Here is a 115,343-nt window from a genome sequence, read left to right as displayed (position 1 = left end):
ACCCTGATATCACAATCCAGATCAAAATCGCTGGCCATCTGCTTCAGGTATCCCAGATACTCCGCTGCCAGTTCCTTGTTGTAACGGACGCTGGACGTGTTCTCGGAAAAATCTTCATAAGTAATGAACAGATCCACTTTACCTCTGGAAATGTAGTTCTTCAGTTCACTGCGGATCGCAGACTCGAAGAAATTCAGCTTCTTCGGCATTTTGATGTTCACATCAAGGTAGCGATGATTCACAGACTTCATCTCTACGGTAAACTTTCTGTTATTCTCGGCAGTCTCACATCTGCCAAATCCCGTCATACTCTTGATCATAGCTTCTCCTGTTGTAAGGGCGCATAAAGCCTTCCACAATTTACGGTTTACATTCTATTATAGAATAAAAAAGTTCCTTCCGTCAAGTGCAGGTGCCCTATTTCCACTCGTCATAATGCTCTAGAAAATGATGTTTCACACCGTCCTCTTTATAGGCGATGATCGTGCGTAGGTTGACATTCTCCACGCTCTTGAAAATGTTCCCTTCGATAAAGGGATTGGTCTGCTTCAGGGAAGCGATCAGGTTCTTGATCTCCATACGTTTGGATGGGCTGCTGCCATCGGTACGGCAGGTGGTACAGGTATCGGTAAAGCGGCATGCACACTGGATAAAATGCAGATCGTTGTAATCTCTCCAGTGCTTGATGTCGTCCTCGCGGATCAGATACATGGGGCGGATCAGCTCCATGCCCTCGAAATTCGTGCTGTGCAGCTTCGGCATCATGGTCTGCACCTGCCCGCCGTACAGCATCCCCATGAGGATCGTCTCGATAACATCATCGTAATGGTGTCCCAGGGCGATCTTATTGCACCCCAGCTCCTTTGCATGGCTATACAGATAGCCTCTGCGCATTCGGGCGCACAGATAGCAGGGGGAATCCTCGATATCATACACCGCATCAAATATCTGGGATTCAAAGATCGTGATGGGAATATCCATCAGCTTCGCATTGTTCTCGATGATCTTGCGGTTCGCCTCACTGTAACCGGGATCCATCACCAAAAATACCAGTTCAAAGGGGAACTTGTTGTGACGCTTCAGCTCCTGGAACAGCTTTGCCATCAGCATGGAATCCTTACCACCGGAGATACATACGGCGATCTTGTCGTTCTCCCGGATCATGTCATACTCATTGATAGCTTTGGCAAATCGGGAAAACAGGACTTTATGGAATTTTTTGCGGATGCTTTTTTCAATCTCCCGTGCCCGCTCGTTTTCTTTTTCTCCGGCCTGTTCCTTCTGCATCAGGTTCAGAAGCCACCCGGTATAGCCGCCCTGTAAGCTGTAGACGTCCATTCCCTGTTCCCGGAAATATTCTGCGGACGCTTTACTGTTCTGCCCGCGGCTGCAATACAGGATCACTTTTTTATCCCCTGCTGCCGCAGCCAGCTTGTCCACCAGTTCACATTCGGGGATTGCAATGGCTCCGGGAATCATTCCATAGTTTACTGCTTCATCCCCTCTGGTATCCACCAGAATGTATCGGTCAAGGTCCCGGGACTGTAGTTCTTCCCATGTGATCTCAATGGGCTGTATTGTCTCTTTTTCTTCCATTTTTATATTCCTTTACTCTGCCCGAACAGGCAGTCTATTGTTTTTCCTCTCTCACTCTGCTACACTGTTATTAAAAATATGGTAACTGAATCGTTACATTACATTCATAGAAAGGTACACAAATGATTCCTTATACTACTTTAGATTCCATTATAGCTCAAATGCCCGAGCGCACCGGGCACACTCTGTTAGATGAAGATCAGGGGTGTGTAAAAGGTTGTCGTATGGGCGTATCCCTCTATCGCAGCACAGAATATCACATGCCGCAAAAGCATGACGATCAGGAAGGCTTCTTCGTGTTGGACGGAAAAGGATATGCTCTCGTCGGTGGCGAAGAAATCCCTCTGCTGCCCGGTACCGCCTTTATGGTACCTGCTCACACGGATCATGTGATCAGACGGGATCCCTCCTGTGACTGCTGTAAGGTTCTGTGGTTCCATGCCGCAGTAGAATGATCCTCAGTCTCCACATACCTCCAGAAGCTGCGGTAGCTGTGCCTGAAGCTCTGTCAGGCTGTCACACTTTTTGTCTACCAGCGCAAGAATCTCTTCTGTGGGCGGCAGCTGATCCGGCACCATCACCGTATATAAGCCTGCCGCATAGGCGGATCGGATACCGTTGAAGGAATCCTCCACCGCCAGTGCCTGTCCGGGTGCAACCCCAAGCTCCTCGCAAGCCTTCAGATAAATATCCGGTGCAGGCTTGCCATGCTCCACCATGTCGCCGCAGATAATTTTCTGAAAATAAGATGTGATACCTGCTCTGTCCAGATGCTCCATCACTGCCGCTTTTCGCGTGGAAGAAGCCAGTGCTACGGGAATACCCTGCTTTTTTAAATATTCCAGGATCTCATGTACGCCGGGCTTTTCCGGAAGGCCATCCCGTTCTTCCTTTTCCTTAAATCTACGACTGCAGTCCTCATGCAATTCTTCAAAGGAGATGTCAATGCCCTGCTCTGCCTTTGCTGCCTCGAATACTTCCTTCGTGCCCTGTAAGGTTCTGCCGATGCAGGCTTTGGATATCTCATCCACATTTTTAAGTCCCGTAGGCTCTGCCGCTTCTCTCCAGCACTCCATGTAGATTCTCTCAGTGTCAAATAACACACCGTCCATGTCAAATACTACTGCTGTTATTGTTTTTTTCATAATTCTCCCTATATCCGATTATTTGTTTTATTGTACCACGTTCCCTACCTGCTGCCAACAAAAAAGCGGAAACCCTGTAAAATCAAGGCTTCCGCTCTTTTCATCCAGAGCTGCTGACGGGAATCGGACCCGTGACCTCCGCACTACCAATGCGACGCTCTACCGACTGAGCCACAGCAGCATCACGTGACTGCTAACGCAATCACCGTGATTCATTGTAACAAAGCAATCTATATTTGTCAACACAAATTTTTTCTTTTTTTGCTACAATTTATATTTTTCCCTTCTGTCTCAGGTAATCCGCCGCATCATCCGGTACGTCATCCAGGTTCTCACTGCCGATATCCACCTGCAGAGGCTTTCTCTTGAAGAGGATGTCATACATGACAGGGATGATGAACAGTGTCATCAGGGTCGCGTAAGCAAGTCCTCCCGCCACTACGATCGCCATGCCCTTGGACATCTGGCTGGAGAGGTCATCTCCGAACAGGAGGCTTACCATTGCCAGGATCGTGGTAAGTGCTGTCATCAGGATCGGGCGCATTCTGGTCTTACCGGTAGCGATCAGTGCCTCTCTGCGTTCCAGTCCTCCCATACGGAGCTGGTTCGCATAATCCACGAACACAATACCGTTGTTGACAACCGTACCCAGCAGCACCACGAAGCCCATCATACCCATAACAGACAGCGGCTCATTCATAAGCAGTAATCCTATCAGACCACCCGTGAACGCAAGAGGTACTGTGAACAATACAATAAACGGACTGAGCAGGCTCTGGAACTGTGCCACCATGACCAGATAGATCAGGGCAAGACCCAGGAGCAATACCTTACTCATCTGGAACACCATCTGATTGACCGTATCGGATTCTCCGGCAGTGTCAATGGTATAACCGTCCGGCAATTCATACGCATCGATCAATGGCTGCAATTCTCTGGACAGAAGGGTGGCATTGCTTCCCTCCGCCACAGTGGCTGTCACCGTCATGTAGCGGCTCTGATTCTCACGGTTGATGCTCTGCACACCATCCTCCAGCTCCAGTGTTGCGAACTCAGACAGCGGATGATCCTCTGTGACAGTATTGCCATTATCATCCGTAGTCTGGATCTCAAAATTATAGTCCAGGAGATTCTCACGGGTCAGCGGTTCTCTTCCATCCTTTACGACGATCTTCATATCCTCGCCGTCTATGGTCACAGTAGCGGCATCGGTACTCTCCGTCAGCTTTCCGTTCAGCTCTGAAAAAATCTGGGCAACCGTCAGCCCTTTGCGCATGGCGGCATCTTTATCCAGCACCAGACGGATGACCTGATCCGGCTCTTCCTGCCCGTTGGAAATGTTTTCATAGCCCGGGATCGTAGCAGCCAGATCGCAAATGTCCTGCGTGATCTTCGTCAGGGTATCCAGATCATCGCCATATACCTTAACAGATAATCCTGAACCCATCATCGTGCTCATCTCAGACATTCCCGTTGATATTGTCAGTTCACAGTCAATATCCGCTGTGCGTTCTTCAATCTCCCTGCAGATTCTGTTTACTTCTTCTTTTCCGGCATTCTCATTTTCTGTCAGCACCAAAAATGTAAACTGATCGTAGGTGCTGTCTGACATACCGGAAGAAGAAGCCACCAGGGTGGTATCTCCACCTGCCATGGCGCCTACATCTCCGATGCCATCTATGGTCGTCATGGCATCCAGCACCTGGTCAGCCCTCTTGTAGCATTCTTCCTTATCCGTATCCTCCGGCATCTGCACAGATATCTCAATCTGGTTAGATGTCATATCCGGGATCATGACGATACCCATCCGCATGACCGCCCAGATACTGTATACCAGCAGGCCGATGGCAATGGCAAGGGGCACGACCTTCACTTTCAGGCAGAATGCCAGCATTTTTCCATAGATATCCTGCACCTTGTCAAAGAACGGATGCTTCTTCTCTTTGGAATTACGAAGCAGGGTCGAACCTGCTGCCGGCACTACGGTCATAGCGATCAGCAGCGATGCCGCCAGGGTAAATATGATCGTCAGGCTGATGGGCATCATCAGTTCACGGACAGTTCCTGCGGTAAATACCATCGGCAGGAATACGCAGACTGTTGTCAGGGTGGAAGCAATAATCGCACCTGCCACCTGTTTTGTACCCTGTACCGCTGCTCTCGCCGCACCGACTCCCTTAGACCGCAGACGATAGATATTCTCTATCACGACGATGGAGTTATCCACCAGCATGCCGATTCCGAGTGCCAGACCCGATAACGACATCATGTTCAGTGAAATACCTGTAAAATACATTAATATCAATGCCGTCAGAACAGACAGGGGAATGCTGACAGCTACAACGATGGTGGGTTTTACATCCTTTAAGAACAACGCCAGGACCAGGATCGCCAGTGCCGCACCTACGATCATGCTCTGCAATACGCCATTTATGATCATAGTTATGTAATCGCCCTGATCCATCAGTGTCAGTACCGACAGTCCGGGATACTGCTCTTCCAGCTCTGAAATTGCAGCAGTGATATTTTTACTCACCTCATTTGTTCCCGCTGTGGAACTCTTGAACACAGACAGTACCACTGCACTCTGACCATTCAGTCTGGCATAGCTGTCATCGGCGTTATCGATCACCGTAATGTCAGCCACATCGCACAGCCGTACATCCCCGATATCTTCAATATTGGTAAGTACGATATTGGACAGTTCGTCCACACTTTCATAATTGCTTCCGACCTTAAGCAGCCAGGAATTGTCCTCCGCATCATCCAGATATCCTGCCGGCATGGCAAAATTCTGTGCGTAGATCAGCTGTGACAGTGTCTGCATATTCACCAGCTGGTCTGCATTGGCATTACGAAGTGCCTCTGCCTTCTGTGCCTCAAAATTCTCCAGAGAGGTATTATACTGATCCCAGCCGTCTGCCAGCTGCTTTTTCGCATCCGCAATGGAATCCCAGCCCTCTGTGATCTGGTCCTGGGCAGAATCCAGGCTCTCCTTGTTGCTGTCAAGGGTTGTCTGGGCGGAATTCAGTGCACTCTGTCCGGAAGAGATCTGTGCAGAAGCCGCACCGAAGCCTGCCGCCGCTTCGATTTTTGCCTTTTCAATATCCGTATAGGAAACACCGCTCTTCTTCAGCTCCGCTTCTGCTGTGGATACTGCTGCCTGCACGCCGGCTTTCTCGACCTGAAGGCTGTTCAGGGAAGATACGTAGTCGTCATACCCGGATAACAGCTCCTTCTGGGTCTGATATCCGGCTGCTGTTTTCTGCAAAAGTTCTTTTCGTCCTTCGGGCGTCAGGGCATCCCATGTCGTTTTATCTATTCCAAGCACACTAAGGCTCATAGTAGGATTGGATGCAGCAAGAACTGTATTTACATATGTGCTGTCCTGTTCCGTCAGATTCACTAATGAAGATGTCAGAACTGTACTCATCTGATCTAATCCGGCTACCACATTCGGAATATCATTTGTAGTCTTGCCCTGTTCTTCCAGGGATTTTTCTATCTGTGTGATCGTCGCTTTCAGCGATGCCTCCTGCGCCTGTAACGTCAGCAGGTCTGTCTGCAATGCGTTCAGCTGATCCAGTGCCTGGCTGGCGGTCGCCAGCTTATTCTCGGTATCCTTCTTCTGATCCTCCAGGGAATCCTTGGCATCTTCCAGTTTTTCCTTCTGCTCGTCCAGTTCCTTCTGCGCATCGTCTAACTTCGTCCTGCCGTCATCGATATCCTTCTGTCCGTCGACCAGCTCCTGCGTGCTGTCTGCCAGCTTCTGCTCTGATTCCAGCAGCTGCTTCTTCGCATCATTCAGCTGATCCACCGCATCCGCAAAAGCATCATTGGTCTTTGCCAGGATTTTCTCGTTCAACATATCAATCTTATCCTGATTCAGATCCACAGAGATGGAATTCTCCACAATTCCGATGTCAGAGATACTGGTCACACCCTCCTGCCGTTCCAGATAGGGGATCAGCGCGTCCTCGACAAACCGCGAGGTCTCCTGAATATCCTTCCCTTCATAGGATGCCGCCAGATATACGGAAGCCATCATATCCATGCTGATCTCCATGATATTCGGAGAACCGCATTCCTCCGGCAATGCTGATTTCACACTGTCCAGAGCACTCGATACCTTTACCATGGCGGAATCCATATCCGTTCCGTCTGCGAATTCCAGTTCTACAATCCCGTAGTTTTCATAGGACATACTGTATACATTCTTTACACCGGAAATGGAGCCCAATGCGCTTTCCACAGGTTCGCTCACACTGGACTCCACTTTCTCCGGACTCGCTCCCGGATAAGTCGTGATCACCAGTAAATACGGCAGACTCATCTTAGGCAGAAGATCCGTTGTCATTCCCGATAAACTTACAAATCCCAGAATAATGATGGCAACTACCATCACCAGAATTGTAAACGGTTTTTTTACACTGAATTTTTCCATATATTCCCGCGCCTTTCCCACGTAAACATCTGTATAGTAGTATGTTACCACTACCGGATCGCGAAAATCCATTAAATAAATCTAAATTTTCGATTCTTTGCTTAAAAAGCCGCGGATTTTCTGCTTTGCACGGGTCAGCGCATTTTCTGTTGCTTTTTCACTCCTCCTGAGCACCTTCGCAATCTGTGTGTAGCTCATTCCCGTAATATAGAGATCCAGCACCTGACGCTCGAGCTCGCTCAGCTCCGTGGCGATCCTTTTCTCCAGATAGGCCACTCTTTCCTTATCCAGAAAAAGTTCCTCGGGATTCCTGCCGGTCTTATCCGCCAGAAGCTCCGCCAGTGTCTGTGTCTCCGGATCTCTGTCCTCTTCCATTCTTCCATGGCTGTCCAGGGAGACATAAGTATTCAACGGTGTGTGCTTCAGCCGTTTCGATGCCTGCACCGCCGTATACATCTGTCTGCTGATACACAGATCCGCAAAAGTGTAAAAGCTGGCGTCTCTGCCACAGTCGTAATCCCTCACTGCCTTGAACAGGCCGATCATCCCCTCCTGGATCAGATCCTCACTGTCTCCGCCCAGGATATACATGGATTTCGCCTTGCTGCGCACCAGATTTTTATACTTGTCACAGATGTAGTCCATCACCGGCCTGTCGCCTTCCCGCAGCTGGTCGATGAGCTCCTCATCTGTCATATCTTCATATTTGAAATGCTCTGTCATTCTTTCCCCTTTGCTATCCTGTTCCCGGATGCAGCGTCCTGTTATGCCTGCAGTCTCTGACGTACGATCTCGTAAGCCAGTACGCCTGCTGCTACGGAAGCATTGAGGGAATCGATATCCCCCTTCATGGGAATCGACGCCACCATGTCGCATTTTTCCTTCACCAGACGGCCTACGCCCTCGCCCTCGTTGCCGATGACCAGACCGATGGGGCCCTTCAGATCCAGATCGTACATGGTAGTACCGCCCATATCCGCGCACACGAACCACAGACCTTCCTTTTTCAGGTCTTCGATGGTCTTCGCCAGATTCGTCACCTTTGCCACCGGCGTATAATTCAGTGCTCCGGCGGAGGTTCTTGCTACCGTAGCGGTCAGTCCCGCTGCACGGTTCTTCGGAATGATGACGCCATGGGCACCTGCCAGATTGGCAGTACGGATGATAGCTCCCAGATTATGGGGATCTTCAATATTATCCAACAGGAAAATAAAGGGCGGTTCACCCTTTTTCTTCGCTGCTTCCAGAATGTCATCCACCTCCGCATACTCATAAGCCGCCGCATAAGCGATGACGCCCTGATGTTTTCCGGTCTCGGATAACTGATCCAGGCGCTCCTTGGTCACATACTTTACTAACGTGTCATGTTTTTTTGCTTCTCTTTTAATGGTCATCATCGGACCGTCCTGACAGCCATCCAAAATGAACAGCTTGTCAATGGGTTTGCCCGAACGATACGCCTCGATCACGGCATTTCTGCCCTCTATGGTAAATTCCTGATATCCCATGCTTGTCCTTTCTTATTACGTATTACTTTCTCATTATGCATTACTTTTCTGTCACATGCGTTACATTACACTCAGATCTCCAGACCTGCCAGGCGGATACCGTCTTTGATCAGCTCAAGCATCCGGTCTGTCTGTCCTGTCAGGTACAGATACCCCATCAGTGCTTCAAATCCGGTAGCTCTGCGGTAGTCTGCCACAGAAGCATTTTTCGCCGTGGTGTAGGATTTGGCGTTGCGTCCTCTGCGGTACACCGCTTCCTCGTCCTCTGTCAGCTCCGGAAGCAGTGCCTCGATCATGGCGGACTGCGCCGGTGCTTTTACATAGCGTGTTGTCTTTTTATGCAGGTCATTGGCGGAACGGTTGGCACGTTCCACCACAATACTTCGGATCACCAGTTCATAGATCCCGTCTCCGATGTAGGCTAATGTCAGCGGAGAATATGCCCGGACATCCTGCCCTTCACAGTCGAAGGTCTGCTTGATCTTAGTAAGAAGGGTTATGCTCTCTTCCATTTTACACCCTCTCTGGTATCTTCCAGTACAATGCCCTTAGCTAACAGTTCATCTCGGATCTCGTCGGCTCTTGCGAAGTTCTTCGCCTTTCTGGCTGCCTGACGCTCCTCGATCAGTGCCTCTATGTCGCTGTCTAACATCTCTGCTTTTTTGTCCACGATCAGTCCGCAGATATCGGACAGGGTCACGATCTCCTGCTTTAATGCTTCCAGGAATGCCTTGCTGCTCTCAGCCTTGGCATTGGAATTCACGAATTTTACCAGTTCAAAAATAGCTGCCAGTGCATCTGCGGTGTTAAAATCATCATCCATAGCTTCGTCAAACTTGGTCTCAAAGCCCTGTGCCTCGGTGAGTAAGTTCTTCTCTTCCCCGGTCATTTCGGTATCTGCTGCCTTGTCCAGTAAGAACTTCAGATTGTCCACGCTGGTGACGATTCTCTCATAGCCGTTCTTCGCAGCTTCCATTAAGTCAGCGCTGAAATTCAGCGGACTTCTGTAATGCGCGGACAGCATGAAGAAACGCAGTACCTGCAGATCGTATTTTTCGGAGATTTCCCGGACAGTGAAGAAATTGCCCAGGGATTTGGACATCTTGCGGTTATCAATGTTCAGGAAAGCATTGTGCATCCAGTATTTTGCAAAAGGCTTGTCATTGGCTGCCTCGGACTGTGCGATCTCATTTTCATGATGAGGGAAGATCAGATCCTCTCCGCCGGCATGAATATCGATTTCTTCGCCGAGATAACGCTTACTCATGACGGAGCACTCGATGTGCCAGCCGGGACGTCCCTGGCACCAGCAGGAATCCCAGTAAGGCTCGCCTTCTTTTTTCGGCTTCCATAGTACGAAATCTAAGGGATCTTCCTTCTGGTCCTCACCGGAGACTAACAGAGAACGGTTACCGCCCTGTAAGTCGTCCAGATTCTTGTGGGACAGCTTGCCGTAGTCCTTGAAGCTTCTGGTACGGAAATATACGGTGCCATCTGCTGCGGGATAGGCATGTCCCTTATCGATCAGGGTCTGGATCATGTCCAGCATGCCGCCGATCTCCTCGGTAGCCTTGGGGTTCCTGGTAGCGGGCTTGATGTTCATGCCCTCCATGTCCTTTTTGCACTCTGCAATGTAACGCTCAGAGATCACGCCGGGCTCAACGCCCTCTTCGTTAGCTTTTTTGATGATCTTATCGTCCACATCCGTGAAGTTGGATACATAGTTCACTTCATATCCCTTGTATTCCATGTAACGACGCACGGTATCAAATACGATCATAGGACGGGCATTTCCGATATGGATCAGGTTGTATACGGTAGGTCCGCAGACATACATTTTTACCTTGCCGGGCTCTAAGGGCTTGAATTCTTCTTTTCTCTTGCTTAAGGTGTTGTAGATTTGAATGCTCATAATTTATCCTTTCTGATTCTAGTTCTGTTCTAATTCTGATCTTCTTTTTTCATCTGTGCTCCCGCTCCGGTGCTCATTACCACCAGCCTGCGCAGCTGCTTTAATTCATCTTCCATTTCCAGTACCCGGTTGGTCAGTTCGGAATTCTCACGCTGCAATACCGTGATGTCTTCCCGTACCGGGTCGGGGAGATCCGTCTGGTTCATGGTCTCCTGGGGAAGGCTTGCGTTGTTGCGCTTTACCACGCGTCCCGGTACACCTACCACCGTGGATCCGGGCGGCACTTCGCTTAAGACCACGCTTCCGGCACCGATCTTCGAATTATCTCCGATGGTGAAGGATCCCAGGACTTTCGCTCCCGCACTGATCATGACGTTGTTGCCGATGGTGGGGTGACGTTTGCCGTGCTCCTTACCGGTACCTCCCAGGGTCACACCCTGATACAGGGTCACATTGTCGCCGATAATGGTGGTCTCACCGATGATGACACCGTTACCGTGATCGATGAAAAATCCTTTGCCGATCTGTGCACCGGGATGGATCTCGATGCCGGTCTTGCGCACACCTCTCTGGGAAATATACCGCGCCCAGAAATAATGTCCGCTCAGATACAGCTTATGCGCCAGTCTGTAATGGATCATGACTTTGAAACTGGGATACAAAAGAACCTCCATGGAGGAATGGATCGCAGGATCACGTTCCTTGATAATACGGACTTCTTCTTTTAAATTTTTGATGATGCCCATGTTCTCACCTCGAAAAAAATACCGCGAACAAACTCTTCTCTTAGAGACGAATTTATCCGCGGTTCCACTCTACTTAAGGGACAATGCCCTTCACTCTGGCGTAAAACGCCATGCACATAACGGGTGCTTACCGGATCCGGATACTTATGTCTGTTCCCCGGATCAGCTCACAGGCGCACTTCCTTTTCCTCAGACGAAAGCCGCTCCCAGCTTCTAACAGCTTCTCTCTGGCGTCCCACCGAAAAGTACTTTTCCTGCTCCATGCCTTTACTGCATATATGATAATTCCTACTAAATAAGATATGCAAAAATACTGGTTTTGTCAACCCCGGAGTTTCCTACATCACTGCTTTTTCCAACGTTTCCCTCACATATTCATTCAGTGACATCTGGCATGCAGTCGCATGGATCACGAGCTGCTTATGAGTCTCAGGCGCGATCCGGATATTAAAGCTTCCCTTGTATGCTTTTTCCGGAGCTTTCCCCTGTCCTTCACACAGTTGCAGATAATCATCTACCGCCCCATGAAAATCCTCTACCAGACTCCTGGCATCGGTTCCCTCATAAGAGATCAGAGAACGGATCCCCATTACTTTTCCGAAAAAAATCCCATCCTCCTCGGAAAATTCTACGCTGCCGACATACCCTTTATATTCCATCGTATTTTTCAAATCAATCCCTCCTGTTCCAACAGATCACATAATTGTCTGACCTGGTATGCTTTCAATTCCTTTTGCGGATGCGGCTTATGCAGTAATATACTCCCGTGTTCCTCACTGGTAAACATCACTCTGGAACCGCTGGTTTTCCCCTTATTGAATTTCGTAAATTCCAGATAATCCAATAAAACTTCCGCATCATGAAACGTAAATGTCTTAGGTCTGTTTTTTAACTGTTCAATTAGTTTTTCCTTTTGTCCCATTTGTACCCCTTGTTAATTATATTATATTTTTTCTGCTTGTTTTTTGCAACTGTTTTTAGTTGCACAAATGAAGTTAAAAGCATATTTTCTACTTAATTTCAATGGATTGGAAAATTTCTCCGACATTGGATTCTAATAGAAAATAGATCTGATAATAGAAAAAGGTCCTATGCCATTTATCTTAGCATAGAACCTTTAATATCACAATAGTATTTTGTCAACCCCTACCCCTTATAATCCTCGATCATAGCTTCGATCTCAGCGATCTGCGCTGCGCTGAGCTTCTTGCTCTGGATAAATGCGGCGATCATCTTCGGCAGCGAACCACCATAAGCCTTCTCCACGAAAGCCTCCCCCTGGGCTCTGTGGTATTCCTCCTTATTCAATACGGAAGATACGATGGCATTCTCATTTTTGAAAATACCATTCTCACAAAGCTTTTTAATAAACGTATAGGTAGTGGATTTCTTCCAGCCGAACTTCTCCGCGCACTGTTTTACCAGTTCTCCGGAACCGATGGGTTCCTCCTCCCAGATCAGCTCAGCAAATTTGTATTCTGTCTCCGTCATCTGATACATTTCCATTCCTCCTTGTATCCTTCTTAATCCAGCACTTGCCAATTATGCAATCCTATTGACTTTTTTGCACTCATCACATTATAAAAGGTCGGTAGCATACAGACCTTTTATAATTAAAGTCTATATCCTATCGACCTATTTGTCAAGTTCTTATTTTCCGAAATTATCAGCTCTTCGGGCATCCGCTGCAGCTTCCACATCCCCCCTGCATCGCCTGTGCCGTAAGATCAAACGGCGTAGTCACCAGACAGATTGCCTGAGAGGAGATTCCCTCTCCGCTGCCGGTGAATCCCAGTCCTTCCTCCGTGGTAGCCTTCACATTGACCTGTCCCACATCGATCAGCAGGGCTTTCGCGATATTTTCCCGCATGGTATCGATATGCGGGCGCATCTTCGGTGCCTGTGCAATGATCGTCGCATCGATATTTTCGATAAACACATGATTCTCTTCCAGCAGCTCGCCCACTTTTTCCAGTAATTTTATGGAAGAAATACCCTTGTACGCGGGATCTGTATCCGGGAAATGTTTCCCGATATCCCCCAGCGCCGCTGCTCCCAACAGCGCATCCATGATCGCATGGAGCAGGACATCCGCATCCGAATGTCCCAAAAGTCCCTTTTCATAAGGTATTTTCACGCCGCCGATGATGAGGTCTCTTCCCTCCACCAGACGGTGTACATCATATCCCATTCCGATTCTCATACTTACAACCTTTCCGCAGACGTTATCCCCCGGCCTCTGTATCCAGATCCACACGACGGCGGGTTGCAATATCGTCTGCAATATGCCAAATCTCTGTCATTATTGTCTCGCCACAGCACAGTTCATCAGTTCCTCCGTGCTGTCGAATACATAGACGGTATAACTGCCGTCCTCATATACCTTTTCGCCCTGCTTTAATGCCGGAGCCTCTGCATATTCCGCACACTCTTCTGCCGTCAGGAGCAGGAATGTCTCCCCTGTATGATACCCTTCCTCATAATATTTCATAGGCGAAGACCACTTGAAATACTCCAGGTGCTCGGGATCTCCGATATTGCCGATCTCCACTTCACCATTCGTAAGCTCCGTGATGATATTGGCATTATTATAAGTAGCGAAGCCGAAATCATATCCGTTCCCCGCAAGGAATTCCGCCACTGGACGCTTCGTCTCGTTCTTGTCCACCGTTAGAAAAGACATCACTGTTTTCCCCGTTCCAAGAAGCAGGCAGACGGTAAGCAGTGCCGTCACCGCATATCTGTCAAAGGGCATTTTTTCCTCTTCCAGATAAAAGCACAATACCGGCAGGGCGAAAATGAAGATCGTGATATAATACCGCGGCACCATGGTACTGGTGGTAAAAATAAACACAAACAGATTCAGTACAAAACTGACTTTCAAAAACAGTGTGATCAGGCTGCGAAATCCCGTGATGCGCTGCATTTTCCCGCTTTTGACCGTAACGTATCCGTAGATGCCAAGCATCACGAAGGCTGCCATCGTCACAACGCCCCGCAGAGATAAAAAGCCCTTATCCGGAATATAGCCAAAAAGCATCAACAGGCATCCCACCGCATTCTGAATCCGGTCAAATAACACACCGTGATACAATGCGATGAAATTCGTGGCGCCATAGGTCTGGAATACGTATTTATGACTGATGAAGACAACATTTATGCCATAACCCGCTACCGCGAAAAATGCCCCCACCAGACTATATAGAAAATACCGCATCCTGTCCGTAGAAAGTAAAGAGCGGAAATGCTCCTTTGTCATCTCTCCTCGGAAACTCTGAAATTCCTCACCACCCAGCAGATAGAAAAAGGAAGTCAGTACCAGAGGACACTGCAATGCCAGCAGGTAACGCACGCCGGACATTCCACAGACGATAGCAAGCAACACATAGAATATCCACAGGCTGACCTTACGTTTTGCACGATATTCTCCGCTACACAACCGCAGATACATACCGAAGAACCACAGCACCAGGATCACATGGGACATGTAGGTATTGCCCATCTGCATATGCGTCATCATGGTCTCGGAAAAAGGCAACAGCAACAGACAGGAGCTTAACACCGTAAGTCCGCGGGATACTTTTAACGGCTTCATAAAATAATAATAGGAAGCCAGCATCAGCCCATAAAATACCAGGTTCGTGATCGTACGGATCACATGCCAGTTGCTGCAGATACGAAACAGCGGCCCCATGATCAGCTGTGTATACAACACGCGGAATTCCGTGGAATAATACCAGTTTGTCGTGGAAAAAATGTGGTGCTCTTCGGATAGGATCCGGGAAAAGATCATCTCCGCCGCCATATCGGAATCCAGCCAGTGATCCTGGCTGATGATATTTAGACCAAGCAGGAGCAGAAGCGTCGCTCCCAGCAAAATATATGGTATCTGTTTTTTCAGTGTTTTCATACCGCAGACCTTTCTGTTAGTGCCTATGCATTCTTCCCTAACTATACACGATTTGCCGCAAAAGCACAACTGCGGCTTTTGCGGCAAATCTACAAGTTTTCTCATTAAATTAAGATCGTTTTCTCTTGGGGAAGCTGTTGCCGATGCCCGGCTCTTCCCGTTTCTTTCTCTTTTTCGCTTCTCTCTCTGCTCTCTCTGCGGAGGGTTTATGATCTGCGTTTTTCCTGTCGCGGTCGTTCCATTTTCTTCCGTCTTCGCGGCTGTCACTTCTGCGGCGTCTTCTACCCTCACCGGAACCGGTGCTTCCATCCTCTCTGTGGTCTCTGTCAACGCGGCCGAATCTCCGTCTTCCGTCTCCTCTGCCGAAGCTGCGGCCTTCACCACCGCCTCTGACGGATCGGCCTCTGTCCCCGAAGCGATTGCCACGCTTTGTATATTCATCTGCGGCGATCTCCTCGCCCTTGTCACCGACCTGTAATTTCAGCATGGCAGCTGCCAGCTCCAGTGCATCACAGCCTTCCTCTTCCATCTTCCGCTGTAAAAAGCTCTTCATCAGCTCGATGTCTTCATGCTCATGCAATTCCCATGCCTTGTTCAGATATTTGTCTGCTTTCGCTTTCAGCACCTTCGCAGCACCGGGAAGCTTTTTCTCCGTGATGGTGGTGTGGCAGACTCTCTCGATCTCGCGGATCTTGTAGATCTCTCTACTGTTGGCAAAAGTGAAGGATCTGCCCTTTCTGCCAGCACGGCCGGTTCTGCCGATACGGTGCACATAGTACTCGATATCCTGCGGAATATCGTAATTAATGACAGCTTCCACATCATCCACATCAATACCTCTGGCTGCCACATCCGTAGCGATCAGAATACTGGTTCCACCGTTACGGAAACGCTTCATGACCGCATCACGCTGCGCCTGGGACAGGTCTCCATGCAGTCCTTCCGCCTGGAAGCCCTGCTCCTTTAATAAGTCTGACAGCTCGTCCACCTTTTTCTTCGTATTACAAAAGATCAGGGTCAGCTTCGGCTGATAATACTCTAACAGTCTTACGCAGGCGGCATCCTTGTCCTGATTTTTCACGCGGTAGAACTTCTGGGATACCAGAGGAATGGTCAGCTCCTGCGCTGCCACCTTTACTAATTTCGCATCGTTCTGGAAACGGTCTGTGATCTCCAGGATCGGCTTCGGCATGGTTGCGGAGAACAGTGCGGTCTGGTGCTCGCCGGGGATCTGTCCAAGGATCAGCTCCATATCCTCGCGGAAGCCCATGTTGAGCATCTCATCCGCCTCATCCAGTACCACCATGTTCACCAGATCCAGCTTAATGGTGCGTCTGCGCATATGGTCCATGACACGTCCCGGGGTTCCCACGATGATCTGCACGCCCCGCAGTCCCGCGATCTGACGGCTGATATCCTGTCCGCCGTAGACCGGCAGCACCTTGATGCCGTGCATGTATTTTGCGATCTTCCGCAGTTCTTCCGCCGCCTGGATCGCCAGTTCTCTGGTAGGACATAAGATAATGGTCTGTAACTTTTTCACATCCGGATTGATGTGCTGGATCGCCGGAATGCCGAATGCAGCCGTCTTGCCCGTACCGGTCTGAGCCTGCCCGATGATGTCCTCCCCCTGTAATAAATAGGGAATTGCCTGCTCCTGGATCGGAGACAATTTCTCGAACCCCATCTCCCGAATCGCGCGGACAATACGGTTATCCAGCAACGGCTCGATCGATGCGATACCGTCCTGCGCCTTTACTTCTTCAACCTCTTCGTTCACTTCTTCATTTTTCAAAAAATAACTCACAAAATACTCCTTTAAATTAACTTCAACAATCAGAACTATATTCGCGAAATCGCATCTTTATGAAAATCATCCTGGTTCTGAATTGTTGCACAAAAAAAGAAATCATTGCGATGCGCTTCTGATTTCTTCCATCAAATCTCAACAACATTTCGTAGTATAGCACGGAAGCATTGAAAAAACAAGCGATTTCTTCAACACAATAAAATGCAATAAAAAACGAGAACATTCTATTCTCGTTTTAAAATAGCGAGAGGGGGATTCGAACCCTCGACACTGCGGGTATGAACCGCATGCTCTAGCCAACTGAGCTATCTCGCCATATGACCAACCGAAGTTGGAATGGAACCTATAGGGCTCGAACCTATGACCCTCTGCTTGTAAGGCAGATGCTCTCCCAGCTGAGCTAAGATTCCATTGTAGCTGCTCTCGCAACCGACTTGTTCAGTATACAATGGGCGTGCTACTTTGTCAACAAGTTTTTTGATATTTTTGTAAAAATTTTGTATGCAATTAAGACAATAATAAAAGGACCGGTATTACAGTGCTTTTTTCACGCTGATTGCTTTCATCGGACACATTTCCTGACAACAAAAGCAGGAGATGCAGCCTTTCCTTTTAAATTTTGCCTTATGGTTCTCAATTTTGATCACATGTGCCGGACAGCTTTCTGCACATTTCCCGCATCCCACGCATTTCTCCGGGGTTAGCTGAGGATAGGATTTTAACAGGCGGGAAGCCACGAACATGAAGAGCTTGCGTAAAAATTTCGGCACGCCGTTGGTAAAATCTAATTTTTGGGTATCCGGTTTCTGAAAAGGAGATAATCCTTCCGGAACCGGATCTCCCACAAGTGTCAGCTCCTTGGGATGTGCCAGACCTCTTTCCAGTGCCTGACGCAGCATAACGATCTCTGTGGGCTCTAATCCCATAAGTTTTGCGGCGAAACAGTCCTGGGTATAGAAATCTTTTGCTGCCAGCAGCATATGCAGGGGATGGGAAGTGCCGCCGGTGGGACCGTTACCCTCCATGGCATCAATGGCGTCAATGACTGTAAGCTGTGGAGCCACAGTCTGAGCCAGCTCTAAGAGCATGTTGGAGAAATCTTCGATCTCCGGCCAACGGTAGTGCATCTGGGGCTTTTCCAGACCGGGGATGGTGCCGAAGAGATTCTTGATGCCGCCGGAATAACCGGTCATGGCATGGGTCTTCAGCTTACAGATATTAATGATATAGTCAGCTTCCACGATGGGAGTGATCAGGTGGAAGCTGTGATTTTTAAATCCTGCCGGACAATTCACGGTCTGTGCGGAAAAGTCCATGTTCAGTTCTGCACCTTCGCCCAGAGTATCCATGCCGCATACGTGATACACATGCTTCATAGCTTCGGCATTGTAGAGACCACCGGAGCTTTCCGCAATGGTGATGTGCTGCATGCCCTGCTCCCGGAGCCACCGGATCACTGCTTTTACCACCAGCGGATGCGTGGTGGCGGGAAAATCCGGGGATTTCGCCATGACGAGGTTAGGCTTGATGACGATCTTCATCTCCGTGCGTAAATCTGCGGCGATGTGCAACGCCTCCATGCTTTTGCAGATGGCGGGATAGATCAGTTCTTCGTTATATTCTGGTACGATGTGTAATGTCTGTATCATAAAATCCTCTTGTTTTACTAAAATCTATCAATTGATTTTGTGCTTCTCTCCCTTGACCAACCATTAGCGCACCTCCTCAAATCCTCTATAAGTCAGACACTTCAATGCCTCATCGGTACAAAATACTATTGATTTTATTGTAAGCTTGATTTTAGAACATATGTTTGATATAATGTATTTGGTGCTACCCTACTCGGTAGGCGGTTAGCCTTCTCCGCAGGAGTTATAGCCTGTGTTTACATAGAAATCCACTTTGGGAAATCTTTTGAGGAGGTTTGTGCTTATGCTTACAACGCAACTTTTTATAGCCATTATCAGCTTGTGTATTACTTGCTTTGCTCTTGGTTATTCCGTTGGATCTAAGAGCAACAATAAGACACAAAAATAACCGCCCTGTCCTGACAAAACTTGGCGGTTATTTTTATAGCTAACAATATATCAGGCTAACCGTCTATCGGTAGCACCTTCTTTATCTTTATCATTATAATAGCATTTAACCGCATCTATGTCAAACCTATATTCTATTTTTCAATCATGCCTACAACTCTTTCTTTATCGGCTTACTCAGTACGGAATATCATGACTTATAGATGCGCCATTTTCTTCCAAATTTCTTTTTTACTACATCTTCTCCGGAGCTTCAAATCCCAGCATATCAATACAGGTCTCCAGAATATCTCTGGTCAGTACTAAAAGTGCCACCAGCCCCTGCTTACGCTCCTCATTCTCTTCTCCAAGGATCTTGGTCTCATGGTAGAAGTGGTTAAAAGCATTCGCAAGATCGTAGATGTAGGCACATACCTTATGGGGTGCCAGTTCCTCTCCCGCCGTAGCGATCATGGTATTGAACTGTGCCAGCTCCATGGCAAGCTCTTTTTCAGAAGCATTGCCGGGCTGCTGCAGCTTCACAGCTGTCAAATCCCCGCCCTGCTCCTTGTATTTATTCAGAATAGACTTGATACGTACAATGGTATACAGGATATAGGGACCGGTATCTCCCTCGAAGGAGGTAAAGCGGTCGATATCAAATATATAGTCCTTGGATGCCTGATTGGACAGATCACCGTATTTTAAAGCGGAGATAGCTACCACATCCGCTACCTTTTTCGCCTCGGCATCCTCCATGTCGCGGCCTTCCTTGATCTTTTTGTACATCTCATCCTGTGTATCCTTGATCAGATTCTCCAGACGCATGACACCACCCTGTCTGGTCTTGAAGGGTTTACCGTCCTTTCCGTTCATGGTACCGAAGCCTAAGAACTTAAGCTCCGTCCCTTGCTCTACCAGCTTCGTCTTGCGGGCACAGCGGAATACCTGCTCAAAATACAGCTCCTGACGCTTGTCTACCACATAGATCAGTTCGTCGGGATGATACAGCTTCATACGCTCCATAATGGTAGCCAGGTCTGTGGTATTGTACAGGGAGGCTCCGTCAGATTTTAAGATCATGCAGGGAGGGATCTCCTTGGTGTCGGTGTCTTCCTTGACATCCACTACCAGCGCACCCTCGCTTAAGTGTGCATAGCCGTTGTCCTTCATATAAGCGACCATCTCGGGGATAATGTCATGGACATCGCTCTCGCCCTTCCACAGATCGAATTCTACATTTAATTTGGAATAATTCTTCTTCAGGTCGTTCACAGACACATTGATAATGTGCTTCCACAGGGCACGATATCCTCTGACACCGCTCTGCAATTTGAAAGTCGCTTCCATCGCCTTTGCCTTGTACTCGGGATCTTCCTTGGACCTGGCGCTGGCTGCGGGATAGATCTCCTCCAGTTCACTGATGGTAAACGGTGCCTCTTCGGGGTATTCCCCGGTGTAGTTCTCATCAAAATATACCAGCTCCGGCTGTCTCTCCTGTAAACCGGTAATCACCAGACCCATCTGTAATCCCCAGTCACCGAGATGCACATCACCGATGACCTCATGACCCACATAACGGCTGATGCGCTTTACGCTCTCACCGATCACTGCGGAACGTAAATGTCCCACATGCAGAGGCTTCGCCACGTTGGGGCCGCCGTAGTCGATGATGATCTTCTTGGGATGTTCCGGCTTCTCGAGACCGAATTTTTCATTTGCTTCCATGCCCTGTAAATAGGTGAGCAAAAATGCCTCGCTGACCTTCAGGTTCAAAAATCCGGGTGCTACTGCCACCACTTCGGAAAACACTTTGCTGTCTGCAAGCTTTGTTGCCACATCGTTTGCGATCATGATGGGGGCTTTTTTATACAGCTTTGCTCCCGCCATGGCGCCGTTACACTGATATTCGCACAGATCTGGACGGTTGGAAAGCATTACTTTTCCAAGATTTCCGTCATAGCCGGCTGCGGTAAATGCCTGCTGCATTTCCTCTGTCAGCATTTCTAAAAATTTCTTCATGTCAGTTCATCCTCATACCTTTCAGTAATCTGCCGGTATTCCGTTACTTCCTGTAATGTACCGGAATATCTTATGCAGTCACAATTTCTATCTCTCACGCTACTATGCTGTTTTCAATATTTCTACTATATCCTAAAATCCCCTATCCCGCAAGACGCAATTACGCATTTGTGATCTGTGCTTCCCGCTCCGCTTTGGAAAAGGCACAGCCGCAATAATTCTGCCGGTACAGCTCATACTCTGCGGACAGTTCGATGGATCTCTTATATCCGTTCTTTTTCTTGAAATCCGAGGGCAGCCAGGGGATACCATATTCCCCGGAAAGTATCTGCCCGATCTCATTGATCTTCGCCGCATTTTTCAGAGGGCTGATGGTCAGGGTCGTGGCAAAATAGTCATAGCCACCACCTGCTGCCAGCTCCGCGGTCCTGCGCAGCCGCAGGTCGAAGCAGCGGAAACACCTCTCTCCCCCCTCGGGACAGTTCTCATAGCCCTTCGCCATCTCATAAAAACGCTCCGGTTCATAATCTCCCTCCACGATGTCGATGGGCCAGCCCTTTTCTTCTTTATTATAAGCTGCGATCAGGCGCTTCTGCTCCGCCACGCGCTTTCGGTATTCTTCCGAAAAGGAAATGTTGGGATTGTAATAAAATACCGTGATCAAAAAATAACGACACAGATATTCCAGACAATAGCTGCTGCAGGGTGCACAGCAACTATGCAGAAACAGGTGCGGCGGCCGGTAATCCGACGCTGCCTCGCCCTTCTCCTGTAAGGTGTTTAAAATTTTCTCTAATTCTTTCTGATAATTTACCTGATTCATACGGTTCTCTTTTCAATTATACTCTTATACTCCAGCCTGCGCTCATTATAGCATATTTTTTTAGAGATGCCGCAATCATTTTTTCGAAAGCTTCTCCGCTACGCCAGACTGATCATCCACTTCTTGTTCCGGAAAATAATAAGTGAGATCACAAGCCGCAGAATCTCCTCCGAAGTGAGCAGCACATACACTCCGACGATACCCCACTGTAACAGGTAAGCGCCTGCGAAGCACAGCGGGATTCCCATGCCCCAGGTTCCCACAATGTCGATCAGCATCACGGTCTTCGTGTCTCCGCCGCTTTTTAGGATTCCGCCGCCCAGTATCATGTTCTCGATCTTCACCGGTGCATAAAGTGCGAAAACGAACAAAAGAGACTGTCCCAGCTCCTGTACTGTCGTATCCACCCGGTAGAAGCTTACATAGCTTCCGGAGAAAAGCATCAGAACGCCGGATACCACCACTGCTCCCAGGAGACCTGCTTTCATTATTTTCCCAGACTCTTCATAAGCGGCATCGTATTCTTTTTTCCCAAGCCTTTTACCGATCAGGACTCCGGCTGCTGCGGACAGACCGCTGAGTGCTCCCACCATCAGCCCCTGCACCGGGCAGGTCAGGGTATAAGCAGCAAGATTCTGTGTCCCCAGATGCCCATACACTGCAGACTCCACGTTCTGTCCCAGACTCCACAGGAATTCACTGATCAGGATAGGGCAGATCATGAGCAGATATTCTTTTTTGTTTAATTTATCAAAATGCAGGGACAACTGCATCCGGTCCGCATCCTTGTGCAGGCATCCGATGAAACAGGCCGCAAGGATCAACAGATTCATCAGTTGTGAAGTCAGCGTGGCTATTCCGGCACCTGTGATCCCCAGTGTGGGTGCTCCCATTTTTCCAAAGATCAGAATATAATTTCCCACTGTGTTGACCACTACCGCACATAAAGATGCCACCAGCGTTGCCGTAGCGTGCTCCCGGCATCTGAGCCATACCGACAGGATCGTGCTGACGCCCATGGGCAGAAAAGTAACCGCGATCAGACGAAGATAGCCACAGCCGGCTCCAAGGATCAGCGTATCCTTCGTGTACAGTCCAAGGATTCCTGCCGGTGCTAAAAACGATGCCGCACAAAACAAAATTGCGATCATACCGCACAGTACCATGCTGACCGTAAAGCTGCTCCAGGCTTCCCGTCTGTCCTCCGCTCCCAGAAACTGGGCGATCAGTATTCCCGCCACTGCTCCCACCGCGCTGAACAACACAGAAACAAGCATAGAATAATTTCCGCAGATTCTCACCGCTGCAATATTCGTCTCACCAAGCTGTCCGATCATCAGCTGATCCACAATGGAAAATGATGCCTGCAGCATGCTCTGTAATGTGACGGGAATCGCTATTTTACACATGGATTTCATAAACTGTGACATGGCACTTCCCTCGTACTTTCTCTGGCGATCAGTTCCACCGGCAGGACGATCCGGCTCTCACAGCCCACATGATCCCGCATGGCTTCGATACAGTCAATAGCTTTCTGTGCCCGCAGTGCCGCTTCCTGATGGATAGTGGTCAGTGCCGGAACCGACTCTTTGCTGGCAGCATTATCATCAAACCCAATGACCTGGATATCCTCCGGCACCTTCCACCCCTTTTCCTGCACGAACCGCAGGAAATCCAGTGCATAATAATCCGATACCGCAAATACCGCCGTGATCCCAGAGCGTCTTAATGCTTCTTCCCGTTCTTCATAAAAGGCTCTCCGCTCCTTCGCAAGCATGGGGATCTTCCACCTGGTCACTTCCCCGGGTGCAAATGCCGCCGTAAAACCGTCCATGCGCTCTTTATCCATGCAGATCTCATTATCCGCAAGACACAGTGCCTTCGTATGTCCAAGTTTTTTATAATACTGCCCTGCCTGATACCCACCATCATAATGGTCGATCACCAGATTCACGATTCCGGGTGTATCCTCCAGATAGCCGTCGTAGACCACAAACGAGATCCGGGAATGCGCCCGCAGTGTCTCATAATCTGCCCAGCAGAACCCCATCAGGATCAGTCCGTCCATATTCCACATAGAAGCAAATGCCGGGATCTCCCGGATGTCCGCCGTAGTCTTGACCATGAGAAAGTAGCCCTTGCGGTTCATCTCTCTGGAAAGCGCGTTCAGGGAAGCCATGACAAAGCCATCCTCCAACACTCTTCCCTCATATTTTTCTCCGTCATTGACCACTACGCCAATGATCCGTGAATTGTTCCGTGCCAGCAATATTCCCGCCATATTCGGAATGTAGCCCGTCTCCTCCAGCTTCTGTTCCACACGTTTTATGGTCGCTTCCGACATTTTGTGAGTCTTGCCATGAAGAACATTAGAGACTGTTGCCGTGCTTAATCCCAGTTCTTCCGCCACATCGGCGATCCGGACCTTATTTCCATCCATTCTCACTTCCTCCTTTTGTTTTCCCCTTTTACCTCTACTGCTATGGTATTACAAAAGTCCGTAAGAATCAAAGGTTAAGCGCGTAACCACAGCCAAATTTTTGTTAGATTTTTTAGTGATTTTTATACTTCGTATACACAAAAACGGGACAGAAACCATTTAGTGGATTCTCTCCCGTTTGAGTCATAGCGATTTTCTTATTTCTGACAGGTTTCTCATCCCGCTCGTTTTTTTCCATTACGTTCGGGAAATTACAGCAGATAAAATCCGGCGCTGCCCCCGGGCACAGTAACCTTTCCGCCTGCAAATGCAGCTTCCCCACCTAAGGTATACAAAGCTTCCTTTACCGCATAGTCTCCGTCGAAGCTGACCTCTCTGTCCGCCGGATTGATAATGATCAGAATCTTCTCCTTGTCATCACTGCGCAGGTATGCCAGAGGATACTGGTTAGCCTCGGCATAGACGAACTCAATCTCTCCGCGGCTCTGCAAGGCGCTGTGAGCCTGACGAATGCCTATCAATTTCTGAATCTCATGATACAGGGAATCCGGATCTGCCATCTGCTCCTCCACCGTGGGACGGTCAGTGGCTTCGTCCTGTTTGACATAAAGCTTTTCCTTCGGTGCCGCACTGAAACCGGCGTTGGTGGTATGATCCCACTGCATAGGCGAGCGGGAACCGGTGCGTCCGTAACCGCCCTCTACGGAGTGCAGATTTTCCACATAGCGCATACCAATCTCATCACCGTAATACAGGAACGGTGCACCTGGCATGGACAGCAGGAATGCAAATGCCACCTTTAATTCCTCCCCATGAATGCTTCTCGCCAGACGATCCATATCATGGTTGCCGGAGGGAATACAGATCAGACCCTTGCGCTGTGCCTTTTCATAATTTTCCTTATATTTCTCTACGAAGGCTGCCACATCGCCTTTACCTCTTCCGGAGAAGAAAGGCTCCTCGCAGCGGAACAGATCGTTATAATGAGATGGTCCAAAATGAAGTAAAAAGTCCATATGGAAGCCGCCCTGCAGGGACTTGTCCGGTTCTCCCCATTCGGATACCAGCACTGCCTCAGGGAACTCTGCATCCAGGAACGCTCTTACCTTTCTCCACAGAGCAATGTTTCCCTTGCTGTCCTCATCATTTTTTACCAGAGAACCTGCCATATCCACACGGAAGCCGTCACAGCCCATGCCGATCCAGAACCGCATGACATTTTCCATCTCTGCAAGCGTTGCCTTAGGACCCGGATCATCGGGATCCTGCTGCCAGTCCTGTGTCTTTTTATAAAATCCGTAATTGAGTGCCGGCTGGTGTGCGAAAAAGTTCACGATCACTGAGCCCTCTCTCTCGGAGATACCGCACAGACTTCCCATGTTCTCCAACTGTCCCCAGGTGCTGTCGGTCCAGATATAACGATCAGTAAATTCATTACGATCTGCCTTACAGGACTCCTTAAACCAGGGATGTGCCACAGATGTATGTCCCGGCACCAGGTCTAACAGGATATGCATATTCCGTTTGTGTACTTCGTTAAACAGACGCTTCAGGTCCGCATTGGTGCCGTATCTGGGAGCTGCCTGATAGTAGTCCGCCACATCATAGCCTGCGTCTCCGAAGGGGGATGCAAAACAGGGATTCATCCAGATTGCATTACATCCCAGTTCCTTAATATAATCCAGTTTTTCTATGATACCCTGAAAATCACCGATACCGTCACCATTGGTATCCAGAAAAGACTGGGGATAAATTTCATAAAAGATTGCATTATCAAGCCATTTTGCCATAGTGTACTCCTTCCTGTGTGCTTTATTTTTATTATAAAAACGTTTTCCGTATTCTTTCTTTTACCATACCACAGAATGGATACTTGTACAACTGAGAAAAACCATCTATAATAAAATAGCTTGATGCCCCGGTAAGCTTCACGATATGCGAATAGCGGGCAGGGTGCTATGTGCCAGTGGCACATGTTTAGCACGGACCGAAGCGGAGCGTAGAAGTGAGAGTGCGTAGCACAAAACAATCCGTAGGCATCCAACTAGGATAAAATAAGAACGAGGTCTATCATGTTAACAGAAAAAGTAAGCACCATCGATGAACTTTTGCAGTTCGTAAGCAGTCTGCGCGAGAAGCACGGCGTCCGCCTCTGGTTCCGCGGGGAAGAGAACGCGGATCTGACTCTGATCCCTTCCATCCAGCGAAGTCAGAAAAGACTGGACTCCGAACGCTATATTGCCAATGATTTCTATATCCGGGCGAGACAGATCCTGGACAATCCTCCCGACAAACACAATTACGCCGGCTGGGTCTCCCTGATGCAGCACTACGGTCTGCCCACGAGAATGTTAGACTGGACCCAGTCTCCCCTGATCGCCGTATTTTTCGCCACGGAGACTTACCGGGAGACTCCAGACACCGATGCCTGCGTCTGGGTACTGACACCGGGTCTGTTGAACGAGAAGGAAGGCTTCGGCAACTGCATCTATCCCATTGATGCGGACACCACCCAGGAAATGCTGCTGCCCGCCTTCAAACACAACCACCACAATCCGGAATTGAAAAACAAGATCCTGGCTTGCAGCTCCACGGAAAACAACCTCCGCATGTACTCCCAGTACTCCAACTTCACCGTACATAACTCTCTGGAACGTCTGGAAGACATCTGCGATGAAAATATGCTGTATAAGATCATTATTCCCTCCGGGCGGAAACAATACTTTATAGAAAGCCTGCGGGTATTCGGCATCTCCGAGAGCTTCGTATATCCCGATCTGGATCATATATCGAATGATTTGAAAGATTCCTATGGAATCTGAAAATCATTTGCGATTTTGAAGGACTCCTATGGGATTTAGATTCATTAATTAAGAAAGGAAATATACACATGAAAATCGTATTACAGCATCTGACCAAGAAATTCCCCGCCCGCAGTTCTGTCCGCGGCAGGAAGAACCGCGAGGATGTCATTGCCGTGAATGACTTCGACTTCGAGATCCCCGACGGCAAGCTGATCGGACTCTTAGGTCCCTCCGGCTGTGGCAAAAGTACTGCCCTGAATCTGATCTGCGGTCTGCTGAAACCCACCGAGGGCAAGATCTTTTTCGGCGAAGATGATGTCACCGGACTTCCGCCCGAGAACCGCGGTGTCGGCATGGTGTTCCAGAGCTATGCCCTCTACCCCCACCTCACTGTGGAAAAAAACATTCAGTTCCCTTTGGAGAATCTGAAGGGTGCTGACAAGCTTTCCAAAGAAGAGATGAGTAAGCGCGTGCTGGAAGCGGCAAAGCTGGTACAGATCGATCACCTGTTAGAGCGCAAACCCAATGAGCTCTCCGGCGGTCAGCAGCAGCGTGTTGCCATCGCCAGAGCCTTAGTCAAGCTGCCTCGCGTTCTTCTTTTGGACGAGCCTCTCTCCAATCTGGATGCCAGACTCCGTCTCCAGACCAGAGAAGAGATCCGCCGGATCCAGCAGGAGACGCAGATCACCACCATCTTCGTTACCCACGATCAGGACGAAGCCATGAGCATCTCCGATATGATCGTCGTGATGAAGGACGGTATCGTACAGCAGATCGGCAAGCCCCAGAACGTATATGATGATCCCGTGAATCTGTTCGTTGCAAAGTTCCTCGGCACACCTCCCATCAATGTATTTTCCGGTGAGGTAAAAAATGAGCAGTTATATATTGGCTCCGAAGCTGTCCTGTCCACTCCCGGAGTATCGGATCAGCCCGTGCATGTCGGCATCCGCCCGGAAGGCTTCATCTTAAAAGAGGACGGACCGCTCTCCTGCGATCTGGTACGTCTGGAGGTCATGGGCCGGGATGTGAGCATTGTTTCCACCCATGAGAAGTCCCAGAACGTTACCATCCGTTCCATCATTGATGCGGACGAAGGGAAATCTCTTCCCACCGGAAAAGTGCATTTCGGCTTAAAGCCCGCAAAAGTATTCCTCTTTTGCACCGACACCGAAGAACGCATCCGTTTTTAATATTTTATCCGATTTTGCAGTCCGGCGGTATTCATGGGCTGCAGAAAGAATTGAGGTTTCTTATGGAAAAACAAAATATGAAAGCCTGGCTCTATCTATTGCCGGCATTCCTGTTTCTGGGTGCTTTTATGATCTATCCTCTTATCGACGTATTCGTGTACTCCTTTGAAGAGGGTTACAATTCTGCATCCCAGACCTTTTACGGCATAGGCATGTACAATTACTCCTATGTGCTCCACGATCCGTACTTTTTACAGGCATTGAAAAATACCTTTATTCTGGTCATCATCACCGTTCCGGTCTCCACCGGACTGGCGCTTTTGATCTCCGCCGCCTTAAGCTCCATCAAACCGCTGCGGGATCTGTTCCAGACCATATTTTTCCTGCCCTATGTGACCAATACTCTGGCGGTCGGTCTGGTCTTCATGATTCTTTTCAAAAAAACTCCTTACTCCGACGGTCTGATCAATCTACTGATCCAGTTTTTCGGCGGTAGCTCCGTGGATTTCATCGACGGACCCTACTGGGCGAAAATGTTCGTGCTGTGCTTTTACACCATCTGGATCGTTATGCCCTTTAAGATCCTGATCCTGACCAGTGCTCTCGCCAGTGTGAACCCCATGTACTACAATGCGGCAAGAGTGGACGGCACTTCCCGTTTCCGGATGTTCACCAAGATCACACTGCCCATGATCTCCCCCATGGTATTCTACCTGATCATCACCGGCTTTATCGGCGCATTCAAAGCCTACAGTGATGCCGTGGCACTCTTCGGCACGAACTTAAATGCCGCAGAGATGAATACTATCGTCGGCTACGTCTACGACATGCTCTACGGCGACAGTGGCGGATATCCTTCCTATGCTTCCGCTGCGGCGATCCTGCTGTTTGCCATCGTCCTGACCATCACCTGCATCAATCTGCTGGTCAGCAAAAAGCATGTCCACTATGTATAGGAAAGGAGGTCTTTATGATGTCTGATGTTACATCTGATTATAAAAAACAAGAAAAGCGCACCCGGATCTGCGGCAATATCCGTAATGGGATCATCTACTTTTTTCTGTGTCTGTGGGCGCTGATCGTACTGTTCCCTTTTTACTGGATGGTACTGACCTCCGTAAAAAGCTACGGCTCCTATAATGCGGAATATATTCCGAAATTTTTCACCCTGTCTCCCACTCTGCAGAACTACGTGGACGCTTTTACCACTGTTTCTCTGGGAAGATACCTGTGGAACACTTTGTTTTTCACTGTGGTCACCACTGCCATTATGCTGGTGGTCATCACTCTGGCAGCCTTCGCGTTTGCAAGGTTGAACTTTGCCGGAAAAGATCTGATCTTTACGTTATTTTTATCCCTGATGATGATTCCAAACGAGCTGGTGGTCATTACGAATTTCACCACTATCACGAACCTGGATCTGCGTAATACCTTCACCGGCCTGATCCTGCCTTCCGTGACCAGCGTATTTTATATCTATCTGCTGCGAGAGAATTTCGCACAGATTCCGGACGAGCTGTATTATGCCGCCAAGGTGGACGGTACTTCCGATCTGCGATATCTGCGCAAGGTCATGGTGCCCATCTGCAAGCCCACGCTGATCACCATCGTGATCCTGAAGGTTATTGAATGCTGGAACTCCTATGTGTGGCCCAGACTGATCACCGATGATCCGGATTACTATCTGGTGTCCAACGGTATCCAGGAGATCCGTGAGAATGGTTTCGGCAGAGAGAACATCCCTGCCATGATGGCTGCGGTGGTCGTGATCTCCGTTCCTCTGGTGGTGTTGTTCCTCGTATTCCGTAAAAAAGTCATGGCAGGTGTTGCCAGAGGAGGTACCAAAGGATGAGTCAATTTAGCAAAAAGCTGGCACTCGTATGTGCCCTGGGCACTCTGTCCCTGTCTCTGACCGGCTGCCATGGGTCCAAGGGGCTGCCGGAATTCACTGTTCCGGAGGAATTCGATACTTCCAGAAACTATGAGATCACTTTCTGGGCGAAAAACGATACCAACAAAACCCAGACGGAAATCTACAAAAAAGCCATTGCAGATTTTGAAGCCTTGTATCCCAATATCACGGTGAACCTGAATCTATACACGGATTACGGCAAAATTTACAACGATGTCATTACCAATATTTCCACCAATACGACACCCAATGTCTGCATCACCTACCCGGATCACATTGCCACCTACCTCACCGGGCAGAATACCGTAGTTCCTCTGGATGACCTGTTTGCCGATGAGAAATACGGTCTGGGCGGCACGGAGCTTGCCTATGACGGTCCTGCCAGAGAAGAAGTCATTCCCCAGTTTCTGAATGAATGCTCCATCGACGGTCATTACTATGCCGTACCTTACATGCGTTCCACCGAAGCCTGCTACGTGAATAAGACCTACGTGGAAAATCTTGGATATACTCTGCCGGATGTACTGACCTGGGATTTCATCTGGGAAGTCTCCGAGGCTGCCACCGCCCAGAATGCGGACGGCACCTATGTGATCAATGGGCAGAATGTACTGATCCCGTTTATCTACAAGTCCACCGACAACATGATGATCCAGATGTTAAAGCAAAAGAACGCAGGATATTCCACGGCTGACGGCAGCATTGAACTTTTCAACGATACCACCACGGATCTCCTGTATGGTATTGCCGGACATGTAAAGAGCGGTGCCTTTTCCACCTTCAAGATCTCCGGTTATCCTGCGAACTTCCTGAATGCCGGGCAATGTATTTTCGCCATTGATTCCACTGCCGGAGCCACCTGGATGGGTACGGACGCTCCGCTGTCGGATATCAGCGAGGATTCTCTGGTGCAGTTTGAGACCGCCGTGCGGATGATTCCCCAGTTTGACCCGGAGCATCCCGAAATGATCTCTCAGGGTCCTTCCGTCTGCGTTTTCAATAAATCGGACTCTCAGGAAGTACTGGCATCCTGGCTGTTTGCCCAGTATCTGCTCACCAACGATGTGCAGATCGCTTATTCCGAGACAGAAGGTTATGTACCTGTAACCTCTAAGGCACAGAACTCCGCAGAGTATCAGGAGTATCTGTCCGAATGCGGTGCGGATAACGGTACACATTATGCAGTGAAGATTGAAGCTTCCAAACTACTTTTGGATCATGTGGACAATACTTTTGTCACACCGGTATTTAACGGTTCCGCATCCTTACGTGATGCTTCCGGACAGTTGATTGAAAACGTAGTGAAGTCCACCCGCAGAAAAGAGACTGTGGATGATGCCTACATGCAAAAGCTTTACAGTGATGTGGAGAGCCTGTACCGTCTCGGCCAGGGAAGTGACGCCTCCTTCGGCAAAAAGGAACTTGGTGCCATGCCCCGGACTTCCGTGATCCTGTTAAGCACACTTGCAGTCACCTGGGTTCTGATTCTCCTGTATGTAGGGCGAGAATATTTAAAAAACAGAAAAAAGTAATTTTTCAGCCCCATTCGTAAGATAGCTTCTGATGGTATTTCTCCTGCGGATGGGGCTCTTTTTGCAAAAAGCCTTGATTTATCTTGTGTTTCAGGTATAATAGAACTGTTCGGTGTCTGATCGCACCGGATAAATTGAGGAGATGTCTGTGTATCTGCACAGACCCATATGCGCCACAAAGCGCAGGAATGGAGGATTATTATGAAAAAAAAGACACTTGCATTAACCATGGCTATGGCTTTGGTTCTGTCTCTCGCTGCATGTGGAAACAGCAATGCAGACGTTGCTACTGAATCTACCGCTGCTGCCACCACTGAGGCTGCTACCGAAGCTGCTACTACCGAAGCTGCTACAGAAGCTTCTACCGAGGCTGCTGAAGCTGTTGCTGATGAGAAGTCCGAGGGTGTTATGACCTATGAAGAGTACATGGCTGCTGATCTCGATTCCGAAGTTGTGATTGAGGCTTATGTTCAGGCTAAACAGTCCTGGTGGGAAGACAAGGCTACCCTGTACACCCAGGACCAGGACGGTGCTTACTTCATTTATAATGCCGCATGTTCCGAAGAGGATTATGCAAAGCTGGTACCCGGTACCAAGATCAAAGTAACCGGTTATAAGACCGAGTGGTCCGGTGAAGTAGAGATCGCTGAAGGTGCTACCTTCGAGATCGAAGAGGGCAGCTACATTGCTCCCGTTACCGATGTGACCGATCTGTTAGGTACCGATGATCTGATCAACTACCAGAACCAGTTCGTAGCTTTCAAGGGCATGACCGTAGAAGCTGCTGGTCAGGATGCTGACGGCAATGACGTTGCTTTCCTGTACAACTGGGACGGTTCCGGCGAAGACGGTAACGACCTGTACTTCAACGTATCTCTGAATGGTCAGACCTATACCTTCACCGTTGAGTCTTATCTGTGCGACAACACCACCGATGTTTACAATGCTGTAAAGAACTTAAAGATCGGTGACACTGTTGATATGGAAGGCTTCCTGTACTGGTACGAAGGTGTGAACCCTCACATCACTTCCGTAACTGTGAAGTAATTTCATCTGGTGAAAATCTTATTAAAATAAAAGAGTTGTCCTCATTATGAGGGCAGCTCTTTTTTTACTCTGCCTGTCTGAATTCTTCCGTTGCCTGCTGTATGGCATCGTAATACACCAAAAACTCCGGCGTGGAGATCATCTCTCTCATGTGCTGCAATTCTGTCTGCCAGTCAGACCTGTAGAGACAGTTTAATTATCTTCTGCTCTCCCACCATTGTTTTGCAATCTGGAAGCCCTCCATAGGGACGCAGAACCTTTGGTCTCTGGGAGGCTGCAATGCGGCGTCCAGTTCCTCCATATCGAACCACTCCACGCTCTCCACTTCCTCTTTTTGCAGGGTAAGCTTTTTAGCATCTACAGGCTTGGTGTACATGTAGACGAATGCCACTTCATTGTCACGGAACATTTTTCCATAGAATTCTTTTTCGTATTGAATATCAAAACGTCCGGCGAATGTAAGATCCTCCTTTGCTGCCCGGATTCCCAGTTCTTCGTGAAGTTCCCGGATTGCGGACTCTTCCGGCTCGTCCCCCGCCTGAATATGCCCGGCAGAAGAGGTATCGAACCGCCCCGGAAAACTGTCTTTCTCAGCGGAACGCTTCTGCAATAACAGCTGGGCTTTTCCGTCCTGTTCCCTCACGATCCAGATATGGGCGGTTCTGTGGCGGACACCTTTTTCATGCGCCTGTGTGCGTTCTATGGTCTCCCCTGTGGGAATTCCTTTTTCATCTACGATGTCAAATATTTCCATGGTGTTATGGCTCCTTTGTGTTTCTTTGTAGTCCTCTGGGTTTCTCTCCGATATTGCCGCCTCCCCTTCGATGGTCTTCGCGATGACGGCCGCAGCGATAACGATAACTACCGCCTTTCCCTTCTCAGGTCTAATACCATCAGATCGAAATCATAATATGTTCCGTCCATCTTATAATACGCCGGTGAGGTCCCTATTTTCCGGAAGCCATATTTCTCATAGACATGAATAGCGCGTATATTATCGCTTCGGACTTCCAGATTGATCAGTTCTATCGCATGTTCTTTAGCATACATAATGCATTTCTGTAACAGCGCACTACCAATTCCCTGCCCCCATTCCGACTTGACCACAGAGATTCCGAATTCGGCGCGGTGGCTCATCCTTCTGGAGAATCCGCTTAGGCTGGCATCTCCGATGATCTCTCCATTTTCCCATACTACATAGAGAACGGAATGTTCCTCCTTATTTATATTCTGTATAAATTTCTCTTCCTCTTCTATCGAAATAGGAAGCCCTTCTTTTCCAAAGGACAGATAATCTGTCTCTCCACCTACCTGTGCTAAATATGCGATGATCTTCTCCGCATCTTTCGGCGTAGCTTCTTTGATATCAAATTCTTCCATAACTGACTCCTCTTCGCAAGGTTACAAATTTTATTCATAATCAAAGATAGTCTTGGACTGAATAGCGTCCCCGTATTTTGCCTTCCATTCCTGATGAGCTGCGCAAGCATCGTATACAGGCAGCACCTCCGGATCCATCTCCATCTCGATCATCAGATCATGCCGGTTCGGTCTCGGCGTCACATTTTCATAAATATTCACTGTATGGACACCTTCGATCTGCTGCGTCTGATCGAAGATTTCCCGGATATCCGCAAGCATTTTCCTGCTCGCCTCGCTTTCCCTGACCCATACATTTTCTTTAAACTTTACAATGATCAGGTGCTTCATATCAATTTCCCCTTCCTTGGAATGTTTTCTTATAAATTGTACCATAATATCCTTTTCTATAGGAAATATTCTTTCACTATTTTTTCCACCTGATCAATTGACAAGGGATTCTCTTTTGTCTCATATGTCAGAATCAGATTTATCCCTGGTATAATTCCGTTTTCACAATACAATTTTATTTTTTGACAAGCTCTGTTTATATACTCCGGCTGATCCATCAATCCAAAATGTTCCCAATAATATACCTGTCCCGTTTTAGGGTGCCTGGCCGTAAAATCCGGATACAAAAAAGTGTTCTCGAGGACGAGTTTATCTTCATATCGAAAGGGAATTCCATTTGTGTACAAGACCTTATCCATAATAGCCTCTGACTTCGAACGCAGAAATTTTCCCTGTGTTCCTTTTACAATCAGGTTCTCAGGATGACTGCCATTTTTCTCATATTTTTCATTCATCCAATTCTCTAGCTCTTTTTTAACAGAATGTCTTCGTCCTCCTAAAAGCCGTTCATATTCCGCATTGTCCAACATTTTTTCCAACATATCTTTCTTACAATCCGCCTTCTGCATATACATCTGGCATGCCTGCAACTCTCTTTGTAATTCTTCCTTACGCAACTGGTAATATTTTTTTAATGTTAATTTCTTAGCAAGTTCAATTTCTTTCTTCGGCAAATATATCGTGGTATTCTGATTATGAAAATACCACTTATAGTTCTTATTATTCTTTGCTACAATAAGTTCTCCCGCAGGCATTTCCTTTTCCACAGCTTCTATATGACTTAATTCTTCCTTGATGTACTTTACACGATTTTGTATCTCCCAATAATTCGCAAACATATGATTCTCCCTTCTATTGTTGTATTGCATATACCCATATTTTCTAAGAAGCGATCGTATTTCAGTTTCTTCCTGCCTCTCATACCCACGCCTTTCAAATGCCGTGGGTATCATGCCTTCTTCCTGCCTCTCATACCCACACTTTTCATGCGCCGTGGGTATCATGCCTTCTTCCTGTCTCTCATACCCACACTTTTCAAGCACCGTGGGTATCATGCCTTCTTCCTGCCTCTCATACCCACACTTTTCATGCTCCATGGGTATCATGCCTTCTTCCTGTCTCTCATACCCACACTTTTCATGCTCCATGGGTATCACGTCTTATTTCCGCCTCAGGTACCCACGCAGGCGATTCCCATGAGAATCGACAGTCACTGTCAGGGCTCCGTAGTCCATGGTGCCATACCAGGGAACCCGGGCGTCCTCTAATCGCTGCAGCGTCTCGGCATGGGGATGTCCATAGGAATTGTTGCGGCCACAGGATATAATCGCGGTGGCAGGACTGGCGGTGGCAAGAAACTCAGTGCCGGTGGAATAGCCGGAGCCATGATGAGCTACCTTCAGTATATCTACCCTGGACTCCCTCTGTCCGCGCTGTTCCTGCAATCTCCTGGTTGTCTGTAGCGACTGCGATTCCTGTAGCGACTGGGATTCCTGCAACGCCTGCAATTTCTGCGTCAATTGCTGTTCCCCTTCTCCTTCCACATCCCCGGTCAGAAGAATGCTGATCTTCCCAATGGCAGATGCCCCACTTGCGTCATTGGCTTTCCTGTCGTCTATTGCTTCCTGCTTCATCTTCTTCGCAAATACCTCCACATAAAAGCATTCCGAATAGGCGTTGGCATCTGCAAGGGTCGTATTCTCCTCCGGGTGCAGACACAGCAACCTAAGTTGACTGTCTCTGATCTCATCGTCGCATTTTATGTAGCTTACCGGTATCCCGGCATCCTCCGCCGCTGCAAGCAGCTGCTCAAAGGTTTCCCTGCGCTCCGACTCTCGGATTGCCGGTAGGAACAACTGCTCCGCAGTAATCCCCCATTCCTCACCGTTCTCCATCAATTCCAATACTCCATTCATATGGTCTTCATCAGGGTGGGAAACAAATACACCGCGAAGAGATGAAATGCCACGGCTCTTGAGATAAGGCTTCAGCACATATTCACCGATGTTCTTCCGGCTGGTGCTGCCACAGTCGAAAAGATAGGCTCCCTGCCCAGTCTCCACCACGATGCCGTCGCCCTGCCCAACATCCAGGAAAGTCACGCGACTCCCACAATCAAAATTTCCTGTGAGCAAACCAATCAATAATCCTAGGATCATCACAGCTGCGATCAGGTGCGGGACTCTATTCCTATGCATCATCTCTCCCTTACAATCCCTTTTTCTATTCCTGATGCTTTCATCCGCTCCTCTCGTTATAAGACACCATGGGGTTCTCGCAGAATGCAGCCTGTCTCCCGGGATATTTTCCTCCCCATACGTTCCCCGTTTCTTCCATGCTTCCACATATTTTCTGCCGAAGACCAGCAGAAATATCCCGGCATAATAACAAGCAATCTGCCATCTCTCAGGCTGCCCCACACACCATACCGCTCCCGGCAGTTCTCCGAATCTTTCACAGATCCACTCATACCACCACAGGATCAGACAATCCACCGTCCCCACAATACCAAGTCCCGGAATCAACGACAGGATTCCCCCCGCCACTACCGCACTCATAAATGGCAGCACCAATAGATTCAACAGTACCGAATAGACTGGGATCTCATAGAAAAACCATAACTGTACGGGCAGTGTAAACAGGATGACTCCCACACTGGCAGCAAAGTCTCCTTTGACCGCAGACACCATACGGCGAATTTCTTCATACGCCACCTTGCGCCAGCCTTCCCGGTACTTGTTTCTCTCATAGGCGGAATCACCCAGAATATCTGCCACGGTACGAAGCCATGTCGATATCCCTTTGACTTCTGACTCCGCATCTGCATCCCTTTCCAAACAACCCCCGGAAAACACCGGCGTCAGAATGCAGATCCCCAGCACCGCTCCGAAGGACATTAAAAAGCTCACATCAAAAAGTCGCTCCGGTTCCTGTAAGACGAGCAATAGTGCCATCAGTCCCAGCCCTGTCAACATGTCATAAGTCCTGCCCACAAATATCCCGAGCATCTGCAACAGATACATTCCGATGGCACGGCTGGCAGACACACTCATGCCCACCATCACACCATATATAAGAAGCAGCATTGCACCACCCACTGCTGCCGCCCTGACAGGTAACCCCAGTCTCTTAAGCAACCGGTATACCCCCATTCCAAGCAGAGTAATATGTAATCCCGAAATACTTAAGATATGGGCAATTCCGTTTTTCTGATACAGCGCCTTTACCTCCGCGTCCAGTTCCTCCTTCTCCCCAAGCAGCAATGTCTGCATAACGGAGGCTTCTTTCGCAGGAAAAACTTCTGCAAGCCTGTCATGCAATACCTGCCGGAATCCATACAGTTTTTCCCGCAAAAAGCTGTACTTCTCCCCTGCGGCCAGAATCTGTGCCTTCCGTACTCTGCCGCCAATACCCTTGACCGCATAGTATGCCTGCGCATCAAATTCTCCCGGATTGGTCGCGGTCGAAAACAAAGCAAAAGTCCCTTCCAGAACGATCTGTTGCCCGATCTTAAGGGTTTTCTCTTCTTCGGTTACAGCACCTGCAGTGATCATTGCCGTTTTCATATTTTCCAGTTCACATTGTATTTTTCCAGAATAGGAATATTCTTGATCGTTTTGAATAATAGAAATTGATTTTAGAATAATTTCTTCAGAACTTCTTGTGTCTATCCGTCCCGTGATCTTCACCGGACTTCCGTCAGGCGGCAGGCCGGTATCTTCACCGGTTCCCACCCCTGCCAGTATTCTCATTATTGCGATTATTGTCACGAGACACAAACACACTGTAAAAAGTGGTCGTCTCATTAAATTCCTTTCTGCATACGTCTTACGCGCCTGCACCACAGAACGGACTGTCTCTGCGATAAAACGCAAAGCAATCCATATCCGTAAATATTTACTGTTCCAATGTCGTAACATAATCCAGGTTTCTTTCAAACGTGGAATTGCTGAAAGTAGGCGGCACTTCGCCATTGACCAGAATCTGTACTTTATTGATATTGTCAAATTCTACCAGCGAATTCACGATAGAGTAAACTGCCACTTCCGTGGATACGTTATTTATCACCGTGAGGAAATTGGAATCCAGATTTACATAACAGATTCCATCCTTAGTCAGAATATTGACGATCTTCGTCTCCGGATTGATCACCGGATATAATCCCTCGATCTGTCCGCTGGGACCGGCGATCAGCTCTTCCACTACAAAACGCTCCAGAGGTGTATTGGTGGAATAATGCTTTTCTCTGTATGAAGCGATCAGTTTATCCCCAGCCGCATTGGCAAAATACAGCTTTACCTTCACCAGTTCGTAGGTATTGATCTCGTTACCGTCATTATTGATGAACTGATCGGTATTCATCCAGCCTACCAGCTCCCCGGCATTATCGTACAACTGGCTGTCCTCTACGGTAATGCCCACATACTTCACATTGGGCAGCTGCGTAAGCGTTCTTACGATGGCCGCACGCACCAGCACCTCCGTGGTGGGAGACAGTTCCGAATACGCCTTGTCTACGTTGATCAGTAATTTCCCATCTTCTACTTCATAATTCAGGACCCGGAATCCCATATCCAAAGGTGCCTTATATTCCAGCTTTTCCGGAGTCGTCGAGAGATACCTCATGGTCTCATCCAACTGTTCGTCCAAAGTCTTCGTGTTCAGATACTGTTCATGTACCTCAACCTTCGTCTCCGCTGTATTGATATAATACATGGACACTTTCTTCCCGGTCTGGGGTTCTGGCGAACCACATCCAGTCAACAAAAACGACAACAGCAATATTCCTGTCATCATATAACTTACTATTTTCTTCATAATTCACAGTCCTTCTAAGACGCTATATACATTAGCGGAATCTTCACCAGGAAACAGGATCCCTGTCCTTCTGTACTGGTCACCGTAAGGGATCCTTTGTGCATCAGCACCGCACTCTTCGTGATCGCCAGCCCCAGTCCGGTTCCTCCGATCTCTCTGGAATGGGACTTGTCCACACGATAAAAACGCTCGCAGATGTGTGCCAGGGATTCCTCCGGAATACCGATTCCGGAATCGCTGACTTCAAAAGTAAAATACTGGTGATCCGCATCCAGTACCACCTTTACCCAGCCATGATCCTTGTTGTATTTGATGGCATTTTCTACCAGATTCGTCATGATCAGCGTCATCTTGACCTCATCAACTTCCGCTACTACGGGGCGAACGCTCTCAAATACGACTTCCACATCTTTTTTCCGGGCGATAGGACGCAGTCTTTTCAGGATCAATTCTGTCAGATCATTGATATTCAATGATACAATGTTCAGGTCCTGTACCTTTTTATCCATCTTCACCAGTGCCAACAGGTCCGTGATGATCTGATTCTCTCTATCGATTTCGGATGTAATGTCTTCCATGAACTCACGATACAGCTCCGCAGGAGCGTCGTCCTGTGCCAGCAGGGAATCCGCCAGTACTTTGATGGATGTCATGGGAGTCTTCAGTTCGTGGGACACATTAGCTACAAATTCCTGTCTCGAGTCGTCCAGTGCTTTCATGCGCTTCAACAGTTGGTTAAAAGCATCCACGATATGTACCGTCTCCACATAATCAGGCACAGAGATGGTCTCATCACTGAATCCTTCCCTCACCGCATTGATCGCCTGGGTAACTCTGTTGAAAGGCATCGTCAGCACTCTGGACAGCAGAATTGCCAGCGCCAGGATTGCCACGATCATGATCACTTCCATGATATATGCCTTGCGGTTCAACACTTCCCTGGCATTTACAATACTGTCATTAGAAATACTGGTCAGCATGACACCTCGGATCGCATCGGGATTTTTTTTGCCGTTCTCGTCCGTGGTATTGGCTGTGGTATCCATGATGGGAGTAGTCATCTCTATGTAACCGTGCTCCGGGTCGTAGTGAGAGATATTTTCCCCCTGAAAACACTTAATGACTTCCTCGGAAATGATCGTCTTCCCCTCACTGATGCCGTAGGTATCTTTTTCCACCTTAAAGTTTTTGTTAATGATCATCACACGGCCTTCGTACAGATTGGACAGCATCTCCAGCTCCGCATTGATGACCTCTCGGGAATTGCCGGTATCCTCTCTGACACCGTGGCTGCTCAAATAATTGTTGCTGACCAGGTGATTCGCCAGGATCATCAACTGGTTCTGCACCACCGTGATCCGCTGTTCCACCGCCATATCCTCATAATTGCTCACGATACCGTGTCGCATGACAATACAGGGGACCAGACCGATCACCAGAATCAGCAGGAAAATTCTTGCCCGCAGACTTCGCAGTTTGATCATGCTCTCCAGATTTTCCCATATCGTCGCGAATCGTTCTTTATTCCATTTCTTCACAATATAAAAACCTCATGTTCGTTCACTCAGCTCATGGACAGAATGCTTTGCCTGCAAGCAGTCACGCATCTTCTCTCCTCCATGACATGATATACGATTTCTCCGTGCTCCGCACTCTCGAAATCGCAACGCCCATTCGCATTCCGGACTTTCGTCCTTCTTGCTCATGTTCGTTCACTCAGCTCATGGACAGAATGCTTTGCCTGCAAGCAGTCACGCATCTTCTCTCCTCCATGACATGATATACGATTTCTCCGTGCTCCGCACTCTCGAAATCGCAACGCCCATTCGCATTCCGGACTTTCGTCCTTCTTGCTCATGTTCGTTCACTCAGCTCATGGACAGAATGCTTTGCCTGCAAGCAGTCACGCATCTTCTCTCCTCCATGACATGATATACGATTTCTCCGTGCTCCGCACTCTCGAAATCGCAACGCCCATTCGCATTCCGGACTTTCGTCCTTCTTGCTCATGTTCGTTCACTCAGCTCATGGACAGAATGCTTTGCCTGCAAGCAGTCACGCATTCTGTCCATGGCTGAGTTTATCATTAAAATAGTATCCGACTCCCCACTTGGTATGGACATATCTGGGTTCACTGGGGTTCAATTCGATCTTCTCCCGCAGTCTTCGGATATGCACATCCACGGTGCGTACATCTCCGGGGTAGTCCGTGCCCCATACGAGTTTTAACAGATTTTCTCTGCTGTATACCTTGTCCGGATTCAGCATCAGAAGCTCCAGTACCTCAAACTCTTTGGCCGTCAGGCCGATCTCTTTTCTCTGAATATAAGCTCTTCTGCCATCACGATCCAACTTCAGATCTCCGCTTTCGAGAATACCGCCGCTCTCTGCGGACGTTTTCTTCGGCTCCATGCGGCGCAGGATAGCTTTAATTCTTGCCTTGACCTCGAGAATATTGAAAGGCTTCGTTATGTAATCATCCGCACCGTATTCCAGTCCCAGAATCTTATCCATATCATCGCCCTTGGCGGTCAACATGATCACCGGTACATTCGAGAATTCCCGGATCTGCTGACAGACTTCAAAGCCTGTCAGTTTAGGAAGCATGACATCCAGCAATATGATGTCGTATTCCTTGTTATGTGCCATCTCCAGTGCTTCCTCTCCGTCATAGGCACAGTCCACTTCCATATTGTCCTGTTCCAGACTGAAACGGATTCCCTTCACGATCAGCTTCTCATCATCCACTACCAGCACTCTCTTGCCTGCCATCTTCCTTAACCTCTTTATTTTACCTTTCTATTCCCTGTGTGTGATATTCTCATTGCACCGTAATCCTATCACATAACTTATCATAAGCATTCTGTTTGATCCCGGACACCTTCATAATGTCCTCCTTCGTCTGAAAAGCACCGTTTTTCTCCCGGTAGCGCACAATATCCGCTGCCCTGGATGCTCCGATTCCCGGAAGCGTACACAATTCCTCTGCGGATGCCGTGTTGATGTTCACGAGTCCCTCTTCTGCCGCCTTCCCCGCAGCTTCTAGTTCTTCCGCCTCCGATGCTGTGGGAAAATACAATTTCTGTCCATCTGTCACGATTTCCGCCAGATTGACATAAAAAGGATCCGCCTCCGTTGTCATGCCACCGGCCAGTTCCAATGCCTCCGCGGCTCGGCTGCCCTCCGGCACCTCCACGACTCCCGGTGTCCGCACCGCACCACAGACATAGACATACACTGTCTGCGGCTCGACCACTCTGGTCTCTGCAGCCTGTTCCGCAGATTCCAGCTCCGGGAATTCCGCAACGGATTCCCCGGGTGGAATCAGCACAATCGCCTCATCTGCTGTCCCACAGCCTGTCACAAATAACACGATGCATCCCAGCAAACCGATCAAACACCTATATTTTATTTTCGAAAAAAATTTAAAAACCATCATAGTCCCCTTCCTGTCGTTCACTCTCAGGGGATTGCCTCTCTATGCTGTCAACTTTCATTGTACTGGAATTATCCGGAATTTACAAGCCGTTTGTCAGCTTATTTCCACTTGAAAATTATGATACCTCCGATTGCCACTGCCATGCCAACAGCCTTGCGCCACTCCCAGGGTTGCTTCTCCACACCGAACCATCCGAACAACTCGATGATATATGCCACAGCAAGCTGGGCGATCACAATGAGCATCACCGCTTTGGCCGGTCCCAGGGCATCCATGCTCCGAATCACCGTATAGGTAATAAAAGCACCGATGGCACCTCCAAGCAGCATATATTTCGGCTCCACCTGCGCTATTTTCAGAAAGGAAGTCCGCTCCGTACACAGCCATGCTCCCAGGCATACCAGCAACGCCGTGAACTGTACAAATGCACTTGCGGTCCAGATACCGGAAGCCTTTGTGACCTGGGTATTGAATACTCCCTGAATACTCATCAGCGCTCCGGAGACTAAAGCAATCAAAAAACCGATCATAGGATTCTACCACCTTTTCTTTTTAGTAGTAGTCTATCCCAGGACCGGTTCTTTCATTCCTGATTCGTCAATTCTCTGTATTTCCTAATTGCTGCGACATATTGTCCGCCAGCTGCTGCACCAGTGTCGTCACATCCTCGCCGTTCCACACCTTGGAAAACAGTACTTCCAGCTGCATCCAGAAATTCCCTGTCTCCAGCATTTTCGGAAGCGATACGCTGTCCGCATATTCATTGGCGAAAATCGTAAGTGCTCCATTATCCGCATTCTCCGCCGCATGAATGCTTGCAGGCATTTTACCGGAACGCTCATACAGTCCATCCGCATATTCTTCCGACAGATAAGCTGCAAAACGATCCGCAAGCTCCTTATGCTCCGAATAACCATTGATCACCGCCGCTCCGGTAACAGACAAAGATCTGCTCTGAAGCTCTGCACTGACATCCGGCATACGGGCAATTCCATAGTTAAATGTAAGACTGCCGTCTGCTTTTGCATCCTCCAGCCGCTTTACCACATCCGTCGTTCCGATGGTAAACATGGTCTTGCCATCAATGAAGTCCTGGATCACGGAATCATAGGTCACGGTATCTGACTCAATGAAGAAGAACTGGTTCAGCGCCTTGTATACTTCCAGACACTGTATGGTCTCCGGATTGTTGATGTTGATATCATTTCTGTCATCACCGGGATCGCCGCCTACGATCATGTAATTACCCACGATCCAGTAGTTGTAAAAGATATTGTTCACATCCCATTTCATGACGCCTTCGACGCCCTCCGGTGCATCGAATGTATCCGCAATGTTCAACAGATCGTCCACCGTAGAGGGAAGTGCCTTGGCGAAATACTGTTCCGCCAGTGCGTTTACCGCTGCTTCGTCCGCGGTAACCTGATCTGTGGTCTGATCCTCCGGAAGAGAATCTTCCTCGATGATCTCCTCACCTTCTCCTACCGGTTCGTCATTGTCACTGCTGCCGGACAGCTCTTTTTCCGCCTGTTGTGTCGCCCAGGTGCGGAGATAATCTTCATTGTATACCAGTGCACTGGTATCAAAATACACAGGATAACCAATGATTTTATCGTCATAGGTCACCGCTGCCAGTGCTGCCCGGGAAAAATGATCCGTATCGCAGATTCCCTCCGTATCCGGCACCTTTGTCGCCAGACCCGCCAGATATGCCTTCTCCAGGGAGTCACTGCTTAACAGATAGATATCCGGTATCTGATCGGAATGCAGTGTCTCCTGATTGACCGCTTCCAGATATTCACTGTCGGAAGTCAGCACCGGGATCACACGGACCTTGTTCTGTTCTCCGAAAGACACTGCTGCCGCATTGATATAGCCGGACAGAGCTTCATCCGAATACCAGCAGTAGATGGTCTCTTTCCCCCGAAACAACTGCAGACGTTCTCCGGTATCCTGCGTCTGGCTCATTTCCTGCGTACTTCCGTAGACAGCTGCAGCAGCCATGGCAATCACAGCTGCTGTAGCAATCATTCTTTTTTTCAAAAACATAATTACCTTAAACCTCTTATTCGATACAGGTGTCCAAAATAGCGATCATTTCGTCCACGTTTTCTCTGGTAATGACGAGAGGAGGTACAAAACGAATAATATCCGCACCGGCATTGATCAGGATCAATCCCTTCTCCAATGCTCTGTTAATGATATCTCCCACCGGATGATCAAATACCAGACCCTGCATCAGGCCCACACCACGACGTTCCTGAATACAGTCGTACTTTTCAGCCAGCTCATTCAGACGCTGTTCCAGATAAGGAGCTACCTCTCTCACATGTTCTATTATATGGTCCTCTTCGAATAAATCAAGCACTTTTTCCACAGCGGCGCAGGCCAATGGGTTGCCACCGTAGGTGGTTCCGTGATCTCCCGCGGTCAGAGAATGCTGTGCAACCTTTTCCGTCATCATAAAAGCACCTACCGGCACACCGCAACCCAGTGCCTTGGCAGAGGTCATGATATCCGGTTTCACGCCAAAACGCTGCCATGCATACATGTAACCGGTACGGCCCATACCACACTGGATCTCATCTAAGATCAGCAGGATATCCCTCTCGTCGCACAGATCCCGTACCTGATTCAAAAATTCTTCCGTTGCGGGATACAGTCCACCCTCGCCCTGCACGGTCTCCATAATGATAGCGCAGGTCTTGTCCGTCACCTGATCAAGCACACTCTGAAAATTATTCAGATCGGCGAATTTAATATGACCGATCATAGGCTGGAATGCCTCACGGTACTTAGGATTGCCCGTCACGGACAGAGCACCCATGGTTCTGCCGTGGAAAGAATGGTTCATGGCAATGATCTCGTGATCTGTACAGCCGTCTTTCAGATAGGCGTATTTTCTGGCTGCCTTGATGGCGCCCTCCACCGCTTCCGCACCGGAATTGGTGAAAAAGACCCGATCCATGCCGGATACTTTTTTGATCTTTCGTGCTGCTTCGATGGCGGGCACATTATAATAATAGTTGGAAGTGTGGATCACCTTGTCGATCTGTGCTTTCAGTGCATCGTTGTATGCTTTGTTCTGATATCCCAGTGCAAATACGGCTATACCCGCTACAAAATCCAGATATTTTTTACCACCTATATCATACAGATACACACCATCGCCCTTATCCAGAACGATCTGATACCGGTTATAGGTATGTAGCAGATCTTTTTCCGCTTCTGCAATATATTCTTTCATGGTGTCACTCATTTTATTTTTCCTCCTCATCGGATACGATCGCGGTACCGATACCCTGATTAGTGAAGATCTCCAGTAGCAGGCAGTGTGCCAGACGTCCGTCCAGGATATGTACGCGGTTTACACCGTTACGGATAGCGGAAGTACAGTTGTTTAACTTCGGCAGCATGCCACCGCCGATGTAACCGTCGTGGATCAGTCCCTCTGCCTCGGAGGCTGTCAGTCTGGAGATAAAGGTGGACTTGTCGTTGATATCCTTGTACAGGCCTTCGATATCTGTCAGGAATGCCAGCTTCTCCGCATGTACTGCCTTTGCGATCGCGCACGCGGCATCATCCGCATTGATATTGTAAGTATGATAATCCTTGTCCAGTCCGATGGGAGCGATGATGGGCAGGTAATCCTTCTCCAGCATATCAAAGAGGATATCGGGATTTACGCCGGTGATCTCACCCACATAACCGATGTCCTGACCGTCGGAATATTTTTTCTCTACCTGAAGGAGTCCGCCATCCTTGCCGCTGACACCAACCGCCTTGACACCGAGCTCTTCCACCATGGTCACCAGGCTCTTATTCACCTTGTTCAGTACCATTTCGGCGATTTCCATGGTCTCCTCGTCAGTGACACGCAGACCGTTGATGAACTTTGCTTCTTTGCCGACCTTGCCGACCCAGCGGCTGATCTCCTTACCACCGCCATGCACAATAATAGGTTTGAAGCCTACCAGCTTCAACAGCGTCACATCCTTAATGACGTTTTTCTGCAGTTCTTCGTTGCTCATGGCACTGCCGCCGTATTTTACCACAATGATCTTGCGGTTGAATTTCTGTATGTAAGGAAGCGCCTCGATCAGCACTTCTGCTTTTTTCATTACCTGTTCCATATCTTTTTCCATTGTTCTGTCCATGCCTTTCCGCAGATATCTGATCCGCCCATCACTTATTTCTTCCGTATGTCGCGCACTGTCTTAGGAACGATAGTCTGCATTGATCTTCACATAGTCATAGCTTAGATCACAGCCCCATGCAGTCGCTTCCGCATCCCCCATATGCATATCCACCAGGGCGGTGACTTCTGGATCGGAGAGGATCTTCGTAGCCTCTTCCTCGCTGTAATCACATGCCACGCCATTACCGAAAATATGGATCTTACCGCTCTTACTCTCAAAATACAGATCTACATTTTCCGGATCGAATTTAGCTCCGGAATATCCCAGTGCACAGAGGATGCGTCCCCAGTTGGCATCATGTCCGAAGATAGCTGCCTTGGTCAGGGAAGAACAGATCACGGATTTTGCCAGAGTTCTGGCATCTTCCTTGCTGGCTGCATGGATCACTTTGGTTTCGAACAGCGCCGTTGCCCCTTCGCCGTCTCCTGCCATTTTTTTTGCCAGGAAGGTAGTGATCTCGTGCAATGCCTTGCAGAAGTTGTCGTAGTCTTCACCCTCTGCGGTGATCTCCTCATTGCCTGCCATACCATTTGCCAGTACTAACAGTGTATCGTTGGTGGAAGTATCACCGTCCACGGAGATCATGTTAAAGGAATCTACTACGTCTGCGCTGACGCACTTCTGCAACATCTCTTTGGAAATGTTCACATCGGTGGTTACAAAGCCTAACATGGTGCACATATTCGGATGGATCATGCCGGAGCCCTTGCACATACCGCCTAATGTCACGGTCTTGCCGCCAATCTCGGTCTCAATGGCAATCTCCTTGGAAATAGTATCGGTGGTCATGATGGCATGCGCCGCATCGGAACCGGCCTCTAAGGTGTCCGCCTTAGCTGTCACCAGCTTTTTGATTCCGGCAGTAATCTTATCTACAGGAATCTGCATACCGATGACACCGGTGGATGCTACCAGTACCGCATCCGTGGGCACGTCTAACAGTTCTCCGGCACATTTTGCTTCTGCCTCACAGCAGTCCAGCCCCTGTCTGCCGGTGCAGGCATTGGCGATTCCGGAATTGACTACCACTGCCTGTGCAAATGCGGAATGCTCCACGATCTGCTTATCCCACAGCACGGGAGCCGCCTTTACCACGTTGGAGGTAAACGTACCTGCCACGGTGCAGGGTGCCTTACTTACGATCAGTGCCATATCCTTACGATTCTGATATTTAATGGCAGCCTCCACACCTGCTGCCTCAAAGCCTTTTGCTGCGGTCACACCGCCCTGGATCTGTTTCATATTGGAATGCTCTCCTTTCGATTCCGTTTCTATTTATTAAACGCTGTAATGTTCTCTTCATTCAAAGTAAAATCATAATAGTTCAGGTCTTCCCGCTTTGTCCAGCCAATGCATTTCCAGAAAGCATTACCGATATCGTTCTGGGTAAAAGCGATCAGGCTGACTTTATTGATGTGCTCCTCTTTCAGGGCATTCATGCAGTGGACCACCATGGCTTTTCCTATGCCAAGTCTTCTATAATCTTCTCTCACACATACATGATACAGGCAGCCCCGTCGTCCGTCATGACCACATAGGATACCGCCCACTACGGTTCCGTCCTCCCCGACGGCTACCACACTGGTGCCGGGATTCCGGTGGATAAAACGCTCCACACCTTCCCTGGAATCATCGATACTCCGGATACCGAAGCCGTGAATGGTCATCCAGAGGGCGTGCAGACCGTCATAATCTTCTATGGTCATTGATTTGATCGTAAACTGTTTGCTCATTGATGTATGTAATCCTTTCGTCCTTGTCCTGTGTCTGCTTTAAGGGAAGCAGGGAACCAGCTCCAGGCCTTCGCTCTCGGGAAGTCCGAACAGCAGGTTCATGTTCTGTACTGCCTGACCGGCAGCGCCTTTTACGAGATTGTCCAGTGCACCCATCATAATGATGCGTCCGGTACGCTCGTCAATGACAAAGTTGATGTCCACGTAGTTGCTGCCTTCCACCCACTTGGTCTCGGGGCAGCTGCCCTTATCCAGTACGCGGACAAACTTCTCGTTTGCATAATATTTATCATAGACAGCCTTTACCTCTTCATATGTAGGAAGTGTGCCGTCCGGTTTTCTCTTCAGTGTTGCATATTCGGTTGCCAGGATCCCCCGGTTCATGGGTACGAGGTGCGGGGTAAAATTGATGGTCACCTGACAGTTGCCCGCATAGCCTAACTGCTCCTCGATCTCGGGAGTATGTCTGTGACTTGCCACACCGTAGGCTTTCATATTCTCATTCACTTCGCAGAACAGGTTTGGCACTTTGGCTCCTCTGCCTGCACCGGAAGTTCCGGACTTAGCATCCACGATCAGGGTATTCACATCGATCATACCTTCTTTTACCATAGGGTAAGCGGTCAGGATCGAGCAGGTGGTATAACAGCCGGGATTAGCCACCAGTCTGGTCTTCTCCGTGATCTTGTCACGGTTGATCTCGCAGAGTCCGTATACCGCTTCCTCGATGAACTGCGGAGACTTATGCTCGATGCCGTACCATTTTTCATAGGTAGCTACATCCTTGATACGGTAATCAGCGGACAGATCCACAATTTTCACCTGGGAAAGGATTTCCTCGGATAACAGTCCTGCCAGGAATCCCTGGGGGGTTGCGGTGAAGATCACATCCACCTGCTTCGCCAGTTCCTCCAGATTGTCGTCCTTACAAATATCATCCACCAGCTGAAACATGTTCTGGTATACCTGATAATACTTTTTATCTATATAGCTTCTGGAACCGTACCATACGATTTTGGCATCCTTGTGATTCAACAGGATACGTACCAGTTCTCCTCCGGCATAACCGGTTGCTCCGATGATTCCTACTCTGATCATTTTTTTACCTCACACTCATTTCATTGCATTTCTGTGTCATCGAATTGCTTCGCAGCAAGCTGCTCCCGCAATTCTGCTTTGGAACTATTCAGAACCCCATTCGCAAAATCGCTGCTGCGCTTTTCCAATATTCATCTGACTCTGAATAGTTCCATGATACCACTTTCTTCCTAAATGTCTACTACTTTTTTCATTTTTATGCATGTTTTTTGGATTGATATGTATATTTATGCGCTTATTCATGCTTCTTTTATGTTTTTATGCAATATAATGGAATAATATTCACTCTGCTTTTACCGTACTTCCTTTTCCGATTAAAATCTGCTACAATAAGTGTGTTGCGCAATGCAATCCGCGCATCTATTTTTTTAGCTTCTACGAGAGCGGAAATGAGGAAATTATGGCTTTTGACGGCGTTACCATTGCCTGTGTAATATCTGAACTGAAAAAAGAACTGATCGGCGGAAGGCTGTACAAGATCGCCCAGCCGGAGAATGATGAACTGTTACTGACGATCAAACAGCCCACCGGGCAGAAGCGCCTGCTGTTATCCGCAAGTGCTTCTCTCCCGCTGATCTATCTGACGGAAACCAATAAACCCAGCCCCATGACGGCCCCCAACTTCTGTATGCTTCTGCGCAAACACTTGCAGAACGGCCGTATTGTGAACATCTCCCAGCCGGGGTTGGAACGTATTGTGCATATTGACATTGAACATCTGGATGAGATGGGCGATCTGCGTCACAAGACACTGGTCATGGAGCTGATGGGCAAACACAGTAACCTGATCTTCTGTAATGACGACAATACCATCATCGACAGTATCAAGCATGTCTCCTCCGCTGTCAGCAGCGTCCGGGAAGTCCTGCCGGGACGTCCCTACTTCATTGCCCACACCCAGGACAAGCTGGATGCCCTGACCTGCGATGAGAATACGTTCCGTGAAATGCTTGCCGCCAAACCCCAGCCGGTCTTCAAGGCGGTCTACGGAAGCTTCACCGGCATCTCGCCCGTACTGGCACAGGAATTATGTCATGAGGCCGGTCTTGATGGGGAACGTCCTACAGCGGCACTGACACCCACGGATTACCATACTTTATACGGAATCTTTTCCAAAATGGTCACTTCTATCAGGGAAGAAGCCTTCTCTCCATGCATTGCCTACACCGGCACCCGCCCCGTGGAATATGCAGCGGTTCCCCTGACGATGTATGGCTCGGGAGCGGATCATTTGGAATCCTACACTTCCATGTCCGCCCTGCTGGAGCATTTTTATGCGGAGAAAAATACATTAACCAGGATCCGTCAGAAATCCTCCGACCTGCGCCGTATCGTCCAGACAGCCCTGGAACGTGATATTAAAAAATATGACCTCCAGCTGGCCCAGATGAAGGACACGGAGAAGCGGGAAAAATACCGCGTCTACGGTGAACTGCTCAACACCTACGGTTACAGTGCAAAGCCCGGCGACAGATCCTTCACCGCCGTGAATTATTATACAAATGAGCCGGTAACGATCCCCCTGGATCCCACCCTCTCCGCCACGGAAAATGCGAAAAAATATTTTGACAAATACGGCAAATTAAAGCGTACTTATGAGGCGCTGTCCGAGTTGACCTGCCAGGTTAAGGAAGAGATCGACCACTTAGAGACCATCAGCACAGCACTGGACATTGCCCTGAAGGAAGAAGACCTGGTGGAGATCAAGGAGGAACTGACCCAGAGCGGTTACATCCGCCGAAAAGGCGGCACGAAAAAGGCAAAGATCACCAGCAGGCCCTTCCACTATTTAAGCAGCGACGGCTTCCATATTTATGTAGGGAAAAATAATTTCCAAAATGACGAACTGACCTTCAAATTCGCCACAGGAAATGACTGGTGGTTCCATGCCAAAGGCATCCCCGGCTCCCACGTGGTAGTAAAGACCGAGGGGAAAGAGCTGCCGGACCGTACTTTCGAAGAAGCGGGCAGACTGGCTGCCTACTATTCTAAAGGCAGGGAACAGGAAAAAGTGGAGATCGATTACGTCCAGAAAAAACAGGTCAAAAAGCCTGCCGGTGCCAAGCCGGGATTCGTGGTCTATTATACGAACTACTCCCTGATGATCGACAGCGATATCTCAGGTATCGAAAAGCTCAGCGACTGACCAGCCTATGCATCCGGCACCTGATTTTATGCATATTTATACTGTATATTTTCTGTTTTATACATTTATGTGCATATTTTAATTTGTTTTATTCATTTTTATGATTTATTTATGCAACTTTTCTGCTTGCTTTTGCGAATATAATGTTGTATAGTAAATGTCAGAGCGTAACACACGATCCCAACATCTGATGCATTACGGATTGCTTCGTGCTTTTAGGCTTTTGCCCCTGGCATCATACACACTATAAAACGGAGGATTTTATCATGAAGGAAAAAGTAGTTTTAGCTTATTCCGGCGGTCTGGATACTACCGCTATCATTCCCTGGCTGAAGGAGAATTTTGACTACGAAGTTATCTGTGTCTGTGTCAACTGCGGACAGGCAGAGGAGCTCGACGGTCTGGAAGAGAGAGCCAAGGCCTGCGGCGCTTCCAAGCTGTATATTGAAGACGTTATCGATGAATTCTGTGATGATTATATTGTTCCCTGTGTCCAGGCTCATGCCGTATACGAGAACAAGTACCTGTTAGGTACCTCCATGGCAAGACCTCTGATCGCCAAGAAGCTGGTAGAGATTGCCAGAAAAGAAGGCGCTGTAGCTATCTGCCACGGTGCTACCGGTAAGGGTAACGACCAGATCCGTTTCGAGTTAGGTATCAAGGCTCTGGCTCCCGATATCAAGATCATCGCTCCCTGGAGAAGCGACAAGTGGAACATGGACTCCCGTGAATCCGAGATTGAGTACTGCAAAGCGCATGGTATCCATCTTCCTTTCTCCACCGATTCTTCCTACAGCCGTGACCGTAACATCTGGCACATCAGCCACGAAGGTCTGGAGCTGGAGGATCCCGGCAACGAGCCCAACTACGAGCATCTGCTTGTCTTAGGTGTAACTCCTGAGAAGGCTCCCGATGAGGGTGAGTATGTGACCATGACATTTGAAAAGGGTGTTCCCACTTCCGTTAACGGCGAGAAGATGAAGGTATCCGATATCATCCGTACCCTGAACAGGCTGGGCGGCAAGCACGGTATCGGTATCGTAGATATCGTAGAGAACCGTGTTGTAGGTATGAAGTCCCGTGGTGTCTATGAGACTCCCGGCGGTACCATCCTCATGGAGGCTCACCAGCAGCTGGAAGAGCTGATCTTAGACCGTGATACTTATGCATTCGAGAAGGAAATGGGTGCAAAGTTCGCAAGCCTGGTATACGAAGGCAAATGGTTCACTCCTCTCCGTGAGGCTGAGCAGGCTTTCATCGAGAAGACCCAGGAATATGTAACAGGTGAAGTGAAATTCAAGCTCTACAAGGGCAACATCATCAAGGCAGGAACCACTTCTCCTTACTCTCTGTATAATGAGAACCTGGCCTCCTTCACCACCGGTGATCTGTATGACCATCACGATGCAGAAGGCTTCATCAATCTGTTCGGTCTGTCCCTGAAGGTTCGTGCCATGAAGCTGCAGGAGAACGAGAAGAAGCTCGGCAACTAATAGTTATTCAGCGATTTTGTGAATAAAGCTATGAAATGATGCAGTAAGAGGTGTCTATGATTACAATGCAGACAATTACTGCCGTGGGACTGGTCTATCTGATCGGTATCAACCTGGCAGGATTCATCATCATGGGCGTCGATAAAAAAAGAGCCATCCGGGGTGCCTGGCGCATCTCGGAGGCTTCTCTTTTTTTAACGGCGCTATTGGGCGGCAGCCTGGGATGTATTCTGGGAATGCAGCATTTCCGCCACAAGACGAAACACTGGTATTTCAAATACGGAATGCCGGCGATCCTTGTGGTACAGGTACTGCTTTTTGTCCTTTTATTCAGGTAGAAGTTATGCTATACTGATTGTATATAAGTTCAGTCTTTCGTATTTACAGAGGAATAACATACACGGAGCAGATTCCGGATATCTGTCTCTGCGTGTATTTGGGAGGTGTCGATATGCATATAGCAGTATGTGATGATAATGTAGCCGACAGAAAACAGTTAGAGCGCTTGCTAAAGCGGGAATCCGACAAACGTGCTGCATCTACGGGGATCATTTATACCGATTCTTTTGGTAATTCTACCGCACTGCTGTCCAATCCCATGCAATACGATGCCTTTTATATCGACATGTGTCTGACAGAAGGGACCACCGGTACGGATGTGGTCAATGCCCTCACAGCACAGGGTGTCAACGCTCCCATTATATTATGCTGTTCCAAGATCAATTACAGGGAACAGACCTATCCGGAAAATGTCATCTTCCTAGATAAGCCCATCAAAGTAGCAGAGCTGGCGCAGAGCATTGACCATGCTCTGGAGATCATGGCGAAAGCAGTTCCCCTCATCGAGCTTCGTGAGGATGAGGATACCATCTATGTGACCGAACCGGATATTCTCTACGCCGAGGAAGAGGGCCGCAATGTCATCGTAACCCTGAAGGACGGCCGTACCGTAAAAGTCGCTACCACCGCCATCAATTTATTCTCCCAAATAGAAAATCATCCCACCTTCTTTGCCCCTACCGTTAGGGCCATCCTCAACGGAAGATACATGGAGAAGCTGGGATTCCGTAAAGTCATTATGTGCGATGGGAAAAAGTTCCCGCTGCACAGAAACTGCGTTGCTTACGCAAAACAGCTTTTGGCAGAGTATCACGCGTAACTTTCCATTTACACTGTTACGATCACGCCGCCGTCATTGGCGTACATGCTGCTGACGCCACGGGTGTCCATGATCAGGCAATCTCTGAACTGTACCTTATCCGTAAGAAGCTTTTTGATGGTCTCGGCGCGGTCCGGTGCACTACAATGGGTGATCATCAGTGTACGGTGTTGGGTGTCTCCGACTTCCTCTAAAATGATCTCTGCCATTCTGCGGAGTGCCTTCTTCATACCGATACTCTGTCCTCTCTGCACGATATTTCCCTTGTCTCCTGCCATAATGGGCTTAATGCTTAAGGTGGATGCCACCAGTGCCTTCACGCCGGTCAGTCTCCCGTTCTTACGCAGAGTCTCCAGATTATCCAGTACAAAATACGTATGCATATTGCTGCGGAATTCCTCGATCTGTTTTACGATCTCTTCAAAGGGAAGACCCTGTTCCTCCAGTTCTACCAGCTTCTTCACGATCTGCGTCTCACCGCAGCTGGCGGATTCGGAATCGACGACATGAATCTGCTTCTTACCGTATTTTTCCCGATACAGATTCATTCCCAGCACGGCGCTGTTGTAACTTCCACTCAGATGAGAAGATAATGTAATGGCATATACATGCTCTGCCTCTGTACAATAAGCCTCCCGGAACTTCTCCGGGGAAGGGCATGCAGATCTGGGACATTGAGGAGATTCCGCTACTTTTTTCAAAAACTCTGCCTGATCAAAGCTCTCATCATCCTGGATCCTATAGTCTCCCACTTCCAGTCCCAGCGGAACGATCTCAAACCGGGGATCCTGCAGATACTCTTCCGGCAATTCACAACAACTGTCTACTACGATTTTGAAACTCATAATATCTGTCTCCATATTATTAATTATTTGTTATTTTTTACAAACCATGCTATGTAGTTTTTAATACTACTTATAATAGCACGAAACATTTCGTTCGTAAAGCTTTTACACAAAATATTCATATTTCCTTTTTCCCGTACATCGTTTATACTATTTCTATATCGCATGACACCGGAACGCAAGATACAATCACCGGAGTAAGGAGCCTTGATGATCGCATTACAGATTACATCCACGAAAAATTTTATGAATCACCTACTGGTAGCGGATACCTTTGATCCTTTTCTTCTGGAAGAAGCCACCATCAGCACCGCCCTCACCGTAACCATCGACGGGCATATCAACAAGGACTTCTATCCTGCCGAAGAGCGGGGCGAAGACTGTATTCCCTGGGAACTGCAGTCTTTTAGCAAAATAAAAGGACTGTGCTTTGACCTGATCAAGGGAAAACACACTCCTTTGTATTTTAAATTTGTGCTTCATATGCAGCCGGATAAAGCCGCTGCCATGCTTACAAAAGCCCAGGTGGACCCTGACGTCATCCGTGCCCTGGTGTTGAACATCCGCTACGATGGGGAAAAAACGGTTCTCACCACCGGATGTGCTTACCAGACCTTCACCATGGACAAAAGTGCCGATACCGCCTGGGACAAGGCGCTGAAAAAATATCTGGATCTGAAGGGAATCTCTTACGAGGAACTTTGATCATTCCTTCATCTTCGGCTTGCTGAGAAAACTTGCCAGATAACCGAAGATCAGCGCTGCGGAGGTTCCCACAGCTCCTGCCCGAAAGCCTCCCGCAAAAAGACCTAAAAATCCCTGTTCCTGCACTGCTTCTTTTACGCCTTTCATTAACACATTTCCAAAGCCAAGCAGCGGTACGCTGGCACCGGCTCCCGCAAAATCCTGAAAAGGTTCATACCAGCCAAGCGCACTGAGCACGGCACCGGTGACCACTAAGAGCACCATAATGCGTCCCGGCATCATCTTCGTCTTTTCCATCAGGATCTGCACCAGCGCGCAGATCAGACCACCCACCCAGAAAGCATTGATATAATCCATCCTCTGCGTTTCCTCCTTATATCTGTTTATGGACAGTCTCTGCACTTTTTCCTGAATTTATGCGTTCTTTATACGTTTAATCGTTCTTTTTGCCAAACCGGAACCACTCCGGCGGAAGCTGTACCAGGATCACAGCGGCAAATACGATAACACAGCCTGCGATCTGTCTCGTAGTCAGTGTCTGATCCGTACTTAAAAAACCGATCTTATAAGCGATCCATCCGGAAATGGTGGCAATGACGGATTCCAGACTCATGATGAGCGCTGCCACCGTGGGATTCAAGCCCTTCTGACCCACAATCTGCAGAGTATAGCCCACACCGCAGCTTAAGACACCGGCATACAGCAGTGCACCCAGACCTTCCTGGATCTGTCCGAAAGTCGGCTGTCCCCAGATAAGCGCCCCGATGCAGCAGACGACACCGCACACTGTGAACTGGATGCAGGATACCACCGCTCCATCGATTCTCGCTGCATAATGATCAACCGTCATGATCTGTATCGCAAAAGCAATAGCACATAAAAATACCATGATATCCCCTGCCCCCAGGCGCAATGATTCTGTCATGCAGAGCAGATACATTCCCACTGCTGCCATGCCGGCTGCCGCCCAGACCACCGGTGCTACCTTTTTCTTCAAAAAAATGCCAAACATGGGCACAAAAATAATATATAGGGTCGTGATAAATCCCGCCTTGCCGACACTGGTATACTTGATACCGAACTGCTGCAGGGTGCTGGCAATGGTCAGGAATATACCACACAGAAGCCCTGCCTTGACATTCAGTTTCCAGTCTAATTTTACTGCCTTGTCTCCCGCGATCTTCCGACTGATCAGAATATACACCAGAATACCGGCAGCGCCGATCAGAGAACGGACGCCGTTAAAAGTAAACGGATGCATGTAATCCATACCCTTGCTCTGGGAGACAAATGCCATGCCCCAGATAGTGGCTGTCAACAGAAGAATCAGGCTGTTTCTCGTTGTTTTTGCTCTTGTATTTTCCATAGTTGTATTTATTTTCCGTTCCTTATATTTTACTCTTATCAGGACTGTTTTTTATATTTCTCAGCGATCTCCGCCACTATATCCCGCAGCATTTTTCCGTTACAGTCTATGATGAGGTCCGCATATTTCTCATACAAAGGGGTTCTCTCATCATACAGATCCCGCAAGGTCTGACCGGGCTGCAGGGTCACGCCCCTGGCATTCAGATCCCCCAGCCGTTTCTCCACTTCCTCATAGGGAAGCTTCAGGTATACCACCATACTGATCTCCCGCAGATGCTGCATGCCTTCCGGCTCGTAGCAGGCACTTCCGCCGGTAGCAATGATGCTGTTCTCCAGATCTAAGGACGCATTCACGTCGCTCTCAATCTGCCAGAAGCCTTCCACACCATATTCCGTGATCAGTTCGTGTAATAATTTGCCGTGTCTGTCCTGGATCACCAGGTCGGAATCCACAAAACGTCTGCCCAGCCGCTTCGCCAGGACGACACCTACCGTACTTTTTCCCGAACCCGGCATGCCGATCAGAGTAATATTATTTTTCATAAATTTCTGTCCACCTTACCTATACACAAGAAAATCGCCGCCTGTAAGCGACGATCTTCCGTCTCGTTCTTCATTATAATTATACTTCTGCGATGACTTCCACTTCACATAATACATTCTTGGGAAGGGTCTTGACTGCAACACAACTTCTGGCAGGATTCTCAGTAAAGTACTTTGCATAGACCTGATTGAACGCTGCGAAATCGCCCATGTCTGCCAGGAAGCAGGAGGTCTTGGCTACTCTGGTGTAATCGGTGCCTGCTGCCTTTAACAGCTCGCCGATATTCTTCATTACCTGCTCTGCCTGTTCCTCGATGGTAGTTCCGTGAATCTCGCCGGTAGCGGGATCAATGGGAATCTGTCCGGATGCGAAAAAGATATTGCCCAGTACGATACCCTGGGAGTAAGGTCCGATCGCTGCGGGTGCTTTGTCTGTTGAAATCTTCTGTAACATAATATTCTCCTCTTTCTTCCTATAAATAATTCTTCCTTAAATCTGTCATCTGCGCCTTGAGCTGCCTGCTACCCGGCATGTTCCGAAATTTCTGCGACATCCCCGGCGTTTACTTTGTCATATCTACCTCCGGCTCATCAAATTCCGCCGTCACGTAGAATCCTCTGGAATTCTCCACAATATCCGCCACGACACCCTCCCGGTTCTTCAGGCGGTAGCGGAACGGAATATTCGGAGACATTGCCAGGGAAGGGTCTATCGTATAGTAATAGTTGCTGGGCAGAAGTCCCTCCGTAACCGTGATCTTCTGTCCGACCTCCAACAGTCCCGGTCGTTCCATCTTAAATTCTATCCTGCGCATTCTGACTCACCAGCCATTCCCGGCATAATATTTTTCGCCGTTTGAGGTTTATTTTACCAGTAACTTACAGCACTTGCAAGAGTGATTTCATTTCTGACCTGCTGCTTTTCCCTATTTCACCACCGGACTCTCCAATACTACCGCATGTGCGATTCCCGGCACGCTTTTGCCTTCATTAAAACTTGTCTTGCTGAGCAGGGCTCCGGTGGGGAGGAAGAGGACTTTTTTCCATTCGCCGGATTCCAGCTTCGGGAGAATATATGCTGCCAGAGTCACGGCGCTGCAGCCGCAGCCGCTGCCACCGGCATGGGTGTCCTGGGCATCTGCATCAAAGATCTCAATGCCGCAGTCCATGTGTCTGCCGGCAATATCAATCCCCTTCTCCCTCAGCAGATCGATCAGCACTGTCTGTCCCACGCTTCCCAGATCCCCGGTGATGATCCGGTCATATTCCCTAGGCTGCACATGGAAATCCTCCAGGTGGCGTTCGATGGTATCTGCGGCAGCAGGTGCCATGCAGGCCCCCATGTTCATGGAATCCTTGAGTCCATAGTCCACGATCCGCCCGGGAGTCATGCCGGTGATGTGGGCTCTGCATTTCTGATTCAGCCCTAGGGCAAAGGCTCCGCTTCCTGTCACCGTCCAGCTGGCAGACAGAGGTCTCTGGTTCCCATAATCTAACGGAAAGCGGAACTCCTTCTCCGCGCTGGCGAAATGACTGGATGTCACGCAGACCACATGCTCCGCATAGCCTCCCGCTGCCATCACAGCTCCCAGTGTCAGCGCTTCCCCGCAGGTAGAGCAGGCACCATAGACTCCGAACAGGGGAATATTGTAAGCGGAGATACCGAAGGAAGTGGCAATGCACTGTCCCAACAGATCACCGGCGAAGAGATACGAAACATCCTCTGCTTTCCACCCAGCCTTTTCCATGACCATGTAGACTGCGTCCTTCTGGAGATTGCTTTCCGCCTCTTCCCATGTCTTACAGCCGAAGAGATCATCCTCTCCCACCATGTCAAACAGGGCTCCTAACGGTCCCTCGCCTTCTTTTTTCCCTACAATAGCGGCACCGGCGATCACACACACCGGCTGCGCCAGACGGATACTGCTTCTTCCCACTCTCTGATTCATAATTTCTCCTTCCATGCGACAACACTGCATTCTTTTTTGTCAGTGTTCCCGCATTAGCGAAGAATTATAAATTATAAAAAATTGTAACTATTCAGAACCCCATTCGCAAAACCGCTACTTCGTAGCTTTCCTTTTGCTCATGTGGTTACTTCGCCATATAAAACTGCTTATCTGCCTGAATGCAAGCATTCGCAGAACGCAGTTTTTCATGGCTCTGAATAGTTACAAAAAATCTCCTCCAGCGCTCCGATCACTTTTTGCAGCACCTCATCCTCCATATCCGAATAGTGGATGACCAGGATCCCCCGGTATTTCTGTGCATTCGCAAAACAATATTCCGACAGGCAGTTGACCAGGATCCCTTGTTGTCTCGCCGCCCACTTGATCTCCACATCGCTTAAATCCGTCCGCGAGACCGATGAAAACGGCCTGATTCAAAGACTTACCGTAAGACCGAAATAAGAAAACGTCATTCCGGAGCAGTTCCGGAGACCACGTAACTGGTCACAGCATACAGAATCTCTCCATTATACTCTACCCTGGACCAGCCGGAGGCTTCACTGTATCCCGTACGATGCAGGTTGGTACCATTCCGCACCTGGGTACGCACGGTACTCTCCCCCTCGCTGGTGCTGGGTTCTGTCCGCAGGTTGATCAGATCCTTGGGGGTAATGTAGTCATCACAATCCACAAATACGATCACTCTGCCGTCCTGGGTGCTGACGCGGTTGGAATTCACCGGCGCTGTCGATTTCGTGTAAGTCAGGTCGGTCGTCAGGTATGCGGACACCGCATAGACGGTCTGCCCGTTATAATCCAGTCTGGACCAGCCGGTGGAATCGTTTCTGCCGGTACGGACCAGCATCTCTCCGTTTTTCAGCTGTCCCACCACATTTCCTTCGTCTCCGGTATAGGGAGTACTGCGAAGGTTAATTACATCTTTGGCGGTGACGGTCTCGTTCACATCTCCGAATGTCATGGCGTTTCCTTCCGCAAGAGCATTTCCGGCACTATTGGCATTGGGGATCTCCGTAGCCGCCGGTGCCTCTGTCGGCTGTATTGTTGCTTCCGGTGTTGCTGCCGGGGGCGCCTGCGAAGTCTCTGTCGGCGTTGCCGTAGGCTCCGGTGTGGAAATCGGTTCTGTGGACACCTCAGGTGCCATTACCGTCTCCGGGATACCTGCAGCCTCTGTCGTCTGTGCTTCCGTTGCTGTTACCAATGCGTCGCTGTCTCCCGCTTCCCCGCTATGGCTGCTTAATTTCCATAGTGGAATGCAGATCAGGATCGCCAGGATCATCATTCCCGCAAACACCGGGATCATCCATGGTCTAAAATGGAATACCACCTCTTCATCCTCGTCAAAATCATCCTCTTCCCGGTACTCTTCATAGTCCTGATCCTCCGCAGGCTCATTTGAGAGTTCTTCATAATCAAAGCTATTTCCTTCCGGCTCTCTTTCCGAACTTCTGTTATCTTTCTTATCCATGGCGCATCCTCCTTCCGCCGTCATTAAGCTGATTATATACTCTCATCTTTTGCAAAACAAGTCTCTTTTCCTGTCTTTGCAGGTATGTTATACTGATCATAGTATTACAAAATCTGCTCAGGAGTCATTCCCCTTATGAAAAATAATTTTGCGAAATGGAAACCATATATTTTCCTTGCGATCCTGCTACTCGGTCTGATCCCTCTGATCTGGCTGGGACGCTACAATTATCCCACCGGCGACGATTATTATTACGGTGCGGAGACTCATCTGGTCTGGCAGCAGACAGGGAGCATCATACAAACGCTTGACGCTGCCTGCGCAGGTGTCGCAGACAGCTATCAGATCTGGCAGGGAACCTATTCAGCGCTTTTCCTGATGTATCTTGCACCCAATGTATTTTCCAATACCGCCTATCATCTGGTGACTTTCGTGATCCTGCTTTTATTGTGCGGAGGTATTTTTTATCTGCTGTGTCCTCTGTTCCGCCGTTTTCTGCCGGGAACTTGCGGAGAATGGATCACCGTTTCTTCCATTCTCAGCTTTCTGTGTATTCAGACAGTGGAATTTCAAAGTGACAGCTTCTACTGGTACAATGGCTCCATGTATTACACCGGTTTCTTTGCCGCGACACTGTTTTTCCTCGGCACACTGTTTCGCTACCTGGACAATGGAAAGCGGATCCTGTTGCTTCCACTACTCCTGTTCGCTGTCTTTTTGGGCGGTGGCAACTATGTTTCTCTTCTTCCCTGTATGCTTCTGTCAGTAACCATAACACTTCTGTTACTGTTACAGAAAAATAAAAAAGCATATATCTGCGGGATTACTTCTGTCGTTCTCCTGTTGTCCTTCGCCGTAAGCGCCATGGCTCCCGGCAATCACGTACGTCAAAGCGGCATGTGGAAGATTCCTGCCTGGAAAGCGATTGCAAAATGTCTGTTACAGGGCATCCGTTATACCTTTGCCTGGACGGGATTGTGGTGGGTGCTTGCCGCGCTGCTTCTGCTGCCGGTCTTCCTGCGGATCCTGCAGAAGAAAAACGGAGCATTTTTCTCCCACCCTATTCTGTTTACCGGTTATGCTTACGGACTGTTCTGCTCCATGTCCTGTCCCCTGTTCTATACCATGAACTCCACGGGACCGGGCCGGGCGGTTGCCATCGTCTATTATATGTTCCTACTGATCAGTTTTACCGTATTCTTCTATTGGATCGGCTTTGTAGTTCTGAAAATGCAGGCACGACCGAAACCCCCGGAGAGAATAGAAGTCTCAGGAAAGCTTAACACCGCTCGTTATCTTGCTATGGCAGTTCTGTTATTCAGCATCCCCTGTACCGGATTGTGGCAGGAAACTTCCGCCATGAAAGCCATCCGGGTACTGACAGATGGGGAAGCCACTGCCTACGCTGCGGAATACGAAGACCGTCTGCTTCTCCTGAATGATCCGGAGGTTACGGATGTGGTACTGACACCGTTTACGCATCAGCCGGCGTTGATCTATACCGGTGATCTCCCCGGTGACCCGGAAGATCCCACCAGCAGGAAGGTCGCTCAGTATTTCCAAAAGACATCGCTGTATGTCAATTACGGCAACAACTGATAATAAATGGCCTGCGTATTCAGTGTATACAAAAAAGGACGTCTCCGATCTGCGGAAATGTCCTTTTTCTTAATAATTCGTCTTTATTGTCCTTCGTATTTCTCGCTCTGCATCCGGATCAGCTCTGCATCCTCAAAGTAGTTGATACGCATTGCACTCTTCACCTCAGCCAGAGTCTGCGCTGCCACTTCACGTGCCTCATCACTGCCTTTTTTCAGGATATCATAAACTGCGGGAATATCCTTCTCCAGTTCTTTTCTGCGGTTACGGATCGGTTCCAAAGTCTCCTGCATAACATTATTCAGGAACTTCTTCACCTTCACATCTCCCAGACCGCCTCTGGTATAGTGTGCTTTCAGTTCGTCCAGATCTGCATAATCCGGCAGATATCTCTCAAAATGTTCCTGCCGGCAGAAAGCATCCAGATAAGTGAATACGGTGTTGCCTTCCAGGTGTCCGGGGTCGCTGACTAACAGATGCTCCGGATCGGTGTACATACTCATGATCTTGGTGCGCACATCATCTGCACTGTCTGACAGGTAGATGCAGTTACCCAGGGATTTGCTCATTTTTGCCTTACCATCGATGCCGGGCAGTCTCTGGCATGCTTCGTTCTCAGGTAAAAGTGCCTTAGGCTCTACCAGTACCGGTGCATATACGGTATTGAACTTGTGCACGATCTCTCTGGTCTGCTCGATCATCGGCAGCTGGTCACCACCTACCGGAACAGTCGTTGCCTTAAATGCAGTAATATCAGAAGCCTGGCTGATCGGATAGGTAAAGAAGCCTACCGGAATGCTCGCTTCGAAGTTACGCATCTGTATCTCGCTCTTAACAGTCGGGTTTCTCTGTAATCTGGCTACGGTCACCAGATCCATATAATAGAAAGTCAGCTCACACAATTCGGAGATCTGAGACTGAATGAAAATCGTAGCCTTAGCAGGATCCAGTCCACAAGACATGTAATCCAGTGCCACTTCAATTATATTCTGGCGCACCTTCTCGGGATTCTCGATATTATCCGTCAGAGCCTGTGCATCTGCGATCATGATAAAGGTCTTCTTATATTCGCCGGAATTCTGCAGCTCCACACGTCTCCTGAGCGATCCAACATAATGTCCTACATGTAGTCTGCCGGTGGGTCTGTCGCCCGTTAAAATAATCTTGTCCATTTCATCCTCTCAATCCGCCGCCAAAGCAGCTATACATCATTAAATTTATCATACCATTTTTTCCACAGTAGTACAACGGGTCCGAAAAACTTTTTCCTACCTTTCACTCTACCCGCACTCGCCGCTGCGCAGGGATTTCACCAATAACGGTATCTCGAACAACAGCATCACGATCCAGCCGATCATGTTGGCCCACGCCAGACTGGCGAAGTCCATATGCAGCAGACGCAGCATCACGAATACCGCCACAACTCTGCCCAACATATTCATAAAGGTGCTGTACAGTGTCACCTTCAGATCGCCGATGCCGCGGAAGAATCCCTGGATTCCGTTGGTCATTCCCGGCAGGATATACATCCAGGAGATCAGGTGCAGATAACTGATTCCGAGAGATACCACCTGCGCATCCCCATCCTCGGCGAACAGAGTCATGATCTGCGGAGCCAGGCCCCAGATCACCGCAAACAAACCGATGGAATAGACCAGCTCGATCAACAATCCTGTCTGAAAACCTTTCTTCATGCGCTCTTTGTGTCCGGCGCCCTTGTTCTGCGCCAGGAAAGTCGTCATGGCATGTCCGATGTTCTGTTGCGGCGTATAAGCGAAATCATCCACGCGGTTCACTGCGGTAAATGCTGCCATAACCGCCACACCCTGAGTATTGACTACTGACTGAATGATGAGCTTGCCCAGCTGTAAGCATACTTGTTGCATGGCACTGGTGCTGCCGTAGCTGACAGTCTTACCAAGCAGGCTCTTATCAAAGACCCACCACTTTTTCCCAAGGCATAACAGTGGAATCTTTTTCTTGATATAAATGCCGCACAGCAGGCAGCACAGGCCCTCGCTGCACACTGTGGCAATGGCACTTCCCGCCACGCCCCATCGTAATACCACCACGAAGAACAGATCTCCGAAAATGTTTAAAAAAGCACTGGTTACCAGAAAATACAACGGTGTCTTACTGTCTCCCAACGCCCGCATGGTGTTAGCCAGGAAATTATAGATAAATGTAAATATCAGTCCCAGGAAAATGATCCGAAGATATACCGCGGCTTCCGGAATCGCAGTCTCCGGCACCCGGATCAGCCGAAGCACCGGTGTCGCAAGCAGCAGCATGAGCAATGAAAATACCACAGAGAATCCGCAACCTGCCAGCATGGTGGTGCTGATCTGCTTCGACAGAGTATCATAATCCTTGGCACCATACTGGGAGCTCATTAAGACGCTGGCTCCCATGCACATTCCACTGATCAGTAGGATCGCTATATTCATAATCGGTGTGGAAGTTCCCACTGCTGCCAGTGCCTGCTCTCCCACGTATTTTCCTACGATCACGGAGTCCGCAGCGTTGTAGGTCAGCTGAAACAGATTGCCCAGTACCAGGGGAATCGTAAACGATACTAAAGGCAACAGTATCTTTCCCTGGGTCATGTCATGTTTCTCTATCGTACTCATTGCTTATTGTTGTCCTTTCCTTTTCATTTTCTCTAAGGAGGGGCTCTTCTGTTTTTCTATAAGTGTCTCTTCCTGATCTTGTTCTGCTTCTTCCATGCTGTCCTCTGCACCGGACGCCTCATTGCCGCTTACAGTGGGCTGGCTTCTCTGCTTCTCATCCATGCTGTCATTGTTTTGTGCCGCCTGCTGCGCATTCTCTGTAACGGTGCCATCCGTGTCTGCCGTCACCTCCGCCACAGTACCTTCCGTCATATCTGCCGCAGCCGCTGCCATCTCCGCCTCTTCTGCGGTATCCCCTGCCTTCGCCGCTTCAAAATCTTCCGCCGGTGCCGCACCATCTGCGCCTGCGCTGTATGCTGACTGCGGTGCCGCTGTATCCGCACCGGTGCTGTCTGCCATTTTGGTACTGCTCATTGTCACGTACAGCACTCCCACCACCACGAAGCAAAGACAGGCTGCCGCAATGCGGGACACATAGTATAGCGGAAATCTGCGTATTTTCCCATTTGCTTTCCGCTTTTCCACGCCTTCGTTCTGTTCACTCCGATGCAATAATTCCTCCTCCACACCGGACAGGGCACGGAACAATTTTTCTTCTTTTTCTCTGTTTTGCTCGCTCATCTTCTCTTCCTCTTACAAGACAATCCCCTGCTGCTCCAGATATTTCTGTAGCTTTTTTCTCGTGCGGAACAGGGATGTCTTCACCGTATTCAGATTCATGCCATAACGCTCTGCGATCTGGACATACTCCTCCACGAACCAGTACCTTCGTAAAAAAACATTACATTCCTGTTCGGAGAGCGTATGCAGGAAAGCATTGATGCTCCGCTCTAACTCCGCTGCTTCCACAATGCTTTCCGTATCGTTGGCTGCGGGAATACACTCCGCCAGTTCATCCAGCGTGGTATCCATGAGTCCGCTTCCCCGTTTTTTTGCATTCTTTGTCTTCCATCTATCAAACGATAAATTGCGGGTGATTGTTCCCAAAAACAGTTCCAGCCGGTTCGGTTTTTTCGGAGGTATGGCATTCCATGCCCGCATCCAGGTATCATTCAGACACTCTTCCGTATCCTCCCTGTCATGCAGGATATGGTAGGCAATGCTGTAACAATATTTTCCGTAACTTTTCTGCGTCTCTGCGATTGCCTGCTCATTCCTCGCCCAGTACAGTTCCAGTATCGCTGTATCTTCCACAGGCTCTCTCCTTTCCAGAAAGGGCACTGCCACAATTATGTAACAGTGCCCCCTTGCTCTTCCTCTATTTATCCCGCCTATCCAAATTAAAGCTGGAATTTCTTCGCATTTACATTCAGTGAATCCGCAATTTCATTCAGCTGTATGGTAGCCTGTCGGCAATCCTCCACGATCTCCGCCAGCTGATCCATGGTAGCTGCGGTCTCTTCGGTGCTTGCCGCATTGTTTTGGGAGATCTCGGTAAGTCCATCGATCTTCTCCACCACATCCGTCTTATAACTCTCAATATGATCCAGCTCGCCGGAGATCACATTGATCTCACCGACTACTTTCTGAACCTCCTGGTTCAGGGTGCTGAAGACATTCAGCGTGGTACCCAGCTTCTCGTTCTGCTGATGGATCTCACCTACCACACCGTTCATGATCTGAACGCTCTGGTTGGAATTGCTGATCAGGTTCTCCACGATGCCGCGGATCTTGTCTGCGGATTCCTTGGACTGGTCTGCCAGACCACGGATCTCTTCCGCTACGACTGCGAAGCCTCTGCCCATCTCACCGGCTCTAGCCGCCTCAATGCTGGCATTTAATGACAGCAGGTTGGTCTGGTTCGCAATACCTGCGATGATATCGGTAGCTGCCTGAATCGCCTGTGCGGACTCGTTGGTGATATTGGTCTGCTCCTGCACCTGATCCACCGACTGCTGTGTATGAGAGCTGATCTCCAACAGTTCCTTCAGGGTGCTGTCCACGGTGGCATTGCTTTCCTTCATGTTGGCAGCACTGCTACTCAAAGCATTAACACTGTCTGCCGTACGGCCCAGTGCATTGCTCATCTCGTTCATGCTTTCGCTGACTTTCTGGGTATCCGCCGCCTGTGTGGTAGCTCCCTGGGCAATCTCATTCACTGCTGTATTTACAGAAGAAATGGACTGTCCAATGCTGTCAAAATTGCTGGTGAACGTTCCCGTGAACTCATTCATATCCAGCATAGAGTTGTGAATATCCTGAATAATACCAGAGAATCCGGTCACTACAGAGTATACGGCCCGTGCACTCTTACCCACTTCATCACTGCGGTTTAACAGCTTATCGGGAACCTTGAAGTTCAATTTACCCTCCGCGATCTGATCCAGGTTACCTACTACACCCAGTAGTGCTTTGGAGATCATACCTACTACAATAAAAGTGGAGACACAGAATACTGCCACAAGGATCAGAATCGCTATTGCTCTTCCGGTTACGATTCCTTTATAAAGTGCATTCACTTCCCTTACCGGCATACAGGCAGCCAGAATACCCACAACCGTGCCGTCCGTATTTTTTAAAGGTGCCAGATATGCATAACATCCGGTATCACCCAGCTTCAGGGAATTGGAAAAATAACTTTCTCCACCCAGTACCTTAGAAGCCACCTTCTCACTCAGAGTGATGGTATCTCCGGTCAGATTGGTCACTGCCAGATCGCTGCCCCAGAACAGTGCCACATCCACACCGGCATTCTGTTTGAAAGCATCGAGTACCTGCTTATTGTCCGTAAGATTCATTTCCCCCTTATAAAGTGCTCCGTTCTCGTATGTAAAGTCTCCGGGAGCAGAAGTGTTCAGGCTCATTTCCAGTGCATATTCCGTCGCTGACAGCTCATGCTTCATCATCACGTCGGAAATCCTGTCCCCTGCAGAATTCAATGCCAGGATGGCAATGAGTGCGATAGCCACAAGCGGTACCAGTACGATCGCCAGGATCTTGACTACCATGTTAGCTCCCTTTTTCCCCTTCAGGCGCTTGGCTTCATCAATACCTGTCCCATTTTCCCCTTTGATCTGTTCTTTGCTTACCTCTTCTGTCATAAATAAAGCAACCTCCTTTGTAGTCTTAACAGTCCATGCATAATAGAATTATACCGCACTGTTAATAAAAAAGCTATGCTTTTTCAGCAATCAGATCCTTGATCACTTCACCTGCGAGGATCAGTCCCGCTACGGACGGCACAAATGAAATACTGCCGGGGATAGCTCTTCTGTCCGTGCATTTATGAGTGGTACCCGGAGGACAGACACAGCCTGTGTTGCAGCTGTTTTCCATATTTTCCAGCGGCTTCACCGGATTTTCCGTAGAATACACCACCTTCAGCTTCTTCACACCACGCTTTTTCAGTTCTCTGCGCATGACTTTCGCTAAGGGACACATAGTGGTCTTGTAGATATCCGCCACATGAAACTGCGTGGGGTCTAATTTATTGCCGGCTCCCATACAGCTGATAACGGGAACGCCCGCCTCCTTCGCCCGCATGATGATCTCCAACTTGGCAGTCACGGTATCCACCGCATCCACCACGTAATCGTACCGGGTAAAATCAAACTGGTCGGCAGTCTCCGGCAGATAAAAGCATTTGTGCACCGTAACAAGCGCCTCAGGATTGATGGAATGCACCCGCTCCTCCATGACATCCACCTTGTATTTGCCGATGGTCTTCCGCGTGGCAATGATCTGACGATTAATATTCGTCAGACAGACCTTATCGTCATCGATCAGGTCAAAGGCTCCCACGCCACTGCGCGCCAGAGCCTCCACCACATAACCGCCGACACCGCCGATGCCAAAGACAGCAACTCTTGCATTGTACAGGCGCTGCATGGCTTCCTTGCCGATCAATAATTCTGTTCTGGAAAATTCATTTAACATTTCAGTTCTCCTACTAATCTACTGGGAATACTCTCGTAAGAGTATATCACAACTTTACAGATTGTCATAGAGTCCCTGAATAAAATTTTTCACCTGCACATTATTTTCCGGTGTGGTGTCTTCCAAAGTCGCATGGATAAAAGGTTTGCGCTCCTTCATGAACTTCAGCACGGATGTGTAATCCATCTGTCCCAGACCGCAGCCTACGGATCTAAGCTTCCCATCCTCGGGGATAAAATCCTTGAGATGTACCATTGCTACATCCTCACCTAACAGATCAATGGCTTCATCCACAATTGCTACCTGATCCTTATAATTACAGTGATCCAGCAGATTTACCGGATCCAGAATGATCTGAAGGTTGGGCGAATTGATCTCATCCAGCACTCTTCTCGCTCTGGCGGGATTGTAGACAATATGCTTCCATACCGGCTCGATGGCCATGACCACACCCATCTGCTCGGCATATTTTACGACGGGACGTAAGTTGGTGATAAAGGTCTGCAAAGCCTCTTCACCATGGCATTCGGGTACTGCGGTATAAGTCTCGTTGGGAGCACCGGTCTCGGTTCCCACCACACCGCAGCCAAGCCACGAAGCAAAACGGATATGTGCCATATAGCGGTGGGTGATCTTCGCAAGCTGCCCCGGATTTGGATTTGCCAGATTCAGATAGCATCCAAGCACCGCAACATCCACCTGATTTTTCGCAAATACATTTTTCATATACATGGCAAGTCCCGGGGTCAGTGCCTCATCGGTAGTGGGAAACTCGGTGATCACCTTACCGGGTGCCAGATGTCCGCAGGCAAAGCCAAGCTCATGGACATTGGCAATACGTTCCTCAAAAGGAAGCTTTTTCGTATCATGTAAACGGATTCCTAACTGCATAATTTCCTCCATTCCAGGTTCAGGTCTGATCTTCCTGATCCTGCTTATCATCAACGCCGGATCAGCTCATCTACGCCTTCCAGCTCGTAAGCCTCTCCAACCTGTCCTTCGATTCTCACGTTATCCAGGGTCAATTTTGCAACATTTCTTGCAAAAAGTCCTCTCTTACTGCTTTTTTCTACACCATCCGACATGGCAGGTACATCACATTTTGCATCCTCGGCATAGCTGATGGAGATGTCCTTCATGTAGATCTCCTCGATCTTCTGCTCCGGAAGTCCGTCAAAATAAGCTGCTGCCACATGGCAGTTGGTGCAATCCATATTTTCAAATACCATCTTTTTCACCTGCGGTGTTCTGTCATCCACAGGGTAGACATCTCTGGACTGGACATAAGTGGTCTTGCCGTCGGGATCGCAGAAGTAGAAGCAGTTGACCACAAGCGGTGTCATCACATGATCCAGGGTCAGATTCCGGAAAATAATGTTGCTTAGAATTGCATCTTTTCCTCTGCCGCGGCGGGTCTTGATACGCAGGCCTCTGTCTGTATGACGGAAAATGCAGTCCTCCACCGTCAGATTCACCACGCCTCCTGCCATCTCGCTGCCCAGAGTTACAGCACCATGACCGTTCTCCATCAGGCACTGGCGGATGTGGATGTTCTCGGAAGGAGTCTTGTGCTTTTTGCCCATGTAGATTTTGCCGCTCTTGACTGCGATACAGTCATCTCCCAGGGAGAAACGCACGCCCAGGATCTCCACATTTTTGCAGGACTCAGGATCCAGTCCGTCGGTGTTGGGAGAATCGCTGGGATTCTGCACGGTCACACCGATGAATTTCAGATCGTTGCTGAAATAGGGATGCAATGTCCAGGAAGGCGAATTGCAGAAGGTCACTCCCTGTAAAGTCACATTTTTACATCCGCTGATGAAAAACAGTCTGGGGCGGAACGCAATGTTCATGACCTTGGGATCCTTCCACCAGTTTTCCTTAGAAGCGTTGCCGTTGATCTTACCCTGTCCGTAGATCACCACGTCTTCTGCACCGATACCGCAGATGATGCCGGAGAACATAGGTAAGGGATTCCCCTCCCATGTGCCGAGATTGTACTCGTCGGTCTCATCATAGCTTTGTAGCATGCCGGGGAATGTGGGGAATTTCTCTCTGTCGGTAAATGCCTTAAGCTCCGCACCCTCTGCCAGTTCGATACGGATGTGGCTTTTTAAGAACAGGCTGGTAATACGGTAGGTTCCTGCGGGAAAATACACTCTGCTGTTCACCGGGCATGCCATGATGGCAGCCTGGATAAAATGGGTATCGTCGTGCTCACCGTCACCTTTGGCACCGAATCTGGTCACATCCAGGGTCACATACTCATAATCTGTCTTGAAAGATACTTCACCCTGCTTTTCACCATTCACGTAAGCTTCCACCACATATTTCTGATCCGGCTTTAAATCAAACAAGGAAGTGATGGTCTTCTCTGTAGTGAGGGTGGGCTCACCGTTTAATCGTAATTCTATGGGCTGTTTTGTAAAATATCTGCCGCCGTCTGCGATCTCAATGGTCGCACTGCGGGCAGTATGCATAATATGTCTGATTTCCATGCGCTGTTTCCTCTCGTTTCTACCTCATGCACTCCTGATATTTTTCCGCTAAAAGTAAATATTCCCCGCATGCCTTCTGTACGGCACCGCAGAATACTTTTTCCGAGGTTTCATCCATAGCGAAGGTTTTCGTTTTTGCATCATAATACTGCTCCAGCATACGCTTCACGGCACCACGGAAATTATCTAAAAGCTCTCTGTAATTCTCATAGATCTCCGGGCTGATCTGCTCTACGGTATGAAGCAGTGCTGCAGTGTAATCAGCGCCGTTTCCCGCGGTGAATTCGCTCTCCGCATGCTTTTTCAGCACACGCATCTGCGCCATGATATCCGGATATCCTTCCTTTTTATTCTCGATGGTCTCATATGCCGCATATGTTGGATATACCAGATCCGCAGCCTGATAGATGTTCCTTCGTCCTGCATCTGCCTGCACCTTTTTTAAGTCAAAGATGCCTTCCTCCGTACGGGGAAGTGCCTTGATTTCCTGAATTGTCATAGTTCCTCCTATATAACAAAGGCGTTCTCCTGCACGTTTATTGTAACAAAAGAACGCCGTTTTGTGTATGATCTTTTACAGAGTTACACCCTGCTTGAAAATAGCCATATCATGGAAGCCTGCTGCCTCGCTGCATACCTGCCTGCCGGAAGCGGTCTCCACTACCAGATCAAACAAAGCCTTAGTCTCCTCTTCCATGGTCTTATCCTCTACCAGTACGCCGGCATTGAAATCGATCCAGTTGGACTTTTTGCCTGCCAGGCGGGAGTTGGTCGCGATCTTCATGGTAGGAACCGGAGATGCGAAAGGAGTTCCGCGTCCTGTGGTAAACAGTACGATATGTGCTCCTGCGGCTGCCAGTGCGGTAGCTGCTACCAGATCATTGCCCGGTGCGGACAGAAGGTTCAGTCCCGGAGTCTTCACGGTATCGCCATACTGCAGTACGCCCTTGACCAGAGCACTACCGGACTTCTGCGTACAGCCTAAAGACTTATCCTCCAGAGTGGAGATGCCACCCTTTTTGTTACCCGGGGAAGGATTCTCGTAGATGGTCTGATTGTGGCTCTTGAAGTAGTTCTTGAAGTCGTTGATCAGGTCTACGGTCTGGTGGAACAGTTCCTCGTTGGCACAACGGTTCATCAGAATGGTCTCTGCTCCGAACATCTCGGGAACCTCGGTCAGGATGGTGGTGCCACCCTTGGAGATCAGCAGATCGGAGAAACGTCCTACTAAGGGGTTCGCGGTAATGCCGGACAGTCCGTCGCTGCCGCCGCACTTCATGCCGATGACCAGCTTGCTGACGCTGATGGGCTCTCTCTCGAATTTGGATGCGTAATCGATCAGACCCTTGATGATCTCTACGGAGTCTGCGATCTCATCCTCGTGCTCCTGGCACACCAGGAATTTTACACGGTTCTCATCATAATCACCGATATAAGGCTTCAACACATCAATGTTGCTGTTCTCACAGCCCAGTCCCAATACCAGAACACCGCCTGCATTGGGATGATTGATCAGGTCTGCCAGAATCTTACGGGTATGCTCCTGATCATCGCCCATCTGAGAACAACCGTAAGGATGAGGGAATGCGATAACCTCTTCCACACTACCTTTAACGAATGCATTGGCCTGCTTTGCGATGGCTGTTGCCACGTTGTTGACACAGCCAACGGTGGGGATGACCCAGATCTCGTTACGAACGCCTACTTTACCGTCGGGACGGTTGAAGCCCATGAAGGTCACATCTTCCGTCTTCTTCTCCTCTACGGGAGTGGGATTGTAGGTGTACTCCAACAGATCGCCCAAAGCGGTCTTAACATTATGAGTATGGATCCAGCTGCCCTCTGCGATGTTCTCCTTGGCATTACCGATACGGTAACCATATTTGATGACCTCACCGCCCTCGGGAATGTCACAGATTGCCATCTTATGTCCTGCGGGGATCTCCTCTCTGGCGGTAACGGTCTTAGAACCGTCACCGACAGAGACTGTGATCTTCTCACCGGCAGGAATCGTATTTAATGCTACGACTACATTATCATTGTCATTAATCTTTAAGAAATCTTGCATAATGCTGCCCTCATGCCATTTGCCTTAATATCATCCAGGTATGCTGTGACTGCATCGGTAAGTCCGGGAACCTTGTTCAGATCCTGACCGAAGAAGTCTTCATTCCCCAGGAAGGAAGTTACAAACGTCTGCGTGTCCTTCTCACAGTTCGCTGCGAAGAACTCCAGAACTGCCTTGTCATCCATGATGTTGTATTCCTGACCGTCTCTGTGACCGATCAGAGCCTTATCGCGGATCTCGGTACCGGTATAGAAAGCCATCAGTGCTGCGATGGAGAAGGTCAGATGAGCGGGAAGCTTACCGGTCTTCTCAACATAGCCTAACAGGCTGGGCATACATCTTGCTCTCCACTTGGATACGGAATTTAAGGAGATTGCAAGCAGTGCATGGTCTACGTAAGGGTTATTGAAACGGTTTACAACCTCACCTGCGAACTGCTTCAGCTCCTCCTCCGGCAGAGACAGGGTAGGGATCACTTCGTCATAAATGGTCTTCAGCATGAAGTTACGGATATCGTCATCCTGCATGGACTGTCTTACGATGTCGTTGCCGCACAGATAGGAAGCCAGTACAAAGGAAGTATGTGCGCCGTTTAAGATACGAACCTTTCTCTGTTTGTAAGGTTTCTGGTTGTCAGTGAAGATAACAGGAAGTCCTGCATCGGGAAGAGGGAACTCCTTGCTGATATCCTTAGCAGACTCGATAACCCACAGAGCGAACGGCTCACCGGTTACCATGATGTGATCTTCATAGCCCAGCTTCTCCCACTCTTCCTGTTCCGTGGCACGGGGATAACCGGTAATGATACGGTCAACCAGAGTAGAGGTGAATACGCATGCCTCATCTACCCACTTTTTGAATTCATCGCCCAATCCCCACAGCTCGATCAGCTGCATTACACACTTCTTTAACATAATACCGTTGTCATCGATCAGCTCTACGGGAAGCATTACCAGGCCCTTGCTCATGTCACCCTTGAAAGTCTCAAATCTGTGATATAAGAACTTGGTCAGCTTGCCGGGGAAAGTCTTGGGAGGCTCTAATTCAAACTTATCGGTATCATCATATACGATACCTGCCTCAGTGGTGTTGGATACTACGAAACGTAAGGTATCGATCTCGGCAAGTCCCATGTACTTGTCATATTCATTATAAGTGTCTACTGCGTCTGCAACGCTGGTTACGATTCTATTGATGATCTTGGCTTCACCGTTCACATTACCGCGAAGAGATACAGTGTACTGGCAGTCCTGCTTGTGGAACATATCCAGATTGCCGAACTCGATGGGTTTGATCAGAACGATGTCTCCGTCGAACTTACCCTGCTCGTTAGCGATATCAATCATGTAATCTACGAATCCACGTAAGAAATTACCCTCACCGAACTGTACGACCTTGATAGGTCTCTCCTTTTTACCGGTCTTTGCCTTGTTTAAGATATCCATTTTATCCTCCATTCTACGCTTAGCGTATCCTATCTGCACCGTCTTGCGGCACTCTGTTACCTGCACTTACGCTCCCCGACACGCCTTGCAAACAAATCTAAATTGTAGGAAGTTTATGTAAGTACTTTCATAAATCATTTTACTTCAAAAAAATGGTTTCGTCAATCACCAAAAACAGAAAGTTTTATTTTCATGAAACCGCCGATTTTATCAGCAATATTTCACTTTGATATTTTTTTGGCATATGAGAAGTTGAAAAAGTATCTTGAAAAAAAAGAAGTCTTTCGTTATAATTCATATATAGCTTTTTGTGTAACTACTTACATTTTTCTTACAAACTTTTGTTACATAGAAGCAGGAGGAAGCCACAGATGACAATTTATGATATTTCTGAGAAGGCCGGTGTCTCTATTGCTACTGTTTCCCGCGTACTCAACGGAAGCAACAATGTAAGCGAGAAAACCAAGAAAAAAGTTCTAGACGTAATCAACCAGTATGAGTACACTCCCAATGCGTTTGCCCGGGGACTGGGGCTCAACACGATGAAGACCATCGGTATTATGTGTGCCGACAGTTCCGATCTGTATTTAGCCAAGGCGATCTATTATATCGAACAGAAGCTTCGTGCCAACGGCTATGACAGTATCCTGTGCTGTACCGGTTATGATCTGGCTACCAAAGCCAGCTCCATGAACCTTCTGATCACCAAAAAGGTGGACGGCATTATATTGGTAGGTTCCAACTTTATTTATGAAAAGGAAGAAGACAACAAATACATTACAGATGCCTCCGCGCAGGTTCCTGTAATGCTGTTAAATGCAGCGATGGATGCTCCAAATGTATACAGTGTTGTCTCGGATGATTTTACTTCCATGTATGACGCTACCATGGAGATGATCCGCTCCGGTGTGGAAGATATTCTGTATTTCTATAATTCTACTTCCTACAGTGGTAAGAAAAAGCTGGCAGGCTACCGTGCCGCCATGGAAGAAAAGGGACTTCTCACCAACGGAAGTTTCCTGCAGCTCTATCAGGGATCCCACGAGGATATTCCCGCCATGGCCGATCAGTTGAAAAAGCTCCATGCAAAAGGAATCTCTTTCCACGGTGTTATCGCCGCTGACGATTCCCTGGCTCTGGGTGCTCTGAAATACGGCCGGGAAATGGGACTTCGCATTCCGGAAGATCTGTCCATTATCGGTTATAATAATTCCATGCTGGTAAGCTGCTGTGATCCGGAACTGACCAGCATCGACAATAAATTAGAGACGCTCTGCCAGCATCTGATCACAACTCTGATGGGTGTCCTGGAAGGAAACGAGATGCCGAAAAAGACCGTGTTCTCCGGAGAACTGGTAAAACGCGGCACCACAAAATAATTTTTTCTTTACAGCAATGGGGTAGCTGAAAATACCCTTTAGTATATTTATGGAGGATTTTAAAATGAAAGCATTTATGGACAAGGACTTTCTGTTAGAGACTGAGACAGCCAGGAAGCTGTTCCACGACTATGCAGAAAAAACACCGATTCTGGATTACCATTGTCATATTAATCCCAGGGAGATCGCTGAGGATCGTCAGTTCGACAATATCACCCAGGTATGGCTGGGCGGTGACCACTACAAGTGGCGTTTCATGCGTTCCTGCGGTGTTGACGAGAAGTACATCACCGGTGATGCATCCGATTACGAGAAGTTCTGCAAATGGGCAGAATGCCTGGGCAAGGCTATCGGCAACCCCTTATTCCACTGGAGCCATCTGGAGCTGCAGAGATATTTCGGTTACAATGGCGTTCTGAACAAAAACAGCGCTGACGAAGTATGGAACCTGTGCAATGAAAAGCTCCATCAGCCTTCCATGAGCGTTCGTAACCTGATCAAGCAGAGTAACGTTACCCTGATCTGCACCACCGATGATCCTATCGATTCTCTGGAGTGGCACAAGAAGCTGGCTGCAGATGATACTTTCGATGTAAAGGTTCTGCCCGCATGGAGACCCGACAAGGCTATGAATATCGAGAAGCCCGATTATCTGGATTATCTGGAGAAGCTGGCTGCTGCTGCCGGCATGACCGAGATCAACTCTTTTGCAAGCTTAAAGGAAGCTCTGAAGAACCGTATGGCATTTTTCGCATCCATGGGATGTAACGTATCTGACCATGCTTTAGAGTATGTAATGTACTATCCCGCTTCCGATGATGAGTTGGAAGAGATCTTCTTAAAGAGACTGAACAAGATGGTTCTGACCAAGGAAGAGGAACTGAAATTCAAGACCGCCTTCATGCTGTTCGCAGGCCGCGAATATCATAAACTCGACTGGGCTATGCAGCTGCACTACGGTTGTAAGCGTGACAACAACACCCTGATGTTCGAGAAGCTGGGTCCCGATACCGGTTACGACTGCATCAACAACTACGCTCCTTCCGCTCAGATGGCCGACTTTCTGAACGCTCTGATCGTAAGTGACGAGCTTCCCAGAACTGTCATTTACAGCCTGAATCCTAACGACAATCAGGCTATCGGTACCATCCTCGGATGTTTCCAGGATTCCACCGCTGTTGCCAAGATCCAGCAGGGTTCCGCCTGGTGGTTCAATGATCACAAGACCGGCATGCAGGATCAGATGATCTCCCTGGCTAACCTGGGTAATCTGTCCGGATTCGTAGGAATGCTGACCGACTCCAGAAGCTTCCTGTCCTACACCAGACATGAGTATTTCCGCCGTATCCTGTGCAACCTGATCGGTAACTGGGTAGAGAACGGCGAGTTCCCTGCAGATTACGATACTTTGTCCGAGATCGTAACCGATATTTCTTACAATAACGCAAAGAGATACTTCAAGTTCCCTCTGGCATAAGAGATAAAACAATAACCCCCGGTGATGAGCCGGGGGCTTTCTTTATTTATTGAATCACGAGGTTGGAGTATCCCATCAGGCTCTCATCCACAGCATGTGCAGCTTCTCTGCCTTCGCGGATGGCCCATACGACGAGGGACTGTCCTCTGTGCATATCGCCGGTGACGAATACATTTTCCACACTGGTCTGGTATTTTCCGGGAGCTGTTTTTACATTGGTGCGTTCATTTAATTCCACGCCGAAAGCATCAGCAATGTATTTCTGGGTTCCTAAAAATCCTGCGGCGATCAGCACGATCTCTGCATCCAGGATCTGCTCGCTTCCCGCGATCTCCTGCATCTTCATGCGTCCGGTAGCCGGATCCTTTTCCCAGGACAGCTTCACGATCTTCACAGCTTTCAGATTGCCGTTCTTATCCTTGATAAATTCCTTGACTGTAGACTCATATATCCTCGGATCATGTCCATAGACCGCAATAGCTTCTTCCTGGCCGTAATCGGTCTTGCAGACCTTCGGCCATTCGGGCCAGGGATTATTCTCTGCTCTTTTGTCCGGTGCCTTTGGCATCATCTCGATCTGGGTCACAGATTTTGCTCCGTGACGGATGGAGGTTCCAACGCAGTCATTACCGGTATCACCGCCGCCGATGATAACCACATTTTTCCCCTTGGTCTCCACATATTTTTTATCTTCAAAATTCGAATCCAGAAGGCTCCTGGTATTGGCTTTCAGAAAATCCACCGCAAAATAGATTCCCTCGGCATCTCTGCCAGGAGCATTGATGTCTCTGGGATTAGAGGCACCGCATGCCAGTACGACGCGGTCAAAATCATGCAAAAGCTTGGAGGCTTTGATGTCCTTGCCGATGTCGGTTCCTGTGACAAAGGTGACACCCTCTTCCTTCATAATATTGATCTTGCGGTCAATAATCTGCTTTTCCAGTTTCATGTTGGGGATGCCGTACATCAACAGTCCTCCCACACGATCGGAACGCTCAAATACTGTTACCTGATGTCCTCTCTGGTTCAGCAGATCCGCTGCTGCCAGTCCGGAAGGACCGCTGCCGATGACTGCTACCTTTTTACCGGTGCGTACCACAGGGGGCTTGGCTGCCGCATAGCCCTCGCTGTAGGCGTTTTCAATGATGGCATATTCGTTCTCCTTGGTGGAGACCGGATCCCCGTTCAGTCCGCAGGTACATGCTGCCTCACACAGGGCAGGACACACTCTGGAAGTGAACTCGGGGAAATTGTTGGTCTTCTTCAGACGGTTGTAAGCCTGCTGCCAGTTGCCGGTATATACCAGATCGTTCCACTCCGGCACCAGATTGTGCAGGGGGCATCCGCTGGCCATACCGCAGATCATCATGCCCGACTGACAGAACGGCACACCGCATTCCATACATCTGGCACCCTGTAAACGCTGCTTTTCCTTCGGCAGATGCTCATGGAATTCATTAAAATGCTGTATTCTCTTCTTAGGATCTTCAGCCACGCTGACTTCCCTTTTATATTCCATAAATCCCGTTGGTTTTCCCATGACTTACCTCCCATTTACTTTCTGGTGTTGGCATAGAATGCCTCGATCTGTGCCTGCTCTGCGCTCAGTCCCTTTTCCTCCATCTGTACGATGGTCTTCAGGACTCTCTCATAGTCATGAGGGATGATCTTCTTGAACTTAGGCAGATACTCTCCAAAGTTATCCAGCACTTCCTTACCCTTTGCGGAGTTGGTCAGTGCCACATGCTCCTGGATCATGGATTTCAGCTCCAGCACATCATATTTGGATGTGATCTCGCTGGAAGATACCATTTCCTTATTCAGACGCTTATACAGATCGTTGCCTTCATCCAGTACATACGCGATGCCTCCGCTCATACCGGCTGCAAAGTTTTTACCGGTGGGACCCAAGACTACCACACGTCCGCCGGTCATGTATTCACAACCGTGATCACCCACACCTTCGACTACCGCAATGGCACCGGAGTTACGTACGCAGAAACGTTCGCCTGCCACACCGTTGATGAATGCTTTACCGGAGGTTGCACCGTACAGTGCCACATTACCGATGATGATATTTTCTTCAGCCTTGAACTTGCTGCCCTGTGGGGGATATACCACCAGCTTACCGCCGGATAAGCCCTTGCCGAAGTAGTCATTGCTGTCGCCCACCAGCTCCAGGGTCAGGCCCTTGGGGATAAAGGCTCCGAAGGACTGTCCGCCGGCACCTTTACACAGTACATGATAGGTATCTTCTTCCACGTCATCGCCCAGTTTTCTGGTGATCTCACTTCCGAGGATCGTACCGAAGGCACGGTCAGTGTTGCTGACATCCACTTCGATACTGCGCTTCTGTCCCGCATCGATGGCTTTGCCCAGCTGCTTTAACAGCACCTTCTCATCCAGTGTCTTCTCTAACTGGAAGTCATATACCTGCCTGGGATCGAAGGTTACCTTCTGCTTGCTGCCCTCGTAAGGGTTGCTTAAGATCTGGGTAAGATCCACTTCTTCCTGGCGCTCGGTCAGATGCTCTTTTCTCTTCAGCAGATCGGTTCTGCCCACCAGTTCATCTACGGTACGCACACCCAGGGCTGCCATGTATTCCCGCAGCTCCTGTGCGATAAATTTCATAAAGTTTTCCACATATTCCGGCTTACCGCGGAAGTTTTTCCGCAGCTCCGGGTTCTGGGTAGCCACACCTACCGGACAGGTATCCAGATTGCATACTCTCATCATGACACAACCCATCGTTACCAATGGAGCAGTAGCGAAACCGAACTCCTCGGCACCTAAAATCGCTGCGATGGCTACGTCTCTGCCGCTCATAAGCTTACCGTCGGTCTCAATGCGGACTTTATTACGCAGTCCATTCATGATCAGGGTCTGATGGGTCTCTGCCAGTCCCAGTTCCCAGGGAAGTCCGGCATTGTGGATGGAGTTTCTCGGTGCTGCACCGGTACCGCCGTCATAACCGGATACCAGGATGACCTGAGCTCCCGCCTTGGCCACACCGGCTGCTACGGTTCCCACACCGGCTTCCGATACCAGCTTTACGGAGATTCTTGCCTGGGTGTTGGCATTTTTCAGATCGTAGATCAGCTGCGCCAGATCCTCAATGGAATAAATGTCGTGATGAGGGGGCGGAGAGATCAGGGACACACCGGGTGTGGAGTGTCTGGTCTTGGCGATCCAGGGATATACCTTTCCTCCGGGCAGATGTCCGCCCTCGCCGGGTTTTGCTCCCTGTGCCATCTTGATCTGGATCTCCTGTGCACTCACCAGATAGCGGCTGGTGACGCCAAAACGTCCGCTGGCTACCTGCTTGATGGCGGAACAACGGTTTAAGCCGTCCGGGCCTACGGTCAGACGGTCCAGATCCTCACCGCCCTCACCGGAATTACTCTTGCCGTGCAGATGGTTCATGGCGATGGCCATGGTCTCATGGGCTTCCTTGGAAATGGAGCCATAGGACATGGCACCGGTCTTGAATCTGGTCACGATGGATTCTACCGGCTCTACTTCCTCGATGGGCACGCCCTTTTTCGGATAGTTAAAGTCCATCAGTCCTCTGAGGTTCTTGATGGAATCTTCGTCATTGACCATGGCGGTGTACTGCTTGAACATCTGGTAATCACCGCGTCTGGTGGATTCCTGTAACATATGGATGGTAGCGGGATTATACAGATGCTCGTCACCGCCGCTACGCATCTTGTGATGTCCGGGGCTGTTTAAGGTCAGATCGTTTTTCAGTCCCAGAGGATCAAATGCCTGAGAGTGCAGGTCGTCTACCTGCTGCTCAATATCTTTTAAGGTAATACCTCCCACACGACATACGGTGTTGGAGAAATACTTACTGATAACTTCCGGCGCGATACCGATAGCCTCGAAGATCTGGGAACCCTGATAGGACTGGATGGTGCTGATACCCATCTTGGATGCGATCTTGACGATGCCGTGGAGGACAGCATTGTTGTAATCATCCACTGCTGCATAGTAATCCTTATCCAGCATATTGCTCTCGATCAGCTCCTTGATGGTATCCTGTGCCAGATAAGGGTTGATGGCGCAGGCACCGTAACCGAGCAACGTAGCAAAATGGTGTACTTCTCTGGGTTCGCCGGACTCCAGGATCAATGCGACTCTGGTTCTCTTCTTGGTGCGTACCAGATACTGGTTCAGGGCAGATACAGCAAGCAGGGAAGGAATGGGCACATGGTTCTCATCCACGCCTCTGTCGGACAGGATCAGAATGTTCACGCCTTCTCTGTAAGCTCTGTCCACTTCCACGAACAGTCGGTCAATGGCACGCTCTAAGCTGGTGTTCTTGTAATATACGATAGGTACGACTTCTACCTTGAAGCCGTCTACTTTCATGTTCTTGATTTTCAAGAGATCGGTGTTGGTCAGGATCGGGTTGTTGACCTTCAGAACGTTACAGTTCTTCGGAGTCTCCTCCAGGATGTTGCCTTCGGTACCGATGTATACGGTGGTGGAGGTTACGATCTCCTCTCGGATAGCGTCAATAGGCGGGTTCGTCACCTGTGCAAACAGCTGCTTGAAATAATGGAACAGCGGATGATTCGTCTTACTCAGCACTGGCAGTGGCGTATCCACACCCATGGCTGCGATAGCTTCGCTGCCGTTCTTTGCCATCGGCAGAATGCTCTGCTTCATTTCATCGTAGGTGTAGCCAAAAGCCTTCTGCATCCGCTGGCGCTCTTCGTAGGTGTATTCCGGGACGCGGTAATTTGGGATATGGATGCTCTTCAGTTCTGTCAGGTTATTGTCCAGCCATTCTCCATAAGGCTGTCTGGAAGCATATTTTTCCTTGATCTCCTCGTCATCGATGACTCTGCCCTGTACGGTATCGACCAGGAGCATCTTGCCGGGACGAAGTCTTTCTTTTACTTTGATCTTCGTGGGATCAATGGGAAGCACACCTACCTCGGAGGACAGGATCAGGGTATTGTCATCCGTGATCATGTAACGGGAAGGACGCAGACCGTTTCTGTCCAGCACGGCACCCATGATATCTCCGTCGGAGAACAGGATGGATGCGGGACCGTCCCAGGGCTCCATCATAGTAGCGTAATACTGATAGAAATCTCTCTTGGTCTGGGACATTGCTTTGTTGTTCGCCCAGGGCTCGGGGATAGCGATCATGACTGCCAGAGGCAGCTCCATGCCGCTCATTACCAGGAACTCCAATGTGTTGTCCAACATCGCAGAATCGGAACCGGTCTTGCTGATGGCGGGTAATACCTTATGCAGCTGCCCTTTCAGATGCTCGGATTCCATGTTCTCCTCACGGGCCAGCATCTTATCGGCATTGCCGCGGATGGTGTTGATCTCGCCGTTGTGTACCATCAGGCGGTTCGGATGCGCACGCTCCCAGCTGGGGTTGGTGTTCGTGGAGAAACGGGAATGTACCATGGCAATGGCAGATTCGTAATCCGCACTCTGTAAGTCTGCAAAGAAGGTACGAAGCTGTCCCACCAGGAACATTCCTTTATATACGATGGTTCTGCTGGAAAGAGAGACCACATAGGTATCATCGGAAGACTGCTCAAATACACGCCTTGCAATGTAAAGTCTGCGGTCGAAGGGCAGACCTTTTTCCACATCGACGGGCTTTTTCACAAAGCCCTGCATGATGTAGGGCATGCACTCTACTGCCTTATGTCCCAGTACATTGGGGAAAGTAGGCACTTCACGCCAGCCAAGGAATTCCATTCCTTCTTTTTCCACAATGATCTCGAACATCTTCTTCGCCTGGTTGCGGCGCAGCTCTTCCTGAGGGAAGAAGAACATGCCAACACCGTATTCTCTCTCTCCGCCGATATCCATGCCCAGAGCCTTTGTGACTCTTGCAAAAAATTTGTGAGGGATCTGGGTCAGAATACCGACACCGTCACCGGTCTTACCTTCCGCATCCTTACCGGCTCTGTGCTCCAGATTCTCTACGATCTTCAGCGCATTCTCAACAGTAGCGCGGCTTTTCTCTCCATGAATATTGACACAGGCTCCGATACCGCAGTTATCATGCTCAAATTCTTCCCGATATAACGGTGCCTTGGGCAGCTCCTGTCTTACATCAAACATATGGTTCTCCTTTCCGGTTTTTTATTTCTCTCTTCTTAATCTGTCTGTTACTATTCAGAACCTCATTCGCAAGACCGTAATAGTAACAAAAAAGGTCGCAATGAGACTCTTTCGAGCGCCTCATTGCGACCTTTTCTGTACTATACACCTATTTTTCTCATTTGTAAATATAGATTTTTCTATGAATTGTCAGATAATTTGTCAATTCTATTATTTACACGCCTGTTATCTGGAAATTGTATTAATTTTCTCTTTAAAATTGTATTTCCAGCACAACTTTTTGGGGGTTCTCCCCTATTTTTCCTGTTTCCGCCCATACGCCTTGCTCATCAGTTTCTGATACATTGCAGAAAAGTGTTTACTCTCTGCCAGTGCAGTGCGAAGAGGTGCCAGTGTCAGTGCCATTACTGCCCGATAGCGGAACAGTTCTCCGGGATTCATGTATTTTGCTGTGATCTCCTTATGTTCTGCAGCGCTACGCTTCAGGTTCTCCTTGGTCTCAGAGTAGCCGCCGCCCTCGTAGGAGGACACGGTAAGTCCCAGATACTGCATGGGTGCTTTGGCACGATAATAGCACCAGAGGAAATGTTCGTAATCTGCACGGATCTTATATTTGGGTTCATAGGGCTTCTGTCTGCACAGGTCTGCAGCATAAAAGCAGGACTGATGGCAGGGAATGTTGCGGTAGCAGACGAAACCGGTGATGCGTGGTGGGGAAGATATCTTCGTCTCTGTCTTCGCACTGTAGGTATCGCCGTAGTAGATGCCCTGAAGTTTCGCCGGGTGCTGTTCCATGAACTGTGCGGTGTGGGTCAGAACTTCGTTGTCATAGAAGAGGTCACCGCAGTTTAGGAAGAGAATGTAGTCGCCGGTCACATGGGAGACTGCCTGGTTCATGGCTTCGTAGATGCTGTGGTCGGATTCCTGGTATAGGTGGATGCGTCTGTCCTCGCGCATGGTTTCTATGGAGCCGTCGCGGCTGCCGCCGTCCTTGACAATGATCTCAAAGCTCGGATAGGTCTGGGACAGGATGCTGTCCAGAGTCTGATTCAGTTTAGGACCTGGGTTTAAGCAGACTACGATGATGCTGAATTTCATATGTTGCTCCTTTTAAGATATAATATCTCCGCAGTCGAGAACAGGGCAAGGAACGCGGCACGTTCGCACTCTGTCGCAGAGCGTAGCGGCACGTAAGTGACCAAAGTACGGTCACTAAGTGCCGACGTCTGCTTACGGCCTGCTTATCCTTACCCTGTTTTCGGCTGCTGGGTTACGTTGTCCATCTTTGTATATCTTATCAAGTATTTGGATGGTGACAAATGTACTTTTTATTGCCTAAAATATATTTTTCTGTTTGTGAAGCATCCCGAGGGATACAACTGCCACTGCCAGGAAAATCACGCATACAGGCCAGCTGACAAAGCCGGTGACGGCGATGGCGGTATAGGACAGGCAGTAGGCGAGGACGTTGGATGCCACATGGACAAAGACTGCCATTTTGAACTCTCCAAAGTATTCGTAAGCATATGCCATCAGGCAGCCGATGAGGAAGCCGTATACGCCCTGGACGTAGTTCATGTGGTAGACACCGAAGATCAGGGCGGACAGGGCTATGGCGAGTTTGATATCCATGAATCTGCGAAGGTATCCGTAGATAACTCCGCGGAACAGGAGTTCCTCTGCTATGGGGGAGATGAAGCCGAATACGAGGATTCCTACGATAAAGTGTGCGGAATATTGCTGGGCTGCCACTTCGGTATAAGCCTCAGACTTATTGGTCACTCCCAGGAGTTCAAACAGGAGATTGCATCCGATGACGGCACCGATGGTAGCCACAGTCAGTAAGACATATTTGCTCTTTCCCTCTTTTTTCAAGTGGCTTAAGTGCATGTCCTCTTTATTTTTATCAATGAGCATCTTCGCTGTGGACCATACGGCAATGGCACCGCCGATGAATCCAAGAGCCGAAATGATACTGGAGACATCTCCGGAGTAGCCGTTATAGGCGCCGGTCTCATCCCGTAGGATTAAAAGATCCACCAGTCCACCGGAGGCTCCGGACTGTGCCAGCTGATATAACAGTGCCAGCAGCGCATACTGCACTGCATTGCGCACCAATATAAACATCAGAAACGAATACACCATGGTCCAGATTCTCTGATACATGGGGTTTTTCTTTTTATTGTCCGGATTTCCGTTCAGTAATTCTTCACTGCCACGGAGTAAAAATTTCTCCAGTTCTTCCACGGATTGTACAATGTAATCCGCCTTCGCTTCCTTTAACTCTTCCTTACTTCCGTAGCCGTAGGTCACGCCCACGCTCTCCACACCGAGAGCCCTGGCTCCTTCCACGTCGAACTTTCTGTCACCGATCATATAGACCTGCGCCGGATCCACGGGATTCTCTCCAAAGAGCTGGCGCAGAGTTTCCTGTACCACCTGATCCTTGGTTTCTCTTCTGCCGTCCAGTTCACTACCCACCACTACAGAAAAATATTTTTTCAGATCAAAATGTTCCAGGATGCGCTCTACGTATACCTGGGGCTTACTGGATGCCACTGCCAGGAAATACCCCTTCGACTGAAGCGTTTTCAGCATCTCCGGAATACCGTCATAGACCTCATTTTCAAAAAGTCCCGTATCCTGAAAGCGCTCTCTGTATTTTGCCACAGCTTCTTCTGCCTGTTCGGCGGTGAAACCGTAGAATTCCATAAAACTGTCTCGTAAGGGCGGTCCGATAAAGGGTTCTAGCTTGTCCAGATCCGGCTCCTCGATGCCAAAGGAGTGCAGTGCATACTGCACACAGGTAGTAATTCCGATTTTAGGATCTGTCAGGGTGCCGTCCAGATCAAACAGCAGATATTTCTTCATTCTTATAATTCCTTTTTCTTTCTATTCTTATATGTTCCGCAGATGATTAGAAGCTGCGGATCTTGTCTCCGTCATCCTCGGTGTTTTTCAATGCCTTGATCTCCACGTCATAGCCCACATTAGCATTGACCTGCACATGGACCACATCTCCTACTTTTTTGCCAAGGAGCGCTTTGCCCAGGGGGGACTCGTTGCTGATCAGACCTTCCAGGGAATTACCGCGGACGGTGGTCACGATCTTGTAATCCTCTTCCGTGCCGTCATCGATAAATTCCACGGTAACGGTGTTGTTGATACCTACCTCATCCGCTGCGGAGTTCTCGGAGATGACCTTTGCAGTCTTGATCATTCTCTCCAGATAACGGATGCGGCTCTCATTCTGATTCTTATACTTTTTGGCTGCATAGTATTCAAAATTCTCACTGAGATCGCCGTGAGCTCTGGCTTCCTTCACGTCCTCCAATGCCTTGGGACGTACCACCAGCTTGCGGTACTCGATCTCATCTTCCATTTTCTTAATGTCAGTGGGTGTTAATTCGTCGTACATAATATAATCCTTCTTTCTACAGCTGCATCGCATAGATCACTGCCAAAGACAGAATGATCTGAATGATTGCAAAACGGAATACGGTCTGTGTATTGGACCAATCCCACACCTTACGCACATGATCGTGCAGTGGGGTACGTACATTTTTCAAAATATGGATCTTCAGGAAACGAAGCAGAGACACCTTAAGAAGTCCCAGTCCTCCGTCCAGGATCAGCACCAGCGCCAATGGGATAAACAGGAGCGGGCAGCCGCTCTTCAAAATGGCGATGCTGATGAACAATCCCATGGCCCGGGAACCGGCATCCCCCATCATCAGCTTACTGGGTGTCGCATTGTACCACAGATATCCCAGAATACATACGGCAAATAATAGGATCAGGAAGGAATAGGTCTCGTCGACCTCCTTCATGCGGTCTACAATATAGATGGAGATGATGGTAATGATCGACAGGGTTCCGGACAGTCCGTCCACACCGTCGGAGCAGTTGGTCACATTCACGGAGGTCCATACCAGAATTACCGTGAGAATGGCGAATACCACAGGCGGCAGAGTGAACTTTACATGGAACAGCGCCAGTTCCACCACGTTGGAATTATATTTCAGGAAAGTGATGGCTACCAGTGCCGCCACGCACAGATCTAAGAAACCTTTTTTGTACTCACCCCATGGAGTCTTGGAAGCATCGTCCAGAAATCCCGTCATCATGCATACCACGATCAGCAGCAGGTAGATCACCAGCTCTGCGCTTAAAGGCGAAAACAGTAGAACAGATGCCACAAATGCCAGGACAAAAATAATTCCGGCGCCTCTGGGTTTCCCCGCGGACAATTTTCCATCATGGGCAAATTCTCTTCCGGCATCCCTGGGCAGATACGGACTCAATTTCGCCGTTGCCAGTACCGTAGCACCAAAAGCAAAAAGAATTCCAAAAAAAGCAAGAAGAGAACTGCTTCCCTCCGGCAAGATCATCTGTAACATACGAATCTCCATTCCTCACAACACTCTCATGCTGTATTTTCTGATAAATTTCATAACTGTCCGGCGAGGTCTTCGTGGAATGAACGTCCCAGAACAGTTACAAAACATTTTAACACAAATATACCGGAATCTCAAATAATTTCCACAACAGTTCAGTCGAACTGTTGCATTTGACAGTCCCCTCACGGTGGACTACTATATTCTTATGAACACTTTCTAAAAAATAGCCATAAAAGGAGAAATGCCCTATGATGATCCACAAGATCGATCCGCATAAATATTATCCGGAATTCCGAAATCAGGAGCCAAAGCCTTCCGATTATCTGCTGTTATTTGATGGAGAAAAAGTATTTCTGCCCTCCCATACAGGAAACGACGCTGCTGTTGCGGGTTCTTCCGCGAATGAAGGTATTGTGAAGCATCCTCAGGTATATCTTCCTACCTTCGAGGAAATTCACAAGCTATTGGGAATCCGTCAGCCTATGGAGCGTTTTTTCCTCGACTGTGAATATCTCTTTTCCATCGATGACAGAGCATTCTTCCGCAAGACCGCAGAGGACGCCGGTGCTCTCATGCTCCCGGAAAATGACCTCTATCCTTCCGGTGTATTCCGTAATTTTGAACCGGAATATCTGGCATTCGCCGGAATCACTGCCACCCAGATCAACCGTTTCCGTCTGGACCGGAAGTTCTGCGGCCGCTGCGGGCATCCCACAATTCACAGCACCACAGAGCGGGCCTGCATCTGCCCGGAGTGCGGTCAGATCGAATATCCCAAGATTTCTCCCGCTGTCATTATCGCCATCGTGGATACCGAGCGGGACAAGATCCTGCTGACCCGTTACGCCGGCGGTTCCTATCGTCACTGGGCACTGGTGGCAGGCTTCGTGGAAGTCGGCGAGACCTTCAAAGGGGCTGCCCGCAGAGAGATCATGGAAGAGGTAGGTCTTAAGGTCAGTGATCTGGTCTATTACAAATCCCAGCCCTGGTCCTTCAGTGATTCCGCCATGATCGGCTTCTTTGCAAAGCTGGACGGTGATCCCACGATTACTTTGCAGGAATCCGAACTCGGTGAAGCAAAATGGTTCTCCAGAGAGGATGTACCGGATCTACCCTCCACTATCAGTGTCGGTCAGGAAATGATCACCTTATTCAAGAATGGCGGGGATCCATTATCTCAATAAGCGGCACTTCTTCGCCACCTTTACCAGCAGATATCCCTTTGGGAAGTTGCGAAGCTCCTGCTCCGTGATACCCCGCATCAGTATCAGCATGACAAAATACACTACGGCAGCGATCACGATTGCCGGAATGACAGAGATCCGCATGGACTTCGTCACCATATACAGACCTTCGTAGATTGCCCAGGCTGCCGCTCCCATAAATGCAGAGGCAAACACCGGAATGACAAAAGTCTTTACAATCTCCTGTCGGTAGCCTACCGCTCTTCTTACCGCCCACTGGTTCAGCACACACATCATACCGGAATACAGCGTATTGGCGATGGCAATGCTGTACAGATCCAGACTCGTGAACATCAGAAGCAGCACTGCTGCCACCGTCTGCACCACCAGCGAGATCCCCGCATTGATGATCGGGGTATTGACTTTGCCCAGCCCCTGTAAAATGGAACTGTTTAATGTCGACAATGCATAAAAGATAACCGACAGTGACAATGTCATTAAAAGGGCTGCCGCCAGGTTCAGTTCCTCTGCCGTCTTATTCGTGAACAGCAGACTGATCACCGGCTTCGCCAGCACAAAAAGTCCCACAGCGCAGGGAATCGAGATCACCATGGTAGTCTTCACTGCCAGTCCGATCTTCTCTCGGGCTCCCTTCACATCCCGGGCTGCCATGAGCTGTGCTACGGAAGGAATCATAGCAGATGCCATAGCAGATGCAAAGGCTATGGGAATATTAGACATTGTCAGGGACTGTCCGGAGAAAATACCATATTTTTCATAAATAGATACCGTATCCAGATTACGAAGGGACGGATACCATTTGGTGTAGATACTGTTGTTGACCGTACTGCTTAAGTTATATACAGCCGTACTCAAAATAAATGGGGTCACCACCAGTGTGATCGTCTTGAATATCTGTCCGTAGGAATCCACATGTTCATGCCTGTCACGCTGCACTCTGCGCAGGATCATTCCACGATTCAGAGCATAGACTCCCGCCATAAAAAGCAACGCCACTAATACGCCGACGCCGGTACCCAGTGCACTTCCCACGGCACCGTAGGTTGCTCTCATCACCTGCCCTGCCTGATCAGCCGGAACCTCCATCGTTCCCATAAACATTTGGATCAGAAGATATGCCGCGCCTACGCTGACTACCGCATTGGCGATCTGCTCCAGGATCTGTGATACGGAGGTCTGCGCCATGCTCTTATGTGCCTGAAAATATCCCCGCAGAACACCCAGGATACCATAGACAAAGATCGTCGGTGCAAAGGTACGCAGTACTGTGACTGCTGCTCCGGACACGAATAATCCCGCTCCGAAAAACAGAAAAAGGCTGGCTATACCGCCAACCACCAGTACATAGATCATGGCTCCGTGGAACAATCTGTGGGCGTTGCGATATTCCTTCTCTCCCAGCTTCTGTGCGATAGCTTTGGAAATTGCCGAGGGAATACTATAAGAGGAAATCAACAGAATGATCGTATAATAGTTATACGCTGACTGGTAATAACCAAGTCCCAGATTTCCGATGACACTCTGTAAAGGGCCCCTGTAAAGGAGCCCTATGATTCTGCTGATGATTCCGGCTGCCGCCAGAATTCCCGCCTGCATGATAAAATTGTTCTTGGAACTGTTCTTATCTGCCATATGTTATCTTACCTTATTTCAGTTCTTTATCCGATCAGCCAGTCATACATCTCCTGATATTTCCCGGCAGATACCTTCCAGGAGTAGTCAGTGGCCATGGCACGATCCACGATCTTATTCCACTCTCTCTTCCTGTCATAGTAAATATGCTCCGCATAGCGGATTGTATTCAGCATCTCGTGTGCATTGTAATTCGTAAAGCTGAAGCCGGTACCGGTGCTCTCATACTCATTATAGGGCTGTACAGTATCCTTCAGTCCGCCGGTCTCTCTGACGATAGGTACGGTACCGTAGCGCAGCGCGATCAACTGACTCAGACCGCAGGGCTCGAACAGGGACGGCATCAGATAAGCATCACAAGCCGCATAGATTTTATGGGACAGTGCATCCGAATAATAAATGTTGGCAGACACCTTGTCTCCATACTTCCAGTCGAAATGACGGAACATATTCTCGTAACGTTCCTCACCGGTGCCCAGTACCACGAACTGGATATCATCCTGACACAGTTCATCCATGACATAAGCGATCAGATCCAGACCCTTCTGGTCTGTCAGTCGGGATACCAGACCGATCATCATCTTCTTATCATCTACGCGAAGTCCCAACTCTTCCTGCAGGGCACGCTTATTCTTCACCTTTTCCTTGCGGAAATTCACTGCATTATAGGCTTTTACGATATTTTTGTCTGTCTCCGGATTGAACTCTCCATAGTCGATACCATTGACGATACCGCGCAGATCATGACTTCTCGCACGCAGCAGTCCGTCCAGACCCTCACCGTAGAACGGCGTCTTAATCTCCTCCGCATAGGTATCACTTACGGTAGTCACCGCATCCGCGAATACGATACCACCCTTCAGCAGGTTCGCATCCTTATAAGCCTCTAACTTGTCAGAGGTAAAATAATACTCCGGCAGTCCGGTAATGCTCTGCACCGTCTTCACGTCCCATTTTCCCTGGAACTTCAGGTTATGTATGGTGATAACGGACTTCATGTTGCGGTAGAAATCTCCACCATGGAAACGCTCCTTCAGGTATACAGGGATCAGGCCTGTCTGCCAGTCATGGCAATGGATCAGATCCGGCTGGAAATTCAAAAGCGGTAATGCCGACAGCACTGCCTTACAGAAATATGCATACTTTTCGATCTCATATCTGGGATCATCCCCATAAGGCTTGAAACCACCAAAATAGCTCTCATTATCAATGAAATAATAATGCAGCCCGGCATCTTCCGCTTCCAGAACACCTACGTACACATTCTGCCAGTTGAAATCCATGTAGAAATGTGTCACATACTTAAGTTTATCCTTCATCTCCTGCTTCATACAGGTATACTTCGGAATAAACACTCTTACATCAAAATACTCCTTGTCAATATACTTCGGCAAAGATCCTACGACATCCGCAAGTCCTCCGGTCTTGATAAAAGGTACTCCTTCCGATGCGGCAAAAAGAATTTTTTTCATGTAAACCCTCCACATATGCTACGGCTTGTATTTCAAAACATAGATTGATTATACCATGTTTACGATTCATAGAAAAGAGGGCAGCGATAATTTACAAATCTTTTAGAGTCTGCGGTTTTGCCTCAGTTTCTGTAGGAAAGTCGGATCCTGTCAGCGATCAGCGCGATAAATTCCGAATTGGTAGGTTTGCCTTTTCCCGTGTCGATCGTGTAACCGAACATGGCATCCAGGGTCTCCATGCGCCCTCTGCTCCAGGCAACCTCAATGGCATGGCGGATAGCGCGCTCCACGCGGCTGGGTGTGGTCTGAAAACGCTTGGCGATGGTGGGATACAGGATCTTCGTGATGGAACTGATCATCGCCGGATCCTCCACCGACATCATGATAGCTTCCCGCAGATACTGATACCCTTTGATATGTGCCGGGACTCCGATCTCATGGATCATATCCGTGACATCCTTTTCCAAGTCATGGATGACTTCCTGGGTCTGTTCCTTTTTTTCTGTCGCTTTTACTGTGCTGTCTTTGGCATTTTTCGTAGAAGGAACCGTGATCATAATTTGGAATTCCTTGTTGGCATTCATCAGATCCCCCAGGATTTTGTATACTTTTTCATTATCCTTTGTAGTTGTAATGTTTAATTTTTCCATTAAACTACCTCCATGACTACAAAACTACTTTTTTCACGTACCGTTCTATTATAAATAGATATGCGTCATGGCTTCAAGCAGAACCCATCGCAAGATTTTTCCAAATTTCGCAGGCTAAAACGTTAAAAAAGGCGCCCGGAATGACCCGGACGCCAATAAGAGGGAAAATGTATAAGTAGAAAAACTACGAGTAAAGCGAATTAAATTAATGATGCTCTGCCAAAGCGTGAAGTGCTTCCTTGATGGCTGCCTTCACAGTCTCATCCTGTTCTGCATTCAGTCTGTGCAACAGATAGGTCTTGGCATATTCGGTGCCGATGCTACCTAATGCTTTTGCTGCTTCGATTCGGATCTTCGTATCCGGATTGTCGATCATGTGGGCAATGCTGTTAACACTGTCTTCATCCTTGATCCGGCTCAGAGCTTCCAGTGCGGCTACCACCACGGTGTCATCGGAAGAACTCAGATATTTGATGATCTTGTCGGATTTTCCTTTCTCCTGAAATTTTTGAATCTTACTTAAATCATGTTGTTCCATAAACACGCGCCTCTTTCTTTCTGCCAGCGCGGGGGGCGGTAAAATCGTCTCCGGATCATCACTATATGTCGCCTGTGGTGATTGGCTTCTCTTGATAATGTTATGATAACACCTTATCTGTCAGAAAACAATTATAGTAAAATGAAGGATTTCTAAAAATTCTATAACCTAGATCCACTTGTCCCATCACGCTTTTTATACTATACTGATATCATCAAATCGAAAGAAGGTACTCTCATGACAAAACAGGAAATCAGCGAGATCAAAAAGCTGTTCACCCCGAAAAACTGCTCCATCACACGGATCTGCGGATGCTATGTGGATGGAGAGAAAAATAAAAAAACAGAATTAAAGCAGGCGTTTCTGGCACTGCCGGAAGAGGAAATGTTCAAGTATTTCGAGATTCTGCGTAAGAGTCTGTCCGGCACCATCGGCAAGAATCTGCTGAATCTGGAGTTCCCGTTAAAGAGTGAAACGGAGGGCGGCACGCAGGAATTTCTCCTGCGTCTGCGGGACAGCCGTCTGAAGGACGATGCATTGCTTGAGCAGTTCTACGACCGCATCATCGAGTCTTATGAATATGTAGGCAATTATCTGATCCTGCTGATCCACGATGCCTACGATGTGCCGGGACGCACCAGAGACGGTATCGAGATGGAGGATGCTTCCGATGAAGTCTATGACTATATCCTTACCTGCATCTGTCCTGTGGATCTGTCCAAGCCGGGACTAAGCTACAACGCAGTGGAAAACACCTTCCAGAACCGTATCCGCGACTGGGTGGTAGGTATGCCGGACGCTGCTTTCCTGTTCCCTGCGTTTAATGACAGAAGCACTGACCTGCACAGCACTCTGTACTATTCCAAGGATGCGGAGGAATTAAAGGAGAACTTCGTGGAGCTGATGTTAGGCTGTCCTCTCCCCCTGTCCGCAGGCGGTCAGAAAGAAACCTTCCAGTCACTGGTGGAGGAGACATTAGGCGATACCTGTGATATCGAGACAGTGAAAAATATCCACGAGAAAATGAATGAGATAGCCCAGGAACATAAAGAAGATCCCGAGCCTGTGGTATTGGATAAAAATGAAGTAAAGACCATTTTTGCCAGCAGCGGTGTAGCCAATGACCGCATGGAGGTCTTCGACCAGTGTTTCGATGCCACTGCCGGTGAATCCACCTCCCTCATGATGACCAATGTCTACAATCCCCGCAGTTTTGAGGTCAAGACACCGGATGTGGTCATCAAGGTCAATCCCGAGCGCACGGATCTCGTCAACACGAAACTGATCGACGGCAGACAGTGTCTCGTCATCGAACTGGACGGTAATATCGAAGTCAACGGCATCGCCGTCCGGGCTGCCGGAAGCGGAGCCTCTGACAATTCCATAGGCGATTAAAACATCTTTACTATATTCATGAAGTCAGGGGCTTTTGCCCCTGACTTTGTTGCCGACAAATTATTCCGTGCTGTGCACTCCCACAATTCTAACCAATCATATACATTGCATTATGATGCTCTCACACTTTGGATATCCGATCTGAGAGCTGTTCAGTGACAGTGTATAATTATCTGCCATTCCCCATTTCTGATCCGTATAAAAATTGTAGTTCGTTCTGCGCCTTTTATCTGTATCATTTATCATCTTTACAGCATCTGATTCACTGACATTGTATAGTTTACAGATGCGCTGTACCTTTTCCGGCATATTGCCGTGTATGAAAACATTCAGTACATCATCTCTGCTTTTTAAGATAAAATCCGCATTTCTTCCTATGATCACACAGCTTTCCTTTTCAGCAATTTCCAGGATCACTTTTCTTTGTGCCTCATACACTATGTCCTCGATCGATTTCCCGGTAATGTCACGTCCTGTAAAGGCATAGGCAAACATACCTTTCTTAGGAGATAACTCTGCATTTTCCTGAATATATTTCGGTGACAGTCCTGACTGCTCTGCGATCTGGCCTATGATATCCTTATCATAATAAGCGATACCAAGTTTTTGGGCCACTTCTTCACCGATAAAACGGCCGCCGCTTCCAAACTCTCTGCTGATTGTGATGATCTTTTTTGTCATAGCTGTTTCCTCCTTAATCTAAGCTTTCTACTTTGTTCCTTTCGATTTTCTTTAAAAATACATATCCTGCCAGACATGCTATAAACTCCGTAATGGGAAATGACCACCAGATCAGAGAAACTCCCATCTGTCCGTTTCTTACAAAAATGGAGAATATCCCGGCAAGCGGTAATATAATGACAAGCTGTCTGAGCAGTGAAATCACAAGGGATTCCAAGCCTCCGTCCAATGCCTGGAAAATTCCCTGATATGCTACATTGATCCCTGCAAAAATAAAGCTGATGGAAATAATTCTCATTGCTCCGATAAAATATTCTCTTGACTGTCCTGCATTAAATAAAGTTGCAAAAGCCCCCGGGAATATTTCTGTGATCGCCACTCCAATGAACATAAGTACGATCGTATATAGCAATCCATATCTGATGCCATCCCGGATTCTCTGTTTACTATGCATTCCGTATGCAAAAGCAATGATCGGCGTGATCGCATCTCTAAGTCCGAAAGCAAGAAATAACACAAACTGCTGTACCTTATAGAACAATCCGTATGCGGTCTGCGCCGAAGGACTGAATTTCAATATCAGGTTCATCACATAAACCATGATAGACATAAGTGCCTGTGCAATAATGGCCGGCAGCCCGATCGCATAGATTTCCCTGATGATCCCTCCATCCGGTTTCATGTATTTTACACTATGCTCAAATTCCTTATTGCATTTTATGTGGAAGACAAACAACAGTACCGCAGACGCAACCTGACCGATCACAGTGGCATAGGCAGCTCCCTTTACTCCCATTTCAGGGGCAGGACCGATACCATAAATCATAATCGGATCCAGAATAATATTGACCACTGCTCCCACGACCTGGCCGATCGTAGAATACAGGGAACGTCCTGTTGCCTGCAACTTTCGATGCTTTTTTCCCATTCCCCTGTCCAAGTGTTCTCGCAAGCAGCGCATTTGTCCCTACTCCGGTTCCGATCGCAACTGCTACCATAAGCATCTGAACCGGGAACGCCAGCGTAAGTGCATTGAGCGCAGACTCACTTCCCGATCTCATATTTCCAACAAAGGCGCTGTCCACAATGTTGTAAACTGCCTGCAATGCCATAGATAATATCATCGGTATTCCCATCTTCACCATGAGCTTATTTACCGGCATCTCCTTCATCTTGTTACTTTCTGCCATCTTCATTTCATCCTCCTTGTTTTGCTTTTTTGCACAAAAAAAGTGTGTACTCACCGCATAAGCTGGACTTACGCTGATAAGCTACACACTTTTTATTGCATTATATTTTTCTTTTTTGAAAAAGTCAAACAAAAAAATTTCTTTATTAAGAAGTTTTCTATATCACATCTTGAAGTATTGCATGCTCTCGGCCAGCTCGTCAGCAATCCTCTTCAGCTGGTCGGCACTGTCATACACCTGTCGGAAAGTATCCAGAACCTCCTGTGTCTCCGCATAGGTCTGCTGGGTGCTGTCTACATTGTCATGCGCGATCTGTGAAAGCTTCTCCAGAGCCTCCCTGACTTCTCCACGGGACTCGGCCAGTCTGCCGGTGCTCTCTCTGATCTGCAGAATGCTCTGCATGGAATCCTCAATCTCCTTCAATACCTCAGAGACATTTGTTCTGGTCTCCTGCATGCTTCCACTCTGTTCGTTGATGATCTCCTGCATCCGCTGCATGATCTCCATTTCACGGGCAGAATCTACCATCAATGCTTTCGTGGTCTCTTCAATTTCATGACCGGACTGGTTGGACTGCTCTGCCAGCTTTTTGATTTGGTCCGCTACGACTGCGAAGCCTCTTCCGCTCTCTCCGGCTCTCGCCGCTTCGATGGAAGCATTCAGGCTCAACAGATTTGTCTCCTCTGCGATGGAAGTGATGAATTCCATCGCGCTATTAATCTTCTGGATCGATACGTTGGTGCGGTCGGTCTGTTCTTTTACTTCTACGATGATCCGCTCCACTTCTTCATTGATATGGCACAGCTGTGCGAGCGTATCTGCGGTCTTCTTACTGGACTTCTGCATGGATGCGGCATTTTGGTTTAATGTATCCACTTCTGTGGAGGTCTCTGTAATATGTTCTCCCATGATCCGCATGTTCTCGGAAGTACTTTCGGAATTCTTCGACTGCTCCGTAGAATTTGCCACCACCTGACTTACAGCGTTCTGCACTTCATTCATGGTGCCGTTGGTAGTATCTGCCGCAGTTCCCAAAGCCTTGGAAGCCTCCAACAGACTCGCAGAATTCTCGGAAATTCCTTTTAATATTCCCTTCAAGGTATCCTTTAGCTTTACTGTAACCCGCGACAGATCTCCGATCTCGTCCTTCCTCTTTAACATCTTGTCATCGACCCAGACGGTGAGATCCCCCTCTGCGACCCTACCCATGATGCTGATACTCTTCTTGATATTGTGGCTGATAGAGGTTGCCAGCTTCAGCCCCACGCCGATACACAGGATCATTGCCACGCATACTGCTGCACCGATGCCGAAAATGATTCCATTTACTACCGCATCCTTGCTTTCTTTATCGGTACCCACAAATACCATACCAATAATCTCATCATCGGAGCCATTCTGATAGACCGGCATGAAATAGCCATAATTCATAACACCGTCCAGCGATACAGAATTGCTGAAATATTCCTCGCCGTTCTGTAAGACCTTCTCCACAATCCGCTCTCCTGCCGGAGAATTCAGAATACGATCCCCATTACTATCCAGTGCGGAGGTCATGATTCTGCGGTCTCCGTAGAAAAAGGTTACGTCCATTCCGGTATTGTCTTTGATTCGGTCCACCAGACTTTCGGAATGTGAGATATTATAGCTGCCTTTCCAGATGTCGCCATTACTGGATTCCATATAGTCACCGGTGTTCTGGTCATACGCTGCCAGCGTTGCCGCAGCAGTTCCCTTCAGTCCTTCTTCGATTTCCTCCATCATGGAACTGCGTACCGTCGTCAGCATAAAAAAGATAGATAACAGTCCCAACAATACTACCGGTCCGATGGTCATTGACAGAATCTTTTTTTGTATACTCATGAAAATGCCCCCTATTCTACCACAGATACAGTCTTGAAATACCAGTTGATACCTCCGGTGATCGTTGCATCATCCAGCGTTGTTCCTTCTTTGCCCACAGTCTCTCCCGTATTGGTCTCGATCACATCGTCAAATACCCCGTTTTCTCCGGATAAAATCTGCTTCTTGGCTTCCTCTACTTTCTCTTTCGTTCCTTCCGCACAGAAATCCGCCATATCCGTGATGCTCACCAGATTTTCATTCATGCCGCCATAATAGTTGCTGCCGTCCCAACTGCCGTCAATGACGCTCTGCACTGCTGCCGTATAGTAAGCACTCCAGTTCCATACCACACTGCACAGGCAGGACTGCGGAGCATCCTTACTCATATCCGAGTTATATCCGATACTGTACACACCTTTTTCCTGTGCCAGTGTCTGGGGATATACGGTATCACAATGCTGTGCAATCACATCACACCCCATGTCGAGAAGCGTCTGGGCTGCTGCTTTTTCCCCTTCCGGATCGTACCAGCTGTTTGTCACCTTTACGTATACCTTTGCGTCCGGATTCACCGAATAAATGCCGAGTGCAAAGGCATCTATACCGCCGGTGACCTCCGAATTAGAAGAATCCATAGCTGCCACATACCCGATTTTATTGGAAGAAGTATTCATTCCCGCCACGATACCGCTCAAATATCTCGCCTGATAAATTCTGCCGAAATAGTTGTTGAAATTTTTACCGTTGCTCAGGTAGCCGGTGCCATGGGAGAAGTACACGTCCGGATATTCTTCCGCCATTTCCGCTGTAGTTTCCATATATCCCCAACTGGTAGTGAAGATGATATTACATCCTTCATCAATACATTCCTGAATTGCCTGTCTGGTCTCCTGCGTATCACTGTCATTGACATTAATCTTGCGGATGATCTGATCATCTGATAATCCCAGATTCTGCTGCATTCCCTGAATTCCCAGATCATGCGTATATGTATAACCGCTGCCCTCCGCCGGGTCCGACAGATGCAGTACTCCTACCTTAATCCTCTCCTTTGGAATCCCTGCGGTCTGTGTTGTCACGATGCTGCCGCTTTCCGACTGCACCACCTGCGTAGTCCCATTGCTACCCCTTGCCTCATATCCGATGTTCGTAGCATAATCGTCCACTTCTCCGGTATTTCCGCAGCCTGTCAGTAATGCACACCCCAGAAGAATTGCCGCTGCTTTCCAAAAGTTTCCTGTTTTACCTCTTCCCATATACAAGTACCCCTTTCTCTTTTGTAGTCTATGTATATCTCTTATCTCTACTGTCTGATTTCTCAGAATCGGTTGATTCTACAAATATAAACTACAGCCTTCCCTTATTCCCTGCTGCCATGGCAGGTAAAATAAATCACCTGATACTCTTTCGCGATCTCTGTAAGGAACCGCATTGCTCCCTTGGTCCGGTTCTCATCCAGATTCACAAAAGGGTCATCCAGAATCAAAAACGGCTTCTGTTCCTCATACATGGCTTCCACCAAAGCAAGTCTCATACAGATACCGATCAGGTCACGGTTGCCCAGACTCAGGTATCCGATGTCTCTGGGCATATTTCCTTCAATCACCTGTAATCTGGTATTGGCATCCATCTGATAATTTTCGCATTCCGTTCCCGTGAGAATTCTGTAATATTTCCGGAACCCCTGCATGACAGGTTCTGTATATTTCGCAGTGAACGAACTCTTTGCCTGTTCCAACAGATTTTTTGTCATTCCAAGCAATTCATATTGTTTGAATCCTTCCTCTGTCTTCTCCTGCAACGCTTTTAGCTCTTCCTGCATATTCTCTACATTATCCCAGGATTCCTGTAAGTCGGAAAGTTGTTTCTGATAGCTGTCGATAGTCTGAAAACATTCTTCCATACGTTCTGAAAGAACTTGCATTTCGTCTGCCAGGCTTTCCAGGGATTCTTCGCCCTCCGGTGCCTTCAGTGCCAGAAGTGCCGGAATGTCCTCTTTCACTTCAAACGCTCTTATCTCCTGCTCGCTTCTCCATAATTCTTGTAGCTCCTTCTCATAATCCTTTCTATGACTTTCCAGTTCGGCCAACTGTTCTTCCGGGTGCTCCTCCGGAATCAGTTGCAACGACATCAGATAGTCTTTTACCTGTTCTTCTATCGCTTCGTATTTCTGTTTTTGCTGTAAATATTTCTTTTGTTTTTCCTGTAAAAGCTGTCTCTGTCTGCACTTTCCCGCAAGTTCATGCAATGCCGCAAGATAATTTTGTGTTTCCGGTACTTCTCCGTATTCTGCAAAAAACTGCTGCAAATCTTTCTGCAATGCGGCAATTCTCGCAATCTTTTCATCCGATCCGTCCTGCTTCTGCCGCTCCAAAAGTGCCTCGTAATCTCTTCTCTTATTCTGCAGTTCCACAAGCCAGGAGGTCAGTTCCAGTCCTTCCCGAAGTCCCCAACGAGTGCAGAAATCCTCAATCTGTCCTTCCTCTATGCGGACCTGTGCCTCAAGTTCTTCCATTTCCTGTTCCAAATAGGAAAGCTCTGTATTTTCTCCCGTTTGGACTTTGGATCTGCCTGCTGTAAACAACAGTGCCGCTGCCACAGCTGCAATTCCCAGTACGATCAGGACTCCTCCGATCAATCCCTGTCCCAACAGGATCACAACAAAACCGCCAAGCGATAAAAGAATGCCAAAAAGCAATAGTATTTTTTTCCTTTTACCTGCTTCTTCCTGCTCCCGTAAGCATCTGGCATCTTCCTGTGCCTGTATGGATTGCAGGGTTTTCCTCTGTATTTCTTTCGCCTGCAGAAGACTTTTTCCTTCATTGCGGTTCGTCCAGGCATTTTTTACACTGTCGATCTCCGCCTCCTGCGGCATTCCTTCCGCAAAATATCCGGAAAGCTCCTCTAACCGTCTGCTCTCTTCCCCTGACAGGGCATTTTTTCTTGTCGCGCTTTCCAGGCTTTCAAGTTCTTGTGCCTCAGCATATTTTTCTTCCAGCCGGACATTGTCCGCCATGGGAAAATTATCTTTTAACTGCGCCTGTTCTTTCTCTGTCAGGCAATAGATTTCCATTGCCTTGCGGACAGAAATCCCCTGATTGCAGACGGCTGTTTTTTCGCGTAATTCTTCCCCTTTTGGTATCACACCGTTAAAATAGTTTTCCGCTTCTTTTAAAGTCTGCTGTCTCTCCGCCATTTTTGCACGCAGATCCAGGTACTTTTCTTTTTTCGCCTGCTGGTCCTTATAAATTCCCAGCTTCTTTTGTCTCTCCTGCAGTTCTGTCAGTTCCGCAGAAAGCTTTTCTCTCTCCTCGATTGCCGCCTTTTTCCGGGCATCAATACTTTCCATCGTATTCTGTATCTCCTGCCCGTTACGGATCTGCGTCTTCAGTTCCGTAATTCGGTCCTTTCTCTGACGGAGCAATCCGGTCTTGCGAGATGGAGACATGCTGTTTAACAGATCGTTCAACCGCTTGTCCGCTGTCTCAAAATTATTGATATCATCCGTATTCTCCGCCAGATTCCCGATCTTGGCATTGATGCCGTCCGTAACAAAGGTCTCGCAGTCATTCTGGGAGATAAAAATCGTCCGTTCAAAAGAGCCTCCGTCAATCTGAAACAACTCCTCTCCCAGCTTCTGTGAAAAATCACTGCTGGGTAAATGAGTCCGGGCATCCGTCAGCTGAAATTCATCCTCCGCCGCTTTATTTCCAAAAATTCTTCGCACAGAATACACTTTTCCGTCACTTTCAAACTGTAATTCTCCGCCGTATACTCCCTTCTGCCAAGGCGCATATCTCTTCCTCTCATTTTCCAGCGGATCTCTTTTGCCCTCATTGCGAAAACCATACAACATTACGCGCAAAAAAGACGCCAGCGTACTCTTTCCCCAGCCGTTCTCCTCACAGATCGTATTGCATCCCTCTGAAAAATCATAGGTAAAATCACTTAATTTTCCAAAATTCTCTATATGACACCGTATCAGCTTCATGCGTCCAGGATCTCCTCTCCGGCAAGTGCCTGCAATCCGTAATGGATCACTGCTGCCTTATCTTCTTCCGACAGATCCTCTCTGCCCATGACTGTGCGGATGAATTCTCCCTTCAAAGACACATCTTTTGCGAAGGAAGCATAATCTACCAGATATTTCGAACTGTCCTTGATCTTCACAAAATAGAAACGGCTGCTGAACTGATGCAGCAAAAAGTCCGTCTCTTTTTCACTTTCCACATCGACTTTACCGGTCAATTCATATTTTACCAGACTTTTCTCTGGATAATTGCCCGCATCGGTCTCTTCTTTCATGCGTTCCAGAATCTCCATCGTGGACACACAGCCGGTAATATCCACCGGAATAGTATAGAGATTCCGGGAAGCAAACGGAACAAACCGGCTCTCCACAGTGCCTGCTGCCTCATCCACGGAAAGCTCTACAAATCCATGTTCTCCGCATTCGTCAAATCCACGCCCTTCCAGACAACCGGGATAACAGTAAACTCCCCGGCCATCCAGACGTTCCTTCTTATAACCATGGATATGTCCCAGTGCCAGGTAGTCAATGCCTTTATTCTTCAGGGCGGTCAGATGTATGACCTCCGCCTTGTCCTTCGCACTGTATTCCGATTCCTGACCGTGCAGGACAACGATATTCACCAGGTCCGCATCCAGAGACAATGTGTTATAGACACTGCCGCTGTTCTCCGGATTCAATTCCACGCCTGTGATGCATACCTTTTTCCCCAAAGGAAAGCTTGTCCATTTGCTGTCAAACAGATGAAGGTTCTCCGGAATCTGCGAAAGTCCCCCGGTAAAGCTGCCTTCATCATGATTGCCCTGTAAATAATAAAATTCAATTCCGGGATGCCCCACGATCAGATCCTTCACCACATTCCGCGCGGTGGCTGACACATTTTTCGTATCAAACAGATCTCCCGCAATGAGAATGGCATCCACCTCATGGGCAGCCCCGTATTCCACCATTTTCCGAAAGGTTGTCAACAGCTCCGTCCTACGCTCTCTGGCTTTTTCTCTGGTAAGATTTGCACTCATTCTGGAATCCAAATGGATGTCTGCGCAATGGATGATTTTCATTCTGCCGCCTCCCTTTTCACGTATTTACTATCCTTTATTATATACGAAACCCATGGCGGATACAATAAAAAGCGTACCGGAATCGAGACGGTCATTTCTCAATTCCGATACGCTTAATCATTTAAAAAATATTGATTTTACGGGAAGGAATTATACCTGTAAGTTTCCTGCCGCAATCAGTTTACCGCTTTTTCTGTCAAATAACAGAATATCTTCTCCACCGATCTCGAACTTCACTTCCTGACCGATCTTGTAAGCGGTATTGCCGAAGACCACGCCGGTCAACAGGAAATCACCGATGCGAAGCTTAATCGTGGATTCCATACCGGTGGGCATGGCACCGTAGATCACGCCGTCCAGTCCTGCACCATCGTGTAATTGCAGGGCTTCGGGACGTACACCGATGACAAAATCCTCGTTGGTGATCACGGGAGCTTCCTGCAGTGCGTAATCGTCCTCGTTCACTCTGGCAATATGATACTTGAAGACTTCATCCTTATTGGATTTCTCCACAGCTTTCTTATCCTGCATTTTCTCTTTGTGACGGGCTGCCTCATCGGCTTCGTTCTTATCTCTCTCTGCAAACCATCTCTGCAGATCCAGATGTTCTTTCGGAACAAACTTTGCCTTTCTACCGTCTAAGATCGTCACATCCAGGCTGCCGTTTTCATTCTGCACACCCTTGGCTTCGATAAAATTAATGGAAGGATTTCCTACGAAATCAGCCACAAACAGGTTGTTGGGTCTGCTATACACAGTCAATGGTGCTTCATACTGCTGCAATACACCGTTGTTGATCAGACAGATCTTCGTTGCCAGTGTCATAGCTTCCATCTGGTCATGGGTTACATATACGAAGGTGCTTCCGGTCTCTACATGCAGACGCTGCAGTTCATATCTCATTTCCAGACGGAGTTTCGCATCCAGGTTAGACAGTGGCTCATCCATGAACAGTACCTGGGGTTCCGGTGCCAGTGTCCTGGCAATAGCAACTCTCTGCTGCTGTCCACCGGACAGTTCTGCGGGATAACGGTTCATGAACATTCCGATCTTAACGATACGAGATACTCTACGTACCGCCAGGTCTATCTCTTCCTTGGAATATTTTCTGACCTTGGTTACTACCTTGCCACCGGATACGACTTCGAATTTCTCGTTAAGCTCTTCCCCTTTTTCCTTATGACCTGCCAGGATGCTGTCCAGCTTGGCAGTCAGTTCCTGCTTCTTTTGTTTTGATGCACTTTCTTTGTCTGCCGCCTCGTGGAGTTTGTAATTATACAGCTCCTTTGCAGTATAGATAGAAATGGTATAATTATCGATCAGCTTCAGGTAGACCATATCCAGGTCTAATTTTCCCTTTTTATCTCTACATTCCTCAATGAGTTTTACCAGCTCTCCCGGATTCTCCAGTGCCTTGATCATACTTTTTAAAGCTTTGGCATCCTCATCGATCACGGGAAGTTCTTCCTTGATATTGCCCAGTCCGAAGGAGATGTTCTGGTATACCGTCATATTCGGCCACAGTGCGTAGTTTTGGAACAGGAATCCGACTTTTCTCTTATTTGCAGGAACATTGATTCCCGCTTCACTGTCGAATACCACCCGGTCTCCGATCTTGATCTGCCCGCTGGTAGGGGTCTCCAGACCGGCGATCATACGTAAGGTAGTGGTCTTGCCGCAACCGGAGGGACCAAGCAGAGTGATAAAGGAATTGTCCTCCATATCCAGACTCAGATCATCTACCGCATAGAATTTTCCCCAACGTTTTGTAACATGTGTTAATTTGATTTCCGGCATAGTTATTTACCTCCGATACCTTCATCCAGGCTAGACCCGGTCAGTTTATTTACCAAAGTGTTAAAGATCAGGATCGTTACGATCAGGATCAGGTTAATGGCGCTGGAGAATGCATACAGTCCCATCTCATCGAAATAATCCAGTGTCGTGGAGAGGATAAAGCCCTGCGTACATAACAGTAAGAACAGGGACAGCTCTCGCAGACAGGTCATGAACGGAAGCATATATCCGTTGATAATGGAAGACTTCTGGATCGGAATGATGATCCGCAGCATCCGCTTGTACCAGGGAATATCCTGGATGATGGCCGCTTCCTCGATCTCTCCCGACAGCTGCAGCATAGAATTCAGTGCACTTCTGCTGGCGAACGGAATGTACTTGATCACGCCTGCGATGATCAGCAATGTGTAAGTATTGAACAGGTTGATCTTGTCATTGGAGAACAGGATGAAGAAAGCTGCGCCCACTGCCAGGGACGGCATCAGGTACGGCAGGAATGCCACACCATTGACGTAATTCGCCCACTTGCTTCTCCGGTTCTTGGATACTGCATAACCGATCAGGGTGCCGATCGTACCTGCGATCAGAGCACAACATACAGCGACTAACATCGTTCCCTTGAATGCTCTCCAGATCAGCGGATTGTGGAGGATACCGGGCTGTCCGTACAGAGCACCGGCTCCGTTATTATCCGTCAGCCACCACTTGGTGGTCAGAGCACTGGGATCCATGGTATACAGGAAACTGTAATCTCCCGGATTCGGAAGGAAAGTCTCCAGTGCGAAGGACAGGATCGGGAAAATACTGGTGAAGAAAGTGATGACGATCAGGATGATCGCGATCAGATATTTCCCGACTTTTCCTAAGTTGATCTTGGAGATCTGTCCGGATTTACCGGTAACCGTCGTATAATTCTTACGGCTCTTTAAGCTCATCTGGTTCATTAACAGGATCGCCACACCGAAGATCATCATGATGATGGCAAGAATACTGGCTTCCCCGGTATACTTGGAGTTCATGGAGATGTACTTGGTGGACAGAGTGGTCAGTCCCAGGTAGTGAGGTACGGGATAACTTCCCATGGCGCTTCCGAATACCAGCAGGATTGTGGAAAGAATCGCCGGTTTTACCATGGGTAAAGTAATACGGAACATGGTCTTCCACTTCGGTGTATCCAAAATCGTCGCTGCTTCCTCCAGATTGGCATCCATGTTGCGGAAGATGCCGCCGATCAGGATGTAGGCAAAGGGGGCATAATGCAGTCCCAATACTACTGCACTGGGGAACAGCCCCAGGCACCACCATTTGGGCATCGTAATGTGAAAGAGCGAAGCCAGCAGTCCGTTGGAGGTTCCGGTGACTGCATTACTGTTGAACATATTCTGCCATACCACTGCCAGTGTCCACTGGGGCATGATGTAGGGGAAAATAAAAATGGAGCTTAAATATTTTTTACATTTTAAATTGGTTCTCGTAATTAAGAATGCGAACAAACCGCCGAACAGAATGGAGATCAGGCAGGTAAAGACTGCCAAAAGAACAGTATTTAACAGCGGTGTCCACAGATTTGTTCTCGCCAGTTTACTGGTGAACAAATCCACATAGTTAGCAAAGGAATATCCGCTTGCTTTTCCGGTAAGATGTGCATCGATGGTGCCCGGATGAATCTTGAAGGTATCCTCGACGATTGCCACGATCGGCGCCACTGTGGTAAAAGTAAGTACGATACCAAACAGAAGCAGAATGATATTTTGTGGCTTGGAGAAATACGTCTTGATCTTGTTCAGAACAATCACCATCTTGCTTGTTTTTTTTGTGGCACTCTGATTCATGGTTAACCTCTCTTCCCAATACAAGCTTTTGGTCCTGTAAACCATCCACCCCTGCGAATAAGAAAACTGCTACTTACATGCAGGCATGATGTAGCAGATTTTCTTATTCTGACAGGACAAATAGTCACTTTTTTATATCATATATCACTCAGCAGTATACTTCGGTAACAGCTCGATCCAGCTTCCTACCGTGAAGGATACGGATGCACAGTACTCAGGATCTTCCAGCACCAGTTCGCCATCGGTAGACCACCAGTCGAAGCCTCTGTCATTCTTGCTCTCGTATACAACATTACCGTTCTCATCATTACCGCCGGTGCTGTGCTGATAGGTAGCTTCGATTGCCTTTGCCACTTCAGGGTTAGCGGAATAACCGCCCATGTCTTTGCCCCATGCGCTGAAGCCGTTTTCCGTACAGGTCATGTATGCGATGAAAGCACATGCAGTCCAAGGCAGCGGGCTGTTATCGGTAACAAACAGATAATGGCAGTAACCGTATCCGCCGATTCCCTTATAATCATCCTGATAAGCGGCAACCTTGATATTGTTCACAGATACACCTGCGGATTCTTCTACGGAGCGCAGTTTACTGTATACTAACAGTCCACACTGATCGGTAGCGGAATCGGATACCAGCGTATTACAGATAGGTCCATCATCGGTCTGGGCATTGTAGCTGCCTACCCAGAGCTTGATCCATGCCAGGGCATATTTACCATCAGCGCCTAAGCCTAAATCATTTGCCTCGGATTCCATCTCATCAATCGTGGGCTGGAAGTAAGCCTGCTCATCAGCGGGTAATGCATTGAAAGCATCCTTTAACATGGCTGCGTATTTGTCTTCGGTCAGCATGTACAGGAAATTCTTACCTACAACCTCGGAATCAATATCCATGAACAATGCGTGAGTTCCTTCCGCTACGAAGTCCCAGCAGTTGTCATATACTTTATCTCCGGTACAGTTGTATTCGAATACCTTATTCAGCGTCTGTAATGCCAGATAACCGTCCACCGCATCTGGTGTGGTTCCGTTAGCCTCTGCCCATTCCTTGGGAATGAACGTATCCAGTATTCCGGTCTGTGTCATCTTGGATTCGATCTGATTACCATCCTGGATCAGGGTCATTGCGAAGGTTCCTTCCGGCTTCAGGGAATCAGCGGTCAGCTGTTCAAAGATCTTGTTGTTCTTAGGCTGCTGCCAGTCAAATTCCATGCTGTAAGAAGGATCAATAGACTGCAGATACTCGATGAACAGAGGAAGTGCTGCTTTACCACGGCTAGAATTACCTACACCGTAAAAGGTCTTGCCGTTGGATTCTTCGATGGCCTTCTGTGCCAGTTCCTCCATGGTCATTCCTTCTGCCTGTTTGATGATCTGTTGAGTTGCAGTAAGATTTGCGTCGTCGGCTACCTCCGGGGTCTTGGTCTCTGCCACCGTCTCGGTTCCGGCTGTCTGTGTGTTATCTGCGCTTCCAGTTGTCTGGTTCTGGGTCTCGCTGCTGCCGCATCCGGCTAACATACCAACACTCAGTGCACAGATCATAAGTAACGATACTACTCTTTTCTTCATATGCTGTCCTCCCTTGAAACATATAGTTTGTATAACCCTTCATGGTCCACTTACTTGGAATGGGATGTTTCCCTCTTCCGTTCTGATGATTCTATTATACGTTGGGAATTCAGCAATTTGTATAAGGCAAAACTGTTATTATTTTAATATTTCTGATACTATGTATAGTTTTTCAGTTATTTCGTCGTTTCTTTTGTGCATCTTTGTGGTTTTACATGCTTCTATCCTGGTATTCGGAGGGAGTGACACCAACAATCCTCTTAAAGCTGCTGGAAAAATGTGCAACATCACGATAGCCTACCTGTTCTGCGACTTCATACACCTTATTCCGGCAGTCATTCAACAGTTTCATGGCAGTGCGCATACGAACTCTGGTGATGTATGCCGCCACCGTATAATCCGTCTCCCTTTTGAAAGTATGACTCAAATGTCCTTCACTGATCCCCAGGTGCTCTGCGATCTCTGCCACACACAGTTCCGGATCCCCATAATGAGCGGAAATATAGTCTACGGCTGCCATGACATATTTGCTCTTGTCGCCTTTATTTAAGACCAGTTCAGGAAGCGGCTCATCCTTGCTGTTTTCCAATTTTTCCTGTGTCCTCTTACGTTTCTCCAGTGCATTGTTCACTGCCTGTTCCAGTTCCCCGTCTCCAAAAGGCTTTAACAGATAGTCACTGGCCAATAATTTCAGGGCGCTCTGCGCATAGGAGAATTCACTGTAAGCAGTTAAAAAGATCACACTAACATCATTGCCTTCTGCCCTCAGTTCCTTCAGCATTTCGATGCCGTCCATTTTGGGCATACGGATATCGCAGATCAACAGATCCGGATGATATTTCCGCACGGCTTCCAGTCCTTCGATCCCATTGCCGGCTTCCGCCACGACGACACAGTTCAGTGCCTGCCAGTCTGTCTCCATCACGATTCCTCTGCGCACCAGCATCTCATCATCGATCACGATCACTTTGTACATCGTATTACTCCCTCCATTATTTCTTCCCGTTTTCTGTATACTCCCCACTATCCGATAAAAATTCCTCTCTGTCCGTTGCTCTGTATCGGTTCCTCAGGCTTCTCCGTATCTTACCGGCAATCGTAATGTCACTTTCGTACCGTGGACTTCGCCTTCCTCTTCTGTTCGCTGTCCGTCCGTAGGGTTTTCGGCGTTTGAGGTAAGACTCTCCATATGGATGCCGTATTCTTCCCCATAGGTCAGCCGGATAATGGTATCCACGTTAGAGACCCCGATATGCCCCACCAGCTGCTCCTGTCTTCTGTGATTGATGGCATCTATCCGTTCTTCGGGAGCGCCGCAACCGTCATCAGTTACTTCAATACGCAGGACATCTTCCTGTTCTGTGATCCGCACAAGGATATTTCCTTCTTCACTCTCCTTTAATCCGTGCAGTACCGAGTTCTCCACGATGGGCTGTATGATCAGCTTGGGGATCACGCATTCTTCCAGTCCCTCCTGCAGATCCACGGTGTACGAGAACTTATCATTGAAACGGATCTTCTGGATATCTACATAACAATTCACCAGTTCCAGTTCTTCTTTCAGATAGATGAACTGTCTCTTGGAGATACTGGCCCTAAGGATCTTCGCCAGTCCCGCCGCCATGGTAGCGATCTCCGGGATATGGTTGGCCTTCGCCACCCATTTCATGGTGTCCAGTGTGTTATACAGGAAATGAGGATTCAGCTGTGCCTGCATCATGGCAATATGGGAAGCATTGAGTTCCTTCTGCTTCTCCACCTTATCCTGCACGCTTTGCTCCAGTTCGTTGGCCATGATATTAAAGTTCCGGGACATCTGTCCCAGCTCGTCCTCTCTGTCGGAGACGATCCTGACGGTAAGGTCTCCTTCCTGCAGTGTACGCATGGCCGTATTCATCCGTTCGATAGGACGGGTCATATTTCTACCCAGCCGGGAAGCCACCAGAACACACAGAATGACACTGATGGTCAGCATCACGATCAACACACTGTACATGGAGTTCAATACTTCTGTTGAAAACACGCTGGGACAGGACAATGCAGTATACAATCCACTGTCTCCCAGCGGCTGGATCAGCAGTTCTCCGGCACGATATACTCCCAGCAGCTTATGACCAACCATGAGTTCTTCCCGGATCTGCTCTTCCTGCAGGTTACCATTATCATAAATGGTTCTCCAGAAGGGGTCCATGATTGCTACCTCCGCTTTGGCATTTCCCTTATCATGAAGCACTTTTTCAAAATTTTCTGCGCGCATGCTGATCACAATATAGCCTTCCGGTATACCGTCTTTTCCCATAAGTTTACCCGCTGCATACAATAAAATCTTGCTGTCATTAGTATCTGCACGCCGCAGCACCAGCGTCTCTTTACTATCCTCGACTGCTTTCAGAATGCCCCAGTATACCGGCAGATCTGTCTTGGCACTTCCCTGTGCCGTAGTGTAAATACATTTTCCGTTTTTATCATACAGATCAAATTGGGCATATTCTCTGTAATCAGTCACTTCCCGATAGAATTGCAGGTAAATCTTGCTCTTCGACCAGGTGTCATCTTCACCTATCTGTTCCACGATCCGGGTGTTAGCATTTATATTCTCCACTACCATCTCGAACTCCTGAAACAATTCCAATATGCCAGCATCTATCTGTTCCGCCTGCTCTGTTACTTTTTTCTCATAATCGCTGTTGATCTTGGTCTCCATAGTCTGGATCAGGGATACCCCAAAAAGCAATAACGGCAATAACGCAACTACACCGAAGCAGACCAGCAACTGTCTGTGAAACGACTTTTTAATCCACTTTTTCATCTGTTCTCCCCTGTAACGTCTCCCATGTGTTCAGAATTTTTTCCTTTTCCTGAGAAGCCCAATGAATATCATAATCGATCGTTTTTAATTTTGTCTGCTCCGGTGCTGCATACTCTTCCATATCATTGCGGACAGTTCTCCGGAAAAAGGCTTCCTCCACCAGTCTCTGTACATCACTACTGACGGTAAATTCCAGAAATAATTTAGCATTTTCCATATGCTTTGCGCCCTTAACGATCGCTGTAGCGTCCGGTATGGCACTGGTGCCGTCCGTGGGGTAGATCACTGTAATATCTGCCCCTTCCAGAATCTTCTGTCTCGCCATTCCCTCCGTGGTAATACCTACCAGTCTGGTTCCGGCATTGACTTCCTCCAGTACTGCCACAGATGAGGGTGACAGGTAACCGTCCAATGCACCGGTAAAATCCTCCAGCGTCTTCTGCGCATCCTGATCCGATACCTGAAGCATCGTACAGAGTGCTGTATAACTACTGCCGGATTTCGTGGGATCTGCGAACGCGATCTTTCCCTTCCAACGATCGGTCTGCAATTCCTCCCAGGTTCTGGGAGCCGCTACGGGATAGACCAGTTTATTGTTATAGATAAATACAGTCGGCAGCACAGAAAAGGGCGTATAGGCATCTCCCTCCGTGCGATACTGTTCCGCAATTTGATCTATTTCGCTGACTTTATAAGGTTCCAGATAGTCTCTGCACTCCTCAAAATTCTCAATACCGCCACCGAACATGACGTCAAAGGTACCGGGTGCATCCTGTTGTAATTCATCAAAAAGTGCCAAAGTATCTCCTGCTTTGAGCTCTACAAAAATCCCTGTACGTTCCTCAAATTCCTTGATGATCGGTTCATATACATCTGCTTTGTGAGCGGTATAGACGATCAGTTTTCTGTCCTCCGGGATCTGATAGACCGTCTCTTCGGACTTGCTGCAGCCAGTAAATAACAGGAGCGCCGCAGTCAGTCCGGACAGAACAGATATTCCTGCTCTATGTTTTTTACTATACGAAGTCCTCATAACTTTGCCCTTATCTTTTTCGTTTGTTTATTTTCACTGTATTGCTTCTGTTATCTCTCTGGTTTTTCGATTTTGCTCCCGGCTGCTGTCTGTTGCAGTCTCCGCATCCGGTCGTACTGCACATACATTTTTTGCACTTCGTTCTCCAGGATGTAGTAGTGGCGGATGTATGGGATCAGCAGGATCAGGATCACTACCGGGAGTAATAAGGTAAAAAGGCTGTCAGAGATCACACTTAAGACAATCGCCAGCATCTCTAACAACGCAAAGGTCACCGTAACGATCAGATGGATCAGGCGCTCATGTTGAAAAAATCCCACCTGCACCAGATGCTCCTTAAGATTGTCCTGAACCATTTCCTGCATGGTCTGTTCCTCGGTATCCGTTTTCTTTATGTCAGTTTTCTCTGTGTCAGTTTTCTGTGTATGCGTCTGCCTCTGTACAGCCTGCGTTGAGTATTCACCGTGCTGTGACAATGTCTGTACGTTCTGCTCCATTTCTGTCAGCCATTCATCTATCTGTTTTCGATATTGCAAAATGCGCTGCTCCATTATTTTCCCCACCTTCCCGGTACTTGTATTACTCCATCATAGCTATTCTTTCGTTTTTCGTCAATGTGTCATAAATACAAATAATTCCAAAACAGTTATTTTCCTCCAAATACAGATTCTTGTGCAAGCACAAATCTGTACTTGGCTCATCGTATACACAAAAAACGCCTCTATGCATACGCATAAAGACGTTTTCCTTCATTTAAAACATAAAAATGGGGCCTATAGGGCTCGAACCTATGACCCTCTGCTTGTAAGGCAGATGCTCTCCCAGCTGAGCTAAGACCCCATAAAGATTAATGAAAATCTTTAGCGACCCAGATCGGACTCGAACCGACGACCTTCGCCGTGACAGGGCGACGCTCTAACCAACTGAGCCACTGGGCCATATTTATTATTTATCTTATGAAATGGAACTGCTTTCAGTGGACCTTCGGGGACTCGAACCCAGGACCGACCGGTTATGAGCCGGTTGCTCTAACCAACTGAGCTAAAGGTCCGCAACCCTTTCGGGACTGATCTGTGATCAGATGACTCCAACGGGAATCGAACCCGTGTTACCGCCGTGAAAGGGCGATGTCTTAACCGCTTGACCATGGAGCCGCAATATTTATTTTCTTATGAAAAAACTCCCCGAGTAGGGCTCGAACCTACAACAACTCGGTTAACAGCCGAGTGCTCTACCATTGAGCTATCGAGGAAAATGTCTTTGCGTAGCAAAGCCATTTAAGAAAATGCTTTGCATTTTCCGTGCATTGCCAAGCTACTTATAAAGGGAATTTTGTTCCCTCAAAACCGAACACTGAAACCTCATCTCTTATATCCTAACTTACATCCTTTTTCCTATCCAAAACCTTTGGTCAAGCCCTCGACCGATTAGTAAATGTCAGCTGAACACATTGCTGTGCTTACACCTCATTCCTATCTACCTCGTAGTCTTCAAGGGGTCTTACTCATTTCTGAGGGATATCTCATCTTGAGGGGGGCTTCACGCTTAGATGCCTTCAGCGTTTATCCCTGCCGGACTTG

Annotated in this window: 95 protein-coding genes, 8 tRNA genes, 1 rRNA gene, 2 pseudogenes and 1 other annotated feature (1 of these 107 running past the window's edge); of the genes and pseudogenes, 17 read left to right on the top strand and 89 right to left on the bottom strand. The window is 48.4% G+C overall.

What is annotated here, in order from left to right:
- Positions 1–320: the 5' portion of a YicC/YloC family endoribonuclease gene (locus FYJ59_RS00530; protein WP_154494835.1), read on the bottom strand. It extends 559 nt beyond the left edge of the window; the window shows 320 of its 879 coding nt (coding positions 1–320); the start codon lies at positions 318–320; its stop codon lies off the left edge, out of view.
- A 97-nt stretch (positions 321–417) separates the two neighbouring features.
- Positions 418–1,596: an ATP-binding protein gene (locus FYJ59_RS00525; protein ID WP_154494834.1), complete on the bottom strand. Its 1,179-nt coding sequence runs from the start codon at positions 1,594–1,596 to the stop codon at positions 418–420.
- 122 nt (positions 1,597–1,718) lie between these two features.
- On the opposite strand from FYJ59_RS00525, the gene FYJ59_RS00520 reads away from it, so the two are divergent.
- Positions 1,719–2,051 (top strand): cupin domain-containing protein, encoded by a 333-nt coding sequence (locus tag FYJ59_RS00520; RefSeq protein WP_154494833.1) that lies wholly within the window; start codon positions 1,719–1,721, stop codon positions 2,049–2,051.
- A gap of 3 nt (positions 2,052–2,054) precedes the next feature.
- Here the strand turns inward: FYJ59_RS00520 and FYJ59_RS00515 are convergent, their stop codons facing one another.
- The 22 genes from FYJ59_RS00515 to FYJ59_RS00410 form a co-directional block, all read right to left on the bottom strand.
- Complete coding sequence (locus FYJ59_RS00515; protein ID WP_154494832.1) at positions 2,055–2,741, bottom strand: HAD family hydrolase; 687 nt, start codon at positions 2,739–2,741, stop codon at positions 2,055–2,057.
- Between the two features lie 108 nt (positions 2,742–2,849).
- A tRNA-Thr gene (locus FYJ59_RS00510) sits at positions 2,850–2,922 on the bottom strand.
- Positions 2,923–3,012: 90 nt separating this feature from the next.
- Entirely contained in the window at positions 3,013–7,185 is a 4,173-nt protein-coding gene (locus FYJ59_RS00505; RefSeq protein ID WP_154494831.1) for an efflux RND transporter permease subunit, read from the bottom strand.
- A gap of 81 nt (positions 7,186–7,266) precedes the next feature.
- Positions 7,267–7,908, bottom strand: a complete 642-nt coding sequence (sigH, locus tag FYJ59_RS00500) for an RNA polymerase sporulation sigma factor SigH (RefSeq protein ID WP_154494830.1) — start codon at positions 7,906–7,908, stop codon at positions 7,267–7,269.
- Between the two features lie 41 nt (positions 7,909–7,949).
- The gene (rlmB, locus tag FYJ59_RS00495) at positions 7,950–8,693 is read right to left on the bottom strand and encodes a 23S rRNA (guanosine(2251)-2'-O)-methyltransferase RlmB (protein ID WP_148446177.1); all 744 of its coding nucleotides are present in this window, start codon (positions 8,691–8,693) and stop codon (positions 7,950–7,952) included.
- Positions 8,694–8,764: 71 nt separating this feature from the next.
- Positions 8,765–9,205 carry a Mini-ribonuclease 3 gene (locus tag FYJ59_RS00490; protein WP_118545592.1) on the bottom strand — a complete coding sequence of 147 codons (441 nt, stop codon included), beginning with the start codon at positions 9,203–9,205 and terminating at the stop codon, positions 8,765–8,767.
- The gene (gene cysS / locus FYJ59_RS00485; RefSeq protein WP_328597188.1) at positions 9,190–10,599 is read right to left on the bottom strand and encodes a cysteine--tRNA ligase; all 1,410 of its coding nucleotides are present in this window, start codon (positions 10,597–10,599) and stop codon (positions 9,190–9,192) included. Before cysS ends, FYJ59_RS00490 begins: the two co-directional genes overlap by 16 nt.
- 35 nt (positions 10,600–10,634) lie before the next feature.
- Positions 10,635–11,351 carry a serine O-acetyltransferase gene (cysE, locus tag FYJ59_RS00480; RefSeq protein ID WP_154494828.1) on the bottom strand — a complete coding sequence of 239 codons (717 nt, stop codon included), beginning with the start codon at positions 11,349–11,351 and terminating at the stop codon, positions 10,635–10,637.
- A gap of 39 nt (positions 11,352–11,390) precedes the next feature.
- Positions 11,391–11,622, bottom strand: a binding site (T-box leader).
- Positions 11,623–11,689: 67 nt separating this feature from the next.
- Positions 11,690–12,022, bottom strand: coding sequence for a type II toxin-antitoxin system HicB family antitoxin (locus FYJ59_RS00475; RefSeq protein WP_117466726.1), 333 nt, complete (start codon positions 12,020–12,022; stop codon positions 11,690–11,692).
- Positions 12,019–12,273: a type II toxin-antitoxin system HicA family toxin gene (locus FYJ59_RS00470; protein ID WP_154494827.1), complete on the bottom strand. Its 255-nt coding sequence runs from the start codon at positions 12,271–12,273 to the stop codon at positions 12,019–12,021. The genes FYJ59_RS00475 and FYJ59_RS00470 overlap by 4 nt, the downstream gene beginning before the upstream one ends.
- A gap of 224 nt (positions 12,274–12,497) precedes the next feature.
- Entirely contained in the window at positions 12,498–12,851 is a 354-nt protein-coding gene (locus FYJ59_RS00465) for a BlaI/MecI/CopY family transcriptional regulator (protein ID WP_022153965.1), read from the bottom strand.
- Positions 12,852–13,017: 166 nt separating this feature from the next.
- A complete protein-coding gene (gene ispF, locus FYJ59_RS00460; RefSeq protein ID WP_022153966.1) occupies positions 13,018–13,554 on the bottom strand; it encodes a 2-C-methyl-D-erythritol 2,4-cyclodiphosphate synthase in 537 nt (178 codons plus the stop codon).
- Positions 13,555–13,653: 99 nt separating this feature from the next.
- Complete coding sequence (locus FYJ59_RS00455) at positions 13,654–15,261, bottom strand: hypothetical protein (protein WP_154494826.1); 1,608 nt, start codon at positions 15,259–15,261, stop codon at positions 13,654–13,656.
- Between the two features lie 109 nt (positions 15,262–15,370).
- The gene (locus FYJ59_RS00450) at positions 15,371–17,068 is read right to left on the bottom strand and encodes a DEAD/DEAH box helicase (protein WP_331464251.1); all 1,698 of its coding nucleotides are present in this window, start codon (positions 17,066–17,068) and stop codon (positions 15,371–15,373) included.
- 244 nt (positions 17,069–17,312) lie between these two features.
- Positions 17,313–17,386: transfer RNA gene (locus tag FYJ59_RS00445), tRNA-Met, on the bottom strand.
- A gap of 22 nt (positions 17,387–17,408) precedes the next feature.
- Positions 17,409–17,481: transfer RNA gene (locus FYJ59_RS00440), tRNA-Val, on the bottom strand.
- A gap of 123 nt (positions 17,482–17,604) precedes the next feature.
- The gene (locus tag FYJ59_RS00435; RefSeq protein WP_154494825.1) at positions 17,605–18,720 is read right to left on the bottom strand and encodes a DUF362 domain-containing protein; all 1,116 of its coding nucleotides are present in this window, start codon (positions 18,718–18,720) and stop codon (positions 17,605–17,607) included.
- Positions 18,721–19,341: 621 nt separating this feature from the next.
- A complete protein-coding gene (gene argS, locus FYJ59_RS00430) occupies positions 19,342–21,108 on the bottom strand; it encodes an arginine--tRNA ligase (RefSeq protein ID WP_154494824.1) in 1,767 nt (588 codons plus the stop codon).
- Positions 21,109–21,268: 160 nt separating this feature from the next.
- Entirely contained in the window at positions 21,269–21,931 is a 663-nt protein-coding gene (locus tag FYJ59_RS00425; RefSeq protein WP_154494823.1) for an epoxyqueuosine reductase QueH, read from the bottom strand.
- A 98-nt stretch (positions 21,932–22,029) separates the two neighbouring features.
- Entirely contained in the window at positions 22,030–23,361 is a 1,332-nt protein-coding gene (locus FYJ59_RS00420; RefSeq protein ID WP_154494822.1) for an MATE family efflux transporter, read from the bottom strand.
- A complete protein-coding gene (locus FYJ59_RS00415) occupies positions 23,346–24,371 on the bottom strand; it encodes a LacI family DNA-binding transcriptional regulator (protein WP_154494821.1) in 1,026 nt (341 codons plus the stop codon). Before FYJ59_RS00415 ends, FYJ59_RS00420 begins: the two co-directional genes overlap by 16 nt.
- A gap of 251 nt (positions 24,372–24,622) precedes the next feature.
- The gene (locus tag FYJ59_RS00410) at positions 24,623–26,161 is read right to left on the bottom strand and encodes an alpha-amylase family glycosyl hydrolase (RefSeq protein WP_154494820.1); all 1,539 of its coding nucleotides are present in this window, start codon (positions 26,159–26,161) and stop codon (positions 24,623–24,625) included.
- A gap of 282 nt (positions 26,162–26,443) precedes the next feature.
- Here FYJ59_RS00410 and FYJ59_RS00405 point away from each other — a divergent pair, with 282 nt between their 5' ends.
- The 6 genes from FYJ59_RS00405 (at position 26,444) to FYJ59_RS00380 (ending at position 32,859) form a co-directional block, all read left to right on the top strand.
- Positions 26,444–27,193 carry an FRG domain-containing protein gene (locus FYJ59_RS00405; RefSeq protein ID WP_154494819.1) on the top strand — a complete coding sequence of 250 codons (750 nt, stop codon included), beginning with the start codon at positions 26,444–26,446 and terminating at the stop codon, positions 27,191–27,193.
- A 68-nt stretch (positions 27,194–27,261) separates the two neighbouring features.
- Positions 27,262–28,368 (top strand): ABC transporter ATP-binding protein, encoded by a 1,107-nt coding sequence (locus FYJ59_RS00400; RefSeq protein ID WP_154494818.1) that lies wholly within the window; start codon positions 27,262–27,264, stop codon positions 28,366–28,368.
- Positions 28,369–28,430: 62 nt separating this feature from the next.
- Positions 28,431–29,324 (top strand): carbohydrate ABC transporter permease, encoded by an 894-nt coding sequence (locus FYJ59_RS00395; RefSeq protein ID WP_118550628.1) that lies wholly within the window; start codon positions 28,431–28,433, stop codon positions 29,322–29,324.
- Positions 29,325–29,338: 14 nt separating this feature from the next.
- Positions 29,339–30,220, top strand: a complete 882-nt coding sequence (locus tag FYJ59_RS00390) for a carbohydrate ABC transporter permease (protein WP_154494817.1) — start codon at positions 29,339–29,341, stop codon at positions 30,218–30,220.
- A complete protein-coding gene (locus tag FYJ59_RS00385) occupies positions 30,217–31,812 on the top strand; it encodes an ABC transporter substrate-binding protein (RefSeq protein WP_154494816.1) in 1,596 nt (531 codons plus the stop codon). The genes FYJ59_RS00390 and FYJ59_RS00385 overlap by 4 nt, the downstream gene beginning before the upstream one ends.
- A gap of 201 nt (positions 31,813–32,013) precedes the next feature.
- Complete coding sequence (locus FYJ59_RS00380) at positions 32,014–32,859, top strand: hypothetical protein (protein ID WP_118545563.1); 846 nt, start codon at positions 32,014–32,016, stop codon at positions 32,857–32,859.
- 196 nt (positions 32,860–33,055) lie between these two features.
- Here the strand turns inward: FYJ59_RS00380 and FYJ59_RS00375 are convergent, their stop codons facing one another.
- From FYJ59_RS00375 to argC, 16 genes are all read right to left on the bottom strand, one after another.
- Positions 33,056–33,613, bottom strand: a complete 558-nt coding sequence (locus tag FYJ59_RS00375) for an NUDIX hydrolase (RefSeq protein WP_154494815.1) — start codon at positions 33,611–33,613, stop codon at positions 33,056–33,058.
- 107 nt (positions 33,614–33,720) lie between these two features.
- Complete coding sequence (locus FYJ59_RS00370) at positions 33,721–34,239, bottom strand: GNAT family N-acetyltransferase (protein WP_154494814.1); 519 nt, start codon at positions 34,237–34,239, stop codon at positions 33,721–33,723.
- A 30-nt stretch (positions 34,240–34,269) separates the two neighbouring features.
- Positions 34,270–34,614, bottom strand: coding sequence for an antibiotic biosynthesis monooxygenase family protein (locus tag FYJ59_RS00365; RefSeq protein WP_154494813.1), 345 nt, complete (start codon positions 34,612–34,614; stop codon positions 34,270–34,272).
- A gap of 11 nt (positions 34,615–34,625) precedes the next feature.
- On the bottom strand, positions 34,626–35,573 hold the full coding sequence (locus tag FYJ59_RS00360; protein WP_154494812.1) for a hypothetical protein: 948 nt from the start codon (positions 35,571–35,573) through the stop codon (positions 34,626–34,628).
- A gap of 156 nt (positions 35,574–35,729) precedes the next feature.
- Entirely contained in the window at positions 35,730–38,375 is a 2,646-nt protein-coding gene (locus FYJ59_RS00355) for a ComEC/Rec2 family competence protein (protein ID WP_205839413.1), read from the bottom strand.
- A 91-nt stretch (positions 38,376–38,466) separates the two neighbouring features.
- Entirely contained in the window at positions 38,467–39,387 is a 921-nt protein-coding gene (locus tag FYJ59_RS00350; RefSeq protein ID WP_154494810.1) for a GerMN domain-containing protein, read from the bottom strand.
- A 14-nt stretch (positions 39,388–39,401) separates the two neighbouring features.
- Positions 39,402–40,925 (bottom strand): sensor histidine kinase, encoded by a 1,524-nt coding sequence (locus FYJ59_RS00345; protein WP_022153403.1) that lies wholly within the window; start codon positions 40,923–40,925, stop codon positions 39,402–39,404.
- A gap of 517 nt (positions 40,926–41,442) precedes the next feature.
- Positions 41,443–42,159 carry a response regulator transcription factor gene (locus tag FYJ59_RS00340; RefSeq protein ID WP_154494809.1) on the bottom strand — a complete coding sequence of 239 codons (717 nt, stop codon included), beginning with the start codon at positions 42,157–42,159 and terminating at the stop codon, positions 41,443–41,445.
- Between the two features lie 49 nt (positions 42,160–42,208).
- Positions 42,209–42,760 carry a helix-hairpin-helix domain-containing protein gene (locus FYJ59_RS00335; protein ID WP_205839412.1) on the bottom strand — a complete coding sequence of 184 codons (552 nt, stop codon included), beginning with the start codon at positions 42,758–42,760 and terminating at the stop codon, positions 42,209–42,211.
- Between the two features lie 164 nt (positions 42,761–42,924).
- Positions 42,925–43,356, bottom strand: a complete 432-nt coding sequence (locus tag FYJ59_RS00330; protein ID WP_154494807.1) for a DMT family transporter — start codon at positions 43,354–43,356, stop codon at positions 42,925–42,927.
- A 67-nt stretch (positions 43,357–43,423) separates the two neighbouring features.
- Positions 43,424–44,875: a sugar ABC transporter substrate-binding protein gene (locus tag FYJ59_RS00325; RefSeq protein WP_154494806.1), complete on the bottom strand. Its 1,452-nt coding sequence runs from the start codon at positions 44,873–44,875 to the stop codon at positions 43,424–43,426.
- Positions 44,876–44,891: 16 nt separating this feature from the next.
- Entirely contained in the window at positions 44,892–46,085 is a 1,194-nt protein-coding gene (locus FYJ59_RS00320) for an aspartate aminotransferase family protein (RefSeq protein WP_235897860.1), read from the bottom strand.
- A 1-nt stretch (position 46,086) separates the two neighbouring features.
- Positions 46,087–46,971, bottom strand: coding sequence for an acetylglutamate kinase (gene argB, locus FYJ59_RS00315; RefSeq protein WP_118693107.1), 885 nt, complete (start codon positions 46,969–46,971; stop codon positions 46,087–46,089).
- Between the two features lie 72 nt (positions 46,972–47,043).
- Positions 47,044–48,267 carry a bifunctional glutamate N-acetyltransferase/amino-acid acetyltransferase ArgJ gene (gene argJ / locus FYJ59_RS00310; RefSeq protein WP_154494805.1) on the bottom strand — a complete coding sequence of 408 codons (1,224 nt, stop codon included), beginning with the start codon at positions 48,265–48,267 and terminating at the stop codon, positions 47,044–47,046.
- A 29-nt stretch (positions 48,268–48,296) separates the two neighbouring features.
- The gene (locus FYJ59_RS00305) at positions 48,297–48,758 is read right to left on the bottom strand and encodes a GNAT family N-acetyltransferase (RefSeq protein ID WP_154494804.1); all 462 of its coding nucleotides are present in this window, start codon (positions 48,756–48,758) and stop codon (positions 48,297–48,299) included.
- A gap of 39 nt (positions 48,759–48,797) precedes the next feature.
- Positions 48,798–49,856: an N-acetyl-gamma-glutamyl-phosphate reductase gene (gene argC / locus FYJ59_RS00300; protein WP_022153412.1), complete on the bottom strand. Its 1,059-nt coding sequence runs from the start codon at positions 49,854–49,856 to the stop codon at positions 48,798–48,800.
- A gap of 400 nt (positions 49,857–50,256) precedes the next feature.
- Here argC and FYJ59_RS00295 point away from each other — a divergent pair, with 400 nt between their 5' ends.
- The 4 genes from FYJ59_RS00295 (at position 50,257) to FYJ59_RS00280 (ending at position 54,654) form a co-directional block, all read left to right on the top strand.
- Positions 50,257–52,002, top strand: coding sequence for an Rqc2 family fibronectin-binding protein (locus FYJ59_RS00295; RefSeq protein WP_154494803.1), 1,746 nt, complete (start codon positions 50,257–50,259; stop codon positions 52,000–52,002).
- Positions 52,003–52,268: 266 nt separating this feature from the next.
- The gene (locus tag FYJ59_RS00290) at positions 52,269–53,495 is read left to right on the top strand and encodes an argininosuccinate synthase (protein ID WP_154494802.1); all 1,227 of its coding nucleotides are present in this window, start codon (positions 52,269–52,271) and stop codon (positions 53,493–53,495) included.
- Positions 53,496–53,551: 56 nt separating this feature from the next.
- Complete coding sequence (locus FYJ59_RS00285; RefSeq protein WP_328597180.1) at positions 53,552–53,833, top strand: DUF1294 domain-containing protein; 282 nt, start codon at positions 53,552–53,554, stop codon at positions 53,831–53,833.
- A gap of 113 nt (positions 53,834–53,946) precedes the next feature.
- Positions 53,947–54,654 (top strand): LytR/AlgR family response regulator transcription factor, encoded by a 708-nt coding sequence (locus FYJ59_RS00280; RefSeq protein ID WP_154494801.1) that lies wholly within the window; start codon positions 53,947–53,949, stop codon positions 54,652–54,654.
- Between the two features lie 8 nt (positions 54,655–54,662).
- Here the strand turns inward: FYJ59_RS00280 and FYJ59_RS00275 are convergent, their stop codons facing one another.
- The gene (locus FYJ59_RS00275; RefSeq protein WP_154494800.1) at positions 54,663–55,499 is read right to left on the bottom strand and encodes a DegV family protein; all 837 of its coding nucleotides are present in this window, start codon (positions 55,497–55,499) and stop codon (positions 54,663–54,665) included.
- Positions 55,500–55,709: 210 nt separating this feature from the next.
- Between FYJ59_RS00275 and FYJ59_RS00270 the strand changes: the two genes are divergently transcribed.
- Positions 55,710–56,204, top strand: a complete 495-nt coding sequence (locus FYJ59_RS00270; protein ID WP_154494799.1) for a DUF5721 family protein — start codon at positions 55,710–55,712, stop codon at positions 56,202–56,204.
- Here the strand turns inward: FYJ59_RS00270 and FYJ59_RS00265 are convergent, their stop codons facing one another.
- The 8 genes from FYJ59_RS00265 to FYJ59_RS00230 all read right to left on the bottom strand — a co-directional run bounded on the left by FYJ59_RS00265 (position 56,205) and on the right by FYJ59_RS00230 (position 61,550).
- Positions 56,205–56,561, bottom strand: coding sequence for a SpoVA/SpoVAEb family sporulation membrane protein (locus FYJ59_RS00265; protein ID WP_154494798.1), 357 nt, complete (start codon positions 56,559–56,561; stop codon positions 56,205–56,207).
- 76 nt (positions 56,562–56,637) lie between these two features.
- Positions 56,638–57,570, bottom strand: coding sequence for a DMT family transporter (locus FYJ59_RS00260; protein ID WP_154494797.1), 933 nt, complete (start codon positions 57,568–57,570; stop codon positions 56,638–56,640).
- 38 nt (positions 57,571–57,608) lie between these two features.
- Positions 57,609–58,115 (bottom strand): shikimate kinase, encoded by a 507-nt coding sequence (locus FYJ59_RS00255; RefSeq protein ID WP_154494796.1) that lies wholly within the window; start codon positions 58,113–58,115, stop codon positions 57,609–57,611.
- Positions 58,116–58,194: 79 nt separating this feature from the next.
- Positions 58,195–58,569 (bottom strand): RidA family protein, encoded by a 375-nt coding sequence (locus FYJ59_RS00250; protein WP_118505147.1) that lies wholly within the window; start codon positions 58,567–58,569, stop codon positions 58,195–58,197.
- 109 nt (positions 58,570–58,678) lie between these two features.
- Entirely contained in the window at positions 58,679–58,930 is a 252-nt protein-coding gene (locus FYJ59_RS00245; RefSeq protein WP_022153424.1) for a hypothetical protein, read from the bottom strand.
- Positions 58,931–59,041: 111 nt separating this feature from the next.
- The gene (locus tag FYJ59_RS00240; RefSeq protein WP_154494795.1) at positions 59,042–60,064 is read right to left on the bottom strand and encodes a stage V sporulation protein AD; all 1,023 of its coding nucleotides are present in this window, start codon (positions 60,062–60,064) and stop codon (positions 59,042–59,044) included.
- A gap of 206 nt (positions 60,065–60,270) precedes the next feature.
- Positions 60,271–60,456 carry a hypothetical protein gene (locus FYJ59_RS00235; protein ID WP_205839411.1) on the bottom strand — a complete coding sequence of 62 codons (186 nt, stop codon included), beginning with the start codon at positions 60,454–60,456 and terminating at the stop codon, positions 60,271–60,273.
- Positions 60,457–60,533: 77 nt separating this feature from the next.
- Entirely contained in the window at positions 60,534–61,550 is a 1,017-nt protein-coding gene (locus FYJ59_RS00230) for a hypothetical protein (protein WP_154494794.1), read from the bottom strand.
- A 135-nt stretch (positions 61,551–61,685) separates the two neighbouring features.
- Between FYJ59_RS00230 and FYJ59_RS00225 the strand changes: the two genes are divergently transcribed.
- Positions 61,686–63,149, top strand: a complete 1,464-nt coding sequence (locus tag FYJ59_RS00225) for a hypothetical protein (RefSeq protein WP_154494793.1) — start codon at positions 61,686–61,688, stop codon at positions 63,147–63,149.
- An 83-nt stretch (positions 63,150–63,232) separates the two neighbouring features.
- Here the strand turns inward: FYJ59_RS00225 and trpS are convergent, their stop codons facing one another.
- The 11 genes from trpS to FYJ59_RS00170 all read right to left on the bottom strand — a co-directional run bounded on the left by trpS (position 63,233) and on the right by FYJ59_RS00170 (position 75,666).
- Entirely contained in the window at positions 63,233–64,321 is a 1,089-nt protein-coding gene (gene trpS, locus FYJ59_RS00220) for a tryptophan--tRNA ligase (protein WP_022153541.1), read from the bottom strand.
- A gap of 108 nt (positions 64,322–64,429) precedes the next feature.
- Positions 64,430–65,779, bottom strand: coding sequence for an MATE family efflux transporter (locus FYJ59_RS00215; protein ID WP_118550652.1), 1,350 nt, complete (start codon positions 65,777–65,779; stop codon positions 64,430–64,432).
- A 3-nt stretch (positions 65,780–65,782) separates the two neighbouring features.
- On the bottom strand, positions 65,783–66,400 hold the full coding sequence (locus FYJ59_RS00210) for a hypothetical protein (RefSeq protein ID WP_154494792.1): 618 nt from the start codon (positions 66,398–66,400) through the stop codon (positions 65,783–65,785).
- A 12-nt stretch (positions 66,401–66,412) separates the two neighbouring features.
- A complete protein-coding gene (locus FYJ59_RS00205) occupies positions 66,413–66,973 on the bottom strand; it encodes an RNA polymerase sigma factor (RefSeq protein WP_328597179.1) in 561 nt (186 codons plus the stop codon).
- A gap of 86 nt (positions 66,974–67,059) precedes the next feature.
- Positions 67,060–68,820, bottom strand: coding sequence for a methyl-accepting chemotaxis protein (locus FYJ59_RS00200; RefSeq protein WP_154494791.1), 1,761 nt, complete (start codon positions 68,818–68,820; stop codon positions 67,060–67,062).
- Positions 68,821–68,893: 73 nt separating this feature from the next.
- Positions 68,894–69,655, bottom strand: coding sequence for a tRNA threonylcarbamoyladenosine dehydratase (locus tag FYJ59_RS00195; protein WP_154494790.1), 762 nt, complete (start codon positions 69,653–69,655; stop codon positions 68,894–68,896).
- Between the two features lie 54 nt (positions 69,656–69,709).
- A complete protein-coding gene (locus FYJ59_RS00190; RefSeq protein ID WP_154494789.1) occupies positions 69,710–70,546 on the bottom strand; it encodes a sugar phosphate isomerase/epimerase family protein in 837 nt (278 codons plus the stop codon).
- A gap of 50 nt (positions 70,547–70,596) precedes the next feature.
- On the bottom strand, positions 70,597–72,153 hold the full coding sequence (locus FYJ59_RS00185; RefSeq protein WP_154494788.1) for a glycoside hydrolase family 28 protein: 1,557 nt from the start codon (positions 72,151–72,153) through the stop codon (positions 70,597–70,599).
- Positions 72,154–72,172: 19 nt separating this feature from the next.
- The gene (locus FYJ59_RS00180; RefSeq protein WP_154494787.1) at positions 72,173–72,652 is read right to left on the bottom strand and encodes a hypothetical protein; all 480 of its coding nucleotides are present in this window, start codon (positions 72,650–72,652) and stop codon (positions 72,173–72,175) included.
- Between the two features lie 75 nt (positions 72,653–72,727).
- Positions 72,728–74,221 (bottom strand): UxaA family hydrolase, encoded by a 1,494-nt coding sequence (locus tag FYJ59_RS00175; RefSeq protein WP_022153550.1) that lies wholly within the window; start codon positions 74,219–74,221, stop codon positions 72,728–72,730.
- Positions 74,206–75,666 carry a tagaturonate reductase gene (locus tag FYJ59_RS00170; RefSeq protein ID WP_154494786.1) on the bottom strand — a complete coding sequence of 487 codons (1,461 nt, stop codon included), beginning with the start codon at positions 75,664–75,666 and terminating at the stop codon, positions 74,206–74,208. Before FYJ59_RS00170 ends, FYJ59_RS00175 begins: the two co-directional genes overlap by 16 nt.
- 371 nt (positions 75,667–76,037) lie before the next feature.
- On the opposite strand from FYJ59_RS00170, the gene FYJ59_RS00165 reads away from it, so the two are divergent.
- Positions 76,038–77,045: a LacI family DNA-binding transcriptional regulator gene (locus FYJ59_RS00165; protein WP_118550656.1), complete on the top strand. Its 1,008-nt coding sequence runs from the start codon at positions 76,038–76,040 to the stop codon at positions 77,043–77,045.
- A gap of 64 nt (positions 77,046–77,109) precedes the next feature.
- Positions 77,110–78,522, top strand: coding sequence for a glucuronate isomerase (gene uxaC / locus FYJ59_RS00160; RefSeq protein ID WP_154494785.1), 1,413 nt, complete (start codon positions 77,110–77,112; stop codon positions 78,520–78,522).
- Between the two features lie 46 nt (positions 78,523–78,568).
- On the opposite strand, the gene FYJ59_RS00155 is transcribed toward uxaC, so the two are convergent.
- The 6 genes from FYJ59_RS00155 to FYJ59_RS00130 all read right to left on the bottom strand — a co-directional run bounded on the left by FYJ59_RS00155 (position 78,569) and on the right by FYJ59_RS00130 (position 89,024).
- A complete protein-coding gene (locus FYJ59_RS00155) occupies positions 78,569–80,062 on the bottom strand; it encodes a glutamate synthase subunit beta (RefSeq protein WP_022153554.1) in 1,494 nt (497 codons plus the stop codon).
- Positions 80,063–80,076: 14 nt separating this feature from the next.
- Positions 80,077–84,624 carry a glutamate synthase large subunit gene (gene gltB, locus FYJ59_RS00150; RefSeq protein ID WP_154494784.1) on the bottom strand — a complete coding sequence of 1,516 codons (4,548 nt, stop codon included), beginning with the start codon at positions 84,622–84,624 and terminating at the stop codon, positions 80,077–80,079.
- 294 nt (positions 84,625–84,918) lie between these two features.
- Positions 84,919–85,722 (bottom strand): glycosyltransferase, encoded by an 804-nt coding sequence (locus tag FYJ59_RS00145; protein ID WP_154494783.1) that lies wholly within the window; start codon positions 85,720–85,722, stop codon positions 84,919–84,921.
- A gap of 237 nt (positions 85,723–85,959) precedes the next feature.
- Positions 85,960–87,495, bottom strand: coding sequence for an HAD hydrolase-like protein (locus FYJ59_RS14270; protein ID WP_154494782.1), 1,536 nt, complete (start codon positions 87,493–87,495; stop codon positions 85,960–85,962).
- 46 nt (positions 87,496–87,541) lie between these two features.
- Positions 87,542–88,042: a transcription elongation factor GreA gene (gene greA, locus FYJ59_RS00135; protein ID WP_022153558.1), complete on the bottom strand. Its 501-nt coding sequence runs from the start codon at positions 88,040–88,042 to the stop codon at positions 87,542–87,544.
- Between the two features lie 16 nt (positions 88,043–88,058).
- A complete protein-coding gene (locus FYJ59_RS00130; RefSeq protein ID WP_154494781.1) occupies positions 88,059–89,024 on the bottom strand; it encodes an MraY family glycosyltransferase in 966 nt (321 codons plus the stop codon).
- Between the two features lie 251 nt (positions 89,025–89,275).
- Here FYJ59_RS00130 and nudC point away from each other — a divergent pair, with 251 nt between their 5' ends.
- The gene (gene nudC, locus FYJ59_RS00125) at positions 89,276–90,208 is read left to right on the top strand and encodes an NAD(+) diphosphatase (RefSeq protein ID WP_154495011.1); all 933 of its coding nucleotides are present in this window, start codon (positions 89,276–89,278) and stop codon (positions 90,206–90,208) included.
- Here the strand turns inward: nudC and FYJ59_RS00120 are convergent.
- From FYJ59_RS00120 to FYJ59_RS00105, 4 genes and pseudogenes are all read right to left on the bottom strand, one after another.
- Positions 90,197–91,861, bottom strand: a complete 1,665-nt coding sequence (locus FYJ59_RS00120; protein WP_154494780.1) for a putative polysaccharide biosynthesis protein — start codon at positions 91,859–91,861, stop codon at positions 90,197–90,199. The genes nudC and FYJ59_RS00120 overlap by 12 nt on opposite strands.
- A gap of 26 nt (positions 91,862–91,887) precedes the next feature.
- Entirely contained in the window at positions 91,888–93,333 is a 1,446-nt protein-coding gene (gene glgA / locus FYJ59_RS00115; RefSeq protein ID WP_154494779.1) for a glycogen synthase GlgA, read from the bottom strand.
- 122 nt (positions 93,334–93,455) lie between these two features.
- Positions 93,456–93,800, bottom strand: a pseudogene (locus FYJ59_RS00110) (sporulation initiation factor Spo0A C-terminal domain-containing protein); the annotation flags it as partial.
- A 388-nt stretch (positions 93,801–94,188) separates the two neighbouring features.
- Positions 94,189–94,521 carry a HEAT repeat domain-containing protein gene (locus FYJ59_RS00105; RefSeq protein WP_154494778.1) on the bottom strand — a complete coding sequence of 111 codons (333 nt, stop codon included), beginning with the start codon at positions 94,519–94,521 and terminating at the stop codon, positions 94,189–94,191.
- 237 nt (positions 94,522–94,758) lie between these two features.
- Between FYJ59_RS00105 and FYJ59_RS00100 the strand changes: the two genes are divergently transcribed.
- The gene (locus FYJ59_RS00100) at positions 94,759–95,916 is read left to right on the top strand and encodes a DUF4317 domain-containing protein (RefSeq protein ID WP_154494777.1); all 1,158 of its coding nucleotides are present in this window, start codon (positions 94,759–94,761) and stop codon (positions 95,914–95,916) included.
- Positions 95,917–96,012: 96 nt separating this feature from the next.
- Here FYJ59_RS00100 and FYJ59_RS00095 read toward each other — a convergent pair whose 3' ends face one another.
- The 19 genes and pseudogenes from FYJ59_RS00095 to FYJ59_RS00005 form a co-directional block, all read right to left on the bottom strand.
- Complete coding sequence (locus tag FYJ59_RS00095) at positions 96,013–96,597, bottom strand: cytidylate kinase-like family protein (protein WP_154494776.1); 585 nt, start codon at positions 96,595–96,597, stop codon at positions 96,013–96,015.
- A 13-nt stretch (positions 96,598–96,610) separates the two neighbouring features.
- Positions 96,611–97,787 (bottom strand): annotated as a pseudogene (locus FYJ59_RS00090) (MATE family efflux transporter).
- 162 nt (positions 97,788–97,949) lie between these two features.
- Positions 97,950–99,650, bottom strand: coding sequence for a methyl-accepting chemotaxis protein (locus FYJ59_RS00085; protein WP_154494775.1), 1,701 nt, complete (start codon positions 99,648–99,650; stop codon positions 97,950–97,952).
- Positions 99,651–99,661: 11 nt separating this feature from the next.
- Positions 99,662–100,888: a BMP family ABC transporter substrate-binding protein gene (locus FYJ59_RS00080; RefSeq protein ID WP_205839410.1), complete on the bottom strand. Its 1,227-nt coding sequence runs from the start codon at positions 100,886–100,888 to the stop codon at positions 99,662–99,664.
- Positions 100,889–100,992: 104 nt separating this feature from the next.
- Positions 100,993–103,623 (bottom strand): AAA family ATPase, encoded by a 2,631-nt coding sequence (locus tag FYJ59_RS00075; RefSeq protein ID WP_154494774.1) that lies wholly within the window; start codon positions 103,621–103,623, stop codon positions 100,993–100,995.
- Positions 103,620–104,723: a metallophosphoesterase family protein gene (locus FYJ59_RS00070; protein ID WP_154494773.1), complete on the bottom strand. Its 1,104-nt coding sequence runs from the start codon at positions 104,721–104,723 to the stop codon at positions 103,620–103,622. The genes FYJ59_RS00075 and FYJ59_RS00070 overlap by 4 nt, the downstream gene beginning before the upstream one ends.
- Before the next feature lie 150 nt (positions 104,724–104,873).
- Positions 104,874–106,520, bottom strand: coding sequence for an ABC transporter ATP-binding protein (locus tag FYJ59_RS00065; protein WP_154494772.1), 1,647 nt, complete (start codon positions 106,518–106,520; stop codon positions 104,874–104,876).
- Between the two features lie 2 nt (positions 106,521–106,522).
- Positions 106,523–108,352, bottom strand: a complete 1,830-nt coding sequence (locus FYJ59_RS00060) for an ABC transporter permease (protein ID WP_154494771.1) — start codon at positions 108,350–108,352, stop codon at positions 106,523–106,525.
- Between the two features lie 144 nt (positions 108,353–108,496).
- The gene (locus FYJ59_RS00055) at positions 108,497–109,921 is read right to left on the bottom strand and encodes a hypothetical protein (protein ID WP_154494770.1); all 1,425 of its coding nucleotides are present in this window, start codon (positions 109,919–109,921) and stop codon (positions 108,497–108,499) included.
- A 211-nt stretch (positions 109,922–110,132) separates the two neighbouring features.
- Positions 110,133–110,897: a response regulator transcription factor gene (locus tag FYJ59_RS00050; RefSeq protein WP_154494769.1), complete on the bottom strand. Its 765-nt coding sequence runs from the start codon at positions 110,895–110,897 to the stop codon at positions 110,133–110,135.
- 93 nt (positions 110,898–110,990) lie between these two features.
- A complete protein-coding gene (locus FYJ59_RS00045; RefSeq protein WP_154494768.1) occupies positions 110,991–112,730 on the bottom strand; it encodes a cache domain-containing sensor histidine kinase in 1,740 nt (579 codons plus the stop codon).
- On the bottom strand, positions 112,714–113,763 hold the full coding sequence (locus tag FYJ59_RS00040; protein ID WP_154494767.1) for an extracellular solute-binding protein: 1,050 nt from the start codon (positions 113,761–113,763) through the stop codon (positions 112,714–112,716). Before FYJ59_RS00040 ends, FYJ59_RS00045 begins: the two co-directional genes overlap by 17 nt.
- A gap of 50 nt (positions 113,764–113,813) precedes the next feature.
- Entirely contained in the window at positions 113,814–114,314 is a 501-nt protein-coding gene (locus tag FYJ59_RS00035) for a hypothetical protein (protein WP_154494766.1), read from the bottom strand.
- 216 nt (positions 114,315–114,530) lie between these two features.
- Positions 114,531–114,603: transfer RNA gene (locus tag FYJ59_RS00030), tRNA-Val, on the bottom strand.
- Positions 114,604–114,627: 24 nt separating this feature from the next.
- Positions 114,628–114,701, bottom strand: a tRNA-Asp gene (locus FYJ59_RS00025).
- A gap of 39 nt (positions 114,702–114,740) precedes the next feature.
- Positions 114,741–114,814, bottom strand: a tRNA-Ile gene (locus FYJ59_RS00020).
- 31 nt (positions 114,815–114,845) lie between these two features.
- Positions 114,846–114,917: transfer RNA gene (locus FYJ59_RS00015), tRNA-Glu, on the bottom strand.
- A gap of 26 nt (positions 114,918–114,943) precedes the next feature.
- Positions 114,944–115,015, bottom strand: a tRNA-Asn gene (locus tag FYJ59_RS00010).
- Between the two features lie 155 nt (positions 115,016–115,170).
- A 23S ribosomal RNA gene (locus tag FYJ59_RS00005) occupies positions 115,171–115,343 on the bottom strand; the annotation flags it as partial.

The organism is Waltera intestinalis, assembly GCF_009695995.1.
GTDB classification, from domain to species: Bacteria; Bacillota; Clostridia; order Lachnospirales; family Lachnospiraceae; genus Acetatifactor; species Acetatifactor intestinalis.
The sequence above is the reverse complement of the archived record's forward strand: the minus strand, read 5'-3'. Positions and strand labels throughout refer to the sequence as shown.

Bases quoted from the DNA above. Each gene is read 5' to 3' on its own strand.
- FYJ59_RS00525 (WP_154494834.1), bottom strand. From the start codon at position 1,596: ATGGAAGAAAAAGAGACAATACAGCCCATTGAGATCACATGGGAAGAA.
- FYJ59_RS00520 (WP_154494833.1), top strand. From the start codon at position 1,719: ATGATTCCTTATACTACTTTAGATTCCATTATAGCTCAAATGCCCGAG.
- FYJ59_RS00515 (WP_154494832.1), bottom strand. From the start codon at position 2,741: ATGAAAAAAACAATAACAGCAGTAGTATTTGACATGGACGGTGTGTTA.
- FYJ59_RS00505 (WP_154494831.1), bottom strand. From the start codon at position 7,185: ATGGAAAAATTCAGTGTAAAAAAACCGTTTACAATTCTGGTGATGGTA.
- sigH (WP_154494830.1), bottom strand. From the start codon at position 7,908: ATGACAGAGCATTTCAAATATGAAGATATGACAGATGAGGAGCTCATC.
- rlmB (WP_148446177.1), bottom strand. From the start codon at position 8,693: ATGGGATATCAGGAATTTACCATAGAGGGCAGAAATGCCGTGATCGAG.
- FYJ59_RS00490 (WP_118545592.1), bottom strand. From the start codon at position 9,205: ATGGAAGAGAGCATAACCCTTCTTACTAAGATCAAGCAGACCTTCGAC.
- cysE (WP_154494828.1), bottom strand. From the start codon at position 11,351: ATGGGCATCATCAAAAATTTAAAAGAAGAAGTCCGTATTATCAAGGAA.
- FYJ59_RS00470 (WP_154494827.1), bottom strand. From the start codon at position 12,273: ATGGGACAAAAGGAAAAACTAATTGAACAGTTAAAAAACAGACCTAAG.
- FYJ59_RS00465 (WP_022153965.1), bottom strand. From the start codon at position 12,851: ATGTATCAGATGACGGAGACAGAATACAAATTTGCTGAGCTGATCTGG.
- ispF (WP_022153966.1), bottom strand. From the start codon at position 13,554: ATGAGAATCGGAATGGGATATGATGTACACCGTCTGGTGGAGGGAAGA.
- FYJ59_RS00455 (WP_154494826.1), bottom strand. From the start codon at position 15,261: ATGAAAACACTGAAAAAACAGATACCATATATTTTGCTGGGAGCGACG.
- FYJ59_RS00435 (WP_154494825.1), bottom strand. From the start codon at position 18,720: ATGATACAGACATTACACATCGTACCAGAATATAACGAAGAACTGATC.
- argS (WP_154494824.1), bottom strand. From the start codon at position 21,108: ATGAAGAAATTTTTAGAAATGCTGACAGAGGAAATGCAGCAGGCATTT.
- FYJ59_RS00425 (WP_154494823.1), bottom strand. From the start codon at position 21,931: ATGAATCAGGTAAATTATCAGAAAGAATTAGAGAAAATTTTAAACACC.
- FYJ59_RS00420 (WP_154494822.1), bottom strand. From the start codon at position 23,361: ATGTCACAGTTTATGAAATCCATGTGTAAAATAGCGATTCCCGTCACA.
- FYJ59_RS00415 (WP_154494821.1), bottom strand. From the start codon at position 24,371: ATGGATGGAAATAAGGTCCGGATCGCCGATGTGGCGGAAGAACTGGGA.
- FYJ59_RS00410 (WP_154494820.1), bottom strand. From the start codon at position 26,161: ATGGCAAAATGGCTTGATAATGCAATCTTTTATGAAATTTATCCCCAG.
- FYJ59_RS00405 (WP_154494819.1), top strand. From the start codon at position 26,444: ATGTTAACAGAAAAAGTAAGCACCATCGATGAACTTTTGCAGTTCGTA.
- FYJ59_RS00400 (WP_154494818.1), top strand. From the start codon at position 27,262: ATGAAAATCGTATTACAGCATCTGACCAAGAAATTCCCCGCCCGCAGT.
- FYJ59_RS00395 (WP_118550628.1), top strand. From the start codon at position 28,431: ATGGAAAAACAAAATATGAAAGCCTGGCTCTATCTATTGCCGGCATTC.
- FYJ59_RS00390 (WP_154494817.1), top strand. From the start codon at position 29,339: ATGATGTCTGATGTTACATCTGATTATAAAAAACAAGAAAAGCGCACC.
- FYJ59_RS00385 (WP_154494816.1), top strand. From the start codon at position 30,217: ATGAGTCAATTTAGCAAAAAGCTGGCACTCGTATGTGCCCTGGGCACT.
- FYJ59_RS00380 (WP_118545563.1), top strand. From the start codon at position 32,014: ATGAAAAAAAAGACACTTGCATTAACCATGGCTATGGCTTTGGTTCTG.
- FYJ59_RS00375 (WP_154494815.1), bottom strand. From the start codon at position 33,613: ATGGAAATATTTGACATCGTAGATGAAAAAGGAATTCCCACAGGGGAG.
- FYJ59_RS00370 (WP_154494814.1), bottom strand. From the start codon at position 34,239: ATGGAAGAATTTGATATCAAAGAAGCTACGCCGAAAGATGCGGAGAAG.
- FYJ59_RS00365 (WP_154494813.1), bottom strand. From the start codon at position 34,614: ATGGTACAATTTATAAGAAAACATTCCAAGGAAGGGGAAATTGATATG.
- FYJ59_RS00360 (WP_154494812.1), bottom strand. From the start codon at position 35,573: ATGATACCCACGGCGCATGAAAAGTGTGGGTATGAGAGGCAGGAAGAA.
- FYJ59_RS00355 (WP_205839413.1), bottom strand. From the start codon at position 38,375: ATGAGACGACCACTTTTTACAGTGTGTTTGTGTCTCGTGACAATAATC.
- FYJ59_RS00350 (WP_154494810.1), bottom strand. From the start codon at position 39,387: ATGAAGAAAATAGTAAGTTATATGATGACAGGAATATTGCTGTTGTCG.
- FYJ59_RS00340 (WP_154494809.1), bottom strand. From the start codon at position 42,159: ATGGCAGGCAAGAGAGTGCTGGTAGTGGATGATGAGAAGCTGATCGTG.
- FYJ59_RS00330 (WP_154494807.1), bottom strand. From the start codon at position 43,356: ATGATCGGTTTTTTGATTGCTTTAGTCTCCGGAGCGCTGATGAGTATT.
- FYJ59_RS00325 (WP_154494806.1), bottom strand. From the start codon at position 44,875: ATGTTTTTGAAAAAAAGAATGATTGCTACAGCAGCTGTGATTGCCATG.
- FYJ59_RS00320 (WP_235897860.1), bottom strand. From the start codon at position 46,085: ATGAGTGACACCATGAAAGAATATATTGCAGAAGCGGAAAAAGATCTG.
- argB (WP_118693107.1), bottom strand. From the start codon at position 46,971: ATGGAAAAAGATATGGAACAGGTAATGAAAAAAGCAGAAGTGCTGATC.
- argJ (WP_154494805.1), bottom strand. From the start codon at position 48,267: ATGAAACAGATCCAGGGCGGTGTGACCGCAGCAAAAGGCTTTGAGGCA.
- FYJ59_RS00305 (WP_154494804.1), bottom strand. From the start codon at position 48,758: ATGAGCAAACAGTTTACGATCAAATCAATGACCATAGAAGATTATGAC.
- argC (WP_022153412.1), bottom strand. From the start codon at position 49,856: ATGATCAGAGTAGGAATCATCGGAGCAACCGGTTATGCCGGAGGAGAA.
- FYJ59_RS00295 (WP_154494803.1), top strand. From the start codon at position 50,257: ATGGCTTTTGACGGCGTTACCATTGCCTGTGTAATATCTGAACTGAAA.
- FYJ59_RS00290 (WP_154494802.1), top strand. From the start codon at position 52,269: ATGAAGGAAAAAGTAGTTTTAGCTTATTCCGGCGGTCTGGATACTACC.
- FYJ59_RS00285 (WP_328597180.1), top strand. From the start codon at position 53,552: ATGATTACAATGCAGACAATTACTGCCGTGGGACTGGTCTATCTGATC.
- FYJ59_RS00280 (WP_154494801.1), top strand. From the start codon at position 53,947: ATGCATATAGCAGTATGTGATGATAATGTAGCCGACAGAAAACAGTTA.
- FYJ59_RS00275 (WP_154494800.1), bottom strand. From the start codon at position 55,499: ATGAGTTTCAAAATCGTAGTAGACAGTTGTTGTGAATTGCCGGAAGAG.
- FYJ59_RS00270 (WP_154494799.1), top strand. From the start codon at position 55,710: ATGATCGCATTACAGATTACATCCACGAAAAATTTTATGAATCACCTA.
- FYJ59_RS00265 (WP_154494798.1), bottom strand. From the start codon at position 56,561: ATGGATTATATCAATGCTTTCTGGGTGGGTGGTCTGATCTGCGCGCTG.
- FYJ59_RS00260 (WP_154494797.1), bottom strand. From the start codon at position 57,570: ATGGAAAATACAAGAGCAAAAACAACGAGAAACAGCCTGATTCTTCTG.
- FYJ59_RS00255 (WP_154494796.1), bottom strand. From the start codon at position 58,115: ATGAAAAATAATATTACTCTGATCGGCATGCCGGGTTCGGGAAAAAGT.
- FYJ59_RS00250 (WP_118505147.1), bottom strand. From the start codon at position 58,569: ATGTTACAGAAGATTTCAACAGACAAAGCACCCGCAGCGATCGGACCT.
- FYJ59_RS00245 (WP_022153424.1), bottom strand. From the start codon at position 58,930: ATGCGCAGGATAGAATTTAAGATGGAACGACCGGGACTGTTGGAGGTC.
- FYJ59_RS00240 (WP_154494795.1), bottom strand. From the start codon at position 60,064: ATGAATCAGAGAGTGGGAAGAAGCAGTATCCGTCTGGCGCAGCCGGTG.
- FYJ59_RS00230 (WP_154494794.1), bottom strand. From the start codon at position 61,550: ATGGATAAGAAAGATAACAGAAGTTCGGAAAGAGAGCCGGAAGGAAAT.
- FYJ59_RS00225 (WP_154494793.1), top strand. From the start codon at position 61,686: ATGAAAAATAATTTTGCGAAATGGAAACCATATATTTTCCTTGCGATC.
- trpS (WP_022153541.1), bottom strand. From the start codon at position 64,321: ATGGACAAGATTATTTTAACGGGCGACAGACCCACCGGCAGACTACAT.
- FYJ59_RS00215 (WP_118550652.1), bottom strand. From the start codon at position 65,779: ATGAGTACGATAGAGAAACATGACATGACCCAGGGAAAGATACTGTTG.
- FYJ59_RS00210 (WP_154494792.1), bottom strand. From the start codon at position 66,400: ATGAGCGAGCAAAACAGAGAAAAAGAAGAAAAATTGTTCCGTGCCCTG.
- FYJ59_RS00200 (WP_154494791.1), bottom strand. From the start codon at position 68,820: ATGACAGAAGAGGTAAGCAAAGAACAGATCAAAGGGGAAAATGGGACA.
- FYJ59_RS00195 (WP_154494790.1), bottom strand. From the start codon at position 69,655: ATGTTAAATGAATTTTCCAGAACAGAATTATTGATCGGCAAGGAAGCC.
- FYJ59_RS00190 (WP_154494789.1), bottom strand. From the start codon at position 70,546: ATGCAGTTAGGAATCCGTTTACATGATACGAAAAAGCTTCCTTTTGAG.
- FYJ59_RS00185 (WP_154494788.1), bottom strand. From the start codon at position 72,153: ATGGAAATCAGACATATTATGCATACTGCCCGCAGTGCGACCATTGAG.
- FYJ59_RS00180 (WP_154494787.1), bottom strand. From the start codon at position 72,652: ATGACAATTCAGGAAATCAAGGCACTTCCCCGTACGGAGGAAGGCATC.
- FYJ59_RS00175 (WP_022153550.1), bottom strand. From the start codon at position 74,221: ATGCAAGATTTCTTAAAGATTAATGACAATGATAATGTAGTCGTAGCA.
- FYJ59_RS00170 (WP_154494786.1), bottom strand. From the start codon at position 75,666: ATGGATATCTTAAACAAGGCAAAGACCGGTAAAAAGGAGAGACCTATC.
- FYJ59_RS00165 (WP_118550656.1), top strand. From the start codon at position 76,038: ATGACAATTTATGATATTTCTGAGAAGGCCGGTGTCTCTATTGCTACT.
- uxaC (WP_154494785.1), top strand. From the start codon at position 77,110: ATGAAAGCATTTATGGACAAGGACTTTCTGTTAGAGACTGAGACAGCC.
- FYJ59_RS00155 (WP_022153554.1), bottom strand. From the start codon at position 80,062: ATGGGAAAACCAACGGGATTTATGGAATATAAAAGGGAAGTCAGCGTG.
- gltB (WP_154494784.1), bottom strand. From the start codon at position 84,624: ATGTTTGATGTAAGACAGGAGCTGCCCAAGGCACCGTTATATCGGGAA.
- FYJ59_RS00145 (WP_154494783.1), bottom strand. From the start codon at position 85,722: ATGAAATTCAGCATCATCGTAGTCTGCTTAAACCCAGGTCCTAAACTG.
- FYJ59_RS14270 (WP_154494782.1), bottom strand. From the start codon at position 87,495: ATGAAGAAATATCTGCTGTTTGATCTGGACGGCACCCTGACAGATCCT.
- greA (WP_022153558.1), bottom strand. From the start codon at position 88,042: ATGTACGACGAATTAACACCCACTGACATTAAGAAAATGGAAGATGAG.
- FYJ59_RS00130 (WP_154494781.1), bottom strand. From the start codon at position 89,024: ATGTTACAGATGATCTTGCCGGAGGGAAGCAGTTCTCTTCTTGCTTTT.
- nudC (WP_154495011.1), top strand. From the start codon at position 89,276: ATGATCCACAAGATCGATCCGCATAAATATTATCCGGAATTCCGAAAT.
- FYJ59_RS00120 (WP_154494780.1), bottom strand. From the start codon at position 91,861: ATGGCAGATAAGAACAGTTCCAAGAACAATTTTATCATGCAGGCGGGA.
- glgA (WP_154494779.1), bottom strand. From the start codon at position 93,333: ATGAAAAAAATTCTTTTTGCCGCATCGGAAGGAGTACCTTTTATCAAG.
- FYJ59_RS00105 (WP_154494778.1), bottom strand. From the start codon at position 94,521: ATGGAACAACATGATTTAAGTAAGATTCAAAAATTTCAGGAGAAAGGA.
- FYJ59_RS00100 (WP_154494777.1), top strand. From the start codon at position 94,759: ATGACAAAACAGGAAATCAGCGAGATCAAAAAGCTGTTCACCCCGAAA.
- FYJ59_RS00095 (WP_154494776.1), bottom strand. From the start codon at position 96,597: ATGACAAAAAAGATCATCACAATCAGCAGAGAGTTTGGAAGCGGCGGC.
- FYJ59_RS00085 (WP_154494775.1), bottom strand. From the start codon at position 99,650: ATGAGTATACAAAAAAAGATTCTGTCAATGACCATCGGACCGGTAGTA.
- FYJ59_RS00080 (WP_205839410.1), bottom strand. From the start codon at position 100,888: ATGGGAAGAGGTAAAACAGGAAACTTTTGGAAAGCAGCGGCAATTCTT.
- FYJ59_RS00075 (WP_154494774.1), bottom strand. From the start codon at position 103,623: ATGAAGCTGATACGGTGTCATATAGAGAATTTTGGAAAATTAAGTGAT.
- FYJ59_RS00070 (WP_154494773.1), bottom strand. From the start codon at position 104,723: ATGAAAATCATCCATTGCGCAGACATCCATTTGGATTCCAGAATGAGT.
- FYJ59_RS00065 (WP_154494772.1), bottom strand. From the start codon at position 106,520: ATGCCGGAAATCAAATTAACACATGTTACAAAACGTTGGGGAAAATTC.
- FYJ59_RS00060 (WP_154494771.1), bottom strand. From the start codon at position 108,352: ATGAATCAGAGTGCCACAAAAAAAACAAGCAAGATGGTGATTGTTCTG.
- FYJ59_RS00055 (WP_154494770.1), bottom strand. From the start codon at position 109,921: ATGAAGAAAAGAGTAGTATCGTTACTTATGATCTGTGCACTGAGTGTT.
- FYJ59_RS00050 (WP_154494769.1), bottom strand. From the start codon at position 110,897: ATGTACAAAGTGATCGTGATCGATGATGAGATGCTGGTGCGCAGAGGA.
- FYJ59_RS00045 (WP_154494768.1), bottom strand. From the start codon at position 112,730: ATGAAAAAGTGGATTAAAAAGTCGTTTCACAGACAGTTGCTGGTCTGC.
- FYJ59_RS00040 (WP_154494767.1), bottom strand. From the start codon at position 113,763: ATGAGGACTTCGTATAGTAAAAAACATAGAGCAGGAATATCTGTTCTG.
- FYJ59_RS00035 (WP_154494766.1), bottom strand. From the start codon at position 114,314: ATGGAGCAGCGCATTTTGCAATATCGAAAACAGATAGATGAATGGCTG.